Consider the following 112478-nt stretch of genomic DNA (forward strand, 5'->3'; position numbering starts at 1 on the left):
GCCGATGCCTCATGCCACCCACCAGCAGCGCGACGCCGATCACGAGGTTCATGATGATCATGGACACGGCCATCACGGAGTCGCGGGCGATCGTGGTGTGCTCGCCCGGGCCGAGCATCACCGCGGCGATGAGGATCACCTCGATCGCGGCGATCGAGATAGTCAGCACGAGGGTCCCGTACGGATCGCCGAGTCGGTGCGCGAGATGCTCCGCCTCGGTGACGACGCCGAATGCGCTCACCGTGATCACGGCGACGATGCCGGCGAGCAGCAGCCACAGCAGCCAGGCGGGCAGGTCGCCGTCCAGGGCGGTGCCGAGCGCGAGCAGCAGGAGGAAGGAGCCCCAGCCCAGGACCAGTCGGAGGACGGCGGTCGGGGTGAGGACGGTGCGGAGGAGGGTTCGCATGGCGGATGCCGAATCCGCAGGGCCGTCCCCGCCTGTGATGACTCCGCTCGGGTCGTCCCGGCGGTCGCTTCACGCCGATTCTACCAAGGGAACATCCCGGCGCAGGCGGACGTTGGGATCGGGTGTGAGCATCCTCCAGAGCGTCGTCATCGGGGCGGGCCAGGCCGGTCTGTCGGCCTCGTACCACCTGAAGCGGCTCGGCATCGAGCACGTCGTGCTGGACGCGAACGACCGCCCGGGCGGCGCCTGGCAGCATCGCTGGGACGCCCTCACCATGAAGGACGTGCACAGGGTGGCCGAGCTTCCCGGGGACACGCCGCCCGCGCACACCTCTGAGCGGGCGAACCAGGCGGTGCCCCGCACCTTCGGCTCCTACGAGCGCGCGCACGACCTGCCCGTCCTCCGGCCCGTCGCGGTGCGCCAGGTCGTCGATGAGGATGGTGTCCTCGTGGTGCGCGCCGACCAGGGGGAGTGGCGCACCCGCACCCTCGTGAACGCGACCGGCACGTGGACCAAGCCCTTCCTGCCGCACTACCCAGGCATGGAGACGTTCCTCGGGGAGCAGCTGCACACCGTCGACTACCCCGGCCCCGAGCATTTCCTCGGCAAGCGGGTGCTGGTGGTGGGCGGCGGAGCCTCGGCAGTGCAGTTCGTCGGCGCGCTGGCGCCGATCACCGACACGCTGTGGGTCACCCGGCGTCCGCCGGTGTGGCGCACGGACGACTTCAGCCCCGAGGCCGGGGCCGCCGCCGTCGCCCTCGTCGAGAAGCGCGTCGCGCAGGGCCTGCCGCCGGAGAGCGTGGTCAGCGTCACCGGGCTCATGCTCCGCCCGCAGGAGCGCGAGGCCGAGCGGCTCGGCGCCTACGCCGCCCGACGCGAGATGTTCCGGAGCATCGAACCCGACGGCGTGCGCTGGGCGGACGGGTCCTTCGAACGCGTGGACGTGATCCTCTGGGCCACGGGCTTCCGGCCCGCCATCGCGCATCTCGCCCCGCTGCACCTGCGCAGCCCGCTCGGCGGCATCCAGCTCGACCGTGCGGGGCGGGGCACGACGGCGGTGGCCGACCCGCGCATCCAGCTGGTCGGCTACGGGCCCTCCGCGAGCACCATCGGCGCAAACCGTGCAGGCCGCACCGCGGCCAAGGGCGTGCAGCGCAGTCTCGCCGCCCGGGAGACGGTCAGCGTCATCGCGTAGCGTGGACGCATGCGCAGATCCGCCTGGGGAACAGCGATCGCCGCGCTCGCCGTGATCGCCCTGGTGGGTTGCGCGCCATCGACGACGTCGCCCGAGGTATCCGCCTCACGCACCGCCGCGTCCACGCCGTCGCCGACGCCCACCCCGACCCTCGACCCGGCGCAGGCCGCCGTCGCGAGGATGAGCCTGGCGCAGCAGGCGTCGAGCGTGATCATGGGCACGGTGCCCGGCACCGATCCCGCCGCACTGCGCGCCTTCATGACCTCCGGCCCGGAGGGCGCCTCCCTCGGCGGCTTCATCCTGATGGGGTCGAACGTCGCCGCCGATGCGGCGCAGGAGAAGGCCGTCACCGACGCGCTCGTCATCGACCCCGCCCTTCCCCCTCTGATCGCGATCGACCAGGAGGGCGGCTACGTCTCCCGCCTGCCCTGGGACACCCTGCCGGGCGGGCGCCGCCTGCAGTCCGCCGATCCGGCTCAGGTGCAGCAGGTGTTCGCGCAGCGAGCGGCGCTGGTCGCCGCGACCGGGGCGAACCTCAACTTCGGCATCGTCGCCGATGTGCCCGCGAACCCGCAGTCGTTCATCGCGCCGCGAGCGCTCGGCACGGACCCGGCATCCTCTTCGGCGCGAGTCGTGGCAGCCGTCGAGGGGGAGAAGGGGGTGGTGCTCTCCACGCTGAAGCACTTCCCCGGCCACGGCGCGACACCCGGGGACTCGCACGTCAGCATCCCCTCGACGCCGATGGGACTCGACGAGTGGCGGGCGGGTCCGGCGGCGCCGTTCGCGGCCGGCATCGATGCGGGCGCCGAAGTGCTGATGTTCGGGCACCTCGCCTACACGGCGGTGGACGCCGCGCCGGCCTCGCTCTCACCGCGCTGGCACGAGATCGCGCGGAACGACCTGGGGTTCACGGGCCTCATGGTCACCGACGACATCGGGATGCTCACCTCGTCGGGGGTCGCCGCCTACCGCGACCCGGTGGCCGATGCCGTCGCCGCGCTCGCCGCGGGCAACGACATGGTGCTGATGATCGCGGGGTCGGACGCGCGGACGGCCGGGCGGATGGCGCAGGCGATCGTCACGGCTGTGCAGGACGGCACGCTCCCCGCTGAGCGTCTCCAGGACGCCGCCGAGCACGTCATGGCCCAGCGGATGGCGCTTCGTCCGGCTCAGTGACCCATGGGGGCTGCCGAGCCCGTCGAGGCAGCGAGCCAGGCGTCCAGGATCCGCTCCCTCATGACCGTTCCCCGCTCCGCGAACTCACGCTGCCGGCGCACGTACTCCGCCTTGCCCTCGGCGGTCTCGATGCGCACCGGCCGCACGCCCCACGCGGACAGGTCGTAGGGTGCGGCCTCCATGTCGAGCAGCCGGATGTCGCGCGCGAGCTCGAAGGCGTCCAGCATGAGCTCACCGGGGATCAGCGGACCCAGCTTCACCGCCCACCGGTACAGGTCCATGCCCGCATGCAGGCAGCCGGGCTGCTCCAGGTCGGGCTGGGAGTCGCGCGTGAGCGGGAGACGGTTGCGGGGCACGGCGTCGGGAGTGAAGAACCGGAACGCGTCGAAGTGCGTGCAGCGCAGCTCGTGCGTCTCGACCACCGCATCCGTCCCGGCCTGGCCCAGCCGAAGGGGAACCGGATGACGATGCTCCTGCTCCCGGTAGACCATGGCCCATTCGTGCAGGCCGAAGCATCCGAACTGGCCGGGGCGCGAGGCTGTGCGGCGCAGCATCCGCTCCACGAGGTCGGCGAGCTGCGGCTTCTCCGTGCGGAACAGGTCCGCGTCCGGGGCGACGGCGCCGCCGTCCGCGGAGGAGTACCAGCGCCACCCGGCCCGCTCCGGCGCGTCCTGCAGCACGACGCCGGCGCCCGGGTGCCAGCGACGCAGCATGGCGGGCTTGTACGAGTAGTACGTGAAGAGGAAGTCCCACACCGGATGCTTCTCGCCGCGCGCCGCCCGCTCGCGGTGCGCCGCGGTCAGGGCATCCGCTCGCGCCTCGTGCGCGCGGGCGCGCTCGATCCACTCGTCGCGGGAGAGGATGGTGGGCACCCCACGAGGATACGCGGCCGCGCCGATCGGAACGCCGGGTCCGCCCTCGGACACCGTCCAGCGAGCGTCCGGCACGCCGTCGTACCATGGTGATGCCCACCCGAGGGAGACCCCGCATGTCAGAACCCGCAACGCACACCCCTGTGTTCGTCGACTCCGCGGGCCGACGCCTGCGGTGGGTGCGCGCAGGGCTGTGGGTCGCCGTCATCGTGGCGATCGTCTACATCGCACTCGCGGCCAGCGCACTGCTGGGCGGTCCGCGGATCGACGCCCCGTTCCTGCCGCAGCCGATCACCGCCGACGCCCCGCCGCCCGCGCAGCACGTCGAGGTCCCCGCCTCGCCGACCACCGCGCCCGCGCCCGCCGCCACCTCCGGCAGCGGCGCGACGGCGGCAGCCGAGAAGCCGGCGCCCGCTCCCGCGGCCGTGTCGACTACCGTGCCGGTGGCACCGCCCGCATCCACCGCACCCACGCCGGCGCCGAGCCCGACGGCGCCCGGTCGCAGCGGCGGCACCGGAACGGGCACGACCACCGACAATCCGGGCAGCACGCACCGCGCCGATCCGACCGGGCGCCCCGTCCGCCCGTGATCCGGAACCGCGGCGCAGCGCCGTCACGGGCGCGGACCGTCGGCGCTCGCGTGCACTGGGTCACGCTCGTCGCCGTGCTCCTCGCGATCGCCGCGGCCCTGGCCGTGCAGGGGTACGCGCACCACCTCACCACGCTGTCCGAGTCGTCTACGCCGGCTGCTGCCGCATCGCCCGCTCCGGCCGCTGCCCTCCACGGCGGACCGGTGATCGACCCTCGGGAGGGTGTCGACACGGTCACCCCGCACCAGCGCACGATCGCGCTCACCTTCGACGACGGACCGGATCCGACCTGGACACCGCGGATCCTCGACGTCCTGAGGAAGCACCACGTGCACGCCACGTTCTTCGTCGTGGGGACGGCGGCTGCGGAGCATCCGGACCTCGTCCGGCGGATCCTGGCCGAGGGACACGAGATCGGCATGCACACGCTGACGCATGCGGACCTCACGACGTCGCCGCAGTGGCGCGCGAATCTGGAGATGGCCGCCGGGCAGAGCGCGATCGCGGGAGCGACGGGAGAGACCACGGCACTCTTCCGTCCGCCGTACAGCTCCGAGCCGGACGCCCTGGATGCCGCGGACTGGCAGGTCATCCGCAGTGCGGGCCAGGACGGATATCTGTCGGTCCTGTCGACGCTGGACAGCGAGGACTGGCGGCGCCCCGGCGTGCAGCGGATCGTGGCGAACGCCACGCCGCAGGGAGATGCCGGGCAGGTGCTGCTCATGCACGACGGCGGAGGCGACCGCTCCGAGACCGTGGCCGCTCTCGACCGCCTGCTCACGCAGTACGCCGCGGACGACATCACCGCGACGTCGGTCACCGCCGCGACCGGCCTGAAGAGCGTGATGCGACCGGCCACCACCGCAGAGCAGTGGAGCGGCGCCGCGCTCATCGCCACGCTGTGGGGCAGCGCCTGGGTGGTCGGCGCGATCGGGATCGCGCTGGTGCTGAGCGGGATCGTGATGGTGGTCAGGGCCGTTCTCGTGCTGTTCGCCGCGTCCCGGCATCGACGCCGCGCCCGCGAGGTGGCGCTGCGCCGGACCTGGACGCACGATGGCATCGTCTCGGTCATCGTCCCCGCCCACAACGAGGCGGCGGGCATCGAGGCCGCCGTGCGGTCGATCGCGGCATCCCGGCGTCCGGTCGAGATCATCGTCGTCGACGACGGCTCCACCGACGGCACCGCCGACATCGTCGAGGCGCTGGGCCTGCCGCAGGTGACCGTGATCCGTCAGCCCAACGGCGGCAAGCCGTCGGCGCTCAACACCGGCATCGCCGCCGCCCGCGGCGAGATCGTCGTGATGGTCGACGGGGACACGGTCTTCGAGCAGGACACCGTGGAGCGCCTCATCCAGCCGTTCGCAGATCCCGCCGTCGGCGCGGTCTCGGGGAACACGAAGGTGGTCAACCGCGGCGGCGTGCTGGGCGCCTGGCAGCACATCGAGTACGTGGTCGGCTTCAACCTCGACCGCCGGCTCTTCGACGTCGCCGAGTGCATGCCCACCGTGCCGGGCGCGATCGGCGCGTTCCGCATCGAGACGCTGCGCCGGGTCGGCGGGGTAAGCGACGACACGCTCGCGGAGGACACCGACCTCACGATGGCGATCTGCCGCGACGGCTGGCGTGTGGTGTATCAGGAGGACGCGCGCGCCTGGACCGAGGCGCCGGCCTCGCTCGGGGCGCTGTGGCGGCAGCGCTACCGCTGGTGCTACGGGACCATGCAGGCGATGTGGAAGCATCGCGGCGCCGTGCTGCAGAAGGGCCCGGCCGGAAAGCTCGGACGACGGGGGCTCGGGTACCTGCTCGTGCTGCAGGTGATCCTGCCGCTGTTCGCCCCGGTCGTCGACATCTTCGCGGTGTACGGCCTGCTCTTCCTGGACCCGATGCGGATCGCCGTGCTCTGGCTGGCGTTCCTCGCCCTGCAGCTGGGCATGGCGGTGTACGCGTTCCGAATGGACGGCGAGTCGCTCAAGCCGCTGTGGACGCTTCCCCTGCAGCAGGTCGTCTATCGGCAGATGATGTACCTGGTGGTGATCCAGTCGCTGTTCACGGCACTGGCGGGCACCCGGCTGCGCTGGCACCGGATGCAGCGCTACGGCACGCTCACGGTCCCGCCCGCGGTGACGACGGGCTGACTCGCCCGCGCCCCGTGCCGAGTCCGGACGGACCCGCCGTGCCCGGGATCAGCTCGGGTATCAGCTCGGGTCTATGATGCCGGCCTCGCCGAGCAGATCGCGCAGGCCTGCGCCGTCCTCGGCGCTGACCCACGGCACCGAGTCCGCGCTGTGCTCCACCGTCGCACGACCGCCGGCCAGGACCGCCTCGGCGGGCAGCAGGCGGCGGATCGCGACACCGGCGACGGAGTCCGGGTGCTCCTCGAGGAACTCGGAGTAGATGATCTCGTCGTGCTGGCCGTCATCGCCGATCAGCAGCCAGCGCACATCGGGGAACTCCGCCGCCAGGCGGCGCAGATTCCCAGCCTTGTGCTCGCGTCCGCTGCGGAACCAGCGGTCGTGGGTGGGACCCCAGTCGGTGAGCAGCATGGCACCGGCGGGGAAGAGATTGCGGCTGAGGAACCGGCGCAGCGTCGGCGCGATGTTCCAGGCGCCGGTGGACAGGTAGATCACCGGCGCGCCGGGGTGATCGCGGCGCAGCTGCTCGAGCAGCACCGCCATGCCCGGAACCGGGGTCCGCGCGTGCTCGTCCAGCACGAAGGAGTTCCAGGCCGCGATGAACGGCCGGGGGAGCGCCGTCACCATGACGGTGTCGTCCACATCGCACACCACGCCGAAGCGCGCGTCGTCGCCGACCACGAACACGGCGGCCTCGACCGGCTCGCGCCCCTCCACCGACATCGTGAACGTCTGCCAACCGGGCTCGAGGTGCGCCTCGATGACCGTGTCGACCACGCCACCGCGATCGGCGACGACGTCGTGGGTCCGGCCGCCCAGGTGCACCTGCACCGAGGCGAAGCTCACCGGGATGCCGACGAACGCGCGCCAGCCGCGCACTCCGGCGCCCTCACCGCGGGCGCGCTTCGGCGGCGGTGGCACGATGAGCACTCGGCCCGTGACACGCACCCAGCCGGTTCCGCCGTAGCCGGGGAACGGAACGATCGTCGCCGAACGGCCACGTCGACGGGCGCGGCGTTCGCGCCAGACGTGGAAGCGGTGTTCGAGGCGAGCGAACCAGTGGATCTTGGCCGCTGAGGCAGAGGACATCGGGTCCAGTCTTTCACGCTTCCCGGTTCGGCTCATCCTGCATGTGGCGCTCCTCGCGCCGGGCGATGAGCTTCTTGACGATCAGCACGGCGATCAGCAGCACGGCGATCGCGCCGACGAAGAAGTACCCGGCGTAGTGCACGCGCTGAGAGAGCTGGTGATAGCTGCCGGCGGCGCCCGCCGCCAGACCCACGTAGATCGTCGTCCAGACGACGCACGCGGGCAGCGTCCAGGCGATGAACCGCCGGTAGGCGTAGCCGCTCATCCCGACCGTGAGGGGCACGAGCGAGTGCAGCACGGGCAGGAAGCGCGACAGGAAGATCGCGATCCCGCCGCGGCGGCGCAGGTAGCGTTCGGATCGTTCCCAGTGCTGCTCGCCGATGCGTCTGCCCAGCCAGGAGGAGCGGATGTGCGGTCCCGCCCACCTGCCCAGCCAGAACCCCAGCGACTCTCCGATGAGCGCGCCGACCACGACCGCGAGTCCGAGGGCGATGCCCTCGGCCCACGAGGTGACCCCGATCGCCGCGACCAGCACGACGGTGTCGCCGGGGACGACCAGCCCGATCAGGATGCTCGTCTCCAGCATGATCGCGACGCCCGCGAGCACCGTGCGCAGCACGGGGTCGACGGACTGCACCGTCTCGATCGCCCACTGCACGAAGTCGTTCACCCCACCGAGCGTAGATGCTGTCGCAGGGATCTACGCTGTGAACGTGCCCGCCCCGCTCGAAGCCCTGCCCCTGGACGGGGCCGTCTCCGCCGAAGCGCTGTTCCTGCAGCTGTTCGCCCGCGCCGAGGCGGCGTTCTGGCTGGACGCCGGAGCGGATGCCGCGGACGGCTGGAGCATCATCGGGACGGGCGATGTCGAGAGCGATCAGCAGGCCGTGCGCGCGGTGCCGCTCGCAGCCGGTGCGGCCCCGGCATCCGGGATCGTCCCGGAACGCACCGGGCCGCCCTTCCGCGGCGGGTGGGTCGGCTGGCTGAGCTACGAGCAGGGCGCCGAGGCGCTCGGAGCGCCCGTCGCCCCGGAAGACGACGCGGGTCGCCATGGCGGAGCCTGGATCGCCGTCGCACGAGCCGTCGCCCTCGACCATGCCACGGGTCGCGCATTCGCCCTCGCACCGGCGGACGCGGCATCCGCCTGGCGCGACGAGGTGCAGCACGTCCTGACGGCGCATCCCGCCGTGCCGCCGGTCGCGCCGGCGGAAGCCCGGGAGGCGACCGCCCGGCACGGCGTCGCCGAGTACATGGACATGGTGGAGCGATGCCGCGACGCGATCGAGCGCGGGGACGCCTACCAGCTGTGCCTCACCAACCGCTTCACGGTGCCGGGGACGGTCGAGCCGCTGGCGGCGTACCGGCGCCTGCGCACCGCGACGCCCGCGCACCATGGCGGGTACATCCGCGTAGGCGGGCGGCATCTCCTCAGCGCCAGCCCCGAGCAGTTCCTCTCCGTCGGCAGCGGGATCGCGTCCACCAGCCCGATCAAGGGCACCCGGCCCCGCGCCGCCGATCCCGTGGAGGACGCGCGTCTCGCCGAGGAGCTGCGGACGGATGCCAAGGAGCGCGCCGAGAACGTGATGATCGTCGATCTCATGCGCAACGACCTGTCGCACGTCGGCGAGCCGGGCACCGTGCGCGTGGACCGGCTGTGGGAGGTCGAGTCGTACCCCGCCGTGCATCAGCTGGTCAGCACGGTGAGCGTGCGGCTGCGGGAGGGCGTCACGCTGGGAGACCTCGCGGATGCCGCCTTCCCGGCGGGCAGCATGACGGGAGCGCCGAAGCTGTCGGCCATGACGATCCTGCACGGGCTCGAGCGCGCTCCGCGCGGCGTGTACTCCGGATGCTTCGGACATATCGGCGTCGACGGCCGGGTAGACCTGGCGATGGTCATCCGCTCGATCGTGGTCGAATCCGAGGTGACGTACGTCGGCGCGGGAGGCGGGATCACCTGGCTGTCGAAGGCGGATGCCGAGGCGGCGGAGGTCGCCGTCAAGGCGCGAGCACCGCTGGCGGCACTGGGCGCGGCCGTGCCCGCCGAGTGGGCGGGCATCCTCCAGTCGCGATAACCTGGAATATCCCGCTTCTCGCGGGCTCCCTCGCTTCGTCAGATTGGTCGTTCCTTGTCCGAGCACGCGTCCGAAACCCACCCCGAATCCGCTGAGGCGATGTCCGCGCACGACATCCAGGCCAAGTGGCAGCAGTACTGGGCTGAGAACGAGACGTTCCTCGCCGGCGGCGAAGACGACGACAGGCCGCGCAAGTACATCCTGGGCATGTTCCCGTACCCCTCCGGCGACCTGCACATGGGGCACGCGATCAACTACCTGTACCCCGACATCGTCGCGCGCTATTGGCGGCACCGCGGGCACAACGTGCTCAACCCGATCGGCTGGGACTCCTTCGGCCTGCCCGCCGAGAACGCCGCCATCAAGCGCGGTGCGGATCCGCGCGAGTGGACGTACAAGAACATCGACCAGCACAAGGCCGGCTTCCGCGGCTACGGCATGTCGTACGACTGGTCGCGCGTGCTGCACACCTCCGACCCCGAGTACTACCGCTGGAACCAGTGGCTGTTCCTGAAGCTGTACGAACGCGGCCTGGCGTACCGCAAGAAGAGCGCCGTGAACTGGTGCCCGAACGACCAGACCGTGCTGGCCAATGAGCAGGTCGTCGACGGCCGTTGCGAGCGCTGCGGCGCCGAGGTCGTGAAGAAGAAGCTCACGCAGTGGTACTTCCGGATCACCGAATACGCGGACCGGCTTCTGGACGACCTGGACGCGCTCGAGGGGCACTGGCCGCACAAGGTGCTGCAGATGCAGCGCAACTGGATCGGCCGCTCCACCGGTGCTGACGTCGACTTCCGGATCGAGGGCCGCGCGGAGCCCGTGACGGTGTTCTCCACCCGCCCCGACACCCTGCACGGAGCGACGTTCTTCGTGGTCGCGCCTGACTCCGACCTGGCTGCGGAATTGGCATCCGGTTCCTCCGCCGAGGTGCGCATGCGGTTCCAGGACTACCTGGAGCAGGTGCAGAAGCAGACCGAGATCGAGCGCCAGTCCACCGACCGGCCCAAGACCGGCGTGTTCCTGGAGCGGTTCGCGATCAACCCGGTCAATGGCGAGAAGCTGCCGATCTGGGCCGCCGACTACGTGCTGGCCGACTACGGTCACGGCGCCGTGATGGCCGTGCCCGCGCACGATCAGCGCGACCTGGACTTCGCCCGCGCCTTCGACCTGCCGGTGAAGATCGTCGTCGACACGACGGTCGCCGGCGGCGCGAACGAGGGCGGCGATCTGGCCGAGCTCGACCCGTCGGTGACCGGCGCCGCGCTGGTCGGCAACGGCCGGCTGGTGAACTCGGGCGAGATCGACGGGCTGGACAAGGCCGAGGCGATCGCCACGACCATCGAGCGGCTGCAGGCGGCGGGCACGGGCCGTGCGGCCAAGAACTTCCGCCTGCGCGACTGGCTGATCTCGCGCCAGCGCTTCTGGGGCACGCCGATCCCGATGCTGCACCTGCAGGACGGCGAGGTCGTCCCGGTGCCCGAGGACCGGCTGCCGGTCACGCTGCCGAGCGTGGAGGGGCTGGACCTGCGCCCCAAGGGCACCTCGCCCCTGGGTGCGGCCGAGTCGTGGGTGCGCACGATCGACCCCGCGTCGGGCGAGCCGGCACTGCGCGATCCGGACACCATGGACACCTTCGTGGACAGCTCCTGGTACTTCCTGCGGTTCCTGTCGCCGAACAGCGACCAGTTCGCGTTCGACCCGGCCGAGGCCAAGCGCTGGGCACCGGTCGACGGCTACTTCGGCGGCATCGAGCACGCGATCCTGCACCTGCTGTACTCGCGCTTCATCACCAAGGTGTTCTTCGACCTCGGGCTGATCGACTTCGAGGAGCCGTTCTCCAACCTGGTCAACCAGGGCATGGTGCTGATGGACGGCTCGAAGATGTCGAAGAGCAAGGGCAACCTCGTCGAGCTCTCCGATCTGCTGGCGCAGTACGGCGCCGATTCGCTGCGTCTGGCTCTGGCCTTCGCCGGTCCGGTGGAGGATGACAAGGAGTGGAACGGCGTCTCGCTGTCGGGGGCGCACAAGTTCCTCGCCCGGGTCCTGCGCGTCGGCGACGAGACCTCCAGCCCGGTCGGGTCGGATGCCGCCGCCGGCGACATCACGCTGCGCCGCATCACGCACCGACTGCTCGCCGACGCACCGGGCCTGGTCGAGCAGACCAAGTTCAACGTGCTCGTCGCGCGCCTGATGGAGCTGGTGAACGGCATCCGCAAGACGATCGACACGGGCGCGGGTGCTGCCGACCCTGCGGTGCGCGAGGCCGCCGAGACGGTGGCGATGATGATCGAGACCATCGCTCCGCACACCGGCGAGGAGCTGTGGGCGCGGCTCGGACACGAGCCGTCGGTCAGCGCCGTGCAGTGGCCGGAGGCCGATCCCGCGCTCCTGGTCGACGACACCGTCACCACCGCCGTGCAGGTCAACGGCAAGGTGCGCGCCACGATCGACGTGCCGGCCGACATCTCCGACGCCGACCTGGAGGCCGCGGCTCGCGCCGACGAGAAGGTGCAGCGCGCTCTGGAGGGCAAGGAGATCGTGCGCGTCATCGTGCGCGCGCCGAAGATCGTGAACTTCGCCGTCAAGGGCTGAACGCCCCGACACGACATCTGGAGAACTCCTGCACATCCCCGCGATGTGCAGGAGTTCTCCACATCCGTCGCGTTCGCCGGCATCCGGCGTCCGAGCGGATGCGTAGCGTGACGGAGTGCCCGCACCCGAACCCATCGCTGAGGACGCGCCGTCCGAGGACTCCGCGCCGCGCCGGCGGCTGAGGCTGGGCATCGGCGCGGCGATCACCCTGGGCCTGGTGGTGCTGTCCGCGGCGGTCGGCTGGGGCATACTGCGCGGACAGGCCGCGCCCATGGACGCCATCGCGCTCGACGACGGCTCGTCGACGAGCGCGGACGGCGTGGCCGTCGAGAGCGGCGGCCTGTACGTGCACGTGCTCGGCGAGGTCGCCGAGCCCGGGCTGTACATCCTCGATCCTGATGCCCGGCTCGTCGACGCCCTCGCGGCGGCGGGCGGCACCCTCGACACAGCCGACCTGCAGGCGGTGAACCTGGCGCGGCCGGTCAGCGACGGCGAGCAGATCGTCGTTCCCGCTCAGGGGACCGGGCCGGCCGCCGACGGGGGAGCAGAGGCGTCCGCGGTCGGTGCGGACGGACGCGTCGACCTGAATGCGGCGACCCAGGCCGATCTGGAGACACTGCCGCGGATCGGGCCGGCGCTCGCGCAGCGGATCCTGGACTGGCGGGAGCAGAACGGCCGGTTCCGCGCCGTGGAGGACCTGTTGGCGGTGCCGGGCATCGGCGACAAGCTGCTCGCCGGGCTGCGCGAGAAGGTGCGCGTATGAAGGCATGGGCCGGCATGGCTCGGCATGAAGGACCCGTGCTGAGGTGAGAGACCTGCGCACCGGCCTGCTGGCGGCGGTCCTCTGGGCGGTCGCGCTGCTGTGCATCCACGTGCCGGCTCTCGCACTGCCTCTCGCCGGGGCAGCGGGCACCGGGGCTGCCGCATCCGCACTGCTCGGGCGGCTCGTACGTCGCCGCGCGAACGGGCTCATCGTGCTGATGCTGCTCTGCTCCAGCGCGGTGGGTCTCGCCGTCGCCGGCGCGCAGCCGGCACGAGCGATGCTGGCCGAGTCGGACGGCAGGGCCGTGGAAGCGGTCGTCGACGTGTCGTCGTCGGCATCCGTCGGCGCGGACGGACGGCTGTGGTTCGACGCGCACACCGTGGCGCTCGGCCCGCCCGGGCAGCTCCGGCCGATCAGCGCGACGGTGCGCGTCGGCGTCGCCCGGACCGACGGCATCGAGATGGGGGCGCGGCTCCGCGTGACCGGGCAGGCGAAGGCCGCGGAGCCGTCCGAGCAGGCCGGCCTCGTGATCTTCGGCGCGGATGCCGAGGTCGTGCAGCGCGCATCCGGGATCTTCGCGATCGCGGCGACGACCCGGGCCGACTTCGTCGCGCGTGCGACCCGCCTGCCCGAGCCCGGTGCCGGTCTGCTCCCGGGGCTCGCGGTCGGCGACACCCGCGCGGTCTCCGAGGAGCTGAACGACGCGATGCTGGCATCCGGCCTGAGTCACCTGACGGCCGTTTCCGGTGCGAACTGCATGATCATCGTGGCCGCGGTGTTCTGGCTCGTCTCCCTCGCCGGCGGCGGGCGCACCCTGCGCGTCGTGCTCGCGCTGCTGGCGCTGGGCGCTTTCGTGGTGCTGGTGACGCCGGAACCGAGCGTGGTGCGTGCCGCGGTGATGGCCGCGCTCGCGATGCTCAGCATCCTGCTCGGGCGGCCCAGCGCCGGTCTCGCGATGCTGTCCCTGGCCGTGTGCGGGCTGCTGATCGCCGATCCCTGGTTCGCAGGGTCACCGGGGTTCGCGCTCTCCGCCGCGGCCACCGGCGCGCTGCTGGTGCTGTCGCGCCCGCTGCTGCGCGGCCTCGGGCGCTGGATGCCCGCACCGCTCGCGCTCGCGCTGTCGGTGCCGCTCGCGGCGCAGGTCGTGTGCGGACCGATCATCGCCCTGTTCTCCGAGCAGCAGTCGCTGGTGAGCGTCCCCGCGAACCTCATCGCCGAGCCGGCCGCGCCGCTCGCGACCGTGATCGGGCTGCTGGCCTGTCTGACCGCCGCAGTCCCGCCCGTGGCGGACCTGTTCGCTGCGGCGGCGTGGCTGCCCGCCGCCTGGATCGACGTGACGGCGAGGGTGACCTCCGCGCTGCCGGGAGCGACGGTGACCGTCGTGGCGGGTCCGATCGCCGCCCTTGTGGTGGGGCTGCTCAGCGCAGCGGCGGTGATCGTGCTGGTGCGCCCGGCATCCCGTCGCCTGCGCATGGCATCGGCCGCGGTGATCGTCATCGCGCTGGCGATCGCCGGCGGTCGGATGCTGCTCAGCGGCCCGCTCGCGCCGCTGAGCACGCCGTCGGAGTGGTCGATCGCGGGCTGCGACATCGGGCAGGGCGACGCGGTGCTCATCCGTTCGGCGGGGCGCACCGCGCTGATCGACACCGGCCCGGACCCGGACGCGCTGCGGGAATGCCTGGCGCAGACCGGGACGACCCGCATCGACCTGCTCGTGCTCACGCACTTCGATCTCGATCACGTCGGGGGGACGCCGGCCGTACAGGGAATGGTCGGCACCGTGCTGCACGGGCCCGTCACCGAAGACGATGAACGGCGGATGCTGGCGCGCCTGGCCTCCGCGGGTGCGACGCTGCGCGACGTGAGCGCGGGGATGTCGGGGGCTCTCGGCGACGCGCGCTGGCGGGTGCTGTGGCCCGACGCCGATCCCGTCGTGTTCCCGTCGGGCAACGACGCGAGCGTCGTCCTCGAGATCGCGGGCGGGGGAGTGCCGCGCACCCTGCTGCTCGGCGACCTCGGTGCCGGGTCTCAGCGGCTGCTGCTCTCCTCCGGTCGCATCCGCGGCACCTTCGACGTGGTGAAGGTCGCGCATCACGGCAGCCGCGACCAGGAGCCGTCCCTCTACGCCGCCCTGCGCGCCCCTGCGGCTCTGATCAGCGTGGGGGAGGGGAACGACTACGGGCATCCGCGAGCGGAGACGCTGGCGCTGCTGGACGCCGCCGGGTCGCAGGCGCTGCGCACCGATCAGCGCGGTCTCGTCCTGCTCGGGCTGCGCGACGGCGAACTGCTGGTCTGGTCGACCCGTGCTCCGCCGGCCGGCTGAGCGGGGCAGCGCCCGGCACCCTCGTCCGCTGGATCGCGCGGGGCCACGTCGGCGCCCGCCGGTAGGCTGGAGCGATGGCAGCACCTCGATCGTCCTCCCGCGGCAGCGGCTCCGCAGCCAAGGGCACGAAGATCCCGCAGGTGCCGTGGCGTGAGCCCCGTCCCGCGCCGATCGTGCTGGTGTCCGGACCTGAGGAGGTGCTCGCCGAGCGGGCGATCGCCGGCGTGCGCGACTATCTGCGCGCGGAGGACCCGGCGCTCGAGGTCAGCGACATCCGTGCCGACGACTACGCCGCCGGCACGCTGCTCTCGCTCACCTCTCCCTCGCTGTTCGGCGAACCGCGCCTGGTGCGCGTGGCGGGCGTGGAGAAGTGCACCGACGCGTTCCTGCAGGAGGCCGTGCGCTACGTGGAGAACCCGCAGGAGGGCGCGACCGTCATCCTGCGCCACACCGGCGCCAGTGTGCGCGGCAAGAAGCTGCTCGACGCCGTCCGTGCGGGTGCCGGCGGCGGGATCGAGATCCCGTGCGCGGCGATCAAGCGCGACGGCGACAGGGTCGACTTCGCGGCGGGCGAGTTCAAGGCGGCGAAGAAGCGTATCGCGCCCACCGCCCTTCGCTCCCTGGTCTCCGCGTTCGCCGATGACCTCACCGAGCTCGCAGCAGCCTGCCAGCAGCTGATCGGCGACGTCGAGGGCGACATCACCGACGACGTCATCAACAAGTACTACGGCGGTCGTGTCGAGGTGTCGGCCTTCGTCGTCGCCGACACCGCCATCGCCGGCCACTACGGGGAAGCGCTGATCGCCATGCGCCACGCGCTGGCATCCGGAGCCGACCCCGTGCCCATGGTCGCCGCCTTCGCGATGAAGCTGCGCACCATGGCGCGCGTCGCCGGCAACCGCGAGCCCAGCCGGCAGCTGGCATCGCGCCTCGGCATGAAGGACTGGCAGGTCGACCGCGCACGCCGCGACCTGCAGGGCTGGAACGAGCGGTCGCTCGGGATGGCGATCCAGGCCACGGCGCGGGCGGATGCCGAGGTCAAGGGCGCCGCGCGCGACCCGATCTTCGCCCTGGAGCGCATGATCGCGGTCATCGCGACCCGCGAGCCGTTCGGGCACTGAGCCGCGTGCGCGCTGCGCGCGGATCCCGTATGGATGCCTGCGTCCACGTGAGGCCGCGGCACGGGACCCGCGAAGCTCAGGGTGGCCGGAAACGCAGAAGGCCCGCCCCGAGAGGGGCGGGCCTTCTGCGTGAATCGGCGGCTCAGAGAGCGGCGACCTGCTTGGCGATGGCCGACTTGCGGTTGCTCGCCTGGTTCTTGTGCACGACGCCCTTGCTGACGGCCTTGTCGAGCTTGACGGAAGCGACCTTGAGGGCGGCCTCAGCGGCCTCCTTGTCGCCGCCCGCGATGGCCTCACGGGTCTTGCGGACGAGGGTCTTCAGCTCGCTCTTGACGGCCTTGTTGCGCTCCTGCGCCTTCAGATTGGTCTTGTTGCGCTTGATCTGCGACTTGATGTTTGCCACGTGTGGACACGCTTTCTGTCTGGATGTTGATCGGATGCTGCAGACGAGAGAGGGCGCCGACAGCGGTCGTGAGGGACGAACCCACACGCAAGCCAAGAGTCAATGTTACCAGCACCCCGGCGCAGTGCGAAAACGACGCCTCCCGCGCGTCGTGCCGGGATCGGGTGACGCGCCGAGTGCGGGATTCAGTCGCGCCGAACGTGGAACCGGGTGCAGAATCGTCGGTACCCGATAGACGACGACGTCAGAGGAGCCCGATGCCCGAATCGCTGTCCGCGCCCCGCATTCCCGCGGGGCTGCGCTGGTCCACCGCCACCTCCGCATTCCAGATCGAGGGGTCCCGCACGGCCGATGGCCGAGGGCGCTCGATCTGGGACGACTTCGTCGACCGGCAGGGCGCGGTGATCGACGGCGGCACCGCCGAACCCGCGTGCGACAGCTACCGGCGCACGGATGACGACATCGAGCTCCTCGCGGGCCTCGGCGTGGACGGCTACCGCTTCTCGATCCCGTGGGTGCGCATCCAGCCCGGAGGATCGGGGCCCGCGAACAGCGTGGCCCTCGACCACTACGAGAAGCTCGTGGACGGGCTGCTGGCGCGCGGCGTCGACCCCGAGCCCACGCTCTACCACTGGGAGCTTCCCAGCGAGATCGAGGCGGCCGGCGGCTGGCTCAGCCGCGACACCGTGTCGCGGTTCGCCGACTACGCCGCGATGGTCGCCGATCGCCTGGCCGACCGGGTGTCGACCTGGTACACGATCAACGAGGCCGCGATGACCACCCTGCAGGGCTACGGCACGGGGGAGCTCGCCCCTGCGAAGCAGCTCCTGTTCGGTGCGCTGCCCACGGTGCACCATCAGCTGCTCGCGCACGCGCACGCGGCAGCCGCCCTCCGCGCGGCGGGGGCGACACGCGTCGGCATCACCAATAACCACACTCAGGTGCTCCCCGCCGGAGGGTCGGATGCCGATCTCGCGGCCGCGCACGCGTACGACCTCGTCCACAACCGGGTGTTCTCCGAGCCCCTTCTGGCGGGCGCGTATCCCGACCTCGAGGCGCTCGGCCTCCCGCCGATGCCCGTGCAGGACGGCGATCTCGAGCTGATCGGCGACTCCCTGGACTTCTACGGCGTGAACTTCTACAACCCCACCACGGTCGCCGCAGCATCCGGCGACAGCCCGCTCCCGTTCGATCTGCTTCCCACCCCCGGCGTGCCGCTCACCGGCTTCGGCTGGCCGATCATGCCCGAGGCGCTGCGCGACTTCCTGGTCGACCTCTCCGAGCGGCATCCGAACATGCCGCCGATCGTGATCGGCGAGAACGGCGCCTCCTTCCCGGAGCCCGGACACGCCGTGCGCGTGCAGGACGACGATCGCATCGCCTTCCTGTCGGCGCACATCCGCGCGGTGGCCGAGGCTGCGGATCAGGGTGTTCGCGTCGAGGAGTACACGGTCTGGTCGCTGATGGACAACTTCGAATGGGCCGACGGGTACACGCAGCGGTTCGGGCTGGTGCATGTCGACTTCGAGTCCGGGATCCGCACGCCCAAGGCGTCCTACGACTGGTACCGGGATCTCATTCGAGACGCTCGCACGGACGCTGAGGGGAGCGCACGATGACCGGGACGGTGAAGGTCGGCGCCGGCTGGATGAGCCTCTTCACCCTCGCGTGGCTCGCCATCTGGACCGTGCAGCTCACTCCCGTGCAGCTGCTGCTGCCCCTGCAGCTGGACACTCCCGAAGACGACTGGATCCGCGGTGTGGTGTCCTCGGGCCTGGTGCTCGGCGTCGGCGGGCTCTTCGGCATCATCGCCGGGCCTGTTGTCGGCGCGATCTCCGACCGTTCGCGCTCTCCCCGCGGCCGGCGCCGCCCCTGGGCGCTGATGGGCGTCTGGGTCTCGGCGGTCTTCCTCGTGCTCACCGGTCTCGTCGAGGGGCCCTGGCTGGTCGGCGCCTGCTGGGTGGGCGTGTCGATCGGCGTCTCGGTGGCCTCCGCGGCCTTCACCGCGCTCATCGCCGACCAGCTCCCGTCCTCGCAGCGCGGTGCCGCTTCCTCGGCGGTGGGCTCGAGCCAGGCCGTCGGCATCGTGCTGGGCGTCGGCCTGGTGGTACTGCTCGGGCTCGGTGTGCTGGCCGGCTACCTGCTGCTCGCCGCGATCATCGCGGTGGTCGGCACCCTGACCGCCCTCATGCTGCCCGACCCGCCGGCCTCGGCAGCCGAAGTGCCACCGCGCGCGAGCGACAGGCCACGACTCGCGTCCCTGCGTGACCGCGACTTCGCCTGGATGCTCTGGGGCAGGCTCGTGGCCAACATCGGGAACGCGCTCGGCACGGCGCTGTTCCTGTTCTTCCTGCTGCACGGGCTGAACCAGCCGAACGCCGAGGCGCAGGACAACCTGCTGCTGCTCATCGTCGTCTACACGGTGTTCGTGGTGATCGCCTCGGTGTTCACCGGCATCCTCTCCGACCGCACCGGGAGGCGCCGCGGGCTGACGGTCGCCGCGACCTTCGTCCAGGCGGCATCCGGTGTCGCCATCGTCATCCTGCCGACCTTCGAGGTGACGATGATCGCCGCGGCGCTGATGGGCCTCGGCTACGGAGCGTTCTCGACCGTCGGGCTCGCCTTCGCGACCGATCTGCTTCCGGACGAGCAGGACCATGCGCGGGACCTGGGGATCGTGAACGTCACCGCGGCGCTCGGGCAGCTGATCGGCCCCGTGGTCGGTGCCGGCCTGGTCGCACTGGTCGGCGGATTCTGGCTGGTGTTCCTGATGGCGGCGGTGCTCTCTGTGGCCGGCGGCCTCATGACCGCTCTCGCACGACAGCCAGAGCCAGCTCCAGCACCGCGTTGAACACCCGCGGCCGCATGGCCGTGACCAGGTGCGTGGTGCGCGGTACCAGGATCAGCTCGGCATGCGGTGCGAGCCGCCGGAACAGCCACTCGTGCGTGCGCAGCTGGTCGAACTGACCGTTGACGAACCACAGCGGGATGCGGATGCGGGCGACCGACCTGGCGATGTCGAGCGCGGCCAGGCTCCGCAGCGCCGCATCCTGGGCATCCAGCGCGTAACCGCCGGCGCCGAAGTCGGCTCGCGTCTCCGTGGGGATCGTGGCGTCGAGGACGCGTTCGGTGAGCCACATGCCGCGCCCAGGAAGGGCGTCGACCGCTCCAGCCAGGAGACGGTAGGTGCGCAGCGCGGCGCCGCGGGGGAGTGCGCTGCACGACGCCGCGATCAGCGCGGTGACCGGCGGCGGATTCTCGCCTCCGGTGTACGCCAGCGAGAGCAGCCCGCCCATCGAATGCCCCACCAGCAGCACGGGGCCCGCCTCGGCGGCCCTGCGGACCGCGGCGTCGATCGTGTGCAGGGCCTCGTGCAGCGTGAAGTCCTCGTCCATGCGCGTGCCGTGCCCGGGAAGGTCGACGGCCGTGGCGGGGACGCCCGCCGCCTCCAGATGCGCGAGCTGTGCACGCCACATCGTGGCGGAGGTGCGGATGCCGTGCACCAGGACGACCTGCGGAGTCACAGTCCCAGCATAGAAAGAAGCGGGGCCGGTGGATGAACCACCGGCCCCGCTCCGTGCGATCGGTCGAGAAACCCTAGGGGTTACTTCTCCCAGCCGACGTTCTCAACGGGCTGGATGCCGAAGCCGTCGAGACCCACGTAGGCCTCGGGGGTCAGGTTGGCCAGACCCTTCTTGGCTGCGGAGATCGAGGGACCGTTGTAGAGGGAGATGAGACCCCAGCCCTCGAGGAGCTTCGGCTCGAGCTTCATCGCTGCCGCGATCTGCTCCTTGCCGTTGCCGATCTTCTCGATCTCGTGGATCTCGGCGTCGGTCTCGTCGCTCCAGACACCCGACAGGTTCAGGCCCTGGTCGGCGCCGTAGAGCTGGAACATGTCGCCGACACCGTACGGGTCGGACGACGTGAAGCGCAGGCTCGCGACATCCCAGTTCTTGCTGTTGTAGTCCTCAGCGAACTTGTTGGACGGGCGGACGTCGATCTTCAGATCGATGCCGACCTCCTTCTCCATCTTCTGGAACGACTGCGCAAGCGCCGCCTGCGTCGGGTCGTCGCTGAAGACGGGGTAGACGACGGACAGCTTGACGCCGTCCTTCTCGCGGATGCCGTCGGAGCCCTTCTTCCAGCCGGCGTCGTCGAGGAGCTTGTTCGCCGCCTTCGGGTCGTACTTGTAACCGGCCTTGGCGAGCGAGTCGCTGTAGCCCGGCTGGAACGAGTACATCAGGAAGGAACCTGCGGGCTCCTCGGAGTAGTCCAGGCCGTTCCAGGCGATCTTCTTCTGCTGGTCGATGTTGATCGCCTTGAAGAAGGCCTCGCGGACCTTGACGTCCTTGAACTGCGGCTTCTCGGAGTCCACCTCGACCAGCGTGTTCGCAGTCTGCTGCGCACGGTAGATCTTGATGTCCTTCATGTCCGCGACCTGGGCCAGGCGGTCCTTCGTGCCGACGCCGACCGTGTCGATCTCGCCGTTCTTGAAGGCGTTGATCGAGGCCTGCGCGTCCATGCCGGTGAAGGTCACCTTGTCGAGCATGGGCTTGTCGCCCCACCACTTGTCGTTCGGCTTGAACGAGATGAAGCCCTTGTTCGCGTCGAACTGGTCGACGGTGTACGGGCCGGCGCCCCACTCCGGGTGCGGGTTGCTCAGGAACGCCTTGTTGAACAGATCAGGCGTGTTGATCGCCGGGTGCAGCAGGATCGTGAATCCCTTTGCGATCCACGGGTACTCGCCCTTGTAGGTCACGATGGCGGTCTTCGGCGTGTCACCCTGGGTGACCGACTCGACGTTGTCGTAGCCGCTGGTCGAGTTCGGGACGAAGCCCTCGTCGTTCGAGCGGTTGGCCTTCCAGGTGGCGTCGATGGCGGTCCAGTCCATCGGGGTGCCGTCGTTCCAGACTGCCTTGTCGTTGAACTTGAAGGTGATGACCGTGTTGCCGTCCTTGACTTCGTTCTTCCACTCGTCGAGGTAGGCGTCGTTCTTGTACGGCGTGCCATCCGGCTTGAACAGGATCAGCTGCGGCATGTACCACGCTGCGATGCGTGCCGTGTCCGCGCTGCCGTCGCTGTTGAACTGGTCCAGCTGCTCCGGGATCTCGTTGATCGGGAAGTTGACAGTGCCACCCTGCTTGAGGTTCTCGCGGGGCTGCGGGTTGTAGTCAGCGAACGCCGTCTTCTTGCCGGTGTCGCCGCCCTTGTCCCCGCCGTCACCGGTGTTTCCGGTGTTGTTGGCTGCGCACCCGCTCAGAGCGAGTGCGAAAGCGCCGGTGATTGCCAGCGCTCCCATCAGCTTGTGCTGCTTCATGGTGCTCCTTTCGCCTTTCGGCGTGTCATTAGGGAGGTTAGTTCGCATCGCGTCGCAATCGAGGCGTGCGTGAGTGAATCGTGACTAACCGTTATCGGACGGTGATCCGACGGTTACATCACTGAAATCTCAGACCGTCGCGGGCCGCGTGCTCATGGTCTCCGGGTCGAAGATCACGCGCTGACGCGTGCGCTCGATGTCCGGGTCGGGAACCGGGATGGCCGACAGCAGCGCCTGCGTGTACGGGTGCTGCGGGTTGTCGAACACATCGTCCACGTCGCCGTACTCGACGAACTCGCCGAGGTACATGACCGCGACGCGGTCGGCGATGTGGCGGATGACCGAGAGATCGTGCGCCACGAACAGGTACGACAGGCCCAGCTTGACCTTCAGCTCGTCGAGCAGGTTGATCACGCCGGCCTGGATCGAGACGTCCAGCGCCGACACAGGCTCGTCGAGCACGACGATCTTCGGGTTGGTCGAGAGCGCGCGGGCGATTCCGATGCGCTGTCGCTGACCACCCGAGAAGGCGCCGGGGAAGCGATCACGGTGCGCCGGGTTCAGGCCGACGAGGTCCATCAGCTCCTGCACCCGGCTGTGGATCTCGTCCTTGTTCATGCCGATGGCCTGCATGGGCTCGGCGATGATGTCGGTCACGGTCATGCGCGGGTCCAGGGCGCCCATCGGGTCCTGGAACACGATCTGGATGTCGCGGCGCAGGGTGCGCTCGACCTTCCGGCTGTGCAGGCCGTTGACGCTGGTCCCGGCGATGATGATGTCGCCGTCGGCCTGCTTCTCGAAGTCCATGATCTGCAGCAGCGTGGTGGTCTTGCCGGAGCCCGACTCACCCACGATCGCCATGGTCTCGCCCTCACGGATGTCGAAGCTGATGCCCTTCACCGCGTGCACCTCGCCCACCTTGCGCTTGAACAGCGCGCCCTTGAGCAGCGGGAAGGTCTTGACCATGTTGCGCACCTCGAGCGTGACAGGACGCTCCTCGCGCGGAGTCCGGGTCAGTGCGCTCTCGTGCAGTTCCGGCGCCGGGTACACCGGCAGGCCGCCGATGAGACCGTCGGAGTCGATCTGATCCGCGCGGATGCAGGCGGCGAGGTGGTTCTCACCGGAATCCGACGCGATGGGCACGAGGTCCGGTTCGCGGCGGACGCACGCGTCGATCGCGATCGGGCAGCGCGACGCGAACGGGCAGGCGTCGGGCAGGTCGATCAGCAGCGGCGGGTTGCCCTTGATCGGGATCAGGGGCTCCTTCTCGGCCTTGTCGACGCGCGGGATGGCGCCGAGCAGGCCGATCGAGTACGGCATCCGGGTGTTGTGGAACAGCTCGTGCGCGGGGGCGTGCTCGACGGGCTTCCCCGCGTACATCACCATCACGTCGTCGGCCGTGCGGGCCACCACGCCCATGTCGTGCGTGATCATGATCACGGCGGCGCCGGTCTCGTCCTGCGCCTTCTCGATCAGATCGAGGATCTGCGCCTGGATGGTGACGTCGAGCGCCGTGGTGGGCTCGTCGCAGATGATCAGGCGCGGGTTGTTCGCCATGGCGATCGCGATCACCACGCGCTGGCGCATTCCGCCCGAGAACTCGTGCGGGAAGGACTTCATCCGCTTCTCGGGGTTCGTGATGCCGACGACGCGCAGCAGCTCCAGCGAACGGTCCCAGGCCTCGCTCTTGGAGAGCCCGCGATGCACGGTGAGCGCCTCGACGAGCTGGTCGCCGATCGTGAACACCGGGGTGAGCGAGGTCAGCGGGTCCTGGAAGACCATGGCCATGCCGTTGCCGCGGATCATGGACATCTGCTTGTCGGACTTGCCGAGCAGCTCCTGGCCCTCGAACTGGATCGAGCCGGTCACCTTGGCGTTCTCGTCGAGCAGGCCCATGATCGCCAGCGACGTCACGGACTTGCCCGATCCGGACTCGCCGACGATGCCGAGGGTCTTGCCCGCCTCGAGGTCGAAGGAGACGCCGCGGACGGCATCCACGCGGCCCGCCTCCGAGGCGAAGCTGACCTTGAGGTCGCGGACGGAGAGAACGGTCTTCGAAGTGGGGGTGCTCATGCGCGGCCTCCAGCCGCCGAAGTGGGATCGAGGGCATCGCGCAGGCCGTCGGCGACGAGCGCCATCGAGACGGTCAGCAGCGTCAGCGCCAGGGCGGGGAAGTAGAACAGCCACGGAGCACTGGTCACGCTGGCCGCGCCGTACCCGATCAGGGAGCCGAGGGAGACGTCGGGCGCCTTGACGCCGAAGCCGATGAACGACAGGCCGGTCTCGGTTCCGACGGCACCGACGATGCCGAGGGTGAAGTTGATCACCAGCAGCGAGCCGATGTTCGGGACCAGGTGGCGCAGCACGATGCGCATGCCGGGGACGCCCATGTAGCGCGCGGCGTCGACGTATTCGCGCTCGCGCAGCGACAGTGCCAGCGTCCAGATGACGCGGGCCGGGAAGAACCAGCTCACGAAGATCATCGCCAGCGAGATGACGCGCCAGTCGCCGCCCGCGTTGTTGGAGACCAGGGCGAGGATGAGGAAGGTCGGCACGACCATCAGGAAGTGGATGACCATCAGCGTGATCTGCTCGACACGACCGCGGAAGTATGCGGCGGCGGTGCCCACGATGGCCGACAGCGCGGTGACTCCCACCGACACCGTGACGGCGATCATCAGCGAGCGCTGCAGGCCGACGGCCGTCTGCAGCCAGTTGTCGTTGCCGGAGGCGTTGGTGCCGAACCAGTGCTCGGGCGAGGGGCCGGTCGACAGGTTCATGAAGTCCTGGTCGTCGATCTTGTACGGCGTCAGGAGCGGGACCACGATGGAGTAGATCACCATCAGGACGAAGATCACGATGCCGGCGACGGCGGGCTTGTTGCGCATGAAGCGGCGCGTGTACAGCGTCCACTTGCTCAGCTGCTTGCCGGGGATGCGCTCAGCGGTGGTGTCGGGGCCGACGGGCGGCTGCACCGCGGGGTCGATCATCTCGGTGCTCATATCAGCTCACCCTCACTCGCGGGTCGAGGACGACGACGGCGATGTCGGCCAGCAGGGCGCCGATGGCGGTCAGCACAGCGCCGAAGGCTGCGACGGCGACCACGCCGTGCACGTCGTTTCCGTTGATGGTGGTCAGGAAGTAGCGGCCCATGCCCTGCCAGGCGAAGATCGACTCGGTCAGGATCGCGCCGGTGAAGATGCCGGGGATGGAGAACGCGACCTGGGTCGCCACCGGGATGAGCGAGGTGCGCAGCGCGTGGCGGCGGATCGCCTGCTGCTTGGTCAGGCCCTTGGCGCGCGCGGTGCGCACGTAGTCGGCGCTGATGTTGTCCAGCAGCAGGGTGCGCTGCAGGAAGTGGTACTGCGCGTAGCCGATGACCACCAGCGCGATCGTGGGCAGGATGAGATGCTGCAGCGCGTCGACGATGACGGGGAAGAACCCGGTCACACCCTCTGATGAGGAGCCCGTGACGAAGAAGACCCGAGTGCCCACCCACTTGTTGAAGTTGATGGCCAGGATCACGACGGCGAGTGCCGCGACGATGATGTTGATGTTCATCGTGATGATCGAGATGCCCTGCCAGATCCGGTCACCCAGCTTGTACTGGCGGGAGGCCGTGTACACGCCGATCCAGATGCCCAGCAGCGTCATGATGATCGTGGCGCCGAGCACGAGCTCCGCGCTGACCCACATGCGGTACGCCACCTGCTCGTTGACCGAGCCGCCCGTCGGGCTGACGCCCCAGTCCCAGCGCAGGACGATCCCGGTGAGCCAGGTCCACCACCGCTCGACCAGGGGGACCGTGTTGTCCAGGTTGCGGGGGCGGAGCAGATTCTCGATCTGCTCCGGGGACAGCGGGGGCTTTCTGCCGACATAGTTACTGCGCGGATCGAGGAAGGACCAGGCCAGGAGGTAGGTGACATTGGTCGCGACCACGATCATCAGCAGCCAGCCGAGAGCTCGGCGCACGAGATACTTGATCAAGGTGGTGATTCTTTCTCTTCTACAGCGCGCTCGGGATCTGCCGACGCAACGCTGGGTCGGGATGACATTCAAGCACCATCCACGAGATAACGCACACCGGCAGCACGGGCGGCTGTGACGGAGTCCTGTGCTCCGCGGAACCCGGTCTCCGGGTCGGGGCAACTTCGCGAGACTATCACCGGACGCGCGGAATGCGGGATTCCGGCGTGCTCTCGTAGACTTGCGGGAACCCTTCCTGCAGCATCAAGGACCTCATGTCACCCCGCGCTCTCACTCCGCTGTCGCCTGCCGCGACGCCCGCCTCGCAGATCCGCAACTTCTGCATCATCGCCCACATCGATCACGGCAAGTCCACCCTTGCCGATCGGATGCTGCAGATCACCGGCGTCGTCTCCGACCGGGACATGCGGGCCCAGTACCTGGACCGCATGGACATCGAGCGCGAGCGCGGCATCACCATCAAGAGCCAGGCCGTTCGGATGCCGTGGCAGACCGACTCCGCCACGGGGGCGACCGAGACGTTCGCTCTCAACATGATCGACACCCCGGGGCACGTGGACTTCACCTATGAGGTGTCCCGGTCCCTCGCCGCGTGCGAGGGCGCCATCCTGCTGGTCGATGCGGCGCAGGGCATCGAGGCGCAGACGCTGGCCAATCTGTACCTGGCGCTGGAGAACGATCTGACGATCATCCCCGTGCTCAACAAGATCGACCTCCCCGCGGCCGATCCGGACAAGTTCGCCAAGGAGCTCGCGGACCTGATCGGCGGGAGGCCCGAGGACGTGCTGCGCGTCTCGGGCAAGACGGGCGTGGGCGTCGAGGCGCTGCTGGACCGCATCGTCGGCGAGATCCCCGCCCCGGTCGGCGACGCCGATGCTCCCGCGCGCGCCATGATCTTCGACTCCGTGTACGACGCCTACCGCGGCGTCGTCACCTATGTGCGCATGGTCGACGGCCGGCTCGAGCCGCGCGAGCGCATCCAGATGATGTCGACCCGGGCCGCGCACGACCTTCTCGAGATCGGCGTCTCCAGCCCCGAGCCGACCCCCACGCAGGGGCTCGGCGTCGGCGAGGTGGGCTACCTCATCACGGGTGTGAAGGACGTGCGCCAGTCCAAGGTGGGCGACACGGTCACGACGCTGCGCCGACCGGCATCCGAGGCTCTCGCCGGCTACACCGACCCCAAGCCGATGGTGTTCTCGGGCATCTACCCGATCGATGGCAGCGACTACGCCGAGCTGCGCGAGGCGCTGGACAAGCTCAAGCTGTCCGACGCGTCGCTGCAGTACGAGCCTGAGACGTCGGTCGCGCTGGGCTTCGGCTTCCGGTGCGGCTTCCTCGGTCTGCTGCACCTCGAGATCATCACCGAGCGGCTCTCCCGCGAATTCGGTCTGGACCTCATCACCACGGCGCCCAGCGTGATCTACGAGGTCACCACCGACACGGGGGAGAAGGTGGTCGTCACCAACCCCAGCGAGTACCCCGACGGCCGGGTCGCCTCGGTCGCCGAGCCGATGGTGAAGACCGCCATCCTGCTGCCGAAGGACTATGTCGGCACGGTCATGGAGCTGTGCCAGTCCCGGCGCGGGGCGCTGCTGGGCATGGAGTACTTCTCCGAGGAGCGCGTCGAGCTGCGCTACCGGATGCCGCTCGGAGAGATCGTGTTCGACTTCTTCGACCAGCTGAAGTCCAAGACGCAGGGCTACGCGAGCCTGGATTACGAGCCCGACGGCCAGCAGGAGGCCGACCTGGTGAAGGTGGACGTGCTGCTGCAGGGCGACAAGGTCGACGCGTTCAGCGCGATCGTGCACCGGGAGAAGGCGTACGCCTACGGCACGATGATGGCCGAGCGCCTTCGCAAGCTCATCCCGCGGCAGAACTTCGAGGTCCCGATCCAGGCCGCGATCGGTGCCCGCATCATCGCCCGTGAGACCATCCGTGCCCTGCGCAAGGACGTGCTCGCCAAGTGCTACGGCGGCGACATCAGCCGTAAGCGCAAGCTGCTCGAGAAGCAGAAGGAGGGCAAGAAGCGGATGAAGATGGTCGGCCGCGTCGAGGTGCCCCAGGAGGCGTTCATCGCCGCGCTGTCGGGCGACGTCGAGGGCAAGAAGTAAGGACGGCGGCACGTCGTCGGGGTGTCGTTCAGGCACGTCGCGTAGGCTGGAGATCATGCGTCGCGGGACATTCCGAGAAGGCACTGTGGACTATGCCGCGGTCGGGGCGACGCACGCCCCCGACCTCATGCAGTATCCGCCGGAGAACAGCATCCCGGCCGAGGAGTCGTGGCGGATCGGCAGCGGCGAGGACCGGTTCCGGTCCGCGGGCGACGCGCTGCTGTCGTGGACCGCACAGCGCGCGGCAGGCCTGCAGCTGAGCGATGTGCGACCGGCATCGGGGGACACCTACACGGGCGTCAGCTTCGACGCCGAGGGCGCCCCGATCGCGCCGAACCGCAACCAGGTCGAGCAGCGCTACGACGCCGAGGGCACCCCGTTCGTCGCCCCCGGGATGACGTTGAAGGTGCGCGGCCGGGTCAAGGGCATGCGTGCGGACGCCGAGCTTCGGGTCATCTCGGTGACCGAGGAGCGCCGCCGGATCGGGTTCGTGCTCGGAACCGTCGGCGGCTCCGTGGTGCGCGGCGAGGAGTCGTTCGACATCGATTGGCGGGACGACACCGACGAGGTGTGGTTCACCGTGCGCGCGTTCGATGCGCCCGCCGCGATGCTCTATCGCCTTCCCGGCATGGTGAAGCGCCGTCGGCGCGAGCTGCTCTCGCGCTATCTTCGGGCGATCTCCCCGCTGTACGCGACGCCCATCTGATGGCCGGACCTCTGCCTCTGGGAGATCCGGCGCCCGCGGACGGCCGACTCCCGGACGGGCTCCCGGTCGATGCGACGACGCCGTTCTCCGCCTACCTGCACGTGCCGTTCTGCCGTGTGCGCTGCGGCTACTGCGACTTCAACACCTATACGTCCAGCGAACTGCGAGGAGCGCGGCAGGACGAGTACGCCGACACGCTGATCCGCGAGATCGACCTCGCCCGAGCGGTGATGGACGAGGCCGGGGCGGTGCGCCCCATGGACACCGTGTTCTTCGGCGGCGGTACTCCGACGCTCCTGCCTGCCGGCGATCTGGCGCGCATGCTGCGCGCGGCATCCGACGCCTTCGGCCTGCGCGACGGCGCGGAGGTGACCGTCGAGGCGAACCCCGACACGGTCACGCCGCAGGTCGTCGAGACGCTGCTGGACGCGGGCGTCAACCGGCTCTCGATCGGTATGCAGTCCGCCGTGCCGCACGTGCTCGCGGCGCTGGACCGCACGCACGACCCCGAGAACGTTGCGACCGCCGTGCGCGCGGCGCGGGACGCCGGACTCGACGTCAGCGTCGACCTGATCTACGGCGCGCCCGGCGAGTCGCTCCCCGACTGGGAGCGATCGCTGGACACGGCTCTCGAGCTCGCGCCCGACCACATCTCGGCCTACGCGCTGATCATCGAGGACGGCACGAAACTGGCCCGGCAGATCCGCCGCGGCGAGGTGGCCGCCCCGGACGACGACCTGCAGGCCGACATGTACGAGCTCGCCGACCGGCGGCTGTCGGACGCAGGCTTCGCCTGGTACGAGGTCAGCAACTGGGCCCGCCCTTCGACAGGCTCAGGGACCCATCTTCATCAGTCGCGCCACAACCTCGCCTACTGGCGCGGCTCCGACTGGTGGGGCTTCGGACCCGGTGCGCACAGCCACGTCGCGGGCCTGCGCTGGTGGAACATCAAGCATCCGGCTGCCTACGCGCAGCGGCTCGCGCTGGGGGAGTCGCCCGCGGCAGGGCGCGAGCAGCCCGATCAGCAGGCGCGCACCCTGGAGCGCGTGCTGCTGCAGAGTCGCCTGGCCGAGGGACTGCCGATCGACGACATCGCGGAGACCCACCGCGAGCGCGTGGCAGAGCTCATCTCCGACGGCCTCGTCGATGCGGCATCCGCTCTGCGCGATCGGCGAGTGCGCCTGACGCTGCGCGGACGCCTGCTGGCGGATGCCGTGGTGCGCGCGCTCACGGAGTAGCGGGCCCGCCTCCGGGGACCGTGCCGGTCCGACAGAGTAGGATTGGCACTCGATAGGCAAGAGTGCCAGCGGGAGGGATGATGGTCACAGAACGAGGACTCGAAGTCCTTCGCGCGATCGTGCAGGACTACGTCGCGACCCACGAGCCCGTCGGCAGCAAGTCGATCGTCGAGCGGCATGCCTTCGGGGTCTCCGCCGCCACGATCCGCAACGACATGGCGCTGCTGGAGGACGAGGATCTCATCGTCGCGCCGCACACCTCGTCCGGCCGCGTGCCGACGGACAAGGGCTACCGGCTGTTCGTGAACCACCTGGCGCAGGTGCGCCCGCTCTCCACCGGGCAGCGCAACGCGATCGAGACGTTCCTCGCCGACCCCGCCGACCTCGACGACCTGATGGCACGCACCGTGCGCGTGCTCACCCAGCTGACCGGGCAGGTCGCGCTCGCCCAGTACCCGTCGTTCGCGCGCGCCAGCATCACGCATATCGAGCTGGTCGCGCTCGCGCCGAACCGGATGCTCGTGGTGCTCGTCACCGATGCCGGCGGCGTGTCGCAGCGCATCGCGCCCCTGCCGATCGACCTGGACGACGCCGACGTGGCGGTGCTGCGCGCCCAGCTGGCCTCCCTCATCACCGGCCGCGCGGTCAGCGAGGCGACCGACCGGATGCAGTCCGTCGGTCAGCCCGATCAGACGGTGACGGCCCCGCGCCTGCAGCCCGCGCTGATCACGCTGGCCGCGGTGATCTCGGAGGAGCTCGCCGAGTTCCGGCAGGAGCGGCTCGTGATGGCGGGTGCCGCGACGCTCGCGCGTCGCGAGCAGGACTTCCGCGGCAGCATCCATCCCCTGCTCGAAGCCATCGAGGAGCAGGTGACGCTGCTGCGGCTGATGAGCGAGATGGTCACGGACGAGCACGGCCTGGCCACCAGCATCGGCACCGAGAACGCGCCGTTCGGGCTGGGCGAGGCCTCCATCGTGGCCAGCAACTACGCCGCCCCCGGCGGCACGGCGCGGGTCGGCGTGATGGGGCCGACGCGCATGGACTATCCGAGCAACCTCGCGGCGGCCCGCGCCGTGGCGCGCTACCTGTCGCGCATGCTCGAAGAAGACGGAACGACCCGGTGACCCCGGTGTCAGAAAGGTGATCGTGGCGGACCACTACGAAGTCCTCGGGGTGTCCCGGGACGCCACCCAGGACGAGATCAAGAAGGCGTACCGCAAGCTCGCCAGGCAGCTGCACCCGGACGTGAACCCGGGTGAGGAGGCGTCCGAGCGGTTCAAGCTCGTCACGCACGCCTACGACGTGCTCGGCGACGAGGAGTCGCGCCGCCGCTACGACATGGGCGGCGACGAGAACGGCGCCGGCTTCGGCGGTTTCGGCGGCTTCGGCGACATCTTCGAGACCTTCTTCGGCGCCGCCGGCGGAGGCGGCCGTTCGGCCCGGCCGCGGTCGCGCCGTGAGCGCGGCGAGGATGCGCTGGTGCGCGTGGATCTCGACCTCGGCGACGTCGTCTTCGGCGCGCACAGGGACATCGAGGTGGACACCGCCGTGCTCTGCGAGACCTGCCAGGGCACCTGCTGCCAGCCGGGCACGTCGCCGGTCACCTGCGACGTCTGCGGCGGCTCCGGACACGTGCAGCGGCAGGTGCGCAGCCTGCTCGGCAACGTCATCACCACGCAGCCCTGCGGCTCCTGCGAGGGCTTCGGCACGCGGATCGAGTCGCCCTGCGGCGGCTGCGCCGGCCAGGGCCGCGTGCGCACCCGGCGCACGGTCTCGCTCGACATCCCGGCCGGCGTCGAGACCGGGCTGCGGCTGCAGCTCCCGGGCTCCGGTGCCGTCGGCCGCGCGGGCGGCCCGAACGGCGATCTGTACGTCGAGGTGACCGTCGCACCGCATGCGATCTACAGCCGCGACGGGGACGACCTGCTGGCGACGCTCGAGGTCTCGATGACGGACGCCATCCTCGGCACCACCACCACGATCGAGGGACTGGACGGGGAGGTCGACCTCGAGATCCGCGCCGGCGTGCAGTCCGGCGACGTGCTGACGATCGCCGGCCGCGGGATCACGCCGCTGCGCGGCACCCAGCGCGGCGACCTGCGCGTGGGCGTGCAGGTCGTGACGCCGACCAGGCTGGACTCGGCGCAGCGCAAGCTGATCGAGGACTTCGCGAAGAAGACCAAGGCGCCGGCTCCGCAGCTGGCGCAGTTCCACCAGGGTCTGTTCTCGAAGCTGCGCGACCGCTTCCGCAGTCGCTGACCCCGCCCGGGACCCGCTGACCCCACCGACCCCTCGCCGATCGGAGCACCGTGGCGCTGCACTTCATCATCCCCGACTGCGCGGATGCCGCCGTCGGCGACGTCATCGCGCTGACCGGCGCAGAGGCCAAGCACGCCGCCGTGGTGCGACGGGTGCGGGTGGGCGAGACGATCACGCTCGGCGACGGCCGCGGCACGTGGCTGGAGGGAGTCGTAGACGACGTCGCGGCGGCGCGCGTGACCGTGCGCATCGAATCCCGTCGCAGCCACGAGGCGCCGGCCTCGCGCATCGTGCTCGCCCAGGCCCTGGCCAAGGGAGACCGCGACGAGCTCGCCGTGCAGGCCGCGTGCGAGCTGGGCGTCGACGAGGTCGTGCCGTGGCAGGCCGCGCGCAGCGTGTCGCGCTGGGAGGGGCCGAAGGCCGTGAAGGGCCGCGAGCGCTGGGCGAGCATCGTACGCGAGGCCGCCAAGCAGGCGCACCGCGCCTGGATCCCGGAGGTCGCCGAGGTCGAGACCACCGCGAGGCTCGCGGCGCGCGCTGCGGACGCCAGGATGCTGGTGCTCGACCCCTGGACCGACACGCCGCTCACCGGCGTCCGGCCCGACGGTCGTGACATCGTGCTGGTCGTCGGTCCCGAGGGCGGGATCGCCCCGGAGGAGCTGGAAAGGCTCGAGGCCGCCGGCGCCGAGCGCGTGCGGCTGGGCGACACGGTGCTGCGCACCTCCACGGCCGGGCCCGTGGCGATCGCGCTGCTCTCGGCCAACCTGGGACGCTGGTAACTAGACTTGACCGCATGACAGAGCCCTCGATCTTCACCCGCATCCTGAACGGGGAGATCCCCGGCGAGTTCGTCGCCCAGACGGATCACCTCTTCGCCATCCGCGACATCAACCCGCAGGCACCCGTGCACGTGCTCGTCATCCCCAAGACCGAGCAGTACCGCGACGTCACCGAGCTCGCCGCCGCTGACCCGGGCCTGATGGCCGAGATGGTCGCCATGGCCAAGCAGATCGCCGTCGAGCTCGCCAACGGCGAGTACCGTCTGATCTTCAACAACGGCGCCAGCGCCGCCCAGTCCGTCTTCCACGTGCACGCGCACGTGCTCGCAGGTATCGAGGAGAACAAGCTCGTTGGCTTCTGACACTGCGTCGTCCCCTGACGACTCCGCACCGCAGTTCCCCGCCCAGCCGGAGCGCACCGAGCGCATCTACGCCGACGGCGTCGCCATGGTGCAGCTGCTCGGCCCGCAGGACCGCCTGCTTCGGATGCTGGAGAAGCAGCATCCGCGCGTCCAGGTGCTCGTGCGGGGCAACGAGATCAACCTCGGCGGCTCGGCTGCCGACGTCGCCGCGGCCAAGGAGCTGGTCGAGGAGCTGCTGGAGATGACCCGCTCCGGCCACGACCTCGTCCCCAGCGACGTGGAGCACTCCGCACGGATGCTGCGCCGCGACGACGGGCCGCGTCCGAGCGAGGTGCTCGGCGAGGCGATCCTGTCCACGCGCGGCCGGGTGATCCGCCCGAAGACGCTCGGGCAGAAGGAGTACGTCGACGCGATCGAGGAGAACACGATCGTCTTCGGCATCGGTCCCGCCGGAACCGGCAAGACCTACCTCGCGATGGCCAAGGCCGTGCAGGCGCTGCAGCGCAAAGAGGTCGAGCGCATCATCCTCACCCGCCCCGCCGTGGAGGCCGGCGAGCGGCTCGGGTTCCTGCCCGGTTCGCTCACCGACAAGATCGACCCCTACCTGCGGCCGCTGTACGACGCCCTGAACGAGATGATGGACCCCGAGGTCGTGCCCCGCCTGATGGCGACCGGCACCATCGAGGTCGCACCGCTCGCCTACATGCGCGGACGCACGCTGAACAGCTCCTTCGTGGTGCTGGACGAGGCGCAGAACACCACCCCCGAGCAGATGAAGATGTTCCTGACCCGGCTCGGGTTCGGCACCAAGATGGTGGTCACGGGCGACATCACGCAGATCGACCTGCCGCAGGGTGCGTCCGGCCTGCGCCTGGTGACCCGCGTGCTCGACGGGATCGACGACATCCACTTCTCCCGGCTGACCAGCGACGACGTCGTGCGTCATTCGCTGGTGGGCCGCATCGTCGACGCGTACAGCGAGTACGACGAGCGCCGCACCGCCGACCGGGTGGAGCGCGAGCAGGCGCACCAGTTCGCGAACCGCGCCGACCGCCGGGCGGGCCTGCGCCCGAACCTCCGAGACCGCAAGCCGAAACGAGGCCTGGAATGATCGAGATCAACAACGAGTCGGCCATCGAGATCGACGAGACGGTGCTGCAGCGGCTCACCGACTTCAACCTCGAGCAGCTGCATGTCAGCGCGGACGCCGAGGTCGCGATCGTGCTCGTCGACGAGGGCGCCATGGAGGCGCTGCACGTGCAGTGGATGGACGAGCCGGGGCCGACCGACGTGCTGAGCTTCCCGATGGACGAGCTGCGACCGGGCACCCCCGACCGGCCGACCGCCGCGGGGCTGCTGGGCGACATCGTGCTGTGCCCGCAGGTGGCCGAGACGCAGGCGCAGGCCGCCGGCCACTCGCTGATGGATGAGCTGATCCTGCTGACCACGCACGGGCTGCTGCACCTGCTGGGCTTCGACCACGCCGAGCCTGACGAGGAGCGTGAGATGTTCGGACTGCAGAAGTCTCTGATCGAGGGATTCGCGCACGCCGAACGACGTCGATGACCCCGTTCTTCCTGCTCGCGGCAGCCGTGCTGCTGGTCTCCTTCGGCGGCCTGATGGCGGCGGTGGACGCCGCCTTCTCGGTGACCTCGAGCAATGACATCGAGGAGCTCGCCTCCGAGGGGCGCGGATCCGCCGCCCTGCACAGCATCGCCGCCGACCCCGACCCGCACGTCAACGCGGTCGCGTTCATGCGCGTGCTGTCCGAGACGACGGCCGCGGTGCTGGTGACGGTGGCGCTGGATTCGCTGCTGCCGAGCATCTGGTGGGCCATGCTCGCCGCCGCGGTGCTGATGACGGGGATCACCTTCGTGCTGGTCGGCGCCAGCCCGCGCTCCTACGGGCGGCTGCATGCCGAGACCATCCTGCGGGCCTGGGCGCCGACGGTGCGCGGTGTGCGCATCCTGCTCGGCCCGCTGGCCCAGGCGCTCGTGCGCGCCGGCCGCCGGGTCACCCCAGGCGGCGGGCGCAGCAGCTTCGCATCCGAGGAGCAGCTGCTCAGCATGGTCGACGAGGCGGCGTCGCACGACCTGATCGAGGAGGACGACCGCGACCTCATCCACTCGGTGTTCGACTTCACCGATCAGTTCGTCCGAGCCGTCATGGTGCCCCGCACGGAGATGCTCACGGTGGACGCCGCCGAGACGACGACCGACGCGATGGAGCTGTTCCTGCGCACCGGCGTCTCGCGGATGCCCGTCGTCGACGACGAGGCCGATGACGTCGTCGGGGTGCTGTACCTGAAGGATCTCGTGCAGTTCGCCTACCGGGACGAGAGCGCCTGGCGCGGCGCGCCGGTGCGGCCGATCGCGCGCCCCGCGGTGTTCGTGCCGGAGTCGATGCGCGCGGAGACGCTGCTGCAGCAGATGAAGCGGGATGCCGTGCACGTGTGCATCGTGATCGACGAGCACGGCGGCATCTCGGGCCTGGTCACTCTGGAGGACCTGATCGAGGAGCTCGTCGGCGAGATCTCCGACGAGTACGACCGCGGACCGGCCGAGGTGGTCGAGCTCGGCAGCGGACGCTACCGGGTGAACTCCCGGCTCCCGCTGGAGGATGTCGGCGACCTGTTCGGCCTGGAGCTCGAGGACGAGGACGTGGACTCGATCGGCGGCCTGCTCGGCAAAGCGCTGGGGCAGATCCCGCAGCCGGGGGCGACGGCATCCGTCGACGGGCTGGTGCTCACCGGCGGGGCCTCTCGGGGGCGGGGCCGAGGGATCGCGACCGTGTTCGTGGAGCGCGCCCCGGAGGAGAATGAAGACGTCGATGGAGGACGCGCAGATGACTGACAGCACCCGAAGCGGATTCGTGACGTTCGTGGGACGGCCGAACGTCGGCAAGTCCACGCTGACCAACGCACTGGTGGGGGAGAAGATCGCCATCACCAGCGAGAAGCCGCAGACCACGAGGCGGGCGATCCGCGGCATCCTCAACCGCCCGGACGGGCAGCTCGTGATCGTCGACACCCCCGGCATCCACAAGCCCCGCACACTGCTCGGCGAGCGGCTGAACGACCTGGTGGATCAGGTGCTCGGCGACGTCGACGTGATCGGCTTCTGCGTGCCGGCGACGGAGAAGGTCGGCCCGGGCGATCGCCGCATCGCGGCATCGCTGGACGGCTACCCCCGTGCGAAGAAGGTGGCGATCGTCACCAAGACGGATGCCGCCGACAAGGACGACATCGTCGAGCGTCTGATGGAGGTCGACTCCCTGCGCGAGGACTGGGCCGCGGTCATCCCGCTGTCGGCGCTCGGTGACGGCTCGATGGGCCGCGACCAGCTGAACGTGCTGGCCGACGAGATGCTGCTGCTGATGCCCGAAGGACCGCGGCTGTACGAGGACGGCGTCGTCACGGACGAGTCCGACGAGGACCGCATCGCCGAGATCATCCGCGAGGCCGCGCTGGAGGACGTGCGCGACGAACTGCCGCACTCGATCGCCGTGGTGGTCGACGACATCGAGCCTCGCGAGGACAGCGACATCATCGATGTGTACGCCTCGATCGTCGTCGAGCGCGACAGCCAGAAGGCCATCATCATCGGACGCAAGGGCGCGCGTCTGCGCGATGTGGGGACCGCCGCGCGCGTGGGCATCGAGGAGATGCTCGGCTCCCGTGTGTTCCTCAAGCTCCATGTGCGCGTGGCCAAGGAGTGGCAGCGCGACCCCAAGCAGCTCGGGCGCCTCGGGTTCTGACGTGGCGCCGCAGCGGACGGCCGTGCACTGGGTCGCGATCGAGCCGGGGACGCCGGATGCCTGGCGCTTCGAGCAGTACGAGGTGCCGGCGCCCGCACCCGGCGAGGTGACGATCCGCGTCCGGGCGGCCGGTGTGAACCCCGCGGATGCCAAGCACGTCGCCTCCGCGCGCCCCGGTGTCGAGTTCCCCGTGCCGATCGGGTACGAGGTCTCGGGCGTCGTCACCGCCGTCGGCGCGGACACCGAGATCGTCACCGGCCCGGTCGCGGTGGGCGACGAGGTGATCGCATTCCGGGTGAGCGGGGGCTACGCCACCGAGCTGACGGTCCCGGCCCAGAAGGTGCTGCGCAAGCCCGCTGCGCTGACGCACGCCGAGGCGGCGAACCTGCTGCTGGCGGGCTCGACGGCTTCCGCGATGCTGCACGCGGTCGGCGCAGGACCGAGGGAGACGCTGCTGCTGCACGCCGCCTCCGGATCCGTCGGCGCGAGCGTGCTGCAGCAGGCTCGCGCGCAGGGCATCCGGATCATCGGCACGGCGAGCCCCGCCCGTTTCGACGCGGTGCGTCGCTTCGGCGGCATTCCGGTGTCCTACGGAGAGGGCCTGGTCGGGCGCATCCGTGCGGCGATGGCGGAGGCCGGCGTCCAGGCGATCGACGCCGCGCTGGATGCCGCGGGCACGGCCGAGGCCACTGAGACATCCCTCGCTCTCGTCGACGATCGACGGAGGATCGTCACCATCGCAGCTCCCCGTGATGCCGCCGAGCACGGATTCCAGGCGAGCTCCGGCTCGGATCCCGAGACGGCGCGCTTCCGCGACGCGGCACGCATCCGGTTGGTCGAGGCCGCGGAACGCGGCGATCTCGTCGTGCCGATGGCGCGGGAGTACCCGCTCTCGCAGGCGCCCGAGGCGCTGCGCTTCCTTGCCGAGGGACACCCCGGCGGGAAGATCGCCCTCGTCCCTTGACCCCGCCGGCGTCACGTGGTGAGCATTCTGCCAAGCGGGGTGTTAGCATCGTTGCATGCCTCTGGGCGGTCTGCTTCTTCTTAGCTGCCGCGACGAGTCCTGATCATCGGGCCTCTCTCGTCGCGGCGCTTGTGTTGGCCTGAGCACGTTTTCTGACAAGAAGAAGCCCCATCATGAAGAACAACCAGAAGCCCTCTTCGATGCCGGTCCACAAGTACCGGCCGTTCCACGAGCAGATCCGCGTCGATCTCCCGGATCGCACCTGGCCCTCCAAGCGCATCACCGAAGCGCCCCGCTGGTGCGCGGTCGACCTGCGTGATGGCAACCAGGCCCTCATCGATCCGATGTCGCCCGAGCGCAAGCGCGTGATGTTCGAGCTGCTCGTGAGCATGGGCTACAAGGAGATCGAGGTCGGCTTCCCGTCGGCCAGCCAGACCGACTTCGACTTCGTGCGTCAGCTGATCGAGGAGGATCTGATCCCCGATGACGTCACGATCCAGGTGCTGACGCAGTGCCGCGAGCACCTCATCGAGCGCACCTACGAGGCGATCACGGGCGCCAAGCAGGCCATCGTGCACTTCTACAACTCCACCAGCGTCCTGCAGCGCGAGGTCGTGTTCCGCTCCGACCGCGAGGGCGTCAAGCAGATCGCCCTGGAGGGCGCGCGCCTGTGCCGCACGCTCGAGAAGACCATCCCCGGCACCGAGGTCTACTACGAGTACTCCCCGGAGAGCTACACGGGCACCGAGCTGGAGTACGCGGTCGACGTCTGCAACGCGGTCATCGAGGTGCTCGAGCCCACCCCCGATCGCAAGGTGATCATCAATCTGCCCGCGACGGTCGAGATGGCCACGCCGAACGTCTACGCCGACTCGATCGAGTGGATGAACCGGCACCTGGCTCACCGCGAGAACGTCATCCTGTCGCTGCACCCGCACAACGACCGCGGCACCGCGATCGCCGCCGCCGAGCTGGGCTACATGGCCGGCGCCGACCGCATCGAGGGATGCCTGTTCGGCAACGGGGAGCGCACCGGGAACGTCGACCTGGTCGCCCTGGGCGTCAACCTGTTCACGCAGGGCATCGACCCGCAGATCGACTTCAGCGACATCGACCAGGTCAAGCGCACGGTCGAGTACTGCAACCAGCTGCCCGTGCCCGAGCGCAGCCCATGGGCAGGAGACCTCGTCTTCACCGCGTTCAGCGGCTCGCACCAGGACGCCATCAAGAAGGGCTTCGAGGCCATGGCCGCGAAGGCCGAGGAGCAGGGCGTCTCGGTGGACGACATCGAGTGGGGCGTGCCCTACCTGCCGGTCGACCCCAAGGACCTGGGCCGCTCGTACGAGGCGGTCATCCGGGTCAACTCGCAGTCCGGCAAGGGCGGCGTCGCCTATCTGCTGAAGACCGACCACGCCCTCGACCTGCCGCGCAAGCTGCAGATCGAGTTCTCCGGCGTCGTGCAGGCGAAGACGGATGCCGAGGGCGGCGAGGTCACCAGCGACCAGATCTGGTCGATCTTCAACGACGAGTACCTCCCGGCGGACGACGACGCCGCCAAGTGGGGGCGCTTCGAGCTGCTCGGCACGCAGACCCGCAGCGACATGACCGGCGAGGTGTCCCTCGACGTGGTGCTGCGCGACGGCGAGGAGCGGGTCGCCACCGCCGGCACCGGAAACGGCCCGATCGCGGCGTTCATCGAGATCCTGCGCGCACGCGGCTTCGACGTGTCGCTGTACGACTACGTGGAGCACACCATGTCCAGCGGTGGCGACGCCCAGGCCGCGGCCTACGTCGAGCTGCAGGTCGACGACCAGCGGCTGTGGGGCGTCGGCATCGACGGCGACATCTCGACCGCATCCCTCAAGGCGATCGTGTCCTGCGTGAACCGCTCGATCCGCACCCGTGAGGCGCAGCTCGTCGAGGCCTAGTCCTACTTCGCCGAGACCCCCAGTTCGCGTCGAGACCCCCAGCTGCCTGCACCGGTAGCTGGGGGTCTCGACCGTAAGTAGGGGTCTCGGCGTCAGGGTGGGGGTTCCTGGTCACGGCTTGATGATCGGGATCATTCCCGTCTCGGTTGCCACCTTGCGGCGGTAGAGACGGCGCTGCTCGGGCAGCGACACGTCGTAGATGACGGCGAGCACGCGGATGACGGCGGTCACGACGATGCCGGTGATCGCGGCGGCGGTGATGTCGACGTCGAACAGGTGCATGACGACCGTCGCCGTGCATCCCACTCCGGCGGCGACCGCGTAGAGCGAGCCGACGTGCATGATCGCGACCGGCAGCCCCATCAGCACGTCGCGCAGGACGCCGCCGCCGACGGCGGCGCACACGCCGATGAACACGGCAGGGACCGGAGGGATGCCGAAGGCGATGGCCTTGCTGACTCCGAACGCTCCGAACATCCCGATCACCACGGCGTCGAGGACGACGATAAATGTGTTGATGCGGTTGAAGACCCCCGCCAGCAGCATTCCGAACAGCGCGGCGCCCGCGGCGGTGATGAGGTACCAGTTGCTCTGCAGCGTCGCCGGGGGCTGACCGATCAGGAGGTCGCGGATCAGACCGCCGCCCATGCCGATCATGATGCCGATGATCGCGACGCCCAGCCAGTCGAGACGCCGCTCGCCCTGGAAGCCGGACGCGAACATGGCGCCCTGGACGCCGCCGAGCCCGACGCCGAGCAGATCGGCCCACAGGGGGATGGTGAAGAGGGGTTCGGTCACCCGTCCATTCTTCCCTGTGCAGGGGATAATCGTTGAGTGCCCACCTACCGAGACGAAGCGGTGGTCCTGCGCACCCACAAGCTGGGTGAGGCGGACCGCATCGTCACGATGCTCTCCCGCCGCAACGGCAAGATCCGCGCGGTCGCGAAGGGCGTGCGGCGCACCTCGTCGAAGTTCGGCTCACGGCTCGAGCCGTTCATGGTCGCCGACGTGCAGCTGTACCAGGGCCGCTCGCTGGACATCGTGCAGCAGGCCGAGTCGCTCGGTGCGTACGGCGCCGACATCGCGGTCGACTACGAGCGCTTCACAGCCGCCAGCGCCATGGTCGAGACGGCCGACCGGCTGAACGAGGCGGAGGCGACGAGCGAGCAGTACCTGTTGCTGGTCGGCGGCCTGCGGTCGCTGTCGCGCGGCGAGCATGCCGCCCGCAGCATCCTGGACTCCTACCTGCTGCGCGTGATGGCGCTGTCAGGCTGGGCGCCCGCGCTGGAGGACTGCGCGCGCTGCGGCGCGCCCGGCCCGCACTCGCATTTCGGGCCCCAGATGGGCGGGACCGTCTGCAGCGACTGCGCCCCGGCGGGAAGCCCGCGGATCTCGGCGTCGACACTCGCGCTGCTGCGTGCGTTGATGGGCGGTGACTGGGCGACGGTGGATGCTGCTGCTCCGGGCGACCTCGCCGCGGCGTCAGGCACGGTGGCGGCCTATGTGCAGTATCAGCTGGAGCGCGGCATCCGATCCCTGGAGCATGTGACCTCCATCTCGTCCGACCGACAAGGAGTCCGGTGACCCCGAAGCCCTACACGCACAAGGACGCGGTGCCGTTCCGCCCGCTGGACTGGACCGGGGCCCACCCGCCGCAGTTCCCCGCGGTGCCGAACCACGTCGCGATCGTCATGGACGGGAACGGACGCTGGGCGAACCGCCGGGGGCTCAGCCGCATCGAGGGTCACAAGGCCGGTGAGGAGGTGCTGCTCGACGTCGTCGCCGGCGCCATCCAGGCGGGTGTGAAGCACCTCTCGGTGTACGCGTTCTCCACGGAGAACTGGGCGCGCTCACCCGAGGAGGTGCGCTTCCTGATGGGCTACAACCGCGACGTGCTGCACCGCCGGCGCGATCAGCTCAACGAGTGGGGCGTGCGGGTGCGTTGGGCGGGGCGCAAGCCCCGGCTGTGGGGATCGGTGATCAAGGAACTGCAGTTCGCCGAGCAGCTGACCCGCGGGAACGACGTGCTCACGCTGACGATGTGCGTGAACTACGGCGGCCGCGTCGAGCTCGTGGACGCGATGCGCGCTCTCGCGGACGAGGTGAAGGCGGGGCGGCTGAAGCCGAGCGCCATCACCGAGAAGCAGATCCGCCGGCACCTGTACGTGCCGGACATGCCCGACGTCGACCTGTTCCTGCGCAGCTCGGGCGAGCAGCGCACCTCGAACTTCCTGCTCTGGCAGTCCGCGTACGCCGAGATGGTGTTCCTGGACACGCTGTGGCCGGACTTCTCCCGCGAGGAGCTGTGGCGCGCGATCGGGATCTACCTGTCCCGCGATCGCCGGTTCGGCGGGGCCGTGGACGCACCGGACGCGTCGGAGTAGCGGCGGGGAGCTCGGTCCGCCGGCAGCCGGCTGAGCCACCGCTCCGCCTCGCGCGGATGCGCGAAGCGCACGATCGTCAGGTCCGGGAAGCGCGCCTCGTACTCCGGCATCCGCTCCCGCCACACGTTCAACGTCTGCTGCTGCCAGCGCAGCACGTTCTCCTCGGGCGCGGTCGTGGTCGCCAATTGCCAGAGCGTCGGTTCACGGTTGCCGTTCCACAGTTCCCGCCGCAGGATGCTGCGCTTCAATGTCCGGCGCCACAGGCGCCCGCGCACGATCCGGTCGGGGTAGTCGAGCCACGCGCACAGCTCGGCACGCGGCGGGAGCACGTCGTCGACGCCCCTCGACGTGTACTGCCACTCGCTGACCCAGCGGTCCGTCGCGGCGAACGCGCGCACCTCGTCGAGGAACGACTCCCGCGGCGTCCACTCCGGGCCGTGGTGCAGCGCATCGAGCTCATAGCGCGGCAGATCCGCGGCATCCGCAAGCCGGGCGGCGAACGTCGTCTTCCCGGAACCCGACACTCCGGCGACGACCACCCGCCGCGGGCGGAAGGGGACCGGATCGGACGTGCTGAGCATCAGAGAAGATTACCGGCACGGAATACGATCGCGTTCCATGCCGTTGAATGGTGTTGTGAGCGAACCCATCTCCATCGACATCTGGTCCGACATCGCCTGCCCCTGGTGCTACATCGGCAAGCGCAACCTCGAGGCGGGCCTCGCCTCCACAGCGGGGGATCCCGACGCCCCGCAGGTGGAGATCACCTTCCACTCCTTCGAGCTCTCGCCCGACACCCCCGTCGACTTCGACGGCGACGAGCTCGACTTCCTCGCCGGGCACAAGGGCATGGCGCGGGAGCAGGTCGAGCAGATGCTGTCGCACGTGACCAAGGTCGCAGCCGGCGCGGGCCTGCAGTACCGCTTCGATCTGCTGCAGCACACCAACACGGTCAAGGCGCATGAGCTGCTGCACTTCGCCAAGGCGAAGGGCCTGCAGCACGAGATGGAGGAGCGGCTCATGTCCGCCTACTTCACCGAGGGCAAGCACGTCGGCCGCGTCGACGACCTGGTCGCCCTCGCCGTCGAGGTCGGACTGGACGCGGATGAGACCCGCTCCGCTCTGGAGTCCGCCGAGTACCTGGATGCCGTCCGCGCCGACCAGGCGCAGGCGCGCGCCTACGGCATCAACGGCGTCCCGTTCTTCGTGATCGACGGCCAGTACGGTGTCAGCGGCGCGCAGCCGCCGGAGGCGTTCGAGAACGTGATCCGCGACATCTGGGCGCAGAAGCAGGGCGTCGCCGCGGAGGCCTGAGCCACCGATCACGAATGCGGCGGGCCCCTTCAGGGACCCGCCGCACTCGTCGTAGGGGGAGCGTCAGATCCGCTCCTGCTTCGGGGCCAGCGGCAGCGGCTCCATCGGCTGGTCGTTCGCCGTGAGGTCGATGCCCAGGTCGCGTGCGTACACGACACGCGTCTGGATCGACACGTCGTCGCCGTTCTCGGTCAGCTCGAAGACCCGGCCGCCGCGGAGGCGGTTGCGCTCAGCGCCGTCCAGGCCGTAGGCGCCGAAGCCGGTGCCCGGCGCGTACCCGAGCATCACGCCGTAGTAGTCGCCGACGTAGTCGTTGACGTGGTCGTGACCGACGAACACGCCCTTCACATCGCCGCGCTCGAGGATGGCGTTGTACATGCCCGAGTTGATCGGACCGGGGCACTCGTCCTCGTTGCGCTCACCGATGATGCCGTGACGCGCCCTGCCGCGCGCGGCGTCCGCCGCTGTGCGGGTGTCGACGCCGCCCCACCACATGAAGCGGTGCTCCCACAGTGCGATGTGGATGAACATGAGACCGGGGACCTTGCGGCCCAGCCGCTTCTCCAGCTGCTGCGACTGCTCGCGGTACCAGGCCACCTGGTCCATGCGGATCCAGTCCCAGGTGGGGTAGCCGTCGAAGTTCTGGCCGTTGATCGCGCCGGGGGCGTAGCGGCCGGAGTCGATCAGCCACAGCGCGAACGCGTCGCGGTTCTTCTTCGCGGACGAGGCGATCGACACGATCGTGTTGCTCGTGCCGGTCAGGCCCGCCGCGTTGTCGGCGTTGACGTTGTAGTCGTACGAGCGGTAGATCTTCAGCATCCCGGCCTCGTCGACACCCGACTCGGGCAGCGAGTCCTCGTCGTGGTTGCCGTAGGTGACCGCCCACGGGATGCGCCGCGACTCCATCGGCCAGACGACGTTGTTGATCGCCTGCTTGACCTCGAGGCGCGACGCGCAGCCGCCGGAGATGACGTCGCCGTTGATCACCACGAAGTCGGGCTTCTCCTGGTCGAGCACCTTCTCGATCAGCTCGACCGTGCGCCGGTCGGTGAGCTCGTCGTCCTGCGTGTCGTTGAACTGCACCACCTTGAAGGTCCCGTCGGGACGGAACCGCAGCTCCCGCGCCTTCGGGCCGGGCCGGCCGGACGGCGTGGCAGGCGGGGTCGTGCCGGCACTCGCGGCCACAGCGGGCAGTGCCGCGCTGACGGCGCCGAGCGCTCCTGCGGTCAGGACGGTGCGCCGGCTCAGCGGCAGTCGATCAGACATTCAAGGGCTCCTTCGTCTCGGGCGATGCATCGCCGCGGAGACGGTAGGAGCCGGAGATGGCCGTCGTCCGACGGGAAGGTGAACGAGGCACCCGGCCGAGGCGCATGACCGCCTGAAGCGCTCATGAACGACGGCCAGACGGATGCCGGGCTCAGCGCCCTGCGGCCGCCAGGGCGTCCTCGATCGCGGACACGATCTCGGGGGCATCCGGCTTCTGCTTGGGACGGAACCGCTGCACCGAGCCGTCGGCGGAGACCAGGAACTTCTCGAAGTTCCACTCCACGCGCCCGGCCTTCCCGCCCGCGTCCGACGTCTGCTTGAGCGCCTTGTACAGCTCGTGGGCGTTGCGGCCGTTGACCTTGACCTTCCCGTTCACGGGGAACGTGACGCCGTACGTCGTGGAGCAGAACTCCAGGATCTGCTCCATCGAACCCGGCTCCTGGCCCATGAACTGGTTGCACGGGAAGCCCACCACCGAGAAGCCGCGGTCGCCGTACTCGCGCTGGAGCTGCTCGAGCTGCTCGTACTGCGGGGTCAGGCCGCACTTGGAGGCCACGTTGACCACCAGCACCACGTCCGACCCGTAGTCGTCGAGCGTCTTCGCGGTGCCCTCCGCGTCGGAGAACGGGATCTGTCGCAGCGTCGTTTCGGTCATACTCCCCACCCTAATTCCGCCGCGCCCACCGGGCGCCGACGTCTGGGAGAATGGAGGGGACATGACTCTCGCCACCGCCCTTCGACAAGCTCCGGAACCCACGACGAGTGCGCTCCGCATCGGACCGATCGACCTCGACGTACCCGTCGTCCTCGCCCCGATGGCGGGCATCACCAACACCGCCTTCCGGCGGCTCTGCCGCGAGTACGGTGCAGGCCTCTACGTCAGCGAGATGATCACCTCCCGCGCCCTCGTGGAGCGCAACGCCGTCACGATGCGCCTGATCCAGCACCATGAGAGCGAGACGACCCGTTCCATCCAGCTGTACGGCGTGGACCCGGCCACCATCGCCGAGGCCGTCCGCATCATCGTCGCGGAGGACCGCGCCGACCACATCGACCTGAACTTCGGATGCCCGGTGCCGAAGGTCACCCGCAAGGGCGGGGGAGCGGCGCTGCCCTGGAAGATCGGCCTGTTCGCCGACATCGTCGACCGCGCCGTCAAGGCCGCGGGCGACGTGCCCCTCACGGTCAAGATGCGCAAGGGCATCAACAAGGACCACCTGACCTTCCTGGAGGCGGGACGCGCGGCGGAGGACGCCGGAGCGGCGGCCGTGGCGCTGCACGCCCGCACCGCGTCCGAGTACTACTCCGGCCATGCCGACTGGAACGCGATCGGCGAGCTCAAGCAGGCCGTCACCAGCATCCCCGTGCTCGGCAACGGCGACATCTGGTCGGCCGACGACGCCGTGCGGATGATGGCGGAGACCGGCGCCGACGGCGTGGTCGTCGGACGAGGCTGCCTGGGCCGGCCGTGGCTGTTCGGTGACCTGGCGCGCGCGTTCGGCGGGGCGGGCGTGGAGGTCGACGCGACGCTGCAGTTCGTCGCGCAGGCGTTCCGCCGTCACGCGGAGCTCCTGGTCGAGTTCTTCGAGGACGAGGACCGCGGATGCAAGGACGTGCGCAAGCACGTCGCCTGGTACTTCAAGGGCTACCCGGTCGGAGGCGAGCTGCGCGCGGCGCTGGCACGCGCGTCCACCCTGCAGGAGATCGACGATCTGCTCGGCACCCTCGGCGACGCGCCCTACCCGGGTGTCGGCGCGGAGGGGCAGCGCGGCCGCGCGGGCTCCCCGAAGCGCACGGCGCTCCCGGACGGCTGGCTGGACTCGCGCGAGATCGCCGCCGACGTGAGCGACATGATGCGCGGAGCGGAGATCGAGAACAGTGGTGGCTGACCCGGGGTACGGCGCCGCCGACGCCGAGCGCTTCTTCGCGGAGACCCACCGCTCTGAGCGCAACGACTTCTCCCGCGACCGCGCCCGCGTGCTGCACTCCGCGGCCCTGCGGCGGCTCGCCGCCAAGACGCAGGTGCTGAGCCCGGCCTCCACCGCGGACTTCGCCCGCAACCGCCTCACGCATTCGCTCGAGGTCGCGCAGGTGGGCCGCGAGCTCGCGACCGCCCTGGGCGTCTCGGAGGACGTGGTCGACACCGCCTGCCTGAGCCACGACCTGGGGCATCCGCCGTTCGGCCACAACGGCGAGCGGGCGCTGAACGACTGGGCATCCGACATCGGCGGTTTCGAGGGCAACGCGCAGTCGCTGCGCATCCTGACGCGGCTCGAGGCGAAGGTGCTCGACGACCAGGAGCACTCCGTCGGGCTGAACCTCACCCGGGCGAGCCTCGACGCGACGTGCAAGTACCCGTGGACAATCGACAATCCGCTGCCCGATCCGGGCGGGCGGCTGAAGTTCGGGGTGTACCCGGACGACGAGCCGGTCTTCCACTGGATGCGCGACGGGGCGCCGGGACGCCTGCGCTGCATCGAGGCCGAGATCATGGACCTCAGCGACGACATCGGGTACTCGGTGCACGACTTCGAGGACGCGATCGTGAACGGCTACCTCGACGTCGCACAGCTGTCCGATCCGGTCGAGCACCATCCGCTCGTCGGGCGGATCCAGCAATGGGTCGGCTACGACTACACCCGCGAGGAGCTCGCGGACGCGCTGTACCGCCTCACCCGTCAGCCCATGTGGTTGAAGACCTTCGACCGCTCCCGGCAGGATCTGGCCCGGCTGAAGAACCTCACCAGCGACCTGATCGGGCGCTTCGCCCGGGCATCCGTCGCCGCGACCCGCGAGGCATACCCGGGGCCGAACCTCGCCCGCTACAGCGGGCACGTCGTCGTGCCCCGCGTCGTCGAGACCGAGATCGCGGTGCTCAAGGGCATCATGGGGCAGGCGATCGTCACGATCGACGCGCGCAAGGGCGTCTACAAGGAGCAGCGTCGCGTGCTCACGCGCCTCGCGGACGCGCTGTGGTCGACGGACTCGCTGTGGTCGGCCGGTGCGGACGCGCTCGAGCCCGCCTTCGCCGCCGACTTCCTCGCTGCGACGACGGATGCCGAGCGTGCACGGGTGGTCGTGGACCAGGTGGCCAGCCTCACCGACCAGACCGCCGTCGACTGGCACAACCGTCTGGTCGGCGAGATCGACCCCGCCGAGGTCGGCATCTGGACGCCCCGCCACGCCCGCCCCGGAGCGCACCGCCGCCCCGCGAACCGGGTGGTCGTCGAAGGGGCCGTCTGATGCCCCGGATCCTGCAGGCGGATGTCGAAGAGGTCAAGTCCCGCACCAACATCGCGGACATCGTCGGTGAGCGCGTCGCGCTGAAGTCGGCGGGTGTGGGGTCGATGAAGGGGCTGTGCCCGTTCCACGACGAGAAGAGCCCCAGCTTCCACGTGCGGCCGCAGGTGGGGTACTACCACTGCTTCGGGTGCGGTGCCTCGGGAGACGTGTACTCGTTCCTGCGTGAGATGGATCACGTCAGCTTCACCGAGGCCGTCGAGCGCCTTGCGGGCCGGATCGGCTACGCGCTGCACTACGAGGACGGCGGTGCGGCGCCCGAGACCAGCGGCCGCAGCAGGCTGTATGCGGCCAACTCGGCTGCCGCGGAGTACTTCCGCGGCCAGCTGCTGAGCCCAGAGGCCGAGAGCGCCAGGCGTTTCCTGGGGGAGCGCGGCTTCGACGCCGGCGCAGCCGCGCACTTCGGCGTCGGCTACGCGCCCAAGGGCTGGGAGAACATGACCAAGGCGCTCACGGCGCAGGGCTTCACCCGCGAGGAGCTCACGAACGCGGGGCTCGTCTCCGCGGGACAGCGCGGTGTCTACGATCGCTTCCGCGGCCGGGTGATCTGGCCCATCCGCGACGTCACCGGGCAGACCATCGGCTTCGGCGCGCGCCGGCTCTACGACGACGACAAGGGCCCGAAGTACCTGAACACCCCGGAGACGCCGCTCTACAAGAAGACGCAGGTGCTCTACGGGCTCGACCTCGCCAAGCGCGACATCGCCCGCGGAGACCCCCGTCGCGTGGTGGTCGTGGAGGGCTACACAGATGTCATGGCGTGCCATCTGGCGGGCGTGACCACCGCCATCGCCACCTGCGGCACGGCGTTCGCCGCCGAGCACATCAAGGTGCTGCGCCGGGTGATGGGCGACGACTCCGCGGCCGGTGAGGTGGTCTTCACGTTCGACGGCGACGAGGCGGGGCAGAAGGCCGCGCTGCGCGCCTTCTCGGAGGACTCCCGCTTCACTGCGCAGACGTTCGTGGCCGTGGCGCCGGACGGTCTCGATCCGTGTGACCTGCGTCTGCAGCGCGGGGATGCCGCCGTGCGCGGTCTCATGGACGCCAAGGTGCCCATGTTCGAGTTCGCGATCGACCGCAAGCTGGCCGGCTACGACCTCGCGACCGTGGAGGGCCAGGTGGGCGCGCTGCGCGCCGCCGCGCCCATCGTGGCGGAGATCCGCGACGAGCTGCTGCGTCCCGGCTACGAGCGCGTGCTGGCACGACGGCTGGGCATGGACCCGACGGCCGTGCACCATCAGGTGCAGCGCGCGGCGCGGGGAGCCGCGGCCTCCGAGCGGGAGCCGCAGCGCACTCCGCAGCAGCCGGGGCCCGAGGCGGGCGCGGAGCCGATCGCGCGGGTGCGTCTGGCCGACCTCCCGCGCACCGCGGACGTCGCGATCGAGCGGGACGCGCTGATGGGCATGCTGCAGTACGGGCATCAGATCGATCAGGCGCTGCTCTCGCGCGCCGTGGCGGAGCAGTTCCGGCACCCGGGGCTCGACGCCGTGCGCGAGGCGATCGCCGCCTCCCCGGATCGCACCCGGGTCGGCTGGGCGACGACCGCCGCGGATGCCGTGCGCGAGCCGTACCGGAGTCTGGCGGGGGAGCTGCTGATGATGCCGTTCCCCGCGAAGGACGAGGAGCGCGCGCTGGTGTCGGCGACGGATCTGTGCCGGCGCCTGCTGCTGCGGGCGATCGAACGGGAGAAGAACGAGCTGTTGGGCGCCGTGCAGCGCGTACCCGCCGACTCCGACGGCGGTCGGGCGCTGCGGGTGCGACTGCGGGATCTGGATCAGGAGCGGCTGCGCTTCGTCGAGTCGTGAGCGTCTGAGCGGGTTCAGCAGGCAGGATGGAGGCATGCCCGCCAGTGACGCCGCCATCGACTGCTCCGACCTCGTCATCGATCGGATCGGGCACGGTGGCGTGACGCGCGCCGTGGACGGCGTCACGTTCACGGTCCGGGCGGGCGAGCTGATGTGCGTCGGCGGCGCGACGGGCGCGGGCAAGTCGACGCTCGTCTCGGCACTGGCCGGGTACGGCGACGCGTCGCTGAAAGTCGCCGGCGGTCGTGCGAGGGTGTGCGGGGTCGACGTGCGCAGACCCGGCCGGCGGCGCCGCATGCTGACCGCGCTGAGCGGGTACATCCCGCAGAGCGCGGGGGCGAACCTGCCCCCGCGGCTCACGGTCGGCGAGGTCATCTCGGAGCCGATCACCTCGCGCGAGAAGCGGGTCAACAGCAAGGCGCTCGCGATCCGGGTCGCGTCGCTGCTGGATGAGCTGCACCTGCCGCTGGGGGCCGCGGCGAAGTTCCCCTACGAGCTCAGCGCGGGCATGCGCCAGCGCGTCGCGATCGCCCGGGCCTTCATGCTGGAGCCGCACGTGCTGATCGCAGACGAGCCCCTGGCCAACCTCGACCTCGAGGTGCGCCCCGTGGTGTTCGACGCGATCACGCGTCGCCGCAACGAGCAGTCGATGGCGGCGCTGCTGGTCACCAACGACGCCGCCTTCATCCGGGAGCTCGACGCGGAGGCGCTGATCCTGCGGAGCGGGCACGTGGTGGCGCGGGGGATCGGCAAGGACCTGCTCTGGTCACCCAATTCCGAGGCGGATGCCGCGCGCTGAACGCGCCACGCCCGGGACGCCGCCCGTGTTCGGAGCACGGCGCGGAGTTTGCTAAGCTGGATGAGTTGCCCGCACAGCGGGGAACATGATCCTCGGTAGCTCAATTGGCAGAGCAGCCGGCTGTTAACCGGCAGGTTCTTGGTTCGAGTCCAAGCCGGGGAGCGAACCCCATCGAAACCCCGCCCTCGTGGCGGGGTTTCGTCGTCTCCGGGACGTCTCGTCCGCGGTTGCCGCGGTGATCGCGGGAGACGCCGCGGGGGAAGCACGCACTGCATGCTTCCCCCGCGGCGAGAGCGACGGTCCGGACCGGATCAGGCGCCGGAGCCCTTCATCGACCCGGTCAGCTGGGACTCGTCATCCGCGTAGAGCACGCACTGGATCAGGCGGTCGTCCAGCTCGTCCCAGCCCTGCTTGGTGGGCGAGTAGTAGAAGTAGTCCAGCTTGGATGCGTCGACGGCGAGCCCGACGAACTTGGTGAACTCCTCGCCGCACTTCGGGTCGGCGGCCGCGTCGAGCGCGTCCTCGGAGGGGAATTCGCCGTCCGGGAGCGTGAACTCAGCGTAGACCTCCTCGTCGTGCGCCTCGTCGCAGGGCACGACGTTGGTGTCGCTGAGCTCGGTGCTGCTCTGGTCGTCCTCGAACTTGCAGTCGCCGACCTTCAGCTTGAAGATGTCGATGCTCGAGCCGTCGGTGACGTTGCCCTTGTCGTCGCGCTGGGCGTCACCGCTGAACAGGTTCGTCGGCACGCTGCAGCCGCTGAGGAGAGCGGTGAGGATGATGGCCGCACCGGTCAGGGTGGTGCCGCGGAGCAGGGCTCGCTGAGAGGTCATGTGCTGGTCCTTGGTCGGGGGATGGATGCTGTGAATCGCACCCCACCGTACTGACCCCCGCGATTCCGCGGCAAGTCGATCGGGTATCAGCCCTCGAGGTCGTCGACTCCGGGCATCCAGCTCGCGCCGCCGCGTGCCCAGCCCCGCTTGCGGGCGATCTTCTGCACGGTCTTCCAGTCGCCGTCCGAGAGGCGGTCGATGTAGAGGATGCCGTTGAGATGGTCGAACTCGTGCTGCATGATGCGCGCACGCCATCCGTCCACCTCGATGCGCACGGGCGAGCCCTCGAGATCGATGCCGGTGACCATCACGCGGTCGGAGCGCCGCAGGGGGAACCGCTCGCCGGGGAACGACAGACATCCCTCCGACTCCTCGTCCGGGTCAGGGGAACCGGGCTCGGGGGGCGTCATCCAGAGCACGGGGTTGATGATCTCCCCGCGCCACGGCCGGTCCTCGTCGTCGACGTAGGTGTACACGTAGATGCGCAGCGCGACGCCCACCTGGGGTGCGGCGAGGCCCACACCGGGTGCGACGTCCATGGTCTCGTACATGTCGGCGACGAGCGTTCGGATCTCGTCGGTGATCTCGGAGACCTCGGCAGCGGGAGCGTGCAGCACGGGGTCGCCCATGATGCGGATCGGAAGAACAGCCACGCCACAACCCTACTGGGCGCGTTCGGCCCGGAGGGGACCGTCGGGCCGGGTAGGGTGAAACAGTGCAGCTTGGGGTGGGAGTCGTGACAGGAGTGAGCGATCAGCTCATCGGCGTGTTCCAGAACCCCGCGCTGCTGCTGGGCATCCCGCTGGCACTGGCCGGCGCCGTGTTCATGTCGCTCGGTGCGCAGTACCAGCACCGCGGGGTCGAGAAGGTCGAGAAGCTGACCGGCACGGAAGGCGCCTCCGGGCTCACCGGCGCCCAGATCAAGGGGCTGCTGACCCGGCCCTCCTGGATCATCGGGACGCTCATGCTGGGCTTCGCCGTGATCTGCCAGCTCAGCGCCATGGCCATCGCGCCGCTGATCGTCGTGCAGCCGCTCGGTGCGGTCGCGCTGGTGGTCACCACCCTGCTGAACGCGCGCGTGTCGGGGCACACCCCGACGAAGAGGTCGCTGATCGCCATCGGCAGCTGCCTGGGCGGAATCTTCCTGTTCGTCGGCCTGGCCGCGTTCTACGCGGTGGAGCGCAAGATCAGCGACGAGGACCTGTTCACGATCCTCGCCATCCTGCTCGTGGTCATCATCGTGCTGGGCACGTTCTGGCTCATCCTGCGACACCGGATGCGCGCGCTGTTCTACGTGATCGGCGCGGGAATCCTGTACGGCTTCGTGGCCACGCTCGCGAAGGCCGTGATCAGCCGCATCCAGAACGGCAACTTCGAGTGGCTGACGGTCGCGTGCCTCATCGCGCTGTTCGCCGCCGCCGCCGTCGGCGCGTACTTCGTCCAGTCGGCGTACAGCTCGGGCCCGCCCGACCTCGTGATCGCCGGTCTGACGGTCGTCGACCCCATCGTGGCCGTCCTCATCGGCGCGCTCGTGCTCGGCGAGGCCTCCGAAGCGCCGCTGCCGGTGCTGATCCTGTTCGGGATCGCCGGCGTGATCGCCGTGTTCGGTGTGTTCGGCCTGGCCCGGTACCACCCGCAGGTGCTCAGCGAGAGCCAGGAGATCGCGATCCAGAGGGGGAGCGACGCTTCGACAGGCTCAGCGGCTCAGGATCAGAGCCGCGCGCCTCAGGAGCAGGCGGAGTCGCCGGACGCTCAGTAGTCGCGGTCGATGAGTTCCGGTGCGACCTCGGCCGCAGCCGCCTCGTCGACGAAGAACACCGTGCGGCGCCGTCCCTTGGCTCCCGCGGCCGGCACGCTCGCGTAGCTGGCACCCGCCAGAGCCAGGCCGAGGGCGGATGCCTTGTCGGCGCCGGTCAGCACGAGCCAGACCCGCTTGGAGTGGTTGAGCACCGGACGGGTGAGCGTGACGCGCTCGGGTGGCGGCTTGGGGGAGTTGCGCACCGGGAGCACCGCGGCATCCGTCACCGTCACCTCCTGACGGTCCGGGAAGAGCGAGGCGATGTGGCCGTCGGGGCCGACGCCCAGGAAGCACACCGCGAACGACGGCCAGGCCTCGCCCGACCGGCCGAACCGCGCCAGCTCGGCCGCGTAGGCCGTCGCCGCCTCGTCCAGGCTCAGGCCGTCCGAGGGCGCCGCCACCTCGTGGATGTTCTCCGCGGGGATGTCGAGACGATCCAGCAGCGCGCGGCGGGACTGCAGCGAGTTGCGGTCGGGGTCGTCGCGCTCCACGAAGCGCTCGTCGCCCCACCAGAAGTGCACCAGCGACCAGTCGATCGTGGCGACCCGGTCATCGTCGGCGGCAGCCGCGAGCACCGCGCCGCCCATCGAGCCTCCGGTCAGGCAGATGTGCGCGATGCGGCCGTTGCGGGTGCGTGCGACGATCCTGGTCAGGAACCGATCCGCGACGCGCGCGGCCAGACTCGCCGGGGTCGGCTCCACGACGACGCTCTTGATCGATCCCTGCACCGTGGTCACCATCGAACTCACGCTCCCTTGTCTGCGGGGCCCAGCCGCTCCCAGCCCTCCGTGATGACCCGACCGTACAGCACATCGGCGTCGAGGCGGCGCAGCTCCTCCGCGAGGCACTCCCGCAGCGTGCGCCGCGGGAGGTGCAGCTCGTGGTCGGGCTGACCGGGCTGGGTGAGCACGGCCGTGCCGGGCACGGGGCGCTCGAGCAGGATGTCGCCGCTGGCGCGGGTGAGGCGCACCGACTTGATGCCCTCCTGCCAGTGCTCCGGGTCTTCGTAGGACCAGCTCACCGGAACGTCCAGCGCCATCCGCAGCCAGGCGGCCAGCAGGGCCGTCGACGGCGAGGCCGCGGCACCGCGCACCTCGACGGCCGTGACGCGCTCGAACGGCGGCTGGTCCAGCACCGCGGCCAGCTGCTCGCGCCAGTGCGTGAGGCGGGTCCAGGCCAGGTCGGTGTCGCCGGGTGCATGGGTCTTGCCCAGCAGGGCGAGGCGGTCCCGCACGTCGGGGGAGGTCGCGGCATCCGTGATCCGGCGCTGCGCGATGCGCCCGAGCGGCGCGTTGGCTGCATCCGTCGGCGCCTCCTCCGGCCACCACGCCACCACGGGCGCGTCGGGGAGCAGGATGCCGGTGACGAGACTCTCGGCGTTGCTCGCGGCGTCGCCGAAGGCGCGCAGCACGACGACCTCGCTCGCACCGGCGTCTCCGCCCACGCGGATCTGCGCGTCGAGGTGCGCCTCGCCCTCACCGGTGATCAGCACGATCACGCGCATGGGGTGCTCGCGGGACGCGTCGTTGGCGGCGTCGATCGCGGGCTCCGCCACGCCGTTGCGGGCGATGATGAGCAGCGTCAGGACGCGCCCGAGGGCGACGGCGCCGCCCTCCTCGCGCACCTTCACCAGCTGCTTGGCGACCTGGCTGACGGTGGTGTCGGGAAGGTCGATGATCATGGGCGTCTCCAGACTCGTCCGTCGCGGGCCAGCAGGGCGTCGGCGGATGCCGGGCCCCAGGAACCGGGTGCGTACTGCTCCAGCGGTCCGTGCAGGGAGGCCCAGTACTGCTCGACCGGGTCGAGGATCTTCCAGGACAGCTCGACCTCCTCGTGGCGGGGGAACAGCGGCGGATCGCCGAGGAGCACGTCCAGGATCAGGCGCTCGTACGCCTCGGGGCTGGCCTCGGTGAAGGCGTGGCCGTACCCGAAGTCCATGGTCACGTCGCGGACGTTGGCACCGCTGCCCGGCACCTTCGAGCCGAACCGGATCGTGACGCCCTCGTCGGGCTGCACGCGGATCACCAGGGCGTTCTGGCCGAGCTCCGAGGTCTGGGCGCGCCCGAACAGGTGCTCGGGGGCGCGCTTGAACACGACCGCGATCTCGGTCACGCGGCGGCCGAGCCGCTTGCCGGTGCGCAGGTAGAACGGCACGCCGGCCCAGCGGCGGGTGTCGATCTCGAGCTTGATGGCCGCGTAGGTCTCCGTGGAGGACTGCGGAGCCATGCCGTCCTCCTCCAGGAAGCCGTTGACCTTCTCGCCGCCCTGCCAGCCGCCGGCGTACTGCCCGCGGGCGGTGGCCAGCGAGATGTCCTCGGGCAGGCGCACGGCCTCGAGCACCTTCTCCTTCTCGGCGCGCAGGTGGTCGGCCGACATGCTGATCGGCTCCTCCATGGCGGTGAGCGCGAGCAGCTGCAGCAGGTGGTTCTGGATGACGTCGCGGGCCGCGCCGATGCCGTCGTAGTAGCCGGCACGACCGCCCACGCCGATGTCCTCGGCCATCGTGATCTGCACGTGGTCCACGTAGTTGCGGTTCCACAGCGGCTCGTACAGCTCGTTGGCGAAGCGCAGCGCCAGGATGTTCTGCACCGTCTCCTTGCCGAGGTAGTGGTCGATGCGGAAGATCGAATCGGCCGGGAAGGCGGCCTCGAGAGCGCGGTTCAGCTCGCGCGCCGTCTCCAGGTCGCTGCCGAACGGCTTCTCGATGACCACCCGCCGCCAGTGCGTGTCATCCTGGTGCTGCTCGCCGACCAGGCCGGACTCACGCAGCTGCTTCGTCACCTCGGGGAACGCCTTGGGCGGGATGGAGAGGTAGTAGGCGTGGTTGCCCATCGTGCCGCGCTCGACGTCGAGCTTCTCGACCGTCTCGCGGAGGCGACGGAAGGAGTCCGGGTCGTCGAACGTGCCCTGAACGAAGCGGATGCCCTGCAGCAGCTGCTGCCAGGTCTCCTCGCGGAACTCCGTGCGGGCGTGCTGCTTGACGGCGTCGTAGACGACCTGGGCGAAGTCCTGGTCCTCCCAGTCGCGCCGGGCGAAGCCGACCAGGGCGAAGCCGGGCGGCAGCAGCCCCCGGTTGGCGAGGTCGTACACGGCCGGCATGAGCTTCTTGCGCGACAGGTCGCCTGTCACGCCGAAGATCACCAGTGCGCTGGGACCTGCGATGCGGTTGAGACGACGGTCATCGGGATCGCGGAGCGGGTTGCGTCCGCGTGAGACGGGAGCGGTCATCGGTGGGGGATATCTCCAGATCTGGGATCACTGAGTAGCGGTGAAGAGGGTGAGCACGTCGTCGACGGCATCCGTGACGGTGAGCGTGACGACGGGGCGGCCGTGCGAGACCAGCACGGCGGCGTCGCCCGCCGCCTGCGCCTCGATCAGCTGACCGAACGTGAAGGGGCGACCGGGGATCTCCAGGTCGACGTCGGTGCGCTCGAGGATCTGCAGGAACACCCCCTGTGCGGGCCCGCCCTTGTGGTACTGCCCCGTCGAGTGCAGGAACCGGGGTCCCCAGCCGAAGGTGGCGGGGCGGCCGGAGTCGGCGGCGGCCAGCTCGCGCAGTCCCTGCAGCTGCCCCAGTTCGAGACGGTTCACGTACGCCTGGATCGAGACGTACCCGTCGGCGGGGAGCGAGGCCCAGAGCGCGTCGAGCACGCCCTCGATGGATGCGGACACCGCCAGAGCGGGGTCGCTGACCCGGACCTCCACGCCGTCCTGCACGAACGCCGGGGCGCTCGGCTCCGGGCGCGCGTCGAGCAGGCCGCGTGCCGCGGCCTTGGCCGACTCCACGTCGGGCTGGTCGAAGGGGTTGATGCCCAGCAGATGACCGGCGATCGCGGTGGCGTGCTCCCACAGCAGGAACAGCGCGCCGAGGCTTCCGCTGACCAGGATCTCGCCGGGGTGGCGCTCCCGCAGGTGGAACTCGTCGGCGTCCTCCACGAACCGCACGATCTGCAGGTCCTTCGGGCGGGACTCGAGCTCGGGGGAGACCGGCAGCAGGACGACGGGCAGGATGCCCGTGCCGTTCTTGCCGGTGGACTCCGCGATGAGCTGCTCGATCCAGTCGGGCAGCCCTTCGATGTACGTGCCATCCGACACCAGGCCGAGCTTGTCGCGCCGCGTTCCCTCGGAGGACGAGCCGGCGATCGCGGCGGCCAGGCGCAGTGCGGGGTTCTCCGGTGAGTCGATCGCGAACTCCAGCAGCGAGGCCTCGGCCTCGTCCAGCAGCTCGGAGATGTCGACGCCGGCGAGCCCGGCGGGGACGAGACCGAAGGCGGTCAGTGCGGAGTATCGCCCGCCCACGTTCGGGTCGGCCCGGAACACCCGGTACCCCGCCTCCGACGCCGATGCGTCCAGAGCGGAACCCGGGTCGGTGACGACGACGATGTGCTCGGCGGGGTCGAGGCCCAGGTCCTCGAACGCGGTCTCGAACGCGCGACGGTGCGAATCGGTCTCGAGCGTGGTGCCCGACTTGGAGGACACCACGAGCACGGTGCGGGCGAGGTCGCCGTCGAGCGCGGCCAGAACCTGCGCCGGGGCGGTGGAGTCCAGCACCGTCAGCTCGACGCCGGCCGTGCCGGCGATCACCTCGGGTGCGAGCGACGAGCCGCCCATGCCGGAGAGCACGACCCGGTCGATGCCGCGCGCCGCGAGATCGTCGCGGAGCGCGACGATCTCGGCGACGAGCGGGCGCGACACGGAGACGGCGTCGACCCAGCCGAGCCGGGTGGACGCCTCGGCCTCGGCATCCGGACCCCACAGCGTGGGATCGCCTGCGGTGACACGTGACGCGACGAGGTCGGCGATGAGCCGGGGGACGATCTCGTCCACCGTGGCCCTGACGGGCTGCGTCACGTGCACCGCGACGGTCATCGTGCGGCTTCCAGGCCCTTGGTGACCTGCTCCAGCAGACCGTGCCAGGAGTCGATGAACTTGGCGACGCCCTCGTCCTCGAGCACCTGGGTCACGTCGTCGAAGTCGACGCCGACGGACTTGAGGTCATCGAACACCTGGTGCGCCTGGGCGTAGCCATCGGTGATGGTGTCGCCGGTGACCACACCGTGGTCGAACGTGGCCTCAAGGGTCTTCTCCGGCATGGTGTTCACGACGCCGGCCGCGACGAGGCCGGTCACGTACAGGGTGTCGGGCAGTGCCGGGTCCTTGACACCGGTCGACGCCCACAGCGGACGCTGCAGGGTGGCGCCTGCGTCGAGCAGCGCCTTGGCGCGGTCGCTCGCGAAGGACTTCTCGTACAGCTCGTGGGCCAGCCGTGCGTTGGCGAGGCCCGCCTTGCTGCGCAGCGCCGCCGCCTCGTCGGTGCCGATGGCAGCCAGCCGCTTGTCGGTCTCCGTGTCGACGCGCGAGACGAAGAACGATGCGACCGAGTGGATGGTGGAGAGGTCGATGCCGGCGGCCTTCGCCGTCTCGAGACCGGTCAGGTACGCGTCGATGACCTCGGCGTACCGCTCCAGGCTGAAGATCAGGGTGACGTTGACGCTGATGCCGGCGCCGATCGCCGCGGCGATGGCGGGCAGGCCGGCCTTGGTCGCGGGGATCTTGACGAGCAGGTTGGGGCGGTCGACGCGCTCCCACAGCTCCTTGGCCTGGGCGATCGTTCCCTCGGTGTCGTGCGCGAGATCGGGGGAGACCTCGATGGAGACGCGGCCGTCGACGTGGTTGGTGGCGTCGTAGACAGGACGGAACACGTCCAGGGCGTCGCGGACGTCCTGCGTGGTCGCGGCGAAGACGGCGTCGGTGGCGGATGCGCCGGACTGGGCCAGCTCATGCACCTGCGCGTCGTACGAGGTGTCGTCGGGGTTGGTCATCGAGTTGGCGAAGATCGTCGGGTTGGTGGTGACGCCGACGACGCTGCGGGTCTCGATCAGCTGCTGGAGGTTGCCCGACTGGATGCGGGTGCGCGACAGGTCGTCGAGCCAGATGCTGACGCCGGCGGCGGAGAGATCTTCGGTGGGGGTGCTCATGCGTTCTCCTTGATGGACTCGCGTGCCGCCTCGACGACGGCCTCGGCGGTGATGCCGAACTTCTGGAACAGGGTCTTGTAGTCGGCGGAGGCGCCGAAGTGGTCGATGCCGACGGAGCGGCCGCGGTCGCCCACGATGCCGCGCCAGCTGAGCACGGAGCCCGCCTCGACGGAGACGCGGGCGGTGACGGCCTTCGGCAGCACCGACTCGCGGTACGCCTCGTCCTGCTCGGCGAACCACTCCAGCGAGGGAGCCGACACCACGCGGGCGTTGATGCCCTCCGCGGCGAGCGTCTCGCGGGCGGCGACAGCCAGCTGCACCTCCGAGCCCGTGCCGATCAGGATCACGTCGGGGGTGCCGTTCGGAGCCTCAGCGAGCACGTAGGCGCCCTTGGCGGTGTTCGACGCCGACGCGAACACGTCACCGGATGCCGCACCCTCGCCGCGCGCGAAGTTCGGCACGTTCTGGCGGGTCAGCGCGATGCCGACCGGGCCGCCGTGGCGGCGCAGGATCTCCAGCCATGCGGCCGAGGTCTCGTTGCCGTCGGCAGGACGCACCACGGTGAAGTTCGGGATGGCGCGCAGCGTGGCGATCTGCTCGATCGGCTGGTGCGTGGGGCCGTCCTCGCCGAGCGCGATCGAGTCGTGCGTCCACACGAACGTGCTCGGGATGTCCATGAGTGCGGCCAGACGCACGGCGGGGCGCATGTAGTCGCTGAAGATCAGGAACGTGCCGCCGTAGGCGCGCGTCGGTCCGTGCAGCGTGATGCCGTTCAGGATCGAGCCCATCGCGTGCTCGCGGATGCCGAAGTGCAGCACGCGGCCGTAGGGGCTGCCCTTCCAGTCGTGCGTCGACCACTCGGCGGGGATGAACGAGGCGGCGCCTTCGATGGTGGTGTTGTTGGAGCCGGCGAGGTCGGCGGAGCCGCCCCACAGCTCGGGGAGCTCAGCGGCCAGGGCGTTCAGCACCTTGCCGGATGCGGCGCGCGTGGACACCTCGGTGCCGCTCTCGAACACGGGAAGCGCGTCCTCGATGTTCTCGGGGAGGGCGTGCGCCTCGAGGCGGTCCAGCAGCGCCTTGCGCTCGGGGTTCGCCGCAGCCCAGGCGTCGAACGACTCCTGCCAGGCGGCATGCGCCTCGGCGGCGCGTGCGCCCAGCTCGCGGGTGTGCGCGATCACCGCATCCTCGACGACGAAGGACTTCTCGGGGTCGAAGCCCAGCACCTTCTTGGTGGCGGCGACCTCGTCGGCGCCCAGCGCGTTGCCGTGCACGGACTCGGTGCCGGACTTGTTCGGTGCCGGCCAGCCGATGATCGTCTTCAGGATGATCAGCGACGGCTTCTCGGTCTCGGCCTTGGCCTGGGAGATCGCGTCATCGAGCTCCTGCACGTCCTCGACGTAGTGGCCGGTGCGTCGCCAGTCGACCTCGAGCACCTGCCAGCCGTAGGACTCGTAGCGCGCGCGGACGTCCTCGGTGAACGCCACGTCGGTGTCGCCCTCGATGGAGATCTGGTTGGAGTCGTAGATCGCGATCAGGTTGCCGAGCTGCTGGTGGCCGGCGAGCGACGACGCCTCGCTGGTCACGCCCTCCTGCAGGTCGCCGTCACCGGCGATCACGTAGACGAAGTGGTCGAAGGGGCTCGTGCCCGCCGCGGCATCCGGATCGAAAAGACCGCGCTCGTAGCGGGCGGCGTACGCGAAGCCGACCGATGACGCCAGGCCCTGACCCAGGGGGCCGGTGGTGATCTCGATGCCCCTGGTGTGGTGGTACTCGGGGTGACCCGGCGTGAGCGAGCCCCAGGTGCGCAGTGCCTCGAGGTCGTTCAGCTCCAGACCGAACCCGCCGAGGTACAGCTGGATGTACTGGGTGAGCGACGAGTGGCCCACCGACAGGATGAAGCGGTCGCGGCCGAGCCAGTCCACGTCGGCCGGGTCGTGGCGCATCACACGCTGGTAGAGCAGGTACGCCACCGGGGCGAGGCTCATCGCCGTCCCGGGGTGGCCGTTGCCGACCTTCTGGACGGCATCCGCCGCCAGTACTCGGGCGGTGTCCACCGCTCGACGGTCGATCTCGTCCCACTGAAGCTCTGCCACGGTCATACTCCTTCTGACACATTCGGAGGCGCCCGTATTCCTGCGCGCTCCGCGTCGTCACGGAGAAGTGGTTGCACAGCGCAAGGGGCACGCGAGTGGTTTCAGCATACCCGCGCGATTTCACCCGCCCCAGGTGCATTTCACCGCGCTGCACCGACCGCTCCGGGCGTCTCTCCGGCACTCGGCACGCACTAGACTGGAAGGAGTGCCCGCATGCGCGCAGAAGGAGGGGATCGCGATCTCGTCGACATCGCAGACCGCTGAGACCACGTACTCGGTCGGTCAGAAGATCCGCGGTTACTTCGTTCTCACGAAGCCCCGTGTCATGGAGCTGCTGCTCGTCTCCACCGTTCCCGTGATGATCCTCGCCCTCGGCGGTCTTCCCGACCTTCGCGAGCTCTGGCTGATCATCGCCACGGTCATCGGCGGCGCCATGAGCGCCGGTTCCGCGGCATCGTTCAACATGTACCTCGACCGCGACATCGACGTGCACATGAAGCGCACCGAGAACCGGCCCCTGGTCACCGGCGAGGTGTCGCCGCGCGGAGCCCTGGTGTTCTCGTGGGCCCTCGCAGTGGCCTCCACGGTCTGGCTGCTCGCGTTCACCAACTGGCTGGCGGCGTCGCTGTCGGTCTTCGCGATCTTCTTCTACGTCGTGGTCTACACGATGATCCTCAAGCGCCGCACCGAGCAGAACATCATCTGGGGCGGCATCGCAGGGTGCTTCCCCGTGCTGATCGGCTGGACCGCCGTGACGGGTTCGCTGGACTGGCCGCCGTTCGTGCTGTTCGTGCTGATCTTCCTCTGGACGCCGCCGCACTACTGGCCGCTGTCGATGAAATACAAGGACGACTACGACGACGTCGACGTGCCCATGCTCGGTGTGACGCGTCCGGCCCACCAGGTCGGGCTGCAGGTCATCCTCTACGCGTGGGCGACGGTCGCGTGCTCGCTGCTGCTCGTCCCCGTCGCGCAGATGGGCATCGTGTACACGGCATCCGCCCTCGTCTTCGGCGGCTGGTTCATCTACGAGTCGCACCGCCTGTACAACCGTGCGCTGCGCGGCACCGAGCCGCGCCCGATGCGCGTGTTCCACGCGTCCATCACCTACCTGACGCTGATCTTCCTGGCCGTCGCGATCGACCCGCTGCTGCCGTTCTGATCGCCGCGCACACGAAGAGGCCCGGCTCGTCCATGGACGAGCCGGGCTCTTCGCGTCGGCGGGGGAGCTCAGTCCTCCGCGTACGGGTTCGCGGCCCCGACGGGCTTCTTGAGCTTCGTCACCACGACCGTGTAGGCGGCCGCGGACAGCGAGGCCAGCAGCATGTGCACGCCGACGAGCACGGGCGGCAGCCCGGTGCGCGCCTGCAGCACGCCGACGGCCACCTGCACCACGATCGCGATGATGAGCACCAGGAGCCAGCGCCGCGGCGGCAGCGCGAGGAGCCACGCCGAGATCGCGAGCGCGAGCACCAGCGCGGCGAGCACATAGCCCGGCCAGGAGTGCACGTGCGCGAGGATGCTGGCGTCGAAGCCCTCCCGCTTGATGTTGACGTCGCCCGAGTGGGGGCCGGATCCCGTGGTGAGCACGCCGAAGAGGATCGTCAGCACGAGTGCGAGGCCGGTGACGTGGGTGAGCGCGGCGAACCAGACCGGCACGGCCCTCTCCCGCGGGCCGGGAACGGCGTCCAGGCGCACCAGGAACAGCGCGGTCACGCACACGAGCAGGAGCGAGGAGGCGTAGTGGAAGCCGACGATGAACGGGTTCAGCTCGCTGATCACGGCGAAGCCGCCCACCACGGCCTGCGCCATCACGCCGACGAGCACCAGCCACGCGAGCACCGCCAGGTCCCTGCGGACGGTGGTGCGGCGCAGCGAGTCCACCATGCCGACCAGCACGGCCAGCAGCAGGGCGGCCGACATCAGCGCGGCCGAGGCCACGACGCTCAGTGCGGAAGCCGCGATGTAGACGAGGACGGCCAGCACGATGCCGCCGACCGCGAACCACACCGCGCGGATGACGAGGCGCTTGCCGCTCACGGCGTGCAGCGTGAGCATGAGCACGCCGAGGGCGAGCAGGCCGACCAGGCCCGTCATGGTGCGGTTGCCGAACTCGATCGCGCCGTGGATGCCCTGCACCTCGAGGATCGGCACCAGCGACTCGGGGGTGCAGAGCGGCCAGTCCGAGCATCCGAGCCCCGAACCGGTCAGGCGGACCGCGCCGCCGGTGCCGATGATCAGCACCTCGGCGAGGAAGGAGAGCCACGCCATGACGCGGAGCGGACGTGCGAGGACGACGTCGCGGGGCCCGGCGGGCGTGGGGGATTCGGTCGTGGCGGAGCTGACGGGCATGTGGCCTCCGGCTCCGCATCGTGGACGGTCGCGGCCCGTCCGCGAGGCGGAACCTGTAGAATCGGGATGGTTGTGATGGGCGCGCAGAGCGCGGCGTCCATCACTGACAGTCTAGGCGCGAGATGAGCGCCGGAATGATGGGGCCCACCAGCGGCATCCGACCCCCGCAGACTCGACGGGGGTCAGGTGTGTCGGGGCGGATGACACCGTTGCGGCCCGTTTGAGGAGAGTGTGTGATGTCGGATGTGCTGATCGACCGCCCGGAGCTGGATGGTCTGGGGGTGTACGAATTCGGCTGGCACGATCCCGACGCCGCCGGAGCGAGCGCGAGACGCGGTCTCAGCGAAGCCGTCGTGCGTGACATCTCCGCGCTGAAGTCCGAACCGGAGTGGATGCTGAAGACCCGTCTCAAGGGGCTCGCGCTCTTCGGCCGCAAGCCGATGCCGACCTGGGGTGCCGACCTCAGCGAGATCGACTTCGACCACATCAAGTACTTCGTCCGCTCCACCGAGAAGCAGGCGCAGTCCTGGGAGGACCTCCCGGAGGACATCCGCGAGACCTACGAGCGCCTGGGCATCCCCGAGGCCGAGCGCCAGCGCCTGGTCGCCGGTGTCGCCGCGCAGTACGAGTCCGAGGTCGTCTACCACCAGATCCGCGAGGACCTGGAGGCGCAGGGCGTCATCTTCATGGACACCGACACCGCGCTGCGCGAGCACCCCGAGTTCTTCGAGGAGTACTTCGGCACCGTGATCCCCGCCGGCGACAACAAGTTCGCGGCGCTGAACACGGCCGTGTGGTCGGGCGGCTCGTTCGTGTACGTCCCCAAGGGCGTGCACGTGGAGATCCCGCTGCAGGCGTACTTCCGCATCAACACCGAGAACATGGGTCAGTTCGAGCGGACCCTGATCATCGCCGACGAGGACAGCTACGTCCACTACATCGAGGGCTGCACGGCCCCGATCTACAAGTCGGACTCGCTGCACTCGGCCGTCGTCGAGATCATCGTGAAGAAGAACGCCCGCGTGCGCTACACGACGATCCAGAACTGGTCGAACAACGTCTACAACCTCGTGACCAAGCGCGCGGTCGCGCACGAGGGAGCGACGATGGAGTGGGTCGACGGCAACATCGGCTCCAAGGTCACCATGAAGTACCCGTCGATCTACCTGGTCGGCGAGCACGCCAAGGGCGAGACCCTCTCCGTGGCCTTCGCGGGTCCCGGGCAGCACCAGGACGCCGGCGCCAAGATGGTGCACCAGGCGCCGTACACCCAGTCGTCGATCGTCTCGAAGTCGATCGCGCGCGGCGGCGGTCGCTCCGGCTACCGCGGTGAGGTGCGGGTCGATCCCGCCGCCCATCACTCCTCGAACTCCGTGGTCTGCGACGCCCTGCTGGTGGACACGCAGTCCCGTTCCGACACGTACCCGTCGATCGACATCCGTGTCGACGACGTGCAGCTCGGCCACGAGGCCACCGTCTCCAAGGTCAGCGCGGAGCAGCTCTTCTACCTGCAGTCGCGCGGCATCTCCGAGACCGAGGCCATGGCCATGATCGTGCGCGGCTTCATCGAGCCCATCGCGCGCGAGCTGCCCATGGAGTACGCGATGGAACTGAACAAGCTCATCGAGATGGGCATGGAAGGCAGTGTCGGCTGAGATGACGGCCCCCACTCAGGCGCCCGCAGAGGCGCCGCACACGAACGCGCACATCGACCCCGCCGCGAGGATCGCGAACACCGGTTTCGTGCCGGTCCAGACGCGCTCCGAGCGCCCGCACTCCTTCGAGCCCGCCGACTTCGGCGCGCCCACCGGCCGCGAGGTCAACTGGAAGCACACCCCGATCGCACAGCTCACGTCGCTGTTCGAGCCCGCTGAGGCGAACGACGGCGTCACCTACTCGGTCAGCCACGAGCAGTACCTGCGACCCGCGCTGGCGCGCGGCACCGCGCCCCGTGGCGAGTTCTTCCGTCCGGAGGACGTCGTCTCGGCCGTGGCCTGGCAGGGGGCGACGGATGCCATGCATCTGAGCATCCCCGGCGAGGAGGTCGTCGCCGAGCCGATCGTCATCCAGATCGACGGCCAGGGCGGCCGTGCGGACGCGCACCTCGTGATCGAGGCGCTCCCGCACAGCTCGGCGACGGTCGTGCTGCGGCACGCCGGCACCGCGCAGTACGCGCAGAACGTCGAGATCATCGTCCGCGACGGCGCCAAGCTCACGCTGGTGTCCGTCCAGCAGTGGCAGGACGACGCCATCCACGCCGCCGCGCACCAGGCCCGCGTGGACCGCGACGCCGAGCTCACCCACTTCATCGTCAGCTTCGGCGGCGGCGTGGTGCGCGTGAACCCGAACGTCGAGCTCGCAGGCAGCGGCGCGGAGGGTCGCCTGTACGGCCTCTCCTTCGCGGATGCCGGTCAGCACCTGGAGAGCCAGGTCTACCTGCACCACAAGGGCCCTCACACCACCGGCGACGTGCTCTACAAGGGCGCGCTGCGGGGTGCGAGCGCGCACAGCGTGTGGATCGGCGACGTGCTGATCGGACCGGATGCCACCGGCACCGACTCCTACGAGGCGAACCGCAATCTGGTGCTCACCGAGGGCGCACGCGCCGACTCGATCCCGAACCTCGAGATCGAGACCGGCGACATCGTGGGAGCCGGCCACGCGAGCGCGACCGGTCGCTTCGACGACGAGCAGCTGTTCTATCTGCAGGCACGAGGCATCACCGAGGCCGAGGCCCGTCGCCTGGTGGTGCTCGGATTCCTCACCGAGGTCGTGCAGCGCATCCAGATCCCCGAGCTGCAGGCAGAGCTGCTCGCCGCGATCGACGCCGAGCTCATCGGAGTCGAGGCGTGACCGCGCTGCGCGCCTGCGGCGTCAGCGAGCTGGAGCTGGACACGCCGCTGCGCGTCGAGCTCGACGGTGTGGCGATGGCGATCGTGAAGGACGCCGCAGGCGACATCCACGCGATCGGCGACCGCTGCACGCACGGCGACATCTCCCTCGCCGAGGGCTTCGTCGAGGGGGACACCCTGGAGTGCTGGGCCCACGGCTCGCGCTTCTCGCTGCTCTCCGGCAAGCCCCTCAACCTCCCCGCTTACGAGCCCGTCCCTGTCTACGTCGTCGAGATCGACGGCGACGACGTGCTCATCGACCCCACTGTCATTAAGGAAGTCTGAATGTCTGTTCTCGAGATCCGCGATCTTCATGTGACGGTCGAGACCGATCAGGGCACGACGCCGATCCTCAACGGCATCGACCTGACGATCAAGACCGGCGAGACGCACGCCATCATGGGCCCCAACGGCTCCGGCAAGTCGACCCTCGCTTACACGATCGCCGGGCACCCGAAGTACACCGTCACGCAGGGCACGATCACGTTCGACGGCGAGGACGTGCTGTCCATGAGCGTCGACGAGCGCGCACGTGCCGGCGTGTTCCTCGCCATGCAGTACCCGGTGGAGATCCCCGGTGTCACGGTGACGAACTTCCTGCGCACCGCGAAGACCGCGCTGGACGGCGAGGCCCCCTCGATCCGCCAGTGGACCAAGGACGTCAAGGCGTCGATGACCAACCTGCGCATGGACCCGAAGTTCGCGCAGCGCAACGTCAACGAGGGCTTCTCGGGCGGCGAGAAGAAGCGCCACGAGATCCTGCAGCTCGAGGTGCTCAAGCCGAAGCTCGCCGTGCTCGACGAGACCGACTCCGGCCTCGACGTCGACGCGCTGAAGATCGTCTCCGAGGGTGTCAACCGCGCCAAGGAGGCCACCAACCTCGGCGTGCTGCTGATCACGCACTACACCCGCATCCTGCGCTACATCCGTCCGCAGTTCGTGCACGTGGTCGTCAAGGGGAAGATCGTCGAGGAGGGTGGCCCCGAGCTGGCCGACCGCCTCGAGGAGGAGGGCTACGACCGCTTCCTCGACCCCAGTGCGCCCATCGAAGCGTAGGCTGAGAGCATGACCGCAACGCTGACCGACGAGAAGTACGACGAGGTCACCGAGGCTCTGAAGGACGTCATGGATCCCGAGCTCGGGATCAACGTCGTCGACCTGGGACTGATCTACGATCTCGCCTGGGACGACGAGAACGACGCCCTGGTCATCCACATGACGCTCACCAGCGCCGGATGCCCGCTCACCGACGTGCTCGAGGAGCAGACGGCGCAGGCGCTGGACTCCGTGGTCGACCGCTTCCGCATCAACTGGGTGTGGATGCCGCCGTGGGGCCCGGAGCGGATCACCGACGACGGGCGCGACATGATGCGCGCCCTCGGCTTCGCGATCTGACATCGGCACCGAAGGGGCACGGCCGCAGGGCTGTGCCCCTTCGGCATCCCGTTCGACTGGAGGAGATCATGACCGTCACCCCGATCCGCGCGCTCACGCTGGACGAGCTGCGGGAGCGCTCCAGCGAGAAGTGGCGGGAGTACCCGGAGGACGTGCTTCCGCTGTTCGTGGCGGAGACCGACTTCCCGCTCGCGCCCGCGATCACTGCCGCGCTGGAGCGTGCCGTGCGCATCGGCGACACCGGGTACGTCGCCTCGCACACGCCGCTCGCCGCCGCCTATGCGGCGTTCGCGCAGCGTCGCTTCGGGTGGACGGTCGACACCGCCCGCATCCGGTCGACGGCGGATGTCAGCATGGGCATCGTCGAGATCCTCCGCCGGGTCATCCACCCCGGGGAGCGGGTGATCGTCAACCCGCCGATCTACCCGCCGTTCTTCGACCTGGTGGACGAGGCCGGCGGTGTCGCCGAGCGTGTTCCGCTGCGCGACACCGGGGAGGGCTGGGAGCTCGACCTGGAGGCGATCGAGAAGGCACTCGCCGACGGCAGCAGGGCGGTGCTGCTCTGCAATCCGCACAATCCCACCGGGTCCGTGCACTCCGCGGAGAGCCTGGACGCACTGGCACGCCTCGCCGAGCGGTACGGCGCCGCCGTGGTCTCCGACGAGATCCACGCCCCGCTGACCCAGCCGGGCGTCGTCTTCACTCCGTTCCTGGCCAGCGGCGACGCCGCTCGGCGCATCGGGTACGCCGTCACCAGCGCCAGCAAGGCGTTCAACCTCGCAGGGCTGAAGTGCGCCCTGATGATCGCGGCATCCGACGACACCACGGCCGTGCTGCGCTCCCTGCCGATCGAGGTGGAGTGGCGCACCGGTCAGTTCGGGATGCTGGCGGCCGTCGCCGCGTTCTCCGAGGAGAGCGACGAGTGGCTGGACGGCCTCCTCACCACCCTGGACGAGAACCGCAGGCTGCTGGCGGACCTGCTCGAACGGCATCTGCCGGGAGCGCGCTACCGGATGCCCGATGCCGGTTACCTGGCGTGGGTGGACCTCACCGGCCTCGGCTGGGGTGCGAACCCGGCCAAGCAGATCCTGCGGCAGGCGAAGGTCGCCCTGCACTTCGGCCCGGCGTTCGGCGCGCCGGGAGCCGGGCACGTGCGCGTGAACTTCGGCACGAGCCCTGAGATCCTCACCGAGGCGATCGAGCGGATCGCCCGGGCCCGCACGGCGATCGACGAGGCCGTCTCCGCGGTACGCGCGTGAGCGCCGCCGCAGAGCCGACGATCTGGGATCGCAGCCGGCTCGGCATCACGGTCGGCACGGTCGTGCTGATCTTCCTCGCTGCGATCGAGTCGCTGGCGGTCACCACCGTCATGCCCATCGTCGCGCGCGACCTGGACGGCGAGGCACTGTTCGCGGTCGCGTTCTCCGCGACCATCTCGACAGGCGTGATCGGCATGGTCGCCGTGGGGGCGTGGAGCGACAGGTCGGGCCCGCGTGCACCGCTCTATACGGCCGTGGCGCTGTTCGCGGCGGGCCTTCTCGTGTCGGGCTTCTCGTCGGACATGCATACCTTCATCCTCGGGCGGCTCATCCAGGGCCTCGGGGCCGGTGGCCAGACCGTCGCCCTCTACGTCGTGGTCGCGCGCGTCTACCCGCCGCAGCTGCACGGCCGCATCTTCGCGGCGTATGCGGCGGCCTGGGTCGTGCCCTCGCTGATCGGGCCGTTCCTGGCGGGTGCCGTGACCGAGTACCTGCACTGGCGGTGGACGTTCCTCGGCGTCGCGGTGCTCACCGCCGCTGCGTTCGCCCTGGTCGTGTCGCGACTGCGGGGCGTGTCACTGGACGCGGATGCCGGGTCGGACGCGGACGGCCCCGCCGACGCGGCCGAGCGTCCGCGGGGCGGGATCGCGCTGCGGATGCTGCTCGCCGTGCTCGTCGCAGCGGGTGCGGTCACGGTCGGTCTCGCGGCCGACGCGCCCGCGGCGGCGGGCGGCCCGATCGCACTGGCCGCGGTGCTCGTCATCGGATTCTCGCTGCTGCCGCTGCTGCCGAAGGGCACGCTGCGGGCGGTCTCGGGCCTGCCCAGCACCGTCCTCATGCGCGGGATCGTCGCCGGTGCGTTCTTCGCCGCGGAGGCGTATGTGCCGAAGCTGCTGATCGACCGTTTCGGGTTCTCACCCACCGTGGCCGGACTCGCCCTCACCCTGGCCGCGATCGGCTGGTCGGGAGCGTCGGCCGTGCAGGGCCGGTACGGCGACAGGCTGGGCAGCGCGCGGATCACCTGGATCGCGGTGCTGCTGATGCTGACCGGGGTCGCGGGGCTCCTCTTCGTGAGCGCGATCGGGGCGGATCCGTGGATCGTGATCGTGGCGTGGGGTCTTGCCGGAGCGGGTATGGGACTGCTCTATCCGCGGCTGACCGTCCTCACCCTGGCGTACTCCACCACGGCGAACGAGGGGTTCAACTCCGCTGCGCTGTCGATCTTCGAGGCATCCGGCTCCGCTGTCACGATCGCGCTGGCGGGCCTCGGCTTCGCGCTCCTGCCGGTGCTCGGCACGGGGTACCTCACGGTCTACCTGCTGGCAGCCGTGCTTCTGCTCTTCTCGCTGGTGCCGGGCCTGCGGATGGGCGACGGCGCGGGCAGGACGGTCAGCGCGGAGAGCGCGCCGCGCTGAGCGAGCCGAAGGCGCGGATGCCGGCGTCGAAGACCTCATCGGCGTGGGCGGTCGGGTCGGCGGCATCGGGGGCGACGGCCCCGATGCTCTGCGCGTGCATGCGCTGCTGCAGCAGAGTGGTGTGCCCGAGCACGAACTCGAAGACGGCGTCCGCGGCGGTCTGATCCGCATCGCCGAGCGAGGCGCCGAGAGCGTCCTGTGCGCGTCGGGTGCCCAGCCGGAGCGCGTAGGTGCTCATCACGACCTCGGCGCCGTCACGGTAGGCGAGCAGTGCATCGCGGATGCTCCCCGCGGTGTCGGCGAGTGAGGTCGCAGCGTCGGGTGCGGGGATCGTATCGAGGATGCGCTCGGCGACGGCTGCGAGCAGTTCCTGCTTGCTCGCGAAGTGCCAGTACAGCGCACTGGGCTGAACATCGAGCTCGGTCGCCAGACGACGCATGGACAGGTCGGGCAGCCCCACGCGGTCGAGCAGGCGAAGGGCGCAGTCGACCACACTGTGACGGTCGTGTCGTACGGGAGGCATGGCTCCCAGTATAGTGAACACCGTTCAGGTGGACAGTGTTCAGGACGGCCCGACCCGAGCCGTCCGAAAGGAGCCCCGATGACCGATTCCCCTCGCCCTCTGGGCGCAGACCTCGCCCGTGTCGCCGTCTTCGCGGCGCTGATCGTCGTGCTCGGCACCGTGACGGTGCCCGTACCCGGCGGCGTCCCGATCACCGGACAGACCCTGGGCGTCATGCTCGCCGGCCTCGTGCTGGGCGCCAGGCGCGCACCCCTGGCCGTACTCGTCGTGCTCGCCCTCGCTGCCGCGGGCCTGCCCGTGCTCGCCGGCGGACGCGGGGGACTGGGCGTGTTCCTGGGTCCCACAGCGGGATACATGCTCGGCTGGATCGCGGGGAGCGTCGTGATCGGGCTCATCGCCCATCACGGCCGGTTCACCTGGTGGCGCGCCGGGATCGGCACCGTGCTGGGCGGCATCCTCGTGATCTACCTTTTCGGCATCCCCGTGCAGTCCCTCGTGACCGGCGTGCCGTTCGGGCCCACAGTCCTCTCCAGCCTCGTGTTCCTGCCCGGCGACCTGCTCAAGGCTGTCCTCGCCGTGCTCCTGGCCGTCGCACTGCGCCGGGCGTATCCGCGCGCGTTCCCGACCCGGGCGCGCACCGTCGCGCATGCCGGCTGAGGCGGTCGCGACCGGCACCGCGATCAGCTGCGAGGGCGTCGGCCTCACCGTCGGAGACGCCGTGCTGCTGCACGACGTCGACCTGCGGCTGACCGCGGGCCGCACGGCCGTCATCGGCGCGAACGGCTCCGGCAAGTCGACCTTCGCACGGATGCTGAACGGTCTGCGGCTGCCCAGCGCCGGGAGCCTGCGGGTGCACGGCCTGGATCCTGTGCGCGACGCGAAGGCGCTGCGACGTCACGTCGGCTTCGTCTTCACGAATCCGGAGGCGCAGCTCCTGATGCCGACGCCCGCGGAGGACCTCGCGCTCTCGCTTCCCGACGTGCCGCGATCCGATCGAGCGGCGCGGGTCGCGCGGATCCTCGCGGAGCACGACCTCGCCGATCGCGCGGATGTGCCGGTCTCGGGGCTCTCGGGAGGGCAGCGCCAGCTGCTGGCCATCGCGTCCGTCCTCGCGACCGATCCGGGGCTCGTCGTCGCCGATGAGCCCACGACGCTGCTGGACCTGCGCAACGCCCGCAGGATCGGCGACCTGCTGCTGGGACTCGACGTGCCCCTCGTGCTGGTCACGCACGATCTCGAGCTGGCAGCGCGATGCGACGAGGCGGTTCTCTTCGAGGACGGCACCGTGCGGGCGGTCGGGGAGCCCGCGGCGGTGATCGACGAGTACCGGCGGAGCTGCGCGTGATCTCGCTCTACCGACCGGGAACGGGCATCCTGCATCGGATGCCGGCCGGTGCGAAGCTCGCCGTGCTGGCGGCTTCGGCATTGGTGCCGTCCCTGCTGCGGCCCGGGATCATCGGCACGCTCGCTGTGCTGGTCCTCGTCTCATCGCTGTACGCGCTCGGCGGGTTGACGCTGCGCGCGCTGGGGGAGGCCTGGTGGCGGGTGCGCTGGCTGATCGCCGTGCTGGGTGGGGCGCTGTGGCTGTTCACCTCGGCCGCGGATGCCGTGCAGAACACGGGCCGGGTCGTCGCGCTCCTGCTGCTGGCGGAGCTGGTGACCCGCACGACGCGGATGGGCGACCTGCTCGAGGTCTTCCGTGCGCTCGTGCGGCCGCTGCGCAGATTCGGCGTGGATCCGGAGGCGGTGGCGCTGACCCTGTCCCTGACGATCGCGATGATCCCGGTGATCGCCGGCTTCGCCACCCAGGTGCGCGACGCACAGCGGGCCAGAGGCGTGCGGCTCGGCCCGCGTGCCGTGCTGCCCCTGCTCGTGCTCACCATGAAGCACGCCGACGACGTCGGAGACGCCATGGCGGCGCGGGGGATCGCCGCATGATCCGCATCGGCGACCACATCGTGCTCGGCGCCCTGGTCGACGATCGGACGAGGTGCGCGCACTACCACGGTGCGCTCGATGTGGTTGCCCTGCGATTCCACTGCTGCGGCGCCTGGTATCCCTGCGTGCACTGCCATGACGACGTGGCCGGGCACGACCGCACGACGTGGCCGGCATCCGACGGCGAGAGGGAGGCGGCGCTGTGCGGGGCGTGCGGCACGAGCATGACCATCCGCACCTACCGCGACGCCGACGCCTGTCCGGCGTGCGGGGCGGGGTTCAACCCGGGGTGCGCGCTGCACCACCATCTGTACTTCGACTGAGCGGCCGGGACCCGGCATCCCGCTGGCGCTCACGCGGCCACCAGCGCCGCGGCCGTGTGCTCCTGCGTCGCCCCGGCGATCCGTGGCGGCGCCGGCCGCACCATCCGCAGGGCCAGCAGCCATCCGGCCACAGCGAGAACGGCGGTCAGCGTCGTGGTTCCGTGCACGAGCAGCAGGAGCACGGCTGCCAGCGCGATGACGACGGCTGAGCCGACGACGGCGGAAGCCGGACTCGCGAGGGGGATCCGCTTCCCTTCGATGCGCGCGAGCGGGAGGCTGAGCGCGGCGGTCGCGGCGAAGACGATGACCAGCCACAGCGGGCGGCCCGCCCACCATTCCGGACTCGCCGGCGCCGGCAGCGACGAGCCGGTGGTCAGGGCCCAGAGCGCGAGGGCCCCCGCCATCGCGAGCAGCACGGGCATGTGCCACAGGTACACGGTCATCGTGCGGCGCGAGACGAATGCGGTGAATGCGGCGGGGCGCGGCCTGCGGGCGAAGGCCGCGATGCGGGTGCGCAGCAGCGAGAACGCGACGGTGTGCGCGATGCCGACGAGCAGCAGCGCCGTGGTCGGCGGGTTGATGTTGGCGATGAGGTCGGGGGAGTGGATGCCCAGCACGAACGACCCCACGAGGGCCAGGACCGCCGTCACGAGGACGACGGACCGCGCGCGGCGCCCCAGAGCGTCGATCCGGCCATCGGCGAGGAAGAAGCCGACCTGCTGCAGCACCAGCCAGACGAACACGAGGTTGGCGAAGCCCACCCCGTCCGCGCCGGTGGCGGCACGGATGACATCGACCAGCACGGCGGCGCCGGCGAGCAGGGACACCGTCACCAGCGGGCGGCGCTCGTGCAGGCGCAGCATCACTGGCAGCAGTGCCTGGCAGAGCAGGAAGACGCCCAGGAACCACAGCGGCTGGCCGAACCGGTAGCCGGCCGTCGCGACCAGTTCGGCGGGCACACCGCACCGTGCGAGCACGGCGAGGAGGATCCCGACGACGGCCACCGTGACCAGCGCGGGGCGCAGCAGGCGGTGCAGGCGCTCGGCGGTGAAGCGGATGCCGTCGCCTCCGCGCTCCCGACTGCGTCGCAGCGCGATGGATCCGGAGAAGCCGCCGATCACGAAGAACAGCGGCATCACCTGCAGCAGCCAGCTGACCGGCGTCAGCCACCAGCCGCTGTCGCCGGCGTTCTCGAACACCGGCGACTGTGCGGTGACGGTCACGCCGACCATCAGAGAATGCAGCAGGATCACGGCGACCACGCACCCTGCGCGGACGAGATCGACGGCGGGGTCGCGGGTGGGCTCGGGGATGCGGATGCTGTGTGGCGAGGTCATGCCACGGACACTATGGACGCGATGCCCGCGGCCTCATCACCCCACGGGGTCGAAGCGTCTCATACCGTGGTGCCGTCCTCGGCCGTGATCAGGAGGCGGGCTCGACCAGTCCGGCGTCGTAGGCGAGGATCACCGCGTGCACCCGGTCGCGCAGCCCCAGCTTGGCGAACACCTTGCCGACATGGGTCTTGACGGTCTGCTCCGCGATGAACAGCTCCGCCCCGATCTCGTGGTTGGAACGCCCCCGCCCGATCAGGGTGAGCACCTCGAGCTCGCGCTCGGTGAGATCGTTCAGTGCCGTCCGGGACTGCGGTGCGCGGGGCCGGCGGGTCGAGAAGTGCTCGATCATCCTGCGCGTGACCCGTGGCGAGAGCAGCGCATCGCCGTCGGCGATCACGCGTACGGCGTGCACGAGCTCGTCCGGCAGTGCGTCCTTGAGCAGGAACCCGCTCGCGCCCGCCTCGAGGGCGTCGTACACGTAGTCGTCGATGTCGAAGGTGGTCAGCATCAGGATGCGCGGCACCTTGGCCGCCGGGTACGAGGGACCGAGGATGCGCCTGGTCGCCTCGATGCCGTCGAGTCCCGGCATCCGGACATCCATCAGGATCACGTCCGGATCCAGCCGGGCCGACAGGGCGACGGCCTCCAGGCCGTCGGCGGCCTGGCCGGTGACGTGGATGCCGTCGTGGGCGTCCAGGAGCGCGGCGAAGCCGGCGCGCACCATGGCCTGGTCGTCGGCGATGAGGACCTCGATCGTCACGGTGTTCCTTCCGGGGCGTCAGCGGGGTGGCGGGGGATGCGGGCGCTGACGAGCCAGCCGTTGCCGTCGACGCCGGCGCGCAGCTCTCCGCCGAGCAGGGCTGCGCGCTCGGTCATCCCGCGCAGCCCGTGCCCGCCGGAGGTCGACGCGGGCGGGGCGGCCGGCGCGTTGCGCACCAGAACGGAGACGTCCTCGGCCCCGGTCGAGACGGAGACGACGATCGCGGAGTCCGGGGCGTGGCGGAGGGCATTGCTGAGCGACTCCTGCACGATGCGGTAGACCGCGATCTGCGCGGCCACGGCGATGTCGCCGTCGACATCCTGGGTCAGCTCCACGGCGGCTCCCGCTCGTCTGGTCGTCTCCACGAGGGCCGGAACGTCATCGAGACCGCGTTGAGGGGCGAGCTCGGCGGTGTGATCCTCGGTGCGCAGCACTCCGAGGATGCGGCGCATCTCGCCGAGCGCGCCTCGGGCCGACGCGGCGATGGACTCGAACTCCGCAACCGCTTCGTCCGGCAGATCGGGCGCGCGGTAACGCGCGGTCGACGCCTGCACCTGGATGAGCGACATGCTGTGCGCCACGACGTCGTGGAGCTCTCGCGCGATACGGGTCCGCTCCTCGGCGAGCTCGCGGCGGGACTGCTCCTGGGCGACGTGCTCGCGCTCCCTGGACAGCTCCGCGCCGAGGCGCAGCCGCCCGGCGAGGAGCACGCCGACGAGCAGCGCCCCCGCCGCGATCGACGCGGTCACGATCAGGTCCGCGCCGGTGGCGTCGGCCGAGGTGACCGAGGGCATCAGCAGCGGCGCGGTGAGGGAGGCCATCATCCCCAGCAGCAGAGCGATCAGGGAGAGGCGCCAGCCGTGCAGCACCGAGAGGATCACCACGAGCAGGGCGAAGGCGATGAGGGCGGGAACCGACCACGGCCACGGCGCGAACGACGCGCGCGCAGGGGAGGCCGTGAGGGGCAGCACGAACGCGGTGACGAGGAACAGCGCCAGAGCGGAGCGCGGACGGTGCACGGCGAGGGCGGGCGCCGCGCACACGCCGGCGCCGAGAAGGAACGCGGCGGGAACAGCGACCCCGTACAGCGCGATCTGGATGGGGACGAGCGTCGCGTAGAGCGCGACCACGAGCGCCCACAGCGCGACGATGCGCCGGGAGGGGCGTTCACGGGCGGCGCTCATGTCCGTCATCCTCCCATCACCGGCGCGCACCGTTCTGCAGCGGCATCCGCGTTCTGCGTGATCTGCGGTTCGTCCGCCTGCCTGCGGCGCCGGACCGCGACCCGATCGACGACGATGCCGATCGCGAGGGCGGCGATCACACCGATCACCGCGCTGAGCAGCGGCTGCCCCTTCAGCCACTGCCCGGCCAGCAGTCCGATCGCCACGCTGTAGGCCGCCCAGAGCGCGCCGCCGACGGCCGACAGCAGGAGGAAGCGCCGCCAGGGGTACCCCAGTGCGCCGGCAGTCATGTTCACCGCCACGCGACCGACCGGGATGTAGCGCGCGCCGAGGATGAGGCCCGCACCGCCCCGGGTCAGCGTGCGCCGCGCGAGCTCGAATGACGACGCGACGCGCGGCCGTCGCATCCAGCGGAAGCGGTCGGTGCCCACCGCGCGGCCGATGCCGTAGGCGATGTTGTCCCCGACCATCGCGCCCAGCGCCCCCGCCGCGCACAGCAGCAGGACGCTCGTGCTCCCCGTCGTGCCGGCCACGGCTGCGGCGGCGACGAGCACCGTCTCGCTCGGCACCGGCGGGAAGAAGCCGTCGATGGCCGCCACCGCGAAGAGGATCAGGGCGATCCACGGCGACGCGACAGCCTGCAGGATGAGGTCGTTGATCATGTCCACCTGACGACGCTACGAAGGCGCCCCGGCCGGGCGCATCCCTCTGGAGTATCGTCCGCGTCATACCTCGGAGGGGGATCGTCCCGGGCCGCGAACTATACTGGGAGGCTGGCCCATCGGCCGACACCCCCTTTCTACGAACGGATACCCGCTGTGCTCGCCGTGCATGACCTCGAGATCCGCGTGGGCGCACGCGTGCTCATGTCGGATGTGTCCTTCCGCGTCTCCGACGGCGACAAGATCGGCCTCGTGGGCCGCAACGGCGCCGGGAAGACCACACTGACCAAGGTGCTCGCAGGAGACGTGCTGCCCTCGGAGGGCAAGGTCACCACCTCCGGCGAGCTCGGTTACCTGCCGCAGGACCCGCGCTCGGGCGACCCCGAGATGCTGGCGCGCACGCGCATCCTGGACGCACGCGGTCTGGGCACGCTGCAGCTGGGCATCTCGCAGGCCTCGCACGACATGGCATCCGAGGATCCGAAGATCGCCGAGCGCGCCATGCGCAAGTTCGCGAACCTCACGGAGCGCTTCGAGGCCCTCGGCGGCTACGCGGCCGAGGCGGAGGCGGCGTCCATCGCCAACAACCTCTCCCTGCCCGACCGCATCCTCGACCAGCCGCTGAAGACCCTCTCCGGAGGACAGCGGCGCCGCATCGAGCTCGCGCGCATCCTGTTCTCCGATGCCGGCACCATGATCCTCGACGAGCCGACCAACCACCTCGACGCGGACAGCGTCGTGTGGCTGCGCGAGTTCCTGAAGGGCTACAAGGGCGGCCTGATCGTGATCAGCCACGACGTCGAGCTCGTCGGCGAGACCGTCAACCGGGTGTTCTACCTGGACGCGAACCGTCAGGTGATCGACATCTACAACATGGGCTGGAAGCACTACCAGCGCCAGCGCGTGGCCGACGAGGAGCGTCGCAAGAAGGAGCGCGCCAACGCCGAGAAGAAGGCGACCCAGCTGCAGCTTCAGGCGGCGCGGTTCGGCGCCAAGGCGTCCAAGGCCGCCGCCGCGCACCAGATGGTCGCGCGCGCCGAGAAGCTGCTGGCAGGACTGGACGACGTGCGCCAGGTCGACCGGGTGGCCAAGCTGCGCTTCCCGAAGCCGGCGCCCTGCGGCAAGACGCCGCTGATGGCATCCGGACTGTCGAAGTCGTACGGCTCGCTGGAGATCTTCACGGATGTCGACCTCGCGATCGACCGTGGCTCCAAGGTGGTCGTGCTGGGGCTGAACGGTGCGGGCAAGACGACGCTGCTGCGCATCCTCGCCGGGGTGGATCAGCCGGACACCGGTCAGCTCGAGCCCGGGCACGGACTCAAGATCGGCTACTACGCGCAGGAGCACGAGAACCTCGATGTGAAGCGCTCGGTGCTGGAGAACATGATGTCGGCGGCGCCCGACATCAACGAGACCGAGGCCCGCAAGGTGCTGGGCTCATTCCTGTTCACCGGCGACGACGTGCTCAAGCCTGCGGGGGTGCTCTCGGGCGGTGAGAAGACCCGGCTCTCGCTGGCGACCCTGGTCGTCTCCTCGGCGAACATGCTGCTGCTCGACGAGCCCACCAACAACCTCGATCCCGCCTCCCGCGAGGAGATCCTCGGGGCGCTGGCGCACTACGAGGGCGCCGTGGTGCTGGTCTCGCACGACCCCGGCGCCGTGGAGTCGCTGAACCCCGAGCGCGTGCTGATCCTGCCCGACGGCGTCGAGGACATCTGGAGCCGCGAGTACCAGGAGCTCATCGAGCTCGCGTGAGGCTGCCCGGGTGTCGCATCGGCGCCCGGGTGCTCCGGTGAGGCGCTGCGAGATCAGTCGACGTCGCCGCGTCGGGCGGTGATGAAGTCGGCCTTGCCGTCGATGTAGGCGAGACGGTCGTCGGGATGCCGGGTGGCCAGGGCGTGCTTGAGGGCGCCGTAGGCGTCGCGGTCGGCGGGGTTCGCGCGCAGGTGATCGCGGAAGGCGCGATAGCGGCGCAGGTCCTCGGAATCCGCGTCGACGACGTGCACGTTGATCAGGCGGATCATGGGTTCGAGTTCGTAGCCGTACATCCGATCCGGTCGCACGTCGGTCGCGTCGCCGCGCAGCAGCATGCCGAGGCCGGTCAGCCAGCCGTCCAGTGACGACAGGGGAGTTCCGGGACGCACGGCGATCCCGATGTCGAGGATCGGCTTGGCGTCGAGACCGGGCACCGCGGTCGAGCCGATGTGCTCGATCGCGACGACGGATGCCGGCGCGGTCGCGGTGAGCACCTCGTGGACGTCTGCGAACGCCAGAGTCCAGGCGTCCGATGCCGGCGCAAGATCCACGACTCCGCGTCTCAGCCCGAGGTCGGCGTCGCGGACGGCATCGGCGAGACGGGAGCCGGCGGTGTGCAGCATCTCTCCACGCTACCGGGACCCGGCGGCACCGCCGTTTCAGCGGGACGCGGCGTCGAGCAGGGCGTCCTCGTCGTCGGCGTCGCGGTCGCGGCGGCGACGCGGCGGGCGAGGCGCACGCTCGCCGGCCTCCTCTTTGGCCTTGATCCTCTCGGTGCGGATCACGTAGCCGATGAAGATGAAGCCCATCACCGCGAACAGGATCCACTGGATCGCGTACGAGAGGTGCGGGCCGGGATCCTCGGCGGGCTTCTCGAAGCCGCCGAGCGCCTTCGCCGGCGCGGGCTTCTCGGATGCGAGCAGTCCGTAGCCTCCGGTGATGAGGTCCGGGTTCACCTGGTCGGCGATGGCCGGAAGGCTGATCGTGGGGACCTGCCCCTTCGGAGCGCTGCGACCGGATGCCGGCAGCTGCTCCCCGGGCTGCATCCGCACGACCACCGTGACGGTGCCGGACGGGGGAGCAGGCGTGGACGCGGGTGAGCTGTCCTCACGGGGAGGCACCCAGCCGCGGTCGATGAGCAGCACGCGACCGTCCTCCTGGCGGAACGGCACCAGCACCTCGAACGCGCTCGTGCCGCCGTGGGGGCGGTTGCGCACGTACAGCTGCTGATCTGCGAGGTACTCTCCGCGCAGCTGCACCGGATGCCACTCGCGCTGCGCGTCCAGCCGGCCCTCGGCATCGACCACGTCGTCGAGGGCCACGGGCTTCGCGTCGTAGTTGCGTTCCACCAGTGCGATCTCGGTCGCCTTCTGGTCGTTGCGGCTGAACTGCCAGTTCGACAGGAACGCGCACGCGATCGCGAACAGGATCGCGACGACCAGGTAGCCGCTCCAGCGCAGCAGCCGCTGCCTCACTCCGGGAGCCCTTCGAAGACCTCGACCGGGAAGTCCCGCGTGCGCAGATAGTCGCTGAGGAAGCCCACATGCTCATCGCACGCCAGCCAGATCTTGCGGCGGTCCTCGCTGTGGATCCGCGGGTTGCGCCAGACGATGTGATGGGTCGCCGCGGCGCGGCAGTCCGCGCGTGCGCACTCGAACTGCGCCGTCACGATGCGTCGTCCCGAGACGGAGTGGGACGGCCGCTCTCGTGGATCGTGATGACCTTCGGCGTCTCCTCGGCCGCGGTTTCGGGTGCATCCCCCTCGAGTTCCAGCACGGGCGACTCGACCGTCGTCGGAGTGCTGTCGGCGCCGGCGTTCGCGGCGACCACGGCGATGTAGGGGAGGAAGATCGCCCCCGCTGCGAAGACGAACGTCCACCAGCCGATCGGCTGGACGACCGCCATGAGGATGAAGCACGCCGTGCGGATGCCCATGGTGATCGCGTAATGGCGCACGCGACGCTTCGCCTCGTCCTGCGGAGCCTCCGGGAGCGAGGTGACGGAGGGGGTGTGTCGGGTGCTTTTCACGGTGACTCAAGCCTACGCCGCGCGGGGCGCGACGGATGCCCGCGCGGGGCTCGGAAAGGCGGAGGAGCAGGGCCGCGGCTCGATAGGATGGCCAGCGTTCATCCCGACAGGCAGGAGCCCACCATGAGCACGGACCGCGTCGTCCTCGTCACCGGCGGAAACCGCGGCATCGGCCGCGCCATCGCCGAGCGCTTCGTCCGCGACGGGTACCGCGTCGCGGTGACCGCGCGCAGCGGCGAGGGCCCGGAGGGCACGCTCACCGTGCGTGCGGATGTCACGGATGCCGCGGCGGTCGATGCCGCGTTCGCCGAGGTGGAGCAGAAGCTCGGCCCGGTGGAGGTCGTGGTCGCGAACGCCGGCATCACGAAGGACACCCTGCTCATGCGCATGAGCGAGGACGACTTCGACAGCGTCGTGTCGACGAACCTCGGCGGCTCGTTCCGCGTCGTCAAGCGCGCCTCGAAGGGCATGCTGCGCGCCCGGTTCGGTCGCGTCATCCTCATCTCCAGCGTGGTCGGCCTGTACGGTTCGGCCGGGCAGACGAACTACGCCGCGTCGAAGAGCGCACTGGTCGGCTTCGCCCGCTCGCTGACCCGTGAGCTCGGAGGTCGGGGCATCACCGCGAACGTCGTGGCGCCCGGGTTCATCGAGACCGACATGACCGCGGAGCTGCCCGAGGAGACGCAGAAGCAGTACAAGGCCAGCATCCCCGCCGGCCGGTTCGCCACGCCCGACGAGGTCGCGAGCGCCGTCGTGTGGCTCGCGGGCGATGACTCCGGTTACATCTCCGGCGCCGTCATCCCCGTTGACGGCGGCCTGGGCATGGGGCACTGACCGCCGCGCCGGTCATCGGCTCACGGTCTCAGCGGTCGAGCGCCGCGACGATCTCCTGAGCGAGGACGTCGGGCTTGGAGAACTGCGGCCAGTGGCCGGTTCCGAGCTTGACGACCTCGGTGTCCTCGATCGCGCCGAACTCCTCGGCGTACGGTCCCCACTCGCTGATCGCCTTCTCGAAGGAGGCCTGGTCGAGACCACCCATCAGCAGTGTGACGGGAACCGTGAACCGGCGAGGGTCGGTCAGGTCGATCGGATCGGTCGGAACCCGTGCAGGGACGCTCAGCGCCAGGGGAGCGGTGCGCGCCCTGGTGGCGTCGTCGAGGTCGTACACGTCCTCGTCCGGGAAGTGATCCCAGCCGGGGAACGGCACGACGCCGTCGACCACCTCGAACTCGCTGATGCCGCGACCGGGTGCCGGCGGGACGCTGTCGACGAACACGACGCGTGCGATCCGATCGGGTCTGGCATCCGTCGCGCCCCACACCACGTTGCCGCCGCCGGAATGCCCCACGAGCGCGACCGGTGCGTCGAATTCGTCGACCCGGGAGGCGACGGCGGCGACCCAGTCGGCGATGCCGATCTCGGAGGCCGGTTCACCGACGCCGGGCATGGTCAGCGGATGCACGCGATGGCCTGCCTCGCGCAGCGCGGGCAGCACCGCATCCCACGATGCGGCATCGAGCCAGAGACCGGGAACAAGGATGACGTCCATGGCATCCACCGTAGGCAGGGCCACCGACATCGTCGAGTGCGAACCTCGAACCGGTCTGTCCCGGGGATCAGGGAAGCAGCGGGACGACCTCGGACAGATCCTGAGGGCCCACCACCAGCGCGGCCGCGGCGCGCACCGCCGGCTTGGCGTTGAAGGCGATCCCGAGACCCGCCGCGCTCATCATCAGCAGATCGTTCGCCCCGTCGCCGATCGCGATGGTGGCGTGCGGCGCGACGCCCAGCTCCGCAGCCCACTGCTTCAGCGAGTCGGCCTTCGCTTTCGCGTCGACGATCGCGCCGTCGACCTCGCCGACGAGCTCTCCGTCCGCGGTCGCGAGGCGATTGGCCCGCCAGCGGTCCACGCCCAGCTCGGGCGCCACGTGGTCGAGGATCTCGTGGAACCCGCCCGAGACGACGCCCACGATGCCGCCCCGCTCATGCACCGCCGCGGTCAGGTCGCGTACCCCGGGAGTGGGCTCGATGCGCGCCCGAACCCGATCGAAGGCATCCGTCGGGACGCCCTTCAGCGCCGCCACCCGGGAGCGCAGGCTCGTCGCGAAGTCCACCTCGCCGCGCATAGCCGCCTCCGTGGCCGCCTGCACTTCGGCGCGACGTCCGGCCTCGTCGGCGAGCAGTTCGATCACCTCGTTGCGGATCAGGGTGGAATCGGCATCGAGGACGACGAGGAAGCGCGCGGTGGTCACCGCTCGAGCGTATCGGCCGGCCGAGGTCGTCGACGCCCGGATGTCGGTTCAGCGGCATCCGCCGATCAGCGCGCGATGCGGATGCCCTTCCCGACCACGGTGATCCCGGAGTCGGTGATGGTGAAGCCGCGCTCCAGATCGCGCTCGCGATCCACGCCGACCGTCGCGCCGTCCTCCAGCACGACGTTCTTGTCGAGCACGGCCCTGTGCACGCGGGCGCCGGCTCCGACGAGCACGCCGTCCAGCAGCACGGAGTCGGTGATCGTCGATCCGCCGGATGCCAGGCTGCCCACGCCCACCACGCTGCGCTCCAGGTGCGTGCCCGAGAGCACGGAGCCCGCCGACACGATGGAGTCGATCGTGTTGCCGATGCGTCCCACCGCGTCGCGCACGAACTTCGCCGGCGGCGTGTTCACGGTCTGGGTCCGGATGGGCCAGGCGGTGTTGTACAGGTTGAAGATCGGCAGGGTGGAGATGAGATCCATGTGCGCGTCGAAGTAGGAGTCGATCGTTCCCACGTCCCGCCAGTACGAGCGGTCGCGCGGCGAGGAGCCCGGGACGTCGTTCTGCTTCATGTCGTAGTAGCCGGCCTCGCCGCGTTCGACGAAGTAGGGCACGATGTCGCCGCCCATGTCGTGCCCGGAGCTGGCGGACTCGCCGTCGGCCTCCACCGCCGCGATGAGAGCGTCGGTGTCGAAGACGTAGTTGCCCATCGACACCAGCACCTCGTTGGGCGAGTCGGCGAGGCCGGTCGGGTCCGTCGGCTTCTCCAGGAACTCCCGGATGCGCCCCGTCTCGGGGTCGGCGTCGATCACGCCGAACTGCGACGCCAGGGCCAGCGGCTGGCGGATGCCTGCGACCGTGGCGGACGCGCCGGACGCGATGTGCGCGTCCACCATCTGCTGGAAGTCCATCCGGTACACGTGGTCGGCGCCGATGACGACGACGATGTCCGGCTTCTCATCCAGGATGAGGTTCAGGCTCTGCAGGATGGCATCCGCAGACCCGGAGAACCAGCGCTTGCCGAGTCGCTGCTGGGCGGGCACCGACGTGACGTACGAATCGAGCAGGGCGGACATCCGCCAGTTCTGCGAGACGTGCCGGTCGAGGCTGTGGGACTTGTACTGCGTCAGCACGACGACCTGCCGCAGGCCGGAGTTGATCAGGTTCGATATGGCGAAGTCGATGAGCCGATACTGCCCGCCGAACGGCACCGCCGGTTTGGCCCGATCCGCCGTCAGGGGCATCAGACGCTTGCCCTCGCCGCCGGCGAGGATGATCCCGAAAACCTTCTTGGGTGCCGACATGGGACCACCATAGAGCCCGGAGCGGCGGATGTACTACCGTGCAGTCATGCGAGTCGACATCATCACCAAGGAATATCCGCCGGAGATCTACGGCGGCGCCGGTGTGCACGTCGCAGAGCTCGTCGCCGCGCTGCGCAGCAGCATCGACGTCCAGGTCCGCGCGTTCGGATCCGATCGGGATGAACCCGGTACGCATGCGTACCGCACCCCCGTGGAGCTCGCCGGCGCCAACGCCGCCGTGCAGACGCTCGGCACGGACCTCGTGATGGTCGGCGACGTCGCCGGGGCGGATGTCGTGCACAGTCACACCTGGTACGCGAACTTCGCCGGCCACCTCGCCTCGCAGCTGCACGGCATCCCTCACGTGCTCACCGCGCACAGCCTCGAGCCGCTTCGTCCCTGGAAGGCCGAGCAGCTCGGCGGCGGGTACGCGGTCTCGAGCGGCATCGAGAAGCTCGCCTACGAGAACGCCGCCGCGATCGTGGCGGTGAGCGCGGGAATGCGCGCCGACATCCTGCGCAGCTATCCCCAGGTGGACCCGGCGCGCGTGCGGGTGATCCACAACGGCATCGACGTGGAGCGCTGGCGGCCGGTCGAGAACCCGGAGTTCCTGGCGAGCATCGGCATGGACCCCGCCCGCCCGTCCGTCGTCTTCGTGGGACGCATCACACGGCAGAAGGGCCTGCCCTACCTGCTGCGGGCCGCGCAGCTGCTGCCGCCCGAGGTGCAGCTGGTTCTGTGCGCGGGCGCGCCGGACACGCCGGAGATCATGGCCGAGGTGCAGGAGCTGGTGCGGCTGCTGCAGCAGACCAGACAGGGCGTGATCTGGATCGAGCGGATGCTGCCGCGTGACGAGCTGTCCGCGATCCTGACCGCGGCCACGACGTTCGTGTGCCCGTCCGTGTACGAGCCGCTGGGCATCGTCAACCTCGAGGCCATGGCGTGCGGAGCGGCCGTGGTCGGCACGCGCACCGGTGGCATCCCGGAGGTGGTCGCGGACGGCGTCACGGGCAGGATCGTGCCGATCGAGCAGCTGCAGGACGGCACAGGCACGCCCGTGGACCCCGAGCAGTTCGTCTCCGACCTCGCCGCCGCGCTGACGGAGGTCACGGGTGATCCCGAGCGTGCCGCGGAGTACGGCGCTGCCGGGCGCGAGCGTGCTCGAACAGAGTTCAGCTGGGGCGCGATCGCCGACACCACCCGCGCGCTGTACGAGGAGCTGACCGCCTGAGCCGATAGGCTGGGCGTCATGTCGAGCGCCCTGGATTTCACCGATGTCGTCGTGCGCCGTGACGGTCGCGACATCGTCGATCACGTCACCTGGCAGGTCTCCGAGGATCAGCGCTGGGTGGTGCTCGGCCCGAACGGTGCGGGCAAGACGACCCTGCTGCAGCTCGCCGACACGCTGATGCACCCGACGTCCGGAACGGTGACGATCCTGGGGGAGACCCTGGGCCGCACGGACGTGTTCGAGATCCGTCCTCGGATCGGCTTCGCGTCGACGGCGATGGCCCGCCGCATCCCTCGCGACGAGACCGTGCTGAACACCGTGATGACGGCGGCGTACTCGGTGATGGGCCGCTGGAACGAGGACTATGAGGGCATCGACGAGCGGCGTGCCCGCCGCGTGCTGGCCGACTGGAAGCTCGAACACCTCTCCGAGAGGCTCTTCGGCACGCTCAGCGACGGAGAGCAGAAGCGTGTCCAGATCGCCCGTGCGGTGATGACCGACCCCGAGCTGCTGCTGCTCGACGAGCCGACCGCGAGCCTCGACCTCGGCTCCCGCGAGGAGCTGCTCCAGCTGCTGAGCGGTTACGCCGCATCGCCGACCACTCCGGCCATGATCATGGTCACCCACCACGTCGAGGAGATCCCGGTGGGCTTCACGCACGTCATGTTGCTGCGTGAGGGCGGCATCGTCGCACAGGGGCCGATCGCGGAGACGCTGACCGCGGAGGCGCTGTCCGAGGCGTTCGGCATGCCGATCTCGCTGAGCGCCGAGGGCGGCCGCTACGCGGCCCGCGCCGTGAGCGCCTGAGCACGGCCGCGGAGACCCGTCGAGGGGTGCTAAAGTAGACCCTTGGTGCAATCGCACCGCAGACTTCCCTCGCTCCTGGCAGAATCCAGGGCACCACGTAAGGAATCCCATGAAGACTGACATCCACCCCGACTACCAGGCCGTCGTTTTCCGCGACCTCGGCTCGGGCGAGACCTTCCTGACCCGTTCGACGGTCACCAGCGACAAGACGATCGAGCTCGACGGCGTCGAGTACCCCGTCGTCGACGTCGAGATCTCCTCCGCGTCGCACCCGTTCTACACGGGCAAGCAGCGCATCATGGACTCGGCCGGTCGCGTCGAGAAGTTCAACCAGCGCTTCAAGAACTTCGGCGGCTCCGCCCAGAAGTAAGCAGATTCCTCGAAGGCCCCGCTCCGGCGGGGCCTTCGTCGTTCTCCGGACTCAGACGTCGATCCGGATGCGGTCCCCGTCGATCGCCCATGGGGGATCGCCGGCCACCGGCGCGGGAGCCGTGCGCTTGGTCATCCGATCGAGTTCGACTCCTGCCTCGTGGGCTGTCGGCGCGAAGACCGCCTCGAGACCGCTCGCGTAGCCGCCCGGAACTCCGCCTCCGCTGACGAGGTACTTCTGCTCGAGGGGCTTGGAGGCGTAGACGACCACCAGGACGACGCCGCCGAGCAGAACCGGCAACGTGATCAGGAGCAGGATGATGCTCCATGCGAGGATCGCGTCGACTGGTGAGGCCATGCCCTCACGCTATGTGCTGCACGGCGGCCGCGCATCCGCCTCAGGGCTGATCTCGAGCCTCAGCCCCGGACGGGCCAGCTGCCGTCCAGCGCCTCCGCCGGGTCGAGCCGCCCGACCTTGATGAAGTACTCCGTCAGGCTCTCGGCCTGATCGCGCGCCCAGCCGATCTGCTGGGTGTGGAGCTCGGCCGCGGTGCCGGGGAGGGCGAACTCCTTCGCGAGGGCCAGCGCGACGCGGCCGGCCGCCACGGCGTCCGCGGAGGCCTCGTGCGCATCGTCGAGCGGAACGGCGTAGTGCTCGGCCACCACGCTCAGTGTGCGCTTACCGGGCCGGTAGCGGTCGTAGGCCTTGTCGATCACGAGCGGGTCGATGACCGGCTGCGGATCGATCAGCACCGGGATGCCGTGACGTGCCGCCTCGTGCGCGAGCAGCGAGAAGTCGTAGGAGGCGTTGTATGCCACGATCGGCATACCCTGCGCGAAGAGCACCCGGAGGGCGTTGCTGATCTCCGCGACGACCTCGCTCGCCGGCCGGCCGTGCCTCCTGGCGTGCTCGGTGCTGATGCCGTGCACGGCCGCGGCGCCGTCGGGGATGGGGATGCCCGGGTCGGCGAGCCAGTCCCTCGCCGCGATCTCCCTTCCGTGCCGGTCGAGCACACCCACGTGCGCCGTGACGATGCGATCGGTGGTGACGTCGACACCGGTCGTCTCGAGGTCGAACACGCCCACTCGGGTCAGCCAGTTCGGGAGCGTCGTCGAGGTCATGGCCTCACCGTAGGACGGGGCGCCGACATCCGTCCGGCGGCCCGCCGGGATGCCCCTACACTGTGCAGGTGACCTGGACTGTGTGGCTCTCGCTGCTGCTGGCCTGCGTGGTGATCAGCTTCACGCCGGGGGCAGGCGCGATCAACACCATGAGCAACGCGCTCACGCAGGGCTGGCGACGCTCGCTGTGGGGCGTCCTCGGCCAGCAGGCGGCCCTCGTCGTGCATGTGGTCATCGTCGCCGCGGGTGTGGGCCTGCTGGTGTCGCAGTCGCAGCTGCTGTTCGACATCATCCGCTATGCGGGCGCCGCGTACCTGGTCTACCTCGGCATCCGCCTGATCCTCGCGAAACCTCAGGCGGACACGATGGCGACGGCATCGCGGTCCCGTGAGCACGCCTGGTCGATCTTCCGGCGCGGTTTCTGGGTGAACCTCCTCAACCCCAAGGCGATCGTGTTCTTCCTGGCGTTCGTGCCGCAGTTCATCCGGCTCGATCAGGACCCGCTGCCGCAGTACCTGACCCTGATCGGCACGGTGATCGTCGTGGACGTGCTCGTGATGTGGTTCTTCTTCGCCGCCGCCGCGAAGCCGTTCCGCCGCTTCACGAGGGATGCCCGCGGGCAGCGGATCCTGAACAGCATCTTCGGCTCGCTGTTCATCGCCGTCGCCGGTCTGCTGCTGTTCGTGCACTGACGCATCACGGTCTTCCTGCACAGACGGCGTTCCCGGGAAGTTCTCCACGGGCGTCGGGAATCGGCCTCCGGGCGTCGGATGCCGCGATGCACCCTGTTTCTCACCCGGGTTCGACCCGGCAACACAGGAGCAGGACATGAGCATCAGGAACGACACCATCGTGATCGCCGGGAACGTCGGCAACGATCCCACGAAGAACGAGACCCGCAACGGCAAGGCGGTGATCAACTTCCGGGTCGGCACGTCGCACAACTACATCGATCAGCGCACCGGCGAATGGGTCGAGAGCCCGACCAGCTGGTACAACGTCTCCGCGTTCGGCAACATCGCCGAGCACGTGAAGGCCTCGTTGCACCGCGGCGATCCCGTCATCGTGGTGGGGCGTCTGCGGATCCGGGACTGGGAGGCCGGCGACGGGAAGAAGGGCCGGGAGGCGGAGATCACGGCAGACGCCATCGGGCACGACCTGAACTGGGGGACCAGTGCCTTCGTGCGGCGCCAGCGCGCGACGACGGAACCTGCGCGGGCCCCGCAGCCCTCCGATGCCGACGCTCCATCGGACGATGCGCCCAGCGCGGACGAGGGCGACACGTGGCGGATCGCAGGGCTGGAGAGCCTCGCCGAGGACGAAGCATCCAAGGAGCCCGCCTTCACGTGAGGACTGAGCGCGTCGACGGATGGCCCTCGGTGCTGCGCCTAGACTTCTGAGCGTGCTTCGAGGGTCTTCCGTGTCCGCTCCCCGCATCCGGGCGGTGGCGTCGATCGCCGGAGCGACGCTCATCGCGGCGGCTCTCGCGTCCTGTTCGGCTCCGGCTGAGAAGCCGGACCCTGCGGCCTCCTCCGCAGTCCCCTCGCCGTCGGCATCTGCGGCGGAGGCGCCGGTGCTCGTCCCGGACGGGACGGCGACGGACAACCTGGCGCTGTTCACCGCGGTGACCGCGAAGGTCTGGGGTTCCGATGACCGCGCTCGGGGCCGTGAGTACGTCGACGCACTCGTCGCCGCCGGCTTCCCGAAGGATCGGATGCAGGTCACCGCCGATCAGAGCACCGTCGGTCGCGCGGCGGAGAGCCTGCAGTTCTCGGTCGCCTGGGGCGACGAGGAGTGCCTGATCGGACAGGTGGGAACGTCGACGGGCGAGCCGGTGACGGCGGTCATGCCGCAGCTCGCCGGCGGCCGGTGCCTCGTGGGACGAACGCGGCCGATCGACTGGTGACGGCCGCTGACAGGCCGGTCGCGAAGCGCACCGGTGAAGACGGGTAGGCTGGTGTGTCGGCTCCCCGGAGCCGTTCCGCGTGCCCGCTGACTGAAGGAGAGCTGCTTCGTGGCCGAGTACATCTATTCCATGGTGCGAGCCCGCAAGGCGGTGGGCGACAAGCTCATCCTCGACGACGTCACCATGGCGTTCCTCCCCGGAGCGAAGATCGGTATGGTCGGCCCCAACGGCGCCGGAAAGTCGACCATCCTGAAGATCATGGCGGGTCTCGACACCCCGTCGAACGGCGAGGCCAAGCTGACGCCGGGCTTCTCGGTGGGCATCCTCATGCAGGAGCCGGAGCTCGACGAGTCCAAGACCGTGCTGGAGAACATCCAGGACGGCGTGGCGATCAAGCCCAAGCTCGATCGCTTCAACGAGATCTCGGCCCTGATGGCCGACCCCGACGCCGACTTCGATGCGCTGCTCGCCGAGATGGGCGTGCTGCAGGAGGAGATCGACGCTGCCGACGGCTGGGACCTCGACTCGCAGCTCGAGCAGGCCATGGACGCGCTGCGGACGCCGCCGGCGGATGCCGAGATCGCACCGCTCTCCGGTGGAGAGAAGCGCCGCGTCGCACTGGCCAAGCTGCTGCTGCAGAAGCCCGATCTGCTTCTTCTCGACGAGCCCACCAACCACCTCGACGCCGAGAGCGTGCTGTGGCTCGAGCAGCACCTGAAGGACTACAAGGGCGCCGTGATCGCCGTCACGCACGACCGGTACTTCCTCGACCACGTCGCGGAGTGGATCGCCGAGGTCGACCGCGGTCGCCTGCTCGGCTACGAGGGCAACTACTCCACCTACCTGGAGCAGAAGGCCGAGCGCCTCGACATCCAGGGCAAGAAGGACGCCAAGCTCGCCAAGCGGCTGAAGGACGAGCTCGAGTGGGTGCGCTCCAGCGCCAAGGGCCGGCAGACCAAGTCCAAGGCGCGTCTGGCGCGCTACGAGGAGATGGCCGCCGAGGCCGAGCGGACCAGGAAGCTCGACTTCGAGGAGATCCAGATCCCCGCGGGTCCGCGCCTCGGAAACATCGTCATCGAGGCGAAGAACCTGCAGAAGGGCTTCGGCGACCGGATGCTGATCGACGGGCTGAGCTTCAGCCTGCCGCCGAACGGCATCGTCGGCGTGATCGGCCCCAACGGCGTCGGAAAGACGACGCTGTTCAAGACCATCGTCGGGCTGGAGCCGCTCGACGGTGGCGACCTGAAGGTCGGCGAGACCGTCAAGATCAGCTACGTCGACCAGACGCGTGCCAACATCGACCCCAACAAGACGCTGTGGGAGGTCGTCTCCGACGGCCTCGACTTCATCACCGTCGGCAAGATCGAGATCCCCTCGCGCGCCTACGTGTCGAAGTTCGGCTTCAAGGGCCCGGACCAGCAGAAGAAGGCCGGCGTGCTCTCCGGTGGTGAGCGCAACCGTCTCAACCTGGCTCTGACGCTGAAGGAGGGCGGCAACCTGCTGCTCCTCGACGAGCCCACCAACGACCTCGACGTGGAGACGCTGAGCTCGCTGGAGAACGCCCTGCTGGAGTTCCCCGGCTGCGCCGTGGTCATCACGCACGACCGGTGGTTCCTGGACCGCATCGCCACGCACATCCTCGCCTACGAGGGCACCGACGAGAACCCGTCCCAGTGGCACTGGTTCGAGGGCAACTTCGAGGCGTACGAGAAGAACAAGATCGATCGGATGGGGCTGGAGGCGGCGCGCCCGCACCGCACCACGCACCGCAAGCTCCACCGTGACTGATCCCTCGCCCCACTCGGGACAGCGCTCCGCGCTGCCCCGAGCCTCGGGGGCGTGGGGCCCTCTCGCCATCAACGATTCGAGAAGTGCATGACCGCCCGCGAGAGCGCGCAGGTGCCCGTCGAACGCATTCTGGACGACGGGCGTCTGCACATCCCCATCCAGCTGCGCTGGGGCGACCTGGACGCGTTCAACCACGTCAACAACACGGCGATGCTGAAGCTGCTGGAGGAGGCGCGCGTGCGCGCCTTCTGGAAGCCCGCGCCCGGCGAGGTGGCCCCTCCCACGGCGATCCTGGACTCCGGGCTGTCCTACGGCCTGCTCACCCTCATCGCGCGCCAGGAGATCGAGTACCTGGCGCCGGTGCCGTACCAGCGGCATCCGCTGGACATCCAGATGTGGTTCGGCAAGCTCGGCGGGTCCAGCATCGAGGTCTGCTACGAGGTGCGACCGGATGCCGCAGCCGAGTCGGACGTGCTGTACGCACGCGCCACGACCGTGATCGTGCTCGTGGACGCCGCGTCGGGTCGACCGGTGCGGCTCACGCCCGAGATGCGCTCGGCGTGGGAGCCGCTGGTCGGCGTGCCGCTGGAGTACCGGCGGCACTGAGCGCGCGCTCCCGACGAGGCGCTGCCCGGAGTCAGAGCTCCGGAACCCGCACCATGATCTCCTGCGCGACGGTGGCCATCAGCACGCCGTCGCGGGTGTAGACCCGGCCCTGCGCGAGGCCGCGGCCGCCGCGGGCGTTGGGGGAGTTCTGCACGTACAGCATCCACTCGTCCACTCGGCCGAAGCGGTGCCACCACATCGCGTGGTCGAGGCTCGCGACCTTCAGCCCCGGCGTCTGCCAGGTGATGCCGTGGCGACGCAGGATGGACTCCTGGATCGTCATGTCGCTGAGATACGCGAGCGCCGCCCGGTGCACGCGGGGATCGTCGGGCATCGGCGCCCGCATCCGCATCCAGACCGCCTGCTGCGGCACGTGCTCACCGGCCACTTCGAGGAACAGCGGACCGGTCACGTGGCGGATGTCGGCCGGGCGATCGGCCAGCAGTCGTCCCGTGAGCGGATGCACGGCGCCGATGAGTTCGTCGTCAGAGGGCAGCGACTCCGGTTCGGGGATGTCCTCGGGGAACGGCTCGGCGTGGTCGACGCCGGGATCCTCGTCCTGGAACGACGAGATCATCGAGAAGATCGGCACACCGCCCTGGAAGGCCTGCACGCGGCGCGTGGAGAAGGACCGGCCGTCGTGGATCCGGTCGACGGCGAACGTGATCCCCTGGGTGGCATCGCCGGGGCGCAGGAAGTAGCCGTGCATGGAGTGCACGATCCGGTCCTCCGGAAGCGTCCGCTCGGCGGCGACCAGCGACTGCGAGAGCACCTGACCTCCGTACACGCGGCCGGTCGGCATCGCGTGCGAGACGCCGGTGAAGATGTCCTCGGTGGTGCGGGCCTCGGAGGCGTCGAGATCGAGCACCTGGAGGAGCTGGTTGACGGACCGACGGGCGTTCTCCTGGGTGCTCACGCGACTAGTTTAGAAGGAGTGACCAGACCTCTCGTTCTCGCCGACGCCGACACCGCCCGCGACGTGCTGACCTTCTCCGGGCGCGCCTCGAAGGCAGGGGCCGACGGCGTCCGCCTGCAGGCGACGGGTGGCGTGCTCGCCGTCACCTCCGCCGCGCTCGCCCCGCAGGGGCTGTTCGATCAGACGCCCACGATCCTGGCGATGCGGATCGTGCACGCCGATCCCGAGTTGAGCTGCGACCTGGTCGTGGACTCGCTGAAGGAGGGGCGGAATCCCGATGAGCTCGCGCTTCCGGACACGGCGCTGTCCCCGGCCTGGGCGGGCATCGCCCCGCCGCGGGGCGGATGGGAGCATGTGGCGGATCTCTCGGCCGGGCTGATCGCCGAACGCGCGCTGTGGGGGATCTCCGCTGTCGCGCACGGAAGTCCCGACGGCGCGGGGGAGGACGCCGTGCGGGCGCTCCGCGCCCGCATCTGGGGCGAGCCCGACGAGGATCTGCACGGGCTGCCGCGTGGTGTCGCCTTCGCCGCGCACGCCTTCGGGTTCATCAGCGGCGCAGAGCAGGTGCGCGTCACGCGGTCAGGGCGATGGACTCGTCTCGCTTTCGCGCGGGGTCACGTGCTCAGCCGCGGTCCGGCGGTGACCGGACTCACGGCGGTGCGGGAGACCGGTCACTGACCCGGCAGGGGATGCCGAGCCCGTTGAACGCGGCCGGCGATCCCGAGCGAGCAGGTCAGCGGCTCGCCGCGCGTCCCGCCTGACGCCCGGAGAACAGGCACCCGCCCAGGAACGTGCCCTCCAGCGCACGGTATCCGTGCACGCCGCCCCCGCCGAATCCGCTCGCCTCCCCGGCGGCGAACAGCCCGGGGATCGGCGTGCCGTCGGCAGCCAGCGCGCGGCCGTCCAGATCGGTCTGGATGCCGCCCAGCGATTTGCGGGTCAGCACGTGCAGCTTGACCGCGATCATGGGCCCAGCCGCCGGATCCTGCAGTCGATGCGGGGGAGCGGTGCGGATCAGCCTGTCGCCGCGGTACGACCGCATCGATCGCAGCATGGCGATCTGGGCGTCCTTGGTGAAGTCGTTACCGATCTCGCGGTCGCGCGCGAGGACCTCCTGGCGAGCCCGATCCATGTCGAGGGACTCTCCTCCCGGCATCCGCTTCATCTGCGTCAGGAGCGATTCCAGATCGTTCTCGACGACGAAGTCGGCGCCCTCATCCAGGAACGACTGCACCGGACCGGTGGGACCCTTCGCGAGCCGCGACTTCACCAGCAGGCCGACGTCCTTGCCGGTGAGGTCGGGGTTCTGCTCACTGCCGGAGAGCGCGAACTCCTTCTCCACGATCTTGAGCGAGGTGATGAACCAGGAGTGGTCGTGCCCGGTGGTGCGCAGGTGTGCGAGGGTGCCGAGCGTGTCGAACCCGGGGTACAGCGGCACCGGCAGGCGCGTGCCGGTCGCGTCCAGCCACAGCGACGAGGGGCCGGGGAGGATGCGGATGCCATGACTCGGCCACACCGGATCCCAGTTCTCGATTCCCTCCACGTAGTGCCACATCCGGTCGCCGTTGATCAGGTGCGCCCCTGCCTGCTCGGAGACGGCGTGCATGGAGCCGTCGACGTAGGCGGGGACACCCGTGAGCATATGCTCCGGCGGCGTGCCCAGCCGGTCCGGCCAGGCCGCGCGCACGAGATCGTGGTTGCCGCCGATGCCTCCGGATGCGACGATCACGGCATCCGCGCGGATCTCGAACTCCCCGGAGCGCTCCCGCGATGAGGGGACGCCGCGCGCGGTCAGCTCGTCGGCGAGGACGTCGCCGGTCGCCCCTGCCACCGTGCCGTCCTCGACGATCAGGCTCGTCACTCTGTGGCGCGGAAGGATCGTCGCACGCCCCTCCGTTTCAGCGCGCTCCAGGGCCGCGGCGAAGGGCGCGACGATGCCGGGGCCGGTGCCCCAGGTGATGTGGAAGCGCGGCACGGAGTTGCCTGGACCGATCGCGCCGCCGCCTCCCCGCTCGGCCCAGCCCACGACGGGGAAGAAGCCGACACCGCGTTCGCGCAGCCAGCTGCGCTTCTCGCCGGCGGCGAACTCCAGGTAGGCGGACGCCCAGCGGCGCGGCCACTCGTCCTCCGGCCTGTCGAACCCGGCATTGCCGAACCAGTCCTGGGTGGCGAGCTCGAGGGAGTCGCGGATGCCCATCCGGCGCTGTTCGGGGGAGTCGACGAGGAACAGCCCGCCGAAGGACCACCAGGCCTGTCCACCCAGGTTCGAGCGCGGTTCCTGATCGATGACGGTCACCCGTCTGCCGGCCTCCAGCGCCTCCGCGGCGGCGACCAGGCCGGACAGGCCCCAGCCGATGACGAGCACGTCCGTGTGGTGGGTGCGGGATGCCATGGCGACTCCTTCGTCGTCGGTGAGGGGGAGGTTACGAGGTCAGGCCGAGATCGGGACGGCGCTCCTGCGTGGGACCGATCGTCGTCGGAGGAGGCTCGGGGGAGTCCTCGAACGTGTTCACGAGCGAGTGCGCGGCGCGCTGCAGGTAGTCCCAGAACGTCGCGTCGTGCAGGGCGGAGAGCTGCGCCTCGTCGAGGGCGGTGCGCATGTGCGCGAGCCAGCGGTCACGGGCATCCGGGTTGACGTGGAACGGCACGTGCCGCATGCGCAACCGCGGGTGTCCGCGGCGTTCGCTGTACGTGCCGGGTCCGCCCCAGTACTGCTCCAGGAACATCGTCAGCCGCTCGGCGGCAGGCCCGAGGTCGTCCTCTGGATACATCGGGCGCATCACCGGATCCACTGCCACCTCGCGGTAGAACACCTCGACGATGCGCTGGAAGGTGGCGTGACCGCCGATCTCGTCGTAGAACGTCATTTGGCGTCGCCTTCCTTGTCGCCGGTCTTCTTGCGACGCCAGACTCCGCGCTCGGCGACCGGGGGCACGCCCGTGATCGCGTTCGGGCGGGTCTTGGGCGGATTGGCGCCGCGCACACGTCGTGCACCTTCCAGCCCGGAGAGGGTGACGGATGCCAGGCTGGGCACGAGCACGTCCTTCTCCGTCAGCGCCTGGCGCAGACGCGCCCTCAGCTCCTGCGCGACGTCGTCCATGGCGTTGGCACGCGTCTTCACGACCACGCGCACGACCAGCGCGTCGCCGGTGACGGACTCCAGGCCCCAGACCTCCGGACGCTCGATGATGCGCGTGCGCCACTTCGGGTCCTTGGCGAGCCCCTGCGCGGTCTCCAGCATCGTGGACTCGACGATCTCGAGATCCGCGTCCGGCTGCACGCCGAGATCGATGATCGCGCGGGCCCAGCCCTGCGACATGTTGCCGATGCGCGTCACCTCGCCGTTGCGCACGTACCAGAGCGTGCCGTTCACGTCGCGCACCTGGGTGATGCGCACGCTGACGTACTCGACCACACCGGATGCCAGGCCCAGATCCACGACGTCGCCGATGCCGATCTGATCCTCGGCGACGAGGAAGAGGCCGTTCAGCACGTCCTTGACGATGTTCTGCGCGCCGAAACCGAGGCCCGCACCCACCGCGGCGGTGAGGAGCGTCAGAGAGCCGAGCAGGTCTTTGTTGAGCTGGTTGACCGTCAGCACGATGGCCACGATCACCAGGATCACGTTGACGATGTTCTGCAGGATGGTGCCGAGCGTGCGCGTGCGCTGCACGAGCCGCATGTCCGCGAGGGGGGAGCGCTCCAGAGCCTGGGTGTCGTCGACCCTTGCCTTGCTCTTGGCGCTGTCCACGATGCGCTTGACGACCCGACGGATGACGAGGCGCAGCACGAACGCCGCGAGTACACAGGACGCGATGATGATCGCGACGGCGATCGCGTTCCAACCGGCTTCGCCCAACCACGCGAGGATCTTGTCCCAGGTCGTCGGGTCGGCAGCGGCTGCCAGGGGATCGGCTGCGAGGTGGAGATTCATCATCTCGATGTTACCGAGAAGGCCTCGGCGCACACTGGGTGCGCCGAGGCCTTCTCGCGGAGTGGGCGGTGCGGATCAGTCCTCGGCGTCCCGGGACTGCGCGGCCAGCGCCCGCTCGACGTCGGCGAGGTTCTCGTGCACCAGACGGCGCAGCGCGGGGGACGCGTCCTGGTGCGACGACAGCCACGCGCGCGTCGCGTCGCGCAGCTCGACGCTGGCCAGCGACCGCGGGTACAGGCCCACGACCAGGTAGTCGGCGATCTGGTAGGTGCGTCCCTCCCAGATGGGCACGAGCATGTCGAAGTACTTCGGGATGAAGTCGCCGAGCACCCCGACACCCGAGGGGTGCACGAAACCGAGTGCCGCCGAGCGGACGATCGTGTTCGGAAGGTCGGCGTTGTCGATCAGCGACGACCAGGCCGCCTGCTTCGCCTCCGCGGTCGGCAGCGCGGCGCGCGCCTGCGCGGCGAACTCCGCGCCCTTGGACGTGTTGTCTGCGGCCAGCGCGGCGTCGATCGCGGCGGCATCCGTCGCCCCGATCGCAGCCAGGCCGTTCAGCAGCTGCCACGACAGGTCCGCGTCGATGTCCAGGCCCGGCAGCGTCTCCTCGCCGGAGCGCAGGCGACCGACGATGCCGGCGTGCTCGGGGGTGACCAGGACGTTCGCGAACGCCGTCACCAGCTGGAGCTGGCTGTCGCTGCCCGACTCGGCCTGCTGCGCGAGCGCCCACAGGGCGTCGGCCACCTTCTCCCGCGCCGCGGTGCGGTTCTCGGGGGTCACGTAGCTGGAGGCGGCCAGCAGCAGCTGCGAGAGCGTGGTGCGCACCGTGGTCGACTCGGTCTCGCGCCCGATGTTGCCGAGCACGAGGTCGATGTAGGCGGATGCCGGGCTCTCGGCGTCACGCGTCTGATCCCACGCGGCACCCCAGACGAGCGAGCGCGCCAGCGGGTCGCTGATGTCGGAGAGGTGCTCGACCGCGGTGGCCAGCGACCGGTCGTCGAGCCGGATCTTCGCGTAGGCGAGGTCCTTGTCGTTCAGGAGCACCATGTCGGGGCGCGGCAGGCCCTGCAGCTCCGGGATCTCCGTGCGGTCGCCGTCGATGTCGACCTCGACGTAGTGCGTGCGCACGAGCGCCTCGCCGTCGAGGTTGTAGAAGCCGATGCCCAGGCGGTGCGGGCGGATCGTCGGGTAGTCGGCGGGAGCGGTCTGCGTGACGGCGAAGCGGGTGATGACCCCGGCTGCGTCCTCGGCGATGACCGGCGCGAGGGTGTTGACGCCCGCGGTCTCCAGCCACTTCTTCGCCCAGGTGCTCAGCTCACGGCCGCTGGTGGCCTCGAGCTCGGTGAGCAGGTCGCTGAGCTCGGTGTTGCCCCAGGCGTGCTTCTGGAAGTACTGCGAGACACCGGCGAAGAACGCCTCGATGCCCACCCAGGCGGCGAGCTGCTTGAGCACCGAACCGCCCTTGGCGTAGGTGATGCCGTCGAAGTTGACCTGCACGTCCTCGAGGTCGTTGATCTCGGCGACGATCGGATGCGTGGACGGGAGCTGGTCCTGGCGGTAAGCCCAGGTCTTCTCCATGGCGGCGAAGGTCGTCCAGGCCTCGGTCCACTCGGTGGCCTCGGCGGTGGCGATCGTGGACGCCCACTCGGCGAACGACTCGTTCAGCCACAGGTCGTTCCACCACTTCATGGTGACCAGGTCGCCGAACCACATGTGCGCGAGCTCGTGCAGGATCGTGACGACGCGGCGCTCCTTGACGGCATCCGTCACCTTGCTGCGGAACACGTAGGTCTCGGTGAACGTGACCGCGCCCGCGTTCTCCATGGCGCCGGCGTTGAACTCCGGCACGAAGAGCTGGTCGTACTTGGCGAACGGGTAGGGCACGCCGAACTTCGACTCGAAGTACGCGAAGCCCTCGCGCGTCTTGTCGAAGATGTAGTCGGCGTCCAAGTGCGCCCACAGGCTCTTGCGGCCGTAGACGCCGAGCGGGATGACCCGGCCCGATGCACTGGTGAGCTCGGAGAAGGTGGCCTCGTACGGACCCGCGATCAGGGCCGTGATGTACGAGGAGATCCGCGGCGTGGGCTCGAAGCCCCAGGTCGCGGTCTGCTGGGCGCCGGAGTCCGTCGACGCATCGTGCACGATCGGCTCGGGGGTGGGCGAGTTCGACACGACCTTCCACGCGGCGGGCGCGGTGACCGTGAACTGGAAGGTGGCCTTCAGATCGGGCTGCTCGAACACGGCGAACATGCGCCGCGAGTCGGGCACCTCGAACTGCGAGTAGAGGTAGACCTCGCCGTCGACCGGGTCGACGAAACGGTGCAGGCCCTCGCCGGAGTTCGTGTACAGGCAGTCGGCGTCGACGATGAGCACGTTCTCGGCCTGCAGCCCGCTCAGCGCGATGCGCGAGTCGGCGAAGGCCTCGCTCGGGTCGATCTGCTCGCCGTTGAGCGAGATCTCCCGTACCTCCTTCGCGATCAGATCGATGAAGGTCGCGCCGCCGGGGGTGGCGGTGAAGCGCACGACGCTGCGCGATCCGAACACCTCCGCGCCCTTGGTCAGGTCGAGCGAGACCTGGTAGGACTGCGTGTCGATGACGGCGCGGCGCTCCTGCGCTTCGGTACGGGTGAGGTTCTCTCCAGGCACAGCTGTTTCTCCCAGTGGTGAGGGGGTGTCGTCCCTCGTCGGCACTGCTGGCGCCGACGGCAACCCTGACAGCCTACGCCAGGCGACGTCTCGGGCAAGCGACTCCGCGCTGGCTCATAGCCGGGAGTGGAAGGATGGAGGGCGTGATCCCTGAAGCAACGGATGTCGTTCTGCACGCCTCTTCCGCAGCATCCGGGGGTGAACCGTTCATCGAGCAGCCTGTCGCGTACGACGCGATCCTCCTGGCCGGATTCGGCGGACCCGAGGGGCAGGACGAGGTCATCCCGTTCCTGCGCAACGTGACCCGCGGACGGGGCATCCCGGACGAGCGCCTCGAGGAGGTCGCGCACCATTACCGTCATTTCGGCGGGGTCAGCCCGATCAACGGACAGAACCGCGCACTGAAGGCCGCGCTCGAGGCCGAGCTGGAAGCGCGCTCGATCGACCTGCCCGTGTACTGGGGCAATCGCAACTGGGCGCCGTATCTGGAGGACGCCGTGGCGGAGGCCGCCGGGCACGGCGACACCACCCTCCTGGCGTTCGCGACCAGTGCCTACAGCTCGTTCTCCAGCTGCCGGCAGTACCGCGAGGACTTCGCGCGCGTACTGGACGGCACGGAGTACGACGGGGTCGTCACCATCGACAAGATCCGGCCGTTCTACGACCACCCGGGCTTCGTGCAGGCGTTCGTCGAGGGTGTGCACGACGCCGTCGCCGCATTCCTCGCCGAGGGCATCCCCGCCGACGCCGTGCAGGTGCTGTTCTCCACGCACAGCATCCCGACGGCGGATGCCGAGCGCTCCGGCCCCCGGGACATCGACTTCGGCCCGGGCGGCGCCTACGCCGCGCAGCACGAGTCCGTCGCCGCCTGGGTGATGGATCGTGTCGCGCAGCTGCTCCCGGCCGCGGCGGACGTGCCCTGGGAGCTCGTCTACCAGTCCCGCTCCGGCCCCGCCTCGCAGCCCTGGCTCGAGCCCGACGTGTGCGACGTGATCGGCGAGCTTGCCGGACGCGGCAGGCAGGCCGTGGCGGTCGTGCCGGTCGGATTCATGAGCGACCACATGGAGGTGCTCTGGGACCTGGACACCGAGGCGAAGGAGGCCGCCGAGCAGGCCGGCCTGCGATTCACGCGGACGCCCACCCCGGGCGTGTCGCCGGCGTTCGTGGCCGGGATCGTCGACCTCATCCAGGAGCGTCTGGAGGGACGCCCGAACGCCGACCGCGCGCGGGTGGCCTCGGTGGGCGGTTCGTTCGACGTCTGCCGTCCCGGATGCTGCGAGAACGTGCGGGCCGGATTCAAGCCGGCCGCCGCCGGCATCCTGCCCTGAGCGGAGCGGACCGGAAAGTAGGATGGGCGCCATGCGCATCCACATCGCCACCGATCACGCCGGTCTCGACTTCTCCACCCGCCTGCAGGAGCATCTGCGTGCCGCAGGGCACGACGTGACCGATCACGGACCGGTGGAGTACGACGCGCTCGACGACTACCCGGCGTTCTGCATCCGTGCCGCGCAGGCCGTGATCGCCGACCAGACCGCCGGAATCGAGGCGCTGGGCGTGGTGTTCGGGGGCTCCGGCAACGGCGAGCAGATCGCTGCGAACAAGGTGCAGGGCATCCGTGCGGCGCTGGTGTGGAACACCTCCACCGCGGAGCTCGCCCGCGAGCACAACGATGCCAACGTCATCTCGATCGGTGCGCGCCAGCACACCTTCGACGAGGTCACCTCGTTCATCGACACCTTCATCGGCACGCCGTTCTCGGGCGAGGAGCGCCACGCGCGGCGCATCGCCCAGATCGCCGACTTCGAGATCTCCGGCGCCCTTCTGCCCGATCCGCGCGCCTGACATGCCCGAGGGTCACTCCGTCCACCGCATCGCGCGCCAGTTCGCGCGCAACTTCGTCGGGCTCCCGGTGCACGCGTCCAGCCCGCAGGGTCGCTTCGCCGAGGGCGCGGCGGTGCTCGAGGGTCGCGAGATGCTGCAGGCCATGGCGGTGGGCAAGCAGATGTTCCTCGAGTTCGAGGGCGACACCTGGCTGAGGGTCCATCTCGGGCTGTACGGCGCGTGGGACTTCGCCGGCGAGATCCTCGTCGACCCCACCATCGCATCCGCCAACGGGCGGATGGGGCAGACCAACCAGCGCGGCACCGATCTGGACGGCGTGATCCTCGACGACGCGGGGGAGAACTCGCTCACCTCGATCGGCGCTCCGCGGAAGACCCGCGTGCACGTGCGCATGTCTGAGCAGACCAAGGGGCTCGCTGACGAGGACGCCGAGTGGCCGCCGCCGGTGGTCGGCCAGGTGCGGCTGCGCCTGCTGACGGATGCCACCTGCGCCGACCTGCGCGGTCCCACTGCGTGCGCGCTGCAGACGCCGGACGAGATGCTGGCAACCGTCGCGAAGCTGGGCCCTGACCCGCTCGTGGGCGACCCCGCCGAGGGCGAGGAGCGGTTCGTCCGCATCGTGCGGCGCAAGCCCACGGCCATCGCGCTGCTGCTGATGGATCAGTCGGTCGTCAGCGGGATCGGCAACGTGTACCGTGCCGAGATGCTGTTCCGCGCGCGCCTCAATCCGCACACTCCGGGACGCGACGTCCCGGAGGAGGTCGTGCGGCAGCTGTGGCGCGACTGGGTTCGGCTGCTCGCGATCGGCGTGGAGACCGGCCAGATGATGACCATGGACGACCTCTCGCCCGAGCAGTACCGGGCCGCCATGGCCAGCCGGGACGACCGGCACTGGGTGTACCGCCGCGCCGGGCTGCCGTGCCGGGTCTGCGGGACCGAGATCGCGCTGGAGGAGCTCGGTGCCCGCAAGCTGTACTGGTGCCCGTTCTGCCAGCGCTGATGTGCTGACACGCCGGGATATTGGAACCTGAGTGCGGGCTGTGAATAGGATGGCCGAATCCCTTCGCAACGACGCACGACAGGAGAAGTCATGGACCTATCCGGCCTGCAGGCCGTTCTGGAGAACGTCAGCTCATGGATCTGGGGGCCGTGGGTCCTCATCCCGCTGCTGCTCGGAACCGGGCTCTACCTCACGATCCGCCTCGGCGGCATCCAGTTCCTCAAGCTCGGCGCAGCCCTGCGGCTGGGCCTGTTCACCCGCAAGGACCCCGACTCCGACGGTGACATCTCGCAGTTCCAAGCGCTGACGACGGCGCTGGCGGCGACGGTGGGCACCGGGAACATCGTGGGCGTCGCGACCGCCATCGGCATCGGCGGACCCGGCGCACTGTTCTGGATGTGGGTCACCGGCCTGCTCGGTATGGCGTCGAAGTACTCCGAGGCGTTCCTGGGCGTGCGCTTCCGCACGACGGATGCCGCCGGCGAGAAGTCCGGCGGGCCGCAGTACTATCTCGAGCGCGGCATCAAGAACGGGTTCGGCAAGTTCCTCGCGATCTTCTTCGCGATCTCCGCGGTGATCGCCTGCTTCGGCATCGGCAACATGACCCAGGGCAACTCGATCTCCGCGAACCTGGAGAACAGCTTCAACGTGCCGACCTGGGTCACCGGTCTCGTGCTCACCGTCTTCGCGCTGCTCGTTCTGGTCGGCGGCATCAAGTCGATCGGCCGCGTCACGGCCGGTCTCGTGCCCGTCATGATCATCTTCTACGTGCTGGGTGCGATCTACATCCTGATCGCCAACATCGCCGGTGTCCCGGCGGCCTTCGCGCAGATCTTCAGCGAGGCGTTCACCGGCACCAGCGCCGTGGGCGGCTTCGCGGGCTCGCTCATCATCGTCGCCGTGCAGATGGGCGTCGCCCGCGGCATCTTCTCCAACGAGTCCGGCATGGGCTCGGCGGCCATCGCGGCGGCTGCGGCCAAGACCAGCCACCCGGTCCGTCAGGGGCTCGTGTCGATGACGCAGACCTTCATCGACACGATCATCGTCGTCACCTGCACGGGTCTTGTGATCATCACCACCGGCACCTGGAACGCAGTGGACGATGAGGGCAAGCAGATCAGTCCCGCGCTCATGACCGGCGAGGCCTTCTCGCACGGACTGCCGGGCGAATGGGGCCACTACATCGTGACCATCGGCCTGGTGCTGTTCGCCGGCTCCACGATCCTCGGCTGGTCGTACTACGGAGAGCGCAGCCTGGAGCGGCTGGTCGGGGTGAAGGCGATCATGCCCTACCGGATCATCTTCTCGCTGGTGGTGTTCGTCGGGTGCACGACCGAGCTCGGCGTGGTGTGGGCGTTCTCCGACGTCATGAACGGACTGATGGCGCTGCCGAACCTGATCGGCCTGCTGGTGCTCTCGGGCCTGGTCGCCCGCGAGACCAAGAAGTACCTGACGAACGATCCGAAGCTCACCGCGACGACCGATGAGGTCAACGCCTTCATGGCGGGCGATGCGGGTTTCGAGGACTGGAAGACTCAGGCGGTCCCGGTCGTCAAGGCGAGGTAGCCGGTGGGGCGGGCGAGGCACGACGGCCCCGCCCGCCCCATCGGTCCTAATCTGGAACCATGCGCCAGAACCCGAGCTTCGCCATGACCGACATCGCCGAGCTGCGGAGGGTCATCTCGCAGAGCCCCTGGGCGACACTGGTCGCGACCGGTGACGACGGGCTGGTCGCATCGCACTATCCCGTGCTGCTGGACCCCGAGCGCGACGACCTCACGGTGGTCGGCCACGTCGGCAAGCCCGACGACCAGGTGCTGCACCTGGGGGAGCGGGAGCTGCTGATGATCTTCCAGGGTCCCCACGGGTACATCTCGCCGAGCTGGTACGGCGACGTCCGGGCGGTGCCGACCTGGAACTACACGGCCGTGCATCTCACCGGCACCCCGGAGATCGTCGACACGCAGGAGAACCTGAGGATCCTCGACGATCTCGTCACGCATTTCGAGCGCAGGCTGCCGCAGCCGCGCATGATGTGGCAGGCGCCGAACACCGAGGAGTTCGTGAACGCCCTGGAGATGGGCACGGTCGGATTCCGGATGACTCCCACGCGGGTCTCGGCGAAGCGCAAGCTCAGTCAGAACAAGCCGGACAGCATCGTGGAGAACGTGATCGCCGAGCTCGACGGCAGTGGTGAGTACGCGCAGCCGGCCCTGGCGGCGGAGATGCGCCGCGCGCACGAGGCACGTCTGGCGCACCGCGGATGAGCGCCGATCTGCTGATCCGGTCCGTGCGGGTCGCCGGTGCCGGCCGCGAACTGCTGCCGTTCGCGTCGCCGGACGGAGACGAACCCGTCGACATCCTGGTCTCCGGCGGCGTGATCGCCGACATCGCCCCGGCGGGCAATCTCCGAGCCACGGCGGACGTGCTCGACGGCGACGGCACCTGGGTGGTGCCGGGATTGTGGGACCACCACGTGCACACCGTGCAGTGGGCGCTCGACGCGCAGCGCGCGCCGCTCGGCGGCGCGACGAGCGCGGCCGAGGCGGCTCGGATGCTGTCGGGCGTCGCGCCGCTGCCCGACGGGCGCGTCGTCGGCGCGGGGTTCCGCGACGGGCTGTGGCCCGACCGGCCCACTCGTGCCCTTCTCGACAGCGTGACCGGCGAGCAGTCGGCGTATCTCATCAACGCCGATGTGCACAGCGTGTGGCTGAACTCCGCGGCGCTGCGCCGCGAGGGGTTCGACGGCGCGGACGATGACGGCCTGCTCCGTGAGGAGGACGCCTTCGAGATCTCGCGCAGACTGAACGCCGCGGATGCCGCCACTGCCGACGCCGCAGTGCAGGCAGCCGCCGAACGCGCAGCGGCGCGGGGCATCACGGGCATGGTCGACTTCGACATGGCGTGGAACGCCGAGGCATGGCGACGCAGAGCGGATGCCGGCTTCGACACCCACCGGGTGGAGTTCGCCTTCTACCAGGAGGGCCTGCAGCGGGCCGTCGACGAGGGGCTGCGCAGCGGTGAGGAGCTGGCCGGCACCGGGGGACTGGTGCACGTCGGCCCGCTCAAGCTCATCACCGACGGCTCGCTCGGCACCCGCACCGCCGCGTGCTCTCAGCCGTATGCGGGCGACCCTGGCAACTTCGGCGTGCTGACGGTGGAACCGGACGAGCTGCGCGAGCTGCTCATGCGCGCCACGGCATCCGGTATCGAGGTGGCGGTGCACGCCATCGGCGACCGTGCCGTCGCATCCGCTCTGGACGCCTTCACGTACACGCAGGCGCGCGGCACCATCGAGCACGCGCAGCTGGTGCGGCACGCGGATCTCGCGCGCTTCGCTCGGCTGGGCGTCGCGGCGAGCGTGCAGCCGGCGCATGCCGTGGACGATCGCGATCTCGCGGACGACCTGTGGCGCGAGCAGCAGGCGATCGGCTATCCGCTCGCCTCGCTGATGAACGCGGGCGTGCCGCTGCGTTTCGGGTCCGACGCTCCCGTCGCCGTGCTCGATCCGTGGGCGACGATCGCTGCCGCGGTGTTCCGCACCGGCGATGAGCGCGTGCCCTGGCATCCCGAGGAGCGCGTGTCGGTCGATGCGGCGCTGCGCGCGAGCGGACGTCATGGAGACGCGGTGATCGCGCTGGGAGCGGTGGCTGATCTCGCGCTGTGCGGGATGGATCCGCGAACGGCCGACCGCCGGCAGCTGACCGCGATGCAGGTCGCCGCCACGGTCCTCGGCGGCCGGGTCACGCACCGCGCCTGAACGCGAGAAGGGTGCCGGAGCTCGCGCTCCGGCACTTCTGATGCGCTCGGTCAGGCCGCGATGTGCGAGACGAGGAACCAGCGGTCCTTCTCGAGGCCGCGCTGGATCTCGATCGCGACGTCCTGGCTGGTGAGGTCGACGGCGTCGAGGCCGTCGACGGCCGCCTTCACGTCGGCGATGATGGCGTCGATGTCGGAGATGATCGCGCGGACGAGCTCGTCGGACTGGGCGAAGCCGGCGGGAACGGCGGTGGCGCCGGCCTTCTCGGCGACCGTGCCGATGCGCGAGTCGATCGGCAGGCCGAGGGCGACGATGCGCTCCGCGGCGGTGTCGGCGAAGTCACCGGCGTGCGCCACGATCGTGTCGAGCAGCTCGTGGACTCCCACGAAGTTGGCGCCGCGCACGTGCCAGTGCGCCTGCTTGCCGTTGACTGTCAGGGCCTCGAGGCCGAGGACCACGGGGGAGAGGAACTGAGCGGCGGCGGCTGCCACGGTCGGGTCGACGGCGGTGGTGGGAACGGTCTGTGCCTTGCTCATGAGATCCTCCGGATGCGTTGTGAAACGGGCTTGATGTCGTCAACGCTACTCATCGGAGAACATTCCGCAAGCAAGCGAAGGCAACGCTTACCGGGGCATTCTGCCGCGTGATTCCGCGGTTCTGAGGGTAGTCTCACCTACATGAGCATCGCAGCCACGGCATCCGTCCTCGCCCTCTCCGACCGCGCACCGCAGCTGGCGGAGGACTCCTTCGTGGCGGACGGCGCCCGCATCGTCGGGGCCGTCACCCTGGGCTCGCGCGCCAGCGTCTGGTACAACGCCGTGCTGCGCGGGGACTCCGCCCCGATCATGGTCGGCGCGGACAGCAACGTGCAGGACAACGTGTCCGTGCACGTCGACAGCGGACATGGCGTGCAGATCGGCGAACGCGTCTCGATCGGACACAACGCCGTCGTCCACGGCTGCACGATCGGTGACGGCTCGCTCATCGGGATGGGCGCGGTCGTGCTCAGCGGTGCGGTGATCGGCCGCGGATGCCTGGTGGCGGGCGGCGCGGTGGTCCTCGGCGGCACCGAGGTGCCGGACGGCTCGCTGGTCGCCGGCGTCCCGGCGAAGGTGCGCCGCGCACTGACCGACGAGGAGCGCCAGGGGCTCATCGCCAACGCCGAGATCTACCTCGGCCACATCGACACGCATGCGGCGGCTGATTCCCGCCACCCATCGTGAGCGGCGCACGACGCGCCGTGCGGCGGTCCGAGCGCGGGGACGGGGACAGGTCGTCCGCGAGTCCACGGGGCGGACAGGTCGCGTTCGTCGTGCGGCGGGTCGCCCGGGGGTTCTTTCGGACGACGGCGCCGGATGCGGCCGCCGGCCTGACCTTCTACGCGGTGCTGGCCCTCATCCCGGCGCTGGTGGCCGCGTTCTCGCTGATCGGGATGGTCGGGAGCAGAGGGGACGGCGTGCGTGCCGTGCTCGACGTGGCGAAGGACGTGCTCGCGCCCGCCGCGCTCGTCGGCATCGGCCGAGCGCTGGAGAAGGTGGCGTCGCTCGGCGGCTCGGGCTGGGTGCTGGTGCTGTCGCTGCTCCTCGCCCTCTGGTCCGTCGCGCGCTACGTGACGGCGCTCGGCCGTGCGATCAACCGGATCTACGGCGTGCCCGAGGGGAGGGTGCTGTGGAAGGCGAAGCCGATCCACCTGCTGGTCACGCTCGCGGTGTTCGCCCTGGTGGCGCTGGCCGCCGTGATCGCGGGGCTCAGCCGACCGCTCGCCGAGTCCCTGGGACGGGCGCTGGGAGCCGGGGAGGTGGCGCTGAGCGTGTGGGCGGTGGCCCGCTGGCCTGCGCTGGTCCTGGTGATCGTCCTCGTGATCGCCGTGCTCTACTACTTCGCGCCGAACATCGCCCACGCGCACTTCCGCCTGGTCAGCATCGGTGCGGCGGTGGCGGTGCTGGTCTTCGCGCTGGCGTCGTTCGGGTTCGAGTACTACGTCGCCGCTGTGGCGCACTACGACTGGATCTACGGGTCGTTCGCCGGGATCATCATCTTCCTCGTGTGGCTGTGGATCGGGAACATGGCGCTCCTGCTCGGGGCGCTGGTCGACGCAGAACTGGAGCGCCTCCGTGAGCTGCGTGCCGGACGTCCCGCGGAGCGTGAGCTGCAGGTCGAACTGCGCGACACCACCAGGATGGAGCGGAACGCCGTGAACGACCTCCGGGACGAGCGCGAGGCCCGCCGATTCCGGCGCTCCCGGCGTTGACATCGTCCGAGGACGATGCGCGCGGTGCAGCACCGGTAGGCTGGTGCTCTACGGGGCGGTGGCCAAGCTGGTGAAGGCAGTGGGCTCATAACCCAACGATCGCGGGTTCAAGTCCCGCCCGCCCTACCGACATCGGCTTCTCTCCACCGCATGTGCACGCGGTTCCGAGAGGAGCGTCCATGGCTGCGGGCGACCGTTTTGCGGTCCCCTACGATGGGCGACATGGGCTGGGAAGGGAGGGCCATGCGGCCGTCGATCGAGGTCCGCACGGCGAGACGGTTCTGGGTCATCGGAGGGCTCGTGGCGGCATTGGCTCTCACGGGCTGCTCGTCACCGCTCGACGTCTCCGCGGCGGAGCGTGCGGTGGCGGCGACGTGCGAGGCGCTGGAGCCGCTGCCCGGCGTGAGCACGGCGTCGTGCGTGGTCGATGACGGCGGGTTCGATGCCGGCATCAGGCGGAGGACGGCGGTGGAGCTCGAGGACGGGGCCACGGCCGAGCAGGCCCGCACCCTCGTCGCCGCCTGGTTGTCGTCAGAGCCCGGCGGGGCGGAGGAGTACGCGATCCAGGGCTCGCGTGCGACACCCTTGCAGGTGACCGTGTCGGGACGCAGCGAGGCCTCGTTCTCGGTTGCTCCCGGCGCACCAGCCCCGAGCGTCGCGTTCGTGCAGGAGTGGCTGGGACGCGCGACCCGGGGAGTGCCGATCGTCGCATCCGTCGCCGACACTCCGCGGATCTCCATCGCCCAGGACGGGCTCTCGCCCGCGGAGCAGGCGGCGCTTCTCGACGAGTTCGGGATGCGCACGAGGAGCGACGGTCTCGTGCTGGAGATCGGCAGCGGTTCCTCTGCGACGAACGGCGCCAGCTCCGTCGAGGCACCCATACCGGCGACGCTGTATGACGCGCTGGGGCACCTCGAGACGGTCTACCGGACCTTGTCGAACGACGATCCGGACCGCGAGCTCGCCTTCACCATGGACGCGGATCCGGTGCGGTCACCGATGCTCCGGCTCCGGGTCCCGACCGACCTGATTCCGGCGGGCGCTCCGGGTCAGCCCGTGACCGGGACATCCGGCTGGCCGACGATCCGCGCGATCCTCGAAGCCGCGGCGCCGGGCGGTGCGGACTACGGTCTGACGATCGCTGGTCGCCCGGGCGACGTCGTCGGCGGCATCAGTACGTCCGGCTGCGCTCCAGACGTACCCGGGCCTCGCCCCAGGTACGACGATGAACTGCAGGCCGAGTGGGCGATCATCCATGACGTCCCGGCGCCGGGCGCCTGCGAGTGAGGCGCCCACCGCTCGGAGACGGAGAGGTCTGATCGCTCCTCAGGGCTGCTCGTCCAGGCCGGGCGTGTCGTCCTTCCGGCCTTCGCTGTCCGCGGCGGTGCCCTGATCCGGGGTCCGGCCGTCGTCCGTGTCGGTCTGGGGGCCGCCGATCACGCCGATCCCGACCGCCTGGTGGTCCGGTTCCGGATCGTTCCGCGTGGGGGCCTTCGGCTCCTCGTCGGGCTCCTTCTCCGTGCTCGGCTCCTCCAGGTCGTCCGTGCTGGGCTGCTCTTCGTCTGCGGGTTCGTGAGTCGTCTCTGTCATGGGGCGAGTGTCGCGCGAGAGACCCGATGCGGGAAGCGCCTTGACAGGACGGTGTCCGACCGTCCGTCAGGCCTCGTCGACAGGCTATGCGGGTGGCGCGCATCCCGCACCGGGGTTGACGCCACGCATCCGCAGCCCCCTACCGTGGGAGACCACCAGGAGGGATCCTGGAGGTCAGGACGAGGGAAGGAGCGGGCACATGAACGGCAGGACGGACGACGAGCTCTCCGGCCAGGCAGCCGAAGGAGACCGTCTGGAGCAGGACAGGGATCACTGGGACGAGCCGGACGATCCGGAGCGGACCGCGTCGCCGGCGCTCCCGGACGGCGTCGAGGCCGATCCTGCGGACGTCGCCGAGCAGTCCGTGGACGTCCCCGACGACGCCGAGGACGAGCGCGAGCTCTGAGTCGCGGACCGGGGGTCAGCGCACGCGGCGCCCGTGCGCGAGATCGATGAGGTGCTCCAGGACGGGCCCGCCGCGGAGTCCGTTGTGCTCGTGCTCGCTGGTGACCCACGGGGTCACGCCGGGCAGCAGCCGGGCGGTCTCGAGCGAGAACTCCATCGGCACGTACACGTCGTTGACGTAGACGGCGGCGGCTCCTCGCGCATCGGATGCCTCGAGTGCGGCGCGGTCGTAGATCCTCGGCCACTCGTGCTCGGCGAGCGCCAGCGCCACGTCGCGCCACGGCTGGAACGCGGGAACCGTCTCCGTCCACTCCTGGCGCACGTGCTCACCCGTGAACAGCGATGTGTCCTCGACGAAGTCGGCCGGCTCCACCCGTTCGGCGGACCAGCGGGTGACGTGCCCCGAGGCGTAGCTGGACTCGTGGAAGACGAAGTACAGCGGATTGCGGCCGTCGAACGGCATGGCCGCGGCGAGGTCGTACCGGAAGGCGTTCGACGCAGGGTCCAGCTCCAGCAGTGACCAGACCGTCTGCCAGCCGTCGTTGGTGCCCAGCGCCGAGCCGAACGAGCGCAGGCGCGAGGGGGAGACCACCTCGCCGCCGGGCAGCACGATGCCGCCGGATGCCGCGAGGTCGACCAACCGGCGCATGCGGTCGCGGTGCTCGGGGAAGCGCCGGTAGTAGCGCTCCGAGGCGTCTCGCATCTTGTCGTAGCAGAGCGCGTACACCTCGTCCGGGGTGCGGTCGATCGTGCTGAGTCCGCCGGTGAAGTACACACGGTCGAGCGATGCGGCATCCGTCGACAGATAGGCGAGTGTGGTGAAGCCGCCGAAGGACTGCCCGAGCACGTTCCAGGTCTCAGCGCCCAGGTGCTCGCGGACGGCTTCCGCGTCGCGCACGATCGAATCGGCGCGCAGATGCGTGAGGTGCTCGGCGACGGCATCCGATTCCCGCTCCAGATCGCGGTCTCCGACCGGCGTCGAGCGGCCGGTGCCGCGCTGGTCGAGCAGGACGACACGGTGCTCCTTGAGAGCCGCATCCAGCCAGGCGGGTGACGACGAGTTCTGGAACGCGCGCGGTGCCTCGTGGCCCGGCCCTCCCTGCAGGAAGAGCAGGTACGGCAGGTCTTCGCCGCCCTCACGGGCGACGACTGCCGCGAACACGTCGATGGTGCGGGTGTCGCTCGGGTCATCCCACACCAGCGGGACGGTGAG

The 112478-nt window shown here is 70.0% G+C and carries 110 protein-coding genes and 2 tRNA genes (2 of these 112 running past the window's edge); 67 read left to right on the forward strand and 45 right to left on the reverse strand.

The window, feature by feature from the left end; genetic code table 11:
- On the reverse strand, positions 1 to 406 hold the start of the coding sequence (locus MIAR_RS01655) for a calcium:cation antiporter (protein ID WP_285630335.1). The gene continues 743 nt to the left of window position 1, outside the view; the window shows 406 of its 1149 coding nt (coding positions 1–406); the start codon lies at positions 404 to 406; its stop codon lies off the left edge, out of view.
- Positions 407 to 530: 124 nt separating this feature from the next.
- Between MIAR_RS01655 and MIAR_RS01660 the strand changes: the two genes are divergently transcribed.
- Together MIAR_RS01660 and MIAR_RS01665 are read left to right on the forward strand one after the other, a co-directional pair.
- Positions 531 to 1601, forward strand: a complete 1071-nt coding sequence (locus MIAR_RS01660) for an NAD(P)-binding domain-containing protein (protein ID WP_285630337.1) — start codon at positions 531 to 533, stop codon at positions 1599 to 1601.
- Between the two features lie 9 nt (positions 1602 to 1610).
- Positions 1611 to 2777, forward strand: a complete 1167-nt coding sequence (locus MIAR_RS01665; protein ID WP_285630339.1) for a glycoside hydrolase family 3 N-terminal domain-containing protein — start codon at positions 1611 to 1613, stop codon at positions 2775 to 2777.
- On the opposite strand, the gene MIAR_RS01670 is transcribed toward MIAR_RS01665, so the two are convergent.
- Positions 2771 to 3649 carry a 3-methyladenine DNA glycosylase gene (locus tag MIAR_RS01670; RefSeq protein WP_285630341.1) on the reverse strand — a complete coding sequence of 293 codons (879 nt, stop codon included), beginning with the start codon at positions 3647 to 3649 and terminating at the stop codon, positions 2771 to 2773. The two genes, MIAR_RS01665 and MIAR_RS01670, sit on opposite strands and share 7 nt — an antisense overlap.
- A 116-nt stretch (positions 3650 to 3765) precedes the next feature.
- Between MIAR_RS01670 and MIAR_RS01675 the strand changes: the two genes are divergently transcribed.
- Entirely contained in the window at positions 3766 to 4239 is a 474-nt protein-coding gene (locus MIAR_RS01675; protein WP_285630343.1) for a hypothetical protein, read from the forward strand.
- On the forward strand, positions 4236 to 6374 hold the full coding sequence (locus MIAR_RS01680) for a bifunctional polysaccharide deacetylase/glycosyltransferase family 2 protein (RefSeq protein WP_285630345.1): 2139 nt from the start codon (positions 4236 to 4238) through the stop codon (positions 6372 to 6374). Before MIAR_RS01675 ends, MIAR_RS01680 begins: the two co-directional genes overlap by 4 nt.
- A gap of 60 nt (positions 6375 to 6434) precedes the next feature.
- Here the strand turns inward: MIAR_RS01680 and MIAR_RS01685 are convergent, their stop codons facing one another.
- Both MIAR_RS01685 and MIAR_RS01690 read right to left on the reverse strand, forming a co-directional pair.
- On the reverse strand, positions 6435 to 7460 hold the full coding sequence (locus MIAR_RS01685) for an App1 family protein phosphatidate phosphatase (protein ID WP_285630347.1): 1026 nt from the start codon (positions 7458 to 7460) through the stop codon (positions 6435 to 6437).
- A gap of 13 nt (positions 7461 to 7473) precedes the next feature.
- Positions 7474 to 8130: a DedA family protein gene (locus MIAR_RS01690; protein ID WP_285630349.1), complete on the reverse strand. Its 657-nt coding sequence runs from the start codon at positions 8128 to 8130 to the stop codon at positions 7474 to 7476.
- 43 nt (positions 8131 to 8173) lie between these two features.
- Here MIAR_RS01690 and pabB point away from each other — a divergent pair, with 43 nt between their 5' ends.
- From pabB to holA, 5 genes are all read left to right on the forward strand, one after another.
- Complete coding sequence (gene pabB / locus MIAR_RS01695) at positions 8174 to 9529, forward strand: aminodeoxychorismate synthase component I (RefSeq protein WP_285630351.1); 1356 nt, start codon at positions 8174 to 8176, stop codon at positions 9527 to 9529.
- A gap of 99 nt (positions 9530 to 9628) precedes the next feature.
- The gene (gene leuS, locus MIAR_RS01700; protein WP_285630353.1) at positions 9629 to 12121 is read left to right on the forward strand and encodes a leucine--tRNA ligase; all 2493 of its coding nucleotides are present in this window, start codon (positions 9629 to 9631) and stop codon (positions 12119 to 12121) included.
- A 115-nt stretch (positions 12122 to 12236) separates the two neighbouring features.
- Positions 12237 to 12884, forward strand: a complete 648-nt coding sequence (locus MIAR_RS01705; RefSeq protein ID WP_285630355.1) for a ComEA family DNA-binding protein — start codon at positions 12237 to 12239, stop codon at positions 12882 to 12884.
- 43 nt (positions 12885 to 12927) lie between these two features.
- Positions 12928 to 15207: a ComEC/Rec2 family competence protein gene (locus tag MIAR_RS01710; protein ID WP_285630357.1), complete on the forward strand. Its 2280-nt coding sequence runs from the start codon at positions 12928 to 12930 to the stop codon at positions 15205 to 15207.
- A gap of 74 nt (positions 15208 to 15281) precedes the next feature.
- On the forward strand, positions 15282 to 16328 hold the full coding sequence (gene holA, locus MIAR_RS01715; protein ID WP_285630358.1) for a DNA polymerase III subunit delta: 1047 nt from the start codon (positions 15282 to 15284) through the stop codon (positions 16326 to 16328).
- 142 nt (positions 16329 to 16470) lie between these two features.
- Here holA and rpsT read toward each other — a convergent pair whose 3' ends face one another.
- A complete protein-coding gene (gene rpsT, locus MIAR_RS01720) occupies positions 16471 to 16731 on the reverse strand; it encodes a 30S ribosomal protein S20 (RefSeq protein ID WP_285630362.1) in 261 nt (86 codons plus the stop codon).
- Between the two features lie 257 nt (positions 16732 to 16988).
- On the opposite strand from rpsT, the gene MIAR_RS01725 reads away from it, so the two are divergent.
- Entirely contained in the window at positions 16989 to 18350 is a 1362-nt protein-coding gene (locus MIAR_RS01725; protein WP_285630364.1) for a GH1 family beta-glucosidase, read from the forward strand.
- Complete coding sequence (locus MIAR_RS01730) at positions 18347 to 19582, forward strand: MFS transporter (RefSeq protein ID WP_285630366.1); 1236 nt, start codon at positions 18347 to 18349, stop codon at positions 19580 to 19582. Before MIAR_RS01725 ends, MIAR_RS01730 begins: the two co-directional genes overlap by 4 nt.
- Here the strand turns inward: MIAR_RS01730 and MIAR_RS01735 are convergent.
- The 5 genes from MIAR_RS01735 to MIAR_RS01755 form a co-directional block, all read right to left on the reverse strand.
- On the reverse strand, positions 19533 to 20255 hold the full coding sequence (locus tag MIAR_RS01735; RefSeq protein ID WP_285630367.1) for an alpha/beta fold hydrolase: 723 nt from the start codon (positions 20253 to 20255) through the stop codon (positions 19533 to 19535). The genes MIAR_RS01730 and MIAR_RS01735 overlap by 50 nt on opposite strands.
- A gap of 80 nt (positions 20256 to 20335) precedes the next feature.
- Positions 20336 to 22048, reverse strand: a complete 1713-nt coding sequence (locus MIAR_RS01740) for an ABC transporter family substrate-binding protein (protein WP_285630369.1) — start codon at positions 22046 to 22048, stop codon at positions 20336 to 20338.
- A gap of 129 nt (positions 22049 to 22177) precedes the next feature.
- Positions 22178 to 24121, reverse strand: coding sequence for an ABC transporter ATP-binding protein (locus MIAR_RS01745; RefSeq protein ID WP_285630371.1), 1944 nt, complete (start codon positions 24119 to 24121; stop codon positions 22178 to 22180).
- Positions 24118 to 25050 (reverse strand): ABC transporter permease, encoded by a 933-nt coding sequence (locus tag MIAR_RS01750; RefSeq protein ID WP_285630373.1) that lies wholly within the window; start codon positions 25048 to 25050, stop codon positions 24118 to 24120. Before MIAR_RS01750 ends, MIAR_RS01745 begins: the two co-directional genes overlap by 4 nt.
- Before the next feature lies 1 nt (position 25051).
- Positions 25052 to 26035: an ABC transporter permease gene (locus MIAR_RS01755; protein WP_285630375.1), complete on the reverse strand. Its 984-nt coding sequence runs from the start codon at positions 26033 to 26035 to the stop codon at positions 25052 to 25054.
- A gap of 254 nt (positions 26036 to 26289) precedes the next feature.
- On the opposite strand from MIAR_RS01755, the gene lepA reads away from it, so the two are divergent.
- The 13 genes from lepA (at position 26290) to leuA (ending at position 40141) form a co-directional block, all read left to right on the forward strand.
- Positions 26290 to 28149, forward strand: a complete 1860-nt coding sequence (gene lepA / locus MIAR_RS01760; protein WP_285630377.1) for a translation elongation factor 4 — start codon at positions 26290 to 26292, stop codon at positions 28147 to 28149.
- 55 nt (positions 28150 to 28204) lie between these two features.
- Positions 28205 to 28855: a DUF1990 domain-containing protein gene (locus MIAR_RS01765; RefSeq protein WP_285630379.1), complete on the forward strand. Its 651-nt coding sequence runs from the start codon at positions 28205 to 28207 to the stop codon at positions 28853 to 28855.
- Positions 28855 to 30093 carry a radical SAM family heme chaperone HemW gene (gene hemW, locus MIAR_RS01770; protein ID WP_285630381.1) on the forward strand — a complete coding sequence of 413 codons (1239 nt, stop codon included), beginning with the start codon at positions 28855 to 28857 and terminating at the stop codon, positions 30091 to 30093. The genes MIAR_RS01765 and hemW overlap by 1 nt, the downstream gene beginning before the upstream one ends.
- Positions 30094 to 30173: 80 nt before the next feature.
- Positions 30174 to 31217 (forward strand): heat-inducible transcriptional repressor HrcA, encoded by a 1044-nt coding sequence (gene hrcA, locus MIAR_RS01775; protein WP_285630383.1) that lies wholly within the window; start codon positions 30174 to 30176, stop codon positions 31215 to 31217.
- 22 nt (positions 31218 to 31239) lie between these two features.
- The gene (gene dnaJ, locus MIAR_RS01780) at positions 31240 to 32352 is read left to right on the forward strand and encodes a molecular chaperone DnaJ (protein WP_285630385.1); all 1113 of its coding nucleotides are present in this window, start codon (positions 31240 to 31242) and stop codon (positions 32350 to 32352) included.
- Between the two features lie 50 nt (positions 32353 to 32402).
- Positions 32403 to 33131, forward strand: coding sequence for a 16S rRNA (uracil(1498)-N(3))-methyltransferase (locus MIAR_RS01785; protein ID WP_285630387.1), 729 nt, complete (start codon positions 32403 to 32405; stop codon positions 33129 to 33131).
- A gap of 14 nt (positions 33132 to 33145) precedes the next feature.
- Positions 33146 to 33493, forward strand: a complete 348-nt coding sequence (locus MIAR_RS01790; protein ID WP_285630389.1) for an HIT domain-containing protein — start codon at positions 33146 to 33148, stop codon at positions 33491 to 33493.
- A gap of 85 nt (positions 33494 to 33578) precedes the next feature.
- Positions 33579 to 34604, forward strand: a complete 1026-nt coding sequence (locus MIAR_RS01795) for a PhoH family protein (protein WP_285630699.1) — start codon at positions 33579 to 33581, stop codon at positions 34602 to 34604.
- Complete coding sequence (ybeY, locus tag MIAR_RS01800; protein WP_285630391.1) at positions 34601 to 35059, forward strand: rRNA maturation RNase YbeY; 459 nt, start codon at positions 34601 to 34603, stop codon at positions 35057 to 35059. The genes MIAR_RS01795 and ybeY overlap by 4 nt, the downstream gene beginning before the upstream one ends.
- Entirely contained in the window at positions 35056 to 36345 is a 1290-nt protein-coding gene (locus MIAR_RS01805) for a hemolysin family protein (RefSeq protein WP_285630393.1), read from the forward strand. Before ybeY ends, MIAR_RS01805 begins: the two co-directional genes overlap by 4 nt.
- On the forward strand, positions 36338 to 37249 hold the full coding sequence (era, locus tag MIAR_RS01810) for a GTPase Era (RefSeq protein WP_285630395.1): 912 nt from the start codon (positions 36338 to 36340) through the stop codon (positions 37247 to 37249). Before MIAR_RS01805 ends, era begins: the two co-directional genes overlap by 8 nt.
- Before the next feature lies 1 nt (position 37250).
- Positions 37251 to 38213, forward strand: coding sequence for a quinone oxidoreductase family protein (locus MIAR_RS01815; protein WP_285630397.1), 963 nt, complete (start codon positions 37251 to 37253; stop codon positions 38211 to 38213).
- 173 nt (positions 38214 to 38386) lie between these two features.
- The gene (gene leuA, locus MIAR_RS01820; protein ID WP_285630399.1) at positions 38387 to 40141 is read left to right on the forward strand and encodes a 2-isopropylmalate synthase; all 1755 of its coding nucleotides are present in this window, start codon (positions 38387 to 38389) and stop codon (positions 40139 to 40141) included.
- A 111-nt stretch (positions 40142 to 40252) separates the two neighbouring features.
- Here the strand turns inward: leuA and MIAR_RS01825 are convergent, their stop codons facing one another.
- The gene (locus MIAR_RS01825; RefSeq protein ID WP_285630401.1) at positions 40253 to 40939 is read right to left on the reverse strand and encodes a trimeric intracellular cation channel family protein; all 687 of its coding nucleotides are present in this window, start codon (positions 40937 to 40939) and stop codon (positions 40253 to 40255) included.
- Between the two features lie 36 nt (positions 40940 to 40975).
- Between MIAR_RS01825 and recO the strand changes: the two genes are divergently transcribed.
- Positions 40976 to 41725 (forward strand): DNA repair protein RecO, encoded by a 750-nt coding sequence (gene recO / locus MIAR_RS01830; RefSeq protein ID WP_285630403.1) that lies wholly within the window; start codon positions 40976 to 40978, stop codon positions 41723 to 41725.
- Positions 41722 to 42525 (forward strand): isoprenyl transferase, encoded by an 804-nt coding sequence (locus MIAR_RS01835; RefSeq protein ID WP_285630405.1) that lies wholly within the window; start codon positions 41722 to 41724, stop codon positions 42523 to 42525. The genes recO and MIAR_RS01835 overlap by 4 nt, the downstream gene beginning before the upstream one ends.
- On the opposite strand, the gene MIAR_RS01840 is transcribed toward MIAR_RS01835, so the two are convergent.
- On the reverse strand, positions 42465 to 43106 hold the full coding sequence (locus MIAR_RS01840) for a P-loop NTPase family protein (protein ID WP_285630407.1): 642 nt from the start codon (positions 43104 to 43106) through the stop codon (positions 42465 to 42467). The genes MIAR_RS01835 and MIAR_RS01840 overlap by 61 nt on opposite strands.
- A 55-nt stretch (positions 43107 to 43161) precedes the next feature.
- Here MIAR_RS01840 and MIAR_RS01845 point away from each other — a divergent pair, with 55 nt between their 5' ends.
- A complete protein-coding gene (locus tag MIAR_RS01845) occupies positions 43162 to 43839 on the forward strand; it encodes a DsbA family oxidoreductase (RefSeq protein ID WP_285630409.1) in 678 nt (225 codons plus the stop codon).
- A 63-nt stretch (positions 43840 to 43902) separates the two neighbouring features.
- Here MIAR_RS01845 and MIAR_RS01850 read toward each other — a convergent pair whose 3' ends face one another.
- Together MIAR_RS01850 and MIAR_RS01855 are read right to left on the reverse strand one after the other, a co-directional pair.
- Positions 43903 to 45105, reverse strand: a complete 1203-nt coding sequence (locus tag MIAR_RS01850) for a metallophosphoesterase family protein (protein ID WP_285630411.1) — start codon at positions 45103 to 45105, stop codon at positions 43903 to 43905.
- Between the two features lie 151 nt (positions 45106 to 45256).
- Positions 45257 to 45760, reverse strand: coding sequence for a glutathione peroxidase (locus MIAR_RS01855; RefSeq protein ID WP_285630413.1), 504 nt, complete (start codon positions 45758 to 45760; stop codon positions 45257 to 45259).
- Positions 45761 to 45821: 61 nt separating this feature from the next.
- Between MIAR_RS01855 and dusB the strand changes: the two genes are divergently transcribed.
- From dusB to MIAR_RS01880, 5 genes are all read left to right on the forward strand, one after another.
- Positions 45822 to 46994: a tRNA dihydrouridine synthase DusB gene (gene dusB / locus MIAR_RS01860; RefSeq protein ID WP_285630415.1), complete on the forward strand. Its 1173-nt coding sequence runs from the start codon at positions 45822 to 45824 to the stop codon at positions 46992 to 46994.
- The gene (locus MIAR_RS01865; RefSeq protein WP_425561545.1) at positions 46984 to 48348 is read left to right on the forward strand and encodes a deoxyguanosinetriphosphate triphosphohydrolase; all 1365 of its coding nucleotides are present in this window, start codon (positions 46984 to 46986) and stop codon (positions 48346 to 48348) included. Before dusB ends, MIAR_RS01865 begins: the two co-directional genes overlap by 11 nt.
- Positions 48348 to 50210, forward strand: coding sequence for a DNA primase (dnaG, locus tag MIAR_RS01870; RefSeq protein WP_285630419.1), 1863 nt, complete (start codon positions 48348 to 48350; stop codon positions 50208 to 50210). The genes MIAR_RS01865 and dnaG overlap by 1 nt, the downstream gene beginning before the upstream one ends.
- A 34-nt stretch (positions 50211 to 50244) precedes the next feature.
- A complete protein-coding gene (locus MIAR_RS01875; RefSeq protein WP_285630421.1) occupies positions 50245 to 51009 on the forward strand; it encodes an ATP-binding cassette domain-containing protein in 765 nt (254 codons plus the stop codon).
- 89 nt (positions 51010 to 51098) lie between these two features.
- Positions 51099 to 51171: transfer RNA gene (locus MIAR_RS01880), tRNA-Asn, on the forward strand.
- Between the two features lie 149 nt (positions 51172 to 51320).
- Here the strand turns inward: MIAR_RS01880 and MIAR_RS01885 are convergent.
- Positions 51321 to 51839, reverse strand: a complete 519-nt coding sequence (locus MIAR_RS01885; RefSeq protein WP_285630423.1) for a septum formation family protein — start codon at positions 51837 to 51839, stop codon at positions 51321 to 51323.
- Between the two features lie 86 nt (positions 51840 to 51925).
- On the reverse strand, positions 51926 to 52492 hold the full coding sequence (gene def, locus MIAR_RS01890; protein WP_285630425.1) for a peptide deformylase: 567 nt from the start codon (positions 52490 to 52492) through the stop codon (positions 51926 to 51928).
- An 83-nt stretch (positions 52493 to 52575) separates the two neighbouring features.
- Here def and MIAR_RS01895 point away from each other — a divergent pair, with 83 nt between their 5' ends.
- Complete coding sequence (locus MIAR_RS01895; protein ID WP_285630702.1) at positions 52576 to 53598, forward strand: DMT family transporter; 1023 nt, start codon at positions 52576 to 52578, stop codon at positions 53596 to 53598.
- On the opposite strand, the gene pgl is transcribed toward MIAR_RS01895, so the two are convergent.
- The 6 genes from pgl to tkt are packed head-to-tail and all read right to left on the reverse strand — an operon-like array spanning position 53592 to position 61708.
- The gene (gene pgl / locus MIAR_RS01900; RefSeq protein WP_285630705.1) at positions 53592 to 54377 is read right to left on the reverse strand and encodes a 6-phosphogluconolactonase; all 786 of its coding nucleotides are present in this window, start codon (positions 54375 to 54377) and stop codon (positions 53592 to 53594) included. The genes MIAR_RS01895 and pgl overlap by 7 nt on opposite strands.
- Positions 54378 to 54382: 5 nt before the next feature.
- On the reverse strand, positions 54383 to 55318 hold the full coding sequence (locus MIAR_RS01905) for a glucose-6-phosphate dehydrogenase assembly protein OpcA (RefSeq protein ID WP_285630427.1): 936 nt from the start codon (positions 55316 to 55318) through the stop codon (positions 54383 to 54385).
- Positions 55315 to 56865, reverse strand: a complete 1551-nt coding sequence (gene zwf / locus MIAR_RS01910) for a glucose-6-phosphate dehydrogenase (RefSeq protein ID WP_285630429.1) — start codon at positions 56863 to 56865, stop codon at positions 55315 to 55317. The genes MIAR_RS01905 and zwf overlap by 4 nt, the downstream gene beginning before the upstream one ends.
- A 27-nt stretch (positions 56866 to 56892) precedes the next feature.
- Complete coding sequence (locus tag MIAR_RS01915) at positions 56893 to 58506, reverse strand: glucose-6-phosphate isomerase (RefSeq protein WP_285630431.1); 1614 nt, start codon at positions 58504 to 58506, stop codon at positions 56893 to 56895.
- The gene (gene tal / locus MIAR_RS01920; RefSeq protein WP_285630433.1) at positions 58503 to 59615 is read right to left on the reverse strand and encodes a transaldolase; all 1113 of its coding nucleotides are present in this window, start codon (positions 59613 to 59615) and stop codon (positions 58503 to 58505) included. Before tal ends, MIAR_RS01915 begins: the two co-directional genes overlap by 4 nt.
- Positions 59612 to 61708, reverse strand: a complete 2097-nt coding sequence (tkt, locus tag MIAR_RS01925; protein WP_285630435.1) for a transketolase — start codon at positions 61706 to 61708, stop codon at positions 59612 to 59614. Before tkt ends, tal begins: the two co-directional genes overlap by 4 nt.
- Positions 61709 to 61940: 232 nt before the next feature.
- Here tkt and MIAR_RS01930 point away from each other — a divergent pair, with 232 nt between their 5' ends.
- A complete protein-coding gene (locus MIAR_RS01930; protein ID WP_285630708.1) occupies positions 61941 to 62870 on the forward strand; it encodes a heme o synthase in 930 nt (309 codons plus the stop codon).
- Between the two features lie 68 nt (positions 62871 to 62938).
- Here the strand turns inward: MIAR_RS01930 and MIAR_RS01935 are convergent, their stop codons facing one another.
- Positions 62939 to 64060 carry a COX15/CtaA family protein gene (locus tag MIAR_RS01935; RefSeq protein ID WP_285630437.1) on the reverse strand — a complete coding sequence of 374 codons (1122 nt, stop codon included), beginning with the start codon at positions 64058 to 64060 and terminating at the stop codon, positions 62939 to 62941.
- Positions 64061 to 64296: 236 nt separating this feature from the next.
- Here MIAR_RS01935 and sufB point away from each other — a divergent pair, with 236 nt between their 5' ends.
- From sufB to MIAR_RS01970, 7 genes are all read left to right on the forward strand, one after another.
- Positions 64297 to 65715 carry a Fe-S cluster assembly protein SufB gene (gene sufB / locus MIAR_RS01940; protein WP_285630439.1) on the forward strand — a complete coding sequence of 473 codons (1419 nt, stop codon included), beginning with the start codon at positions 64297 to 64299 and terminating at the stop codon, positions 65713 to 65715.
- A 1-nt stretch (position 65716) separates the two neighbouring features.
- Entirely contained in the window at positions 65717 to 66913 is a 1197-nt protein-coding gene (sufD, locus tag MIAR_RS01945; RefSeq protein WP_285630441.1) for a Fe-S cluster assembly protein SufD, read from the forward strand.
- Positions 66910 to 67236: a non-heme iron oxygenase ferredoxin subunit gene (locus MIAR_RS01950; protein ID WP_285630443.1), complete on the forward strand. Its 327-nt coding sequence runs from the start codon at positions 66910 to 66912 to the stop codon at positions 67234 to 67236. The genes sufD and MIAR_RS01950 overlap by 4 nt, the downstream gene beginning before the upstream one ends.
- The gene (sufC, locus tag MIAR_RS01955; RefSeq protein ID WP_285630446.1) at positions 67237 to 68007 is read left to right on the forward strand and encodes a Fe-S cluster assembly ATPase SufC; all 771 of its coding nucleotides are present in this window, start codon (positions 67237 to 67239) and stop codon (positions 68005 to 68007) included.
- Positions 68008 to 68016: 9 nt separating this feature from the next.
- The gene (locus MIAR_RS01960) at positions 68017 to 68346 is read left to right on the forward strand and encodes a metal-sulfur cluster assembly factor (RefSeq protein ID WP_285630448.1); all 330 of its coding nucleotides are present in this window, start codon (positions 68017 to 68019) and stop codon (positions 68344 to 68346) included.
- Positions 68347 to 68414: 68 nt separating this feature from the next.
- Positions 68415 to 69605, forward strand: a complete 1191-nt coding sequence (locus tag MIAR_RS01965; RefSeq protein WP_285630450.1) for a MalY/PatB family protein — start codon at positions 68415 to 68417, stop codon at positions 69603 to 69605.
- Positions 69602 to 71020, forward strand: a complete 1419-nt coding sequence (locus tag MIAR_RS01970; protein WP_285630452.1) for an MFS transporter — start codon at positions 69602 to 69604, stop codon at positions 71018 to 71020. Before MIAR_RS01965 ends, MIAR_RS01970 begins: the two co-directional genes overlap by 4 nt.
- Here the strand turns inward: MIAR_RS01970 and MIAR_RS01975 are convergent.
- Positions 70995 to 71543, reverse strand: coding sequence for a TetR family transcriptional regulator (locus MIAR_RS01975; protein WP_285630454.1), 549 nt, complete (start codon positions 71541 to 71543; stop codon positions 70995 to 70997). The two genes, MIAR_RS01970 and MIAR_RS01975, sit on opposite strands and share 26 nt — an antisense overlap.
- Positions 71544 to 71621: 78 nt before the next feature.
- Here MIAR_RS01975 and MIAR_RS01980 point away from each other — a divergent pair, with 78 nt between their 5' ends.
- From MIAR_RS01980 to MIAR_RS01995, 4 genes are read left to right on the forward strand one after another with little or no spacing between them, the layout of a single operon-like run.
- Positions 71622 to 72200, forward strand: coding sequence for a biotin transporter BioY (locus MIAR_RS01980; protein ID WP_285630456.1), 579 nt, complete (start codon positions 71622 to 71624; stop codon positions 72198 to 72200).
- On the forward strand, positions 72190 to 72888 hold the full coding sequence (locus tag MIAR_RS01985) for an energy-coupling factor ABC transporter ATP-binding protein (RefSeq protein ID WP_285630458.1): 699 nt from the start codon (positions 72190 to 72192) through the stop codon (positions 72886 to 72888). Before MIAR_RS01980 ends, MIAR_RS01985 begins: the two co-directional genes overlap by 11 nt.
- A complete protein-coding gene (locus MIAR_RS01990) occupies positions 72885 to 73481 on the forward strand; it encodes an energy-coupling factor transporter transmembrane component T family protein (protein ID WP_285630460.1) in 597 nt (198 codons plus the stop codon). The genes MIAR_RS01985 and MIAR_RS01990 overlap by 4 nt, the downstream gene beginning before the upstream one ends.
- Positions 73478 to 73804 (forward strand): CHY zinc finger protein, encoded by a 327-nt coding sequence (locus MIAR_RS01995; RefSeq protein ID WP_285630463.1) that lies wholly within the window; start codon positions 73478 to 73480, stop codon positions 73802 to 73804. The genes MIAR_RS01990 and MIAR_RS01995 overlap by 4 nt, the downstream gene beginning before the upstream one ends.
- Positions 73805 to 73833: 29 nt before the next feature.
- Here the strand turns inward: MIAR_RS01995 and MIAR_RS02000 are convergent, their stop codons facing one another.
- From MIAR_RS02000 to MIAR_RS02015, 4 genes are all read right to left on the reverse strand, one after another.
- On the reverse strand, positions 73834 to 75141 hold the full coding sequence (locus MIAR_RS02000) for an acyltransferase family protein (RefSeq protein WP_285630465.1): 1308 nt from the start codon (positions 75139 to 75141) through the stop codon (positions 73834 to 73836).
- 88 nt (positions 75142 to 75229) lie between these two features.
- Positions 75230 to 75901: a response regulator gene (locus tag MIAR_RS02005; RefSeq protein ID WP_285630467.1), complete on the reverse strand. Its 672-nt coding sequence runs from the start codon at positions 75899 to 75901 to the stop codon at positions 75230 to 75232.
- Positions 75898 to 77085: a sensor histidine kinase gene (locus tag MIAR_RS02010; protein WP_285630469.1), complete on the reverse strand. Its 1188-nt coding sequence runs from the start codon at positions 77083 to 77085 to the stop codon at positions 75898 to 75900. The genes MIAR_RS02005 and MIAR_RS02010 overlap by 4 nt, the downstream gene beginning before the upstream one ends.
- 5 nt (positions 77086 to 77090) lie before the next feature.
- Positions 77091 to 77747 carry a DedA family protein gene (locus MIAR_RS02015; protein ID WP_285630711.1) on the reverse strand — a complete coding sequence of 219 codons (657 nt, stop codon included), beginning with the start codon at positions 77745 to 77747 and terminating at the stop codon, positions 77091 to 77093.
- 156 nt (positions 77748 to 77903) lie between these two features.
- On the opposite strand from MIAR_RS02015, the gene MIAR_RS02020 reads away from it, so the two are divergent.
- On the forward strand, positions 77904 to 79502 hold the full coding sequence (locus tag MIAR_RS02020) for an ABC-F family ATP-binding cassette domain-containing protein (RefSeq protein WP_285630470.1): 1599 nt from the start codon (positions 77904 to 77906) through the stop codon (positions 79500 to 79502).
- A 53-nt stretch (positions 79503 to 79555) separates the two neighbouring features.
- On the opposite strand, the gene MIAR_RS02025 is transcribed toward MIAR_RS02020, so the two are convergent.
- From MIAR_RS02025 to MIAR_RS02040, 4 genes are read right to left on the reverse strand one after another with little or no spacing between them, the layout of a single operon-like run.
- Positions 79556 to 80125, reverse strand: coding sequence for a GrpB family protein (locus MIAR_RS02025; RefSeq protein ID WP_285630471.1), 570 nt, complete (start codon positions 80123 to 80125; stop codon positions 79556 to 79558).
- A 36-nt stretch (positions 80126 to 80161) separates the two neighbouring features.
- The gene (locus tag MIAR_RS02030) at positions 80162 to 80977 is read right to left on the reverse strand and encodes an SURF1 family cytochrome oxidase biogenesis protein (protein WP_285630473.1); all 816 of its coding nucleotides are present in this window, start codon (positions 80975 to 80977) and stop codon (positions 80162 to 80164) included.
- A complete protein-coding gene (locus MIAR_RS02035) occupies positions 80974 to 81171 on the reverse strand; it encodes a hypothetical protein (RefSeq protein ID WP_285630475.1) in 198 nt (65 codons plus the stop codon). Before MIAR_RS02035 ends, MIAR_RS02030 begins: the two co-directional genes overlap by 4 nt.
- Positions 81168 to 81530 carry a DUF3099 domain-containing protein gene (locus tag MIAR_RS02040; RefSeq protein WP_285630478.1) on the reverse strand — a complete coding sequence of 121 codons (363 nt, stop codon included), beginning with the start codon at positions 81528 to 81530 and terminating at the stop codon, positions 81168 to 81170. Before MIAR_RS02040 ends, MIAR_RS02035 begins: the two co-directional genes overlap by 4 nt.
- A 123-nt stretch (positions 81531 to 81653) precedes the next feature.
- Here MIAR_RS02040 and fabG point away from each other — a divergent pair, with 123 nt between their 5' ends.
- Positions 81654 to 82364 (forward strand): 3-oxoacyl-ACP reductase FabG, encoded by a 711-nt coding sequence (gene fabG, locus MIAR_RS02045; protein ID WP_285630481.1) that lies wholly within the window; start codon positions 81654 to 81656, stop codon positions 82362 to 82364.
- Positions 82365 to 82392: 28 nt separating this feature from the next.
- Here the strand turns inward: fabG and MIAR_RS02050 are convergent, their stop codons facing one another.
- From MIAR_RS02050 to MIAR_RS02060, 3 genes are all read right to left on the reverse strand, one after another.
- Positions 82393 to 83079: an alpha/beta fold hydrolase gene (locus MIAR_RS02050; protein WP_285630483.1), complete on the reverse strand. Its 687-nt coding sequence runs from the start codon at positions 83077 to 83079 to the stop codon at positions 82393 to 82395.
- A 67-nt stretch (positions 83080 to 83146) separates the two neighbouring features.
- Complete coding sequence (gene serB / locus MIAR_RS02055; RefSeq protein ID WP_285630485.1) at positions 83147 to 83782, reverse strand: phosphoserine phosphatase SerB; 636 nt, start codon at positions 83780 to 83782, stop codon at positions 83147 to 83149.
- Between the two features lie 65 nt (positions 83783 to 83847).
- Positions 83848 to 85089, reverse strand: coding sequence for a glucose-1-phosphate adenylyltransferase (locus tag MIAR_RS02060; protein WP_285630487.1), 1242 nt, complete (start codon positions 85087 to 85089; stop codon positions 83848 to 83850).
- Between the two features lie 46 nt (positions 85090 to 85135).
- Here MIAR_RS02060 and glgA point away from each other — a divergent pair, with 46 nt between their 5' ends.
- The 3 genes from glgA to MIAR_RS02075 all read left to right on the forward strand — a co-directional run bounded on the left by glgA (position 85136) and on the right by MIAR_RS02075 (position 87497).
- The gene (glgA, locus tag MIAR_RS02065) at positions 85136 to 86320 is read left to right on the forward strand and encodes a glycogen synthase (protein WP_285630490.1); all 1185 of its coding nucleotides are present in this window, start codon (positions 85136 to 85138) and stop codon (positions 86318 to 86320) included.
- A gap of 18 nt (positions 86321 to 86338) precedes the next feature.
- Positions 86339 to 87127 carry an ABC transporter ATP-binding protein gene (locus MIAR_RS02070; protein WP_285630492.1) on the forward strand — a complete coding sequence of 263 codons (789 nt, stop codon included), beginning with the start codon at positions 86339 to 86341 and terminating at the stop codon, positions 87125 to 87127.
- A gap of 109 nt (positions 87128 to 87236) precedes the next feature.
- Positions 87237 to 87497 (forward strand): type B 50S ribosomal protein L31, encoded by a 261-nt coding sequence (locus MIAR_RS02075; RefSeq protein ID WP_285630495.1) that lies wholly within the window; start codon positions 87237 to 87239, stop codon positions 87495 to 87497.
- Positions 87498 to 87548: 51 nt separating this feature from the next.
- Here the strand turns inward: MIAR_RS02075 and MIAR_RS02080 are convergent, their stop codons facing one another.
- On the reverse strand, positions 87549 to 87854 hold the full coding sequence (locus tag MIAR_RS02080) for a hypothetical protein (RefSeq protein WP_285630498.1): 306 nt from the start codon (positions 87852 to 87854) through the stop codon (positions 87549 to 87551).
- 59 nt (positions 87855 to 87913) lie between these two features.
- The gene (locus tag MIAR_RS02085) at positions 87914 to 88618 is read right to left on the reverse strand and encodes a 3'-5' exonuclease (RefSeq protein ID WP_285630501.1); all 705 of its coding nucleotides are present in this window, start codon (positions 88616 to 88618) and stop codon (positions 87914 to 87916) included.
- 68 nt (positions 88619 to 88686) lie between these two features.
- On the opposite strand from MIAR_RS02085, the gene MIAR_RS02090 reads away from it, so the two are divergent.
- From MIAR_RS02090 to MIAR_RS02110, 5 genes are all read left to right on the forward strand, one after another.
- A complete protein-coding gene (locus MIAR_RS02090) occupies positions 88687 to 89310 on the forward strand; it encodes a LysE family transporter (protein ID WP_285630504.1) in 624 nt (207 codons plus the stop codon).
- Positions 89311 to 89446: 136 nt separating this feature from the next.
- Positions 89447 to 89968, forward strand: coding sequence for a single-stranded DNA-binding protein (locus MIAR_RS02095; protein WP_285630506.1), 522 nt, complete (start codon positions 89447 to 89449; stop codon positions 89966 to 89968).
- Positions 89969 to 90038: 70 nt separating this feature from the next.
- Positions 90039 to 90524 (forward strand): DUF6993 domain-containing protein, encoded by a 486-nt coding sequence (locus tag MIAR_RS02100; protein ID WP_285630509.1) that lies wholly within the window; start codon positions 90039 to 90041, stop codon positions 90522 to 90524.
- A 108-nt stretch (positions 90525 to 90632) separates the two neighbouring features.
- Complete coding sequence (gene ettA / locus MIAR_RS02105) at positions 90633 to 92312, forward strand: energy-dependent translational throttle protein EttA (RefSeq protein WP_285630512.1); 1680 nt, start codon at positions 90633 to 90635, stop codon at positions 92310 to 92312.
- Positions 92313 to 92399: 87 nt separating this feature from the next.
- Positions 92400 to 92918: an acyl-CoA thioesterase gene (locus MIAR_RS02110; protein ID WP_285630515.1), complete on the forward strand. Its 519-nt coding sequence runs from the start codon at positions 92400 to 92402 to the stop codon at positions 92916 to 92918.
- Positions 92919 to 92949: 31 nt separating this feature from the next.
- Here the strand turns inward: MIAR_RS02110 and MIAR_RS02115 are convergent, their stop codons facing one another.
- Positions 92950 to 93834 (reverse strand): acyl-CoA thioesterase, encoded by an 885-nt coding sequence (locus MIAR_RS02115; RefSeq protein WP_285630518.1) that lies wholly within the window; start codon positions 93832 to 93834, stop codon positions 92950 to 92952.
- 18 nt (positions 93835 to 93852) lie between these two features.
- On the opposite strand from MIAR_RS02115, the gene MIAR_RS02120 reads away from it, so the two are divergent.
- Positions 93853 to 94512, forward strand: a complete 660-nt coding sequence (locus MIAR_RS02120; protein ID WP_285630521.1) for a DUF8185 domain-containing protein — start codon at positions 93853 to 93855, stop codon at positions 94510 to 94512.
- Between the two features lie 55 nt (positions 94513 to 94567).
- On the opposite strand, the gene MIAR_RS02125 is transcribed toward MIAR_RS02120, so the two are convergent.
- From MIAR_RS02125 to pepN, 4 genes are all read right to left on the reverse strand, one after another.
- A complete protein-coding gene (locus MIAR_RS02125; RefSeq protein ID WP_285630524.1) occupies positions 94568 to 96226 on the reverse strand; it encodes an FAD-binding dehydrogenase in 1659 nt (552 codons plus the stop codon).
- A gap of 31 nt (positions 96227 to 96257) precedes the next feature.
- Positions 96258 to 96701, reverse strand: coding sequence for a globin (locus MIAR_RS02130; RefSeq protein ID WP_285630527.1), 444 nt, complete (start codon positions 96699 to 96701; stop codon positions 96258 to 96260).
- Positions 96698 to 97771, reverse strand: a complete 1074-nt coding sequence (locus MIAR_RS02135; protein ID WP_425561546.1) for a mechanosensitive ion channel family protein — start codon at positions 97769 to 97771, stop codon at positions 96698 to 96700. The genes MIAR_RS02130 and MIAR_RS02135 overlap by 4 nt, the downstream gene beginning before the upstream one ends.
- A 72-nt stretch (positions 97772 to 97843) precedes the next feature.
- Positions 97844 to 100414, reverse strand: a complete 2571-nt coding sequence (gene pepN / locus MIAR_RS02140; RefSeq protein ID WP_285630533.1) for an aminopeptidase N — start codon at positions 100412 to 100414, stop codon at positions 97844 to 97846.
- A 134-nt stretch (positions 100415 to 100548) separates the two neighbouring features.
- Here pepN and MIAR_RS02145 point away from each other — a divergent pair, with 134 nt between their 5' ends.
- The 6 genes from MIAR_RS02145 to MIAR_RS02170 all read left to right on the forward strand — a co-directional run bounded on the left by MIAR_RS02145 (position 100549) and on the right by MIAR_RS02170 (position 107019).
- Positions 100549 to 101742 (forward strand): ferrochelatase, encoded by a 1194-nt coding sequence (locus MIAR_RS02145; RefSeq protein ID WP_425561547.1) that lies wholly within the window; start codon positions 100549 to 100551, stop codon positions 101740 to 101742.
- A gap of 31 nt (positions 101743 to 101773) precedes the next feature.
- Entirely contained in the window at positions 101774 to 102259 is a 486-nt protein-coding gene (locus MIAR_RS02150) for a ribose-5-phosphate isomerase (RefSeq protein WP_285630535.1), read from the forward strand.
- A 1-nt stretch (position 102260) separates the two neighbouring features.
- Positions 102261 to 103259 (forward strand): Fpg/Nei family DNA glycosylase, encoded by a 999-nt coding sequence (locus MIAR_RS02155; protein ID WP_285630538.1) that lies wholly within the window; start codon positions 102261 to 102263, stop codon positions 103257 to 103259.
- 90 nt (positions 103260 to 103349) lie between these two features.
- On the forward strand, positions 103350 to 104825 hold the full coding sequence (locus tag MIAR_RS02160) for an alanine/glycine:cation symporter family protein (RefSeq protein WP_285630541.1): 1476 nt from the start codon (positions 103350 to 103352) through the stop codon (positions 104823 to 104825).
- A gap of 59 nt (positions 104826 to 104884) precedes the next feature.
- Positions 104885 to 105526 carry an FMN-binding negative transcriptional regulator gene (locus MIAR_RS02165; protein ID WP_285630544.1) on the forward strand — a complete coding sequence of 214 codons (642 nt, stop codon included), beginning with the start codon at positions 104885 to 104887 and terminating at the stop codon, positions 105524 to 105526.
- Entirely contained in the window at positions 105523 to 107019 is a 1497-nt protein-coding gene (locus tag MIAR_RS02170; protein WP_285630547.1) for an amidohydrolase, read from the forward strand. Before MIAR_RS02165 ends, MIAR_RS02170 begins: the two co-directional genes overlap by 4 nt.
- Positions 107020 to 107069: 50 nt before the next feature.
- Here the strand turns inward: MIAR_RS02170 and MIAR_RS02175 are convergent, their stop codons facing one another.
- Positions 107070 to 107555 carry a Dps family protein gene (locus MIAR_RS02175; RefSeq protein WP_285630550.1) on the reverse strand — a complete coding sequence of 162 codons (486 nt, stop codon included), beginning with the start codon at positions 107553 to 107555 and terminating at the stop codon, positions 107070 to 107072.
- A gap of 141 nt (positions 107556 to 107696) precedes the next feature.
- Between MIAR_RS02175 and MIAR_RS02180 the strand changes: the two genes are divergently transcribed.
- The 4 genes from MIAR_RS02180 (at position 107697) to MIAR_RS02195 (ending at position 110557) form a co-directional block, all read left to right on the forward strand.
- Positions 107697 to 108242: a gamma carbonic anhydrase family protein gene (locus MIAR_RS02180; protein WP_285630553.1), complete on the forward strand. Its 546-nt coding sequence runs from the start codon at positions 107697 to 107699 to the stop codon at positions 108240 to 108242.
- Entirely contained in the window at positions 108239 to 109270 is a 1032-nt protein-coding gene (locus MIAR_RS02185; protein WP_285630557.1) for a YihY/virulence factor BrkB family protein, read from the forward strand. Before MIAR_RS02180 ends, MIAR_RS02185 begins: the two co-directional genes overlap by 4 nt.
- Before the next feature lie 52 nt (positions 109271 to 109322).
- Positions 109323 to 109396: transfer RNA gene (locus tag MIAR_RS02190), tRNA-Ile, on the forward strand.
- Positions 109397 to 109492: 96 nt separating this feature from the next.
- Positions 109493 to 110557: a hypothetical protein gene (locus MIAR_RS02195; protein ID WP_285630560.1), complete on the forward strand. Its 1065-nt coding sequence runs from the start codon at positions 109493 to 109495 to the stop codon at positions 110555 to 110557.
- A 39-nt stretch (positions 110558 to 110596) separates the two neighbouring features.
- Here MIAR_RS02195 and MIAR_RS02200 read toward each other — a convergent pair whose 3' ends face one another.
- Entirely contained in the window at positions 110597 to 110860 is a 264-nt protein-coding gene (locus MIAR_RS02200; RefSeq protein ID WP_285630563.1) for a hypothetical protein, read from the reverse strand.
- A gap of 199 nt (positions 110861 to 111059) precedes the next feature.
- Between MIAR_RS02200 and MIAR_RS02205 the strand changes: the two genes are divergently transcribed.
- Positions 111060 to 111266, forward strand: a complete 207-nt coding sequence (locus tag MIAR_RS02205; RefSeq protein ID WP_285630566.1) for a hypothetical protein — start codon at positions 111060 to 111062, stop codon at positions 111264 to 111266.
- Positions 111267 to 111281: 15 nt separating this feature from the next.
- Here MIAR_RS02205 and MIAR_RS02210 read toward each other — a convergent pair whose 3' ends face one another.
- A protein-coding gene (locus tag MIAR_RS02210) for an alpha/beta fold hydrolase (RefSeq protein ID WP_285630568.1) crosses the window boundary here: on the reverse strand, positions 111282 to 112478 show its 3' portion. 57 nt of this gene lie beyond the right edge of the window; only the last 1197 of its 1254 coding nucleotides appear in the window; its start codon lies off the right edge, out of view — the gene reads right to left on this strand; it ends in the stop codon at positions 111282 to 111284.

The sequence above is a fragment of the Microbacterium arabinogalactanolyticum genome, from assembly GCF_030268005.1.
GTDB classification, from domain to species: domain Bacteria; phylum Actinomycetota; class Actinomycetes; order Actinomycetales; family Microbacteriaceae; genus Microbacterium; species Microbacterium arabinogalactanolyticum.

Excerpts from the sequence above, each read along its gene's own strand:
- MIAR_RS01745 (WP_285630371.1), bottom strand. The coding sequence starts at position 24,121 with ATGAGCACCCCCACTTCGAAGACCGTTCTCTCCGTCCGCGACCTCAAG.
- MIAR_RS01795 (WP_285630699.1), top strand. The coding sequence starts at position 33,579 with ATGGTGCAGCTGCTCGGCCCGCAGGACCGCCTGCTTCGGATGCTGGAG.
- MIAR_RS01975 (WP_285630454.1), bottom strand. The coding sequence starts at position 71,543 with ATGCCTCCCGTACGACACGACCGTCACAGTGTGGTCGACTGCGCCCTT.
- MIAR_RS02095 (WP_285630506.1), top strand. The coding sequence starts at position 89,447 with ATGAGCATCAGGAACGACACCATCGTGATCGCCGGGAACGTCGGCAAC.
- MIAR_RS01985 (WP_285630458.1), top strand. The coding sequence starts at position 72,190 with ATGCCGGCTGAGGCGGTCGCGACCGGCACCGCGATCAGCTGCGAGGGC.
- MIAR_RS01675 (WP_285630343.1), top strand. The coding sequence starts at position 3,766 with ATGTCAGAACCCGCAACGCACACCCCTGTGTTCGTCGACTCCGCGGGC.
- era (WP_285630395.1), top strand. The coding sequence starts at position 36,338 with ATGACTGACAGCACCCGAAGCGGATTCGTGACGTTCGTGGGACGGCCG.
- MIAR_RS01790 (WP_285630389.1), top strand. The coding sequence starts at position 33,146 with ATGACAGAGCCCTCGATCTTCACCCGCATCCTGAACGGGGAGATCCCC.
- MIAR_RS01885 (WP_285630423.1), bottom strand. The coding sequence starts at position 51,839 with ATGACCTCTCAGCGAGCCCTGCTCCGCGGCACCACCCTGACCGGTGCG.
- dnaG (WP_285630419.1), top strand. The coding sequence starts at position 48,348 with ATGCCCCGGATCCTGCAGGCGGATGTCGAAGAGGTCAAGTCCCGCACC.
- MIAR_RS01850 (WP_285630411.1), bottom strand. The coding sequence starts at position 45,105 with ATGTCTGATCGACTGCCGCTGAGCCGGCGCACCGTCCTGACCGCAGGA.
- MIAR_RS01995 (WP_285630463.1), top strand. The coding sequence starts at position 73,478 with ATGATCCGCATCGGCGACCACATCGTGCTCGGCGCCCTGGTCGACGAT.
- sufC (WP_285630446.1), top strand. The coding sequence starts at position 67,237 with ATGTCTGTTCTCGAGATCCGCGATCTTCATGTGACGGTCGAGACCGAT.
- MIAR_RS02195 (WP_285630560.1), top strand. The coding sequence starts at position 109,493 with ATGGGCTGGGAAGGGAGGGCCATGCGGCCGTCGATCGAGGTCCGCACG.
- MIAR_RS01840 (WP_285630407.1), bottom strand. The coding sequence starts at position 43,106 with ATGCTCAGCACGTCCGATCCGGTCCCCTTCCGCCCGCGGCGGGTGGTC.
- tal (WP_285630433.1), bottom strand. The coding sequence starts at position 59,615 with ATGAGCACCCCCACCGAAGATCTCTCCGCCGCCGGCGTCAGCATCTGG.
- MIAR_RS02125 (WP_285630524.1), bottom strand. The coding sequence starts at position 96,226 with ATGGCATCCCGCACCCACCACACGGACGTGCTCGTCATCGGCTGGGGC.
- sufB (WP_285630439.1), top strand. The coding sequence starts at position 64,297 with ATGTCGGATGTGCTGATCGACCGCCCGGAGCTGGATGGTCTGGGGGTG.
- glgA (WP_285630490.1), top strand. The coding sequence starts at position 85,136 with ATGCGAGTCGACATCATCACCAAGGAATATCCGCCGGAGATCTACGGC.
- hemW (WP_285630381.1), top strand. The coding sequence starts at position 28,855 with ATGGCCGGACCTCTGCCTCTGGGAGATCCGGCGCCCGCGGACGGCCGA.
- MIAR_RS01750 (WP_285630373.1), bottom strand. The coding sequence starts at position 25,050 with ATGAGCACCGAGATGATCGACCCCGCGGTGCAGCCGCCCGTCGGCCCC.
- holA (WP_285630358.1), top strand. The coding sequence starts at position 15,282 with ATGGCAGCACCTCGATCGTCCTCCCGCGGCAGCGGCTCCGCAGCCAAG.
- MIAR_RS01740 (WP_285630369.1), bottom strand. The coding sequence starts at position 22,048 with ATGAAGCAGCACAAGCTGATGGGAGCGCTGGCAATCACCGGCGCTTTC.
- MIAR_RS01855 (WP_285630413.1), bottom strand. The coding sequence starts at position 45,760 with ATGACCGAAACGACGCTGCGACAGATCCCGTTCTCCGACGCGGAGGGC.
- MIAR_RS02075 (WP_285630495.1), top strand. The coding sequence starts at position 87,237 with ATGAAGACTGACATCCACCCCGACTACCAGGCCGTCGTTTTCCGCGAC.
- MIAR_RS02015 (WP_285630711.1), bottom strand. The coding sequence starts at position 77,747 with ATGATCAACGACCTCATCCTGCAGGCTGTCGCGTCGCCGTGGATCGCC.
- MIAR_RS01685 (WP_285630347.1), bottom strand. The coding sequence starts at position 7,460 with ATGTCCTCTGCCTCAGCGGCCAAGATCCACTGGTTCGCTCGCCTCGAA.
- MIAR_RS01875 (WP_285630421.1), top strand. The coding sequence starts at position 50,245 with ATGCCCGCCAGTGACGCCGCCATCGACTGCTCCGACCTCGTCATCGAT.
- sufD (WP_285630441.1), top strand. The coding sequence starts at position 65,717 with ATGACGGCCCCCACTCAGGCGCCCGCAGAGGCGCCGCACACGAACGCG.
- MIAR_RS02130 (WP_285630527.1), bottom strand. The coding sequence starts at position 96,701 with ATGACGTTCTACGACGAGATCGGCGGTCACGCCACCTTCCAGCGCATC.
- pgl (WP_285630705.1), bottom strand. The coding sequence starts at position 54,377 with ATGGTGACCACGGTGCAGGGATCGATCAAGAGCGTCGTCGTGGAGCCG.
- zwf (WP_285630429.1), bottom strand. The coding sequence starts at position 56,865 with ATGACCGCTCCCGTCTCACGCGGACGCAACCCGCTCCGCGATCCCGAT.
- MIAR_RS02010 (WP_285630469.1), bottom strand. The coding sequence starts at position 77,085 with ATGAGCGCCGCCCGTGAACGCCCCTCCCGGCGCATCGTCGCGCTGTGG.
- leuS (WP_285630353.1), top strand. The coding sequence starts at position 9,629 with ATGTCCGCGCACGACATCCAGGCCAAGTGGCAGCAGTACTGGGCTGAG.
- lepA (WP_285630377.1), top strand. The coding sequence starts at position 26,290 with ATGTCACCCCGCGCTCTCACTCCGCTGTCGCCTGCCGCGACGCCCGCC.
- MIAR_RS02165 (WP_285630544.1), top strand. The coding sequence starts at position 104,885 with ATGCGCCAGAACCCGAGCTTCGCCATGACCGACATCGCCGAGCTGCGG.
- MIAR_RS02080 (WP_285630498.1), bottom strand. The coding sequence starts at position 87,854 with ATGGCCTCACCAGTCGACGCGATCCTCGCATGGAGCATCATCCTGCTC.
- MIAR_RS02145 (WP_425561547.1), top strand. The coding sequence starts at position 100,549 with ATGGAGGGCGTGATCCCTGAAGCAACGGATGTCGTTCTGCACGCCTCT.
- MIAR_RS02180 (WP_285630553.1), top strand. The coding sequence starts at position 107,697 with ATGAGCATCGCAGCCACGGCATCCGTCCTCGCCCTCTCCGACCGCGCA.
- MIAR_RS01905 (WP_285630427.1), bottom strand. The coding sequence starts at position 55,318 with ATGATCATCGACCTTCCCGACACCACCGTCAGCCAGGTCGCCAAGCAG.
- MIAR_RS01665 (WP_285630339.1), top strand. The coding sequence starts at position 1,611 with ATGCGCAGATCCGCCTGGGGAACAGCGATCGCCGCGCTCGCCGTGATC.
- MIAR_RS02205 (WP_285630566.1), top strand. The coding sequence starts at position 111,060 with ATGAACGGCAGGACGGACGACGAGCTCTCCGGCCAGGCAGCCGAAGGA.
- MIAR_RS02050 (WP_285630483.1), bottom strand. The coding sequence starts at position 83,079 with ATGGACGTCATCCTTGTTCCCGGTCTCTGGCTCGATGCCGCATCGTGG.
- hrcA (WP_285630383.1), top strand. The coding sequence starts at position 30,174 with ATGGTCACAGAACGAGGACTCGAAGTCCTTCGCGCGATCGTGCAGGAC.
- MIAR_RS02175 (WP_285630550.1), bottom strand. The coding sequence starts at position 107,555 with ATGAGCAAGGCACAGACCGTTCCCACCACCGCCGTCGACCCGACCGTG.
- MIAR_RS01935 (WP_285630437.1), bottom strand. The coding sequence starts at position 64,060 with ATGCCCGTCAGCTCCGCCACGACCGAATCCCCCACGCCCGCCGGGCCC.
- leuA (WP_285630399.1), top strand. The coding sequence starts at position 38,387 with ATGAAGAACAACCAGAAGCCCTCTTCGATGCCGGTCCACAAGTACCGG.
- MIAR_RS02025 (WP_285630471.1), bottom strand. The coding sequence starts at position 80,125 with ATGCTGCACACCGCCGGCTCCCGTCTCGCCGATGCCGTCCGCGACGCC.
- MIAR_RS02155 (WP_285630538.1), top strand. The coding sequence starts at position 102,261 with ATGCCCGAGGGTCACTCCGTCCACCGCATCGCGCGCCAGTTCGCGCGC.
- MIAR_RS02070 (WP_285630492.1), top strand. The coding sequence starts at position 86,339 with ATGTCGAGCGCCCTGGATTTCACCGATGTCGTCGTGCGCCGTGACGGT.
- MIAR_RS01765 (WP_285630379.1), top strand. The coding sequence starts at position 28,205 with ATGCGTCGCGGGACATTCCGAGAAGGCACTGTGGACTATGCCGCGGTC.
- MIAR_RS02170 (WP_285630547.1), top strand. The coding sequence starts at position 105,523 with ATGAGCGCCGATCTGCTGATCCGGTCCGTGCGGGTCGCCGGTGCCGGC.
- MIAR_RS02160 (WP_285630541.1), top strand. The coding sequence starts at position 103,350 with ATGGACCTATCCGGCCTGCAGGCCGTTCTGGAGAACGTCAGCTCATGG.
- MIAR_RS01960 (WP_285630448.1), top strand. The coding sequence starts at position 68,017 with ATGACCGCAACGCTGACCGACGAGAAGTACGACGAGGTCACCGAGGCT.
- MIAR_RS01965 (WP_285630450.1), top strand. The coding sequence starts at position 68,415 with ATGACCGTCACCCCGATCCGCGCGCTCACGCTGGACGAGCTGCGGGAG.
- MIAR_RS01730 (WP_285630366.1), top strand. The coding sequence starts at position 18,347 with ATGACCGGGACGGTGAAGGTCGGCGCCGGCTGGATGAGCCTCTTCACC.
- ybeY (WP_285630391.1), top strand. The coding sequence starts at position 34,601 with ATGATCGAGATCAACAACGAGTCGGCCATCGAGATCGACGAGACGGTG.
- MIAR_RS01980 (WP_285630456.1), top strand. The coding sequence starts at position 71,622 with ATGACCGATTCCCCTCGCCCTCTGGGCGCAGACCTCGCCCGTGTCGCC.
- MIAR_RS02085 (WP_285630501.1), bottom strand. The coding sequence starts at position 88,618 with ATGACCTCGACGACGCTCCCGAACTGGCTGACCCGAGTGGGCGTGTTC.
- MIAR_RS02110 (WP_285630515.1), top strand. The coding sequence starts at position 92,400 with ATGACCGCCCGCGAGAGCGCGCAGGTGCCCGTCGAACGCATTCTGGAC.
- MIAR_RS02000 (WP_285630465.1), bottom strand. The coding sequence starts at position 75,141 with ATGACCTCGCCACACAGCATCCGCATCCCCGAGCCCACCCGCGACCCC.
- MIAR_RS02200 (WP_285630563.1), bottom strand. The coding sequence starts at position 110,860 with ATGACAGAGACGACTCACGAACCCGCAGACGAAGAGCAGCCCAGCACG.
- MIAR_RS02135 (WP_425561546.1), bottom strand. The coding sequence starts at position 97,771 with ATGATGAATCTCCACCTCGCAGCCGATCCCCTGGCAGCCGCTGCCGAC.
- dusB (WP_285630415.1), top strand. The coding sequence starts at position 45,822 with ATGACTCTCGCCACCGCCCTTCGACAAGCTCCGGAACCCACGACGAGT.
- MIAR_RS02150 (WP_285630535.1), top strand. The coding sequence starts at position 101,774 with ATGCGCATCCACATCGCCACCGATCACGCCGGTCTCGACTTCTCCACC.
- MIAR_RS01725 (WP_285630364.1), top strand. The coding sequence starts at position 16,989 with ATGCCCGAATCGCTGTCCGCGCCCCGCATTCCCGCGGGGCTGCGCTGG.
- MIAR_RS01805 (WP_285630393.1), top strand. The coding sequence starts at position 35,056 with ATGACCCCGTTCTTCCTGCTCGCGGCAGCCGTGCTGCTGGTCTCCTTC.
- MIAR_RS02060 (WP_285630487.1), bottom strand. The coding sequence starts at position 85,089 with ATGTCGGCACCCAAGAAGGTTTTCGGGATCATCCTCGCCGGCGGCGAG.
- fabG (WP_285630481.1), top strand. The coding sequence starts at position 81,654 with ATGAGCACGGACCGCGTCGTCCTCGTCACCGGCGGAAACCGCGGCATC.
- MIAR_RS01915 (WP_285630431.1), bottom strand. The coding sequence starts at position 58,506 with ATGACCGTCGCGGTGCACGTGACGCAGCCCGTCAGGGCCACGGTGGAC.